The following is an 87,509-nucleotide window of genomic DNA, read 5'->3' as shown; positions in this document are numbered from 1 at the left end:
TTAGGGTCGGGGATTTACCTCCACGATTAATGCTCGACCTCTATCGCCAGCCTTCCACCCTGTATTCTTTCATGCCCCGGGGCGGCCGCTCTGCAATGACCGTTAGGGTGGGCACCCCGTGCCCACCACATCACCGGCGACATTGATACGTCGAGCAGTCGCGTAGGGTGGGCACCCCGTGCCCACCACATCACCGGCGACATTGATACGTCGAGCAGTCGCGTAGGGTGGGCACCCCGTGCCCACACATCACCGCGAGTTATACGTCCAGCAGCTCGACGTCGAAGATCAAGGTCGCGTTCGGCGGAATCACGCCGCCGGCGCCGCGTGCGCCATAACCGAGGCTCGCCGGGATGACCAGGCGGCGCGCACCGCCCACCTTCATGCCCTGCACGCCTTCGTCCCAGCCACGGATCACGTGGCCAGCGCCCAGCGGGAACTGGAACGGATCGTTGCGGTCCTTGCTGGAATCGAACTTGACGCCCTGGCTGCCGTCGTCGTTCTGCAGCCAGCCGGTATAGTGCACGGTCACGTAGTTGCCGGCCTTCGCTTCGGCGCCGCTGCCGACGACGGTGTCTTCATATTGCAGGCCGGAATTCGTGGTGGTGATGGACATGGGTGTTCCCTTGTTGTTCAGAGTGAAAGGCGATTGTAGTGCATGGCCTGACAATCTGCCATTGACGTCCTGTCCACTGTGTTGCGGCGGCGCGCCGCTTACGTACGATTGTGACGTCCGGCGCTACGGGCTGTTCAAGTTTCCTCGTAGAATAAAACTTTCCTTTCTCGGACCTCCGCCTGTTCCATGCTGCGCCGCTTCCGCAAGTCCCTTATCTCCGGCTTCGTATTGCTTTCGGCCATCCAGGCCGCCCAGGCAAACGTTGTCGTCGTGCTCAATTCGAAAGACGCCACTGTCCAGCTGCTCGACCAGGCGACGGGTGCCGACAACGGCACGTTCGCGGTCGGCAAGGAGCCGCACCACCTGATGGCCACGCCGGACAACAAGTCCGTGATCGTCGCGAGCTCCGCCGGCAACGAGCTGATCTTCCTCGATCCGGTCTCGGGCAAGGTGCAGCGCCGCCTGGCGGACGTGCTCGACCCGTACCAGATCGGCTTCTCGCCGGACCAGAAGTGGTTCGTGTCGGCGGCGCTGCGCCTGGACCGCGTCGACGTCTACAAATATGACGGAGGCAACCTCACGCTCAGCAAGCGCCTGCCGCTCGCGCGCATGCCCAGCCACATCGCGTTCGACGCGGCCAGCACGACGGCGTTCGTCACGCAGCAGGGCAGCGACCAGATCAGCGCCATCGACCTCAAGACGCAGACCATCAAGTGGACGCTGCCGGTGGGCAAGCTCCCGGCCGGCATCACGATGACGCCGGACGACAAATACCTGCTGGTCGGGATCATGGGCAGCGACTACGTCGAGGTGATCGACTGGCGCGCCCGGAAGACCGTCAAGCGCATCAAGACGGGCGATGGGGCCCACAACTTCCGCGCCGCCGGCGACCGCCGCCACGTGTTCGTGTCGAACCGCACGCAGAACTCGATCACCGTCATCGACCAGGTCACGCTGGAGAACGTCGGCATGATCCCCGTGCCGGGCGGTCCGGACTGCATGGAATTGACGAACGACGGCAAGACGTTGTGGGTGACGCTCCGCTGGATCAAGAAGGTGGCCGTCATCGACGTCGCCAGCCGCAAGGTGCTCAAGCTGATTCCCGTGGGGCGCTCGCCGCACGGCGTCTTCTTCGCCAATTCGGCGCCGCGGCTTTGATGGCGCATGCGTCGCACCCCGCCGTGCGGTTGCTGCCAGTGCTGCTGGCGGCCACGTCGATCGTGCAGGCCGCCGATGCGCCTGCCTGCAAGGGCACGATCTACCTGACGTTCGACACGGGCAGCCAGTCGCAGGCCGAGCTGATCGCCGACACGCTGCGCCGCCACCACATCCAGGCCACGTTCTTCCTCGCCAACGAGAAGACGGTGCGCGGCGACTGGTCGCTCGATCCGTCCTGGGCCGATTTCTGGAAGGCGCGCGTCGCGGAAGGCCATGCGTTCGGCAGCCACACGTTCGACCACGTGTATTTCCAGCGCGACGAGGCGGGTGGCCGTATCGTCGTCAAGCCGCAGTTCGGCGCGCACGCCGGCCAGCGCCTGACGTGGACGCAGCAGCAGTATTGCGACGAGCTGCGCCGCGTCGACACGCGTTTCCAGCAACTGACCGGGCGCCACCTCGACCCGATCTTCCGCACGCCCGGCGGCCACAGCTCGCCCAACATCCTGGCCGCCGCGCAGGCGTGCGGCTACCGGCACGTGGGCTGGGCGCCGGCCGGCTTCTCGGGCGACGAGACGTCCAGCGCCACGTTCCCGAACGCGCTGCTGCTGAAGCGCGCGCTGGACAACCTGAAGGACGGCGACATCTTCATGGCCCACATGGGGATCTGGTCGCGCAAGGACCCGTGGATGCCGGCGAACCTGGAGCCGCTGCTCACTGGACTCGAGCATAAAGGCTTCTGTTTCGCTACACTGAAGGCGCACCCGGATTACCGCGCGCATTGACTCCGTCACCCACAAACACATGATCCAGCACTTCCTCGATTGGTTCGCCGTCCTGCAGGGATGGCTGTTCGAGCACGCGGTGGAGCCCGCGATGTTCGCCATGGGCCTCGGCGAATACGTCGAAGACGCCTTCGACGGCGTCGAATGGTTCCTGGCCGGACTCTGCGAAGTGGCCGCGCTGTACCTCGTGCTGCGGCCGCTGGAAGCCGTCATCCCCGCACAGGCGCTGACGGACCGCCATGCGCGCCTGAACGATTTCGTCTACACGCTGATCCACCGCCTCGGCTTCTTCAGCATGGCCGTGTTCTTCACGCTCGACCCCGTCATGGACGGCATCGCCGCGGCGCTGCGCATGGAAGGCGTCCACCCGTTCAACCTCGAGAACCTGATGGCGGGTTTCCATCCGCTCGCGACCTTCCTGCTGTACCTCGTCGTGCTGGACTTCTTCGATTACTGGTTCCACCGCGGGCAGCACAAATTCCGCTGGTGGTGGGCGCTGCACAGCCTGCACCACAGCCAGCCGAACATGAATCTGTGGAGCGACGACCGTAACCACCTGCTCGACGACCTGCTGCGCGACGTCTACATGGCCGTGCTGGCACTCGCGATCGGCGTGGCGCCGAGCCAGTACGTGCTGCTCGTCTCCGTGTCGCGCGCGCTGCAGAGCCTGCAGCACGCGAACGTGCGCATCCACTTCGGCCGCCTGGGCGAACGCCTGCTCGTGTCGCCGCGCTTCCACCGCACGCACCACGCCGTCGGCATCGGCCACGAATCGCGCGGCGGCGAACTGGGCGGCTGCAATTTCGGCGTCCTGCTGCCCGTGTGGGACCAGCTCTTCGGTACCGCCAACTTCGCCGCCGGCTGGCCCGGCACGGGCGTGCGCGACCAGTTCCCGCGCACCAATCCGGACGGCACGATCCGCCCGGGACGCGACTACGGTCGCGGTTTCTGGCGCCAGCAATGGCTCGGCCTCGTGCGCCTCGTGGAAGCCGGTCGCCGGCGCGGCGCGGCATGATCCGCCCCGTCGCCATCGCCTACGGCCGCGCGCTGCGGTCGCAGTTCTCGGCGCGGATGCTGCTGCTGTCCGTCGTGCCGCTGCTGCTGTCGCTGGCCTTGTGGGGCGGCCTGTTGTACGCGGGCATGCAACCGCTGCTCGACTGGCTGCAGGCGCTGTTCGCCGACTACGGCCTGTTCGAGACGAGCGGAAGCATCCTCGCCACCTTGGGCCTGGGCTTCCTGAAGACGCTCGTGATCCCGCTCGTCGCGATGCTCGTGCTGCTGCCGCTGATGATCATTACGTCGCTGCTGTTCATCGGCGTGGGCGCGATGCCCGCGATCGCGCGCCACGTCAGCCGCGTGCAATTCCCGACGCTCGAGCGCAAGGAGGGCGGCAGCTTCCTGGGCAGCCTCGGCGTCAACCTGTCCGCCATCGTCGTGTTCGCGCTGCTGTGGCTCGTCACGTTGCCGCTGTACGCGCTGGCGCCGCTGGCGCTCGTCGTGCAGGCCGTGCTGTGGGGCTGGCTGACGGCGCGCGTGATGACGTACGACGCCCTCGCCATCCACGCGAGCCTCGACGAGCGCCGCACGATCGTGCACACGCATCGGCGCTCGCTGTTCCTGATCGGCACCGTGTCCGGCCTGCTCGGCGCCTTGCCGGGCGTGGCGTGGATCGGCGGCGCGCTGTTCTCGGTGGTGCTGTTTCCCTTCCTGGCCGTGCTGTCGATCTGGCTGTACCTCGTGATCTTCATATTCACGGGCCTGTGGTTCCAGTACTTCTGCCTGCAGGCGCTGGCCGACCTGCGCGCCGCGTCCTGAACGCAACCGTACGGCGCGGCAGCCTGCGGCGCAGTGTGGCACACTGGAGTCGAAGGAGGTGTGCATGTCCATCGGCCTCATCATCATCGGCGACGAGATCCTGTCCGGAAAGCGGCGCGACCAGCACCTGTCCAAGGTGATCGACCTGCTGCGGGAGCGCGGGCTGCGTCTGTCCTGGGCCGAGATCGTCGGCGACGAACCCGGGCGCATCACCGCGCTGCTGGTGCGCACGTTCGCCGGCCCCGACATCGTGTTTTCCTGCGGCGGCATCGGCGCGACGCCCGACGACCACACGCGACAGTGCGCGGCGGCGGCGCTGGGCGTGCCGCTCGAACTGCATCCGGAAGGGCGCACGCTGGTCGAGGCGCGCATCCGCGAGACGGCCGGGCCGGACGCCGACCTGAATGCGCCCGACAACCTGCAGCGCCTCAGGATGGCGGAATTTCCCGCAGGCGCGCAGCTGATTCCGAATCCGTACAACCGCATCCCCGGCTTCACGGTCGCCCGCCACCATTTCGTGCCCGGCTTTCCCGTGATGGCGTGGCCGATGATCGCGTGGGTGCTCGACACGCTGTATGCCGACCGCTTCCACCGCGAACCGCAGGCGGAACAGGCGCTGCTCGTGTACGGGCAGGCCGAGGCCGCGCTCACGCCGCTGATGGAAGCGCTGGAAACGCGCTATCCCGCCGTGCGCGTGTTCAGCCTGCCCAGCGTGGGCGATGCGCACACGCGGCGTCACATCGAACTGGGGGTGAAAGGCGAGCCGGAACAGGTCGCCGCGGCGTGGGCCGACATGTGCGCGGAACTGGAACGTATGGAAGTGGAAACACAGCCGTTGCGGCCCGTCGACAGTAGGGCAAACTGAGCCGTTGTTTTTTTGCGAAAATACAGGGGTGGCGCCAAAAATCTGCGTGAGCGGTTCCTGCATGTCACATTGATGTGGTGGAATGGTGTCTGTGAGCAGGGGCGATCCGGAGTGAGGTCGCCGTAGCTTTGTGAACTTTTACGACCTGGATCACTCGAACCGACCGGCAGCAAGATGGCGAGCAGGTTGACGGGATTCGCAGGCGTGTTTCAAACCGGTTGAGCCATCATGGATAGTATTCGCCGTCAACGACGGCCCCGCATCATCGCCCGCGCATTGCACCGTTTCTTTGGTAGTGCAGCGCCCGTGCAACCCTCCCTCGCCGCCGTGCCCGTCATGGCCGCCATGCAGGATGTTTCCGTCCGTACCGCGCCGACGCGCAGCGAGCCCAATCTCGAGCCCAGTCGCGACCCCGGTGCGCCCGAAGACGCCGCCGCGCCCGATCCGCAGCCCGCGAAGCCCAAGAAGCGTTGGCGCAAGACCAAGCGCACCTTCCTCGTGCTGCTCTTGCTCCTCGTGGCCGGCGCGTCCGCCGTCGGCGTGTACGAGAGCCGCACGTCGGCGCTGGAGGCACGCTTCTTCGCCGGCCTGACGAAGAAGCTCACCTACCGCGTCGAGAAGGGTCCCAGCGATGCGATCCGCTTCCCGCAGGCGAGCCCGTACGACGAGCGTCTCGGCTACTCGAACCTGCCGAACTACCTGGCCAAGCTGAAGACGCGCGACTACGTCGTCGTCGAACAGGCGCGCATGTCGCCCAAGATGCTGAAGCTGGCCGACATGGGCATCTTCGCCACGTACCACGAAAAGACGCGCGCCGGCCTCGACATCCTCGACTACAGCGGCGAGCCGCTGTTCTCCGCGCGCTTCCCCGAGCGCCTGTACGACCAGTTCGACGCGGCGCCGTCGCTGCTCGTGAAGAGCCTGCTGTTCATCGAGAACCGCGAGCTGCTCGACACGACCTATCCGAGGCGCAACCCGGCCGTCGAATGGGACCGCTTCTCGAAAGCCGTGTTCGACAAGACCGTGCATGCCGTGGGCCTGGGCGGCGCCGGCCGCGTGGCCGGCGGCAGCACGCTCGCCACGCAGATCGAGAAGTACCGCCACTCGCCGGAAGGCCGCACGGCGTCGCTGTCCGACAAGCTGCGCCAGATGGCGTCGGCCACTCTGCGTTCCTACCTGGACGGCGAGGACACGAGCAAGGCGCGCCGCCGCATCGTGCTCGAATACCTGAACACCGTGCCGCTGTCGGCCAAGCTCGGCTATGGCGAAGTGAACGGCATCGGCGACGGCATGTGGGTCTGGTACGGCCGCGACTTCGCCGACGTCAACCGCATCCTCAAGGGCAACCAGGTCACGCCGGAATACGCCCTCGTGTACAAGGAGGCCCTGTCGCTGATGATCGCGCAGCGTCGCCCCGCGTACTACCTGGGCGCCGGCGAGAAGGACCTGGAAATCCTCACGAATTCGCACCTGCGCGTGCTGGCGCAGGCCGGCGTCATCTCGCCGCAGTTGCGCGACGCGGCAGTGGCCACCGTGCTGCACCCGGCGCTCGGGTCGGGCGTGGCGCCGCCGCCGGCGAACACGTTCGTCACGCGCAAGGCCGCCAACGCCGTGCGCAATCACCTCGCGAACCTGCTGGGCGACTCGCGCCTGTACAACCTCGACCGCCTCGACCTGTCTGTCGTGACCACGCTCAACGCCGACGCACAGAAGGCCGTAACGGCCACGCTGCGCAAGCTGACGGACAACGCTGCCGCGGCCGAAGCCGGCCTGACGGGCAAGGGCATGCTGGGCAACGGCGATCCGTCGAAGGTCGTGTACAGCTTCACGCTGATGGAGCGGGGCGACAAGGTGAACTACCTGCGCGTCCAGACCGACAACTACGACCAGCCGCTCGACATCAACGAGGGCGCCAAGCTCGACCTCGGCTCGACGGCGAAGCTGCGTACGCTGACGACCTATCTCGACATCGTCGACCAGCTGCACCAGCGCTACGAGCCGATGAGCAAGGCGGAGTTGGCGAAGGTCCGCATCGATCCGAAAGACCGCCTGTCGCAGTGGGCCGTCGAGTACTTCCAGGCCCTGCCGGAAGGCGCCGACCGTGGCCTCGTGCCGATGCTGGGCGCGGCGATGGAGCGCAAGTACTCGGGTAATCCGGGCGAGGCGTTCTTCACGGGCGGCGGCGTGCACATCTTCGGCAACTTCAGCAAGCTGGACGACAGCCGCATCCTCACCGTGCAGGAAGCGTTGCAGCACTCGACGAACCTCGTGTTCGTGCGCCTGATGCGCGACGTCGTGCGCTACTACATGTTCCAGTCGCCCGGCTCGTCCGCGCAGCTGCTGGCCGACGCCGACGATCCGCGCCGCGCCGAATACCTGTCGCGCTTCGCCGACCGCGAAGGCAAGGACTTCCTGGCCCGCTTCTGGAACAAGTACCGCGGCAAGAACTGGGACGAGGTCCAGACGGCGCTGATGCAGGGCGTGCGCATCAAGGCGTCGAAGATCGCCGCCGTGCACCGCACGATCTACCCGGATGCGTCGCCGGCCGAGTTCGCCAAGTTCGTCCACACTTACCTGCCGGCCGAGGCCGAAGTCGACGACGAGCACATCGCCAAGATGTACGACCAGTACTCGGTCGCCAACATGTCGCTGGCCGACCGGGGCTATGTCGCGTCCGTGCACCCGCTCGAGCTGTGGCTCGTCGGCTATCTGCGCACCCATCCGAAAGCGGGCTGGGACGAGGTCGCCGGCGCGTCGACGAAGGAACGCCAGGAAGTGTATTCATGGCTGTTCAAGACGCACCGCAAGCACGCGCAGGACAAGCGGATCGCCGGCCTGATCGAGGTCGAGGCCTTCCTCAAGATCCACGCGCAGTGGAAGAAGATGGGCTATCCGTTCGACTCGCTCGTGCCGTCGTACGCGACCACGCTGGGCGCGTCGGCCGACCGTCCGATCGCGTTGGCCGAGCTGATGGGCATCCTCGTGAACGGCGGCGTCCGCAAGCCCACGCAGCGCATCGATTCGCTGCACTTCGCCAAGGACACGCCGTACGAGACGCTCGTCAAGCGCGGCGACGCGGAGAAGAGCGAGCGGGTGCTGAACGCCGACGTGGCGCGCGCCGTCGTCAACGCCATCCGCGGCGTCGTGCAGGACGGCACCGCGAAGCGCGCCAAGACGGCGTTCGTCAAGGACGACGGCAGCGTGATCGCGCTGGGCGGCAAGACGGGTACCGGCGACCAGCGCTTCGACGTGTTCGGCGCCGGCCACCGCCTGATCGAATCGCGCTACGTGAACCGTTCGGCCACGTTCGTCTTCAACATCGGCGAGCGCTTCTTCGGCAGCATGACGGCGTACGTCCACGGTCCGGACTCGGCCCACTACGACTTCACGAGCGCGCTGCCCGTGCAGTTGCTCGTGAAGCTGGCGCCGAGCCTGATGCCGATGATCGCGCACCAGGACACCGTGACGATCCCCGGCCTGCACGTCGAACGTGCGGCGCCCGCGCCGGCCGGGCCGACGGATGCCGTCGCCCGGGATACCGAGCAGGCCGCGCCGGCCGATGCCGCGCCGGCGGATGCCAAGGCGCCGGCCGTCAGGGCCGCTGCCGAACCGGCCGTGAAACCGGCGGCGAAGGCCGCCACGGAATCCGCCGCTAAGCCGGCCGCAAAATCTGCCGAGAAACCCGCCGCGAAAGGGGCCGCCGAGACCGCGCACGCCGCGCCGCGCAAGCCTGCGGCCGACGAGCATCCCGCCGCCAAGCCTCCGGTCGCTCGCAAGGCCGACGGTGAAGGGCAGCCGAAGCCGGTCGCCCGCAAGCTGGACGCCGACGCCCAGCCGAAGGCAAAGCCGGCGCCACACAAGCCGGCCGTGAAAGCCGACGCCGACGCGGAGTCGCCGCCGCCGAAGGCCCAGCACGCGAAGCCGCCCGCCGTCGAAGAAGTGCTGCAGTGAGCGCGGGCCGGCCTGATCGAAGCGGAGCCGCATGAGGCGGCTCCCACTGCGTAAATTCAGCCTCGTCTCCTTGCGCGACCTTCTCGTGGCGGTCGCGCCCACGGCCGTGCTCGTGCTGGCCGCGTGCATCGTCGCGTACATCGTCGTCGACCCCGCACCGCCGCGCCACGTCGTCCTCGCGACGGGGCAGGAGAACAGCGCCTACGAGGAATTCGGCCGCAAGTACGCCGCGAGCCTCGCGCGCGACGGCATCAAGGTCGAGCTGCAGCGGTCGCCCGGTTCGGCGGACAACCTGCAGCGCCTGATCGACGGCAAGGCCGACATCGCGTTCGTGCAAAGCGGCTCGACGAGCGAGGCGCAGGCGGAGCGCCGCGGCCTCATGTCGCTCGGCAGCCTGTTCACGGAACCCGTCTGGCTGTTCCTGCGCGAGCGCGACGCGCGCGGCCACAAGCTCGACGTGCGCAGCCTCACGCAGTTGCGCGGTCTGCGCATCAACCTCGGTCCGGAAGGGACGGGCGTGCCGAAGCTGTTCCGCCAGGTCCTCGCCGTGAACGGCCTGGAGCCGGGCCAGCTGACGATCTCCGCGCTGGAAAACACGCCCGCCACGATGGAATTGCTGGCGGGACGCATCGACGGTCTCGTGTTCAGTTCCGCGCCGGAAGCCCCGCTGATCCAGATGCTGCTGCAGACGCCGGGTATCCGGCTGTTCAACTTCCACCAGGCGGAGGCGTACACGCGCCGGTTGCCGTTCCTCACGCACGTCGTGCTGCCGCGTGGGATCGTCGACCTCGGGCGCGACATCCCGTCGCAGGACTTTCACCTCATCGCGCCGACGGCCACGCTGGTGGCGCGCGACGACCTGCACCCGGCGCTCGTCGACCTGTTCGTGAAGGCGGCGACCGAGATCCACGGCGGCACCGGATGGTTCCAGCAACAGGGGCAGTTCCCGTCGCCGCGCTACACGGAGATCCCGGTGGCGCGCGAGGCGGCGAAATACTATCGGGACGGCCCGCCGTTCCTGCAGCGCTACCTGTCGTTCTGGCTGGCGAACCTGTTCGACCGGCTGTGGGTCGTCGTCGTGGCGCTGGCCGCGCTGATCATCCCGCTGTCGAAGATCGTGCCGCCGCTGTACGTGTGGCGCATCCGCTCGCGCGTGTACCGCTGGTACGGCCAGTTGCGCGCCGTCGAGCAGGCGCTGGAAAACGCCGCGGACGAGCATCGCGACGAGGCGCGGGCCGAGCTGCTGCGCCGCCTCGACGACATCGAGCTGCGCGTCAACCACATCTCGATCCCGCTCGCCTACGCGGACGCGCTGTACGGCTTGCGCAGCCACATCAACTTCGTGCGCCAGCGCGTGCGCGCGACCCTGGGGCCGGCCGGCGACAAGGCCTGACGGCCGGGCGGATCAGGGCAGGACGATCTTCACGACGGCATTTCCCGACGCCGCATACAGCGTGCCGTCGGCCCCGACGGCGATGCCGCGCAACGTGGCGAAGCTGCCGGGCAGCCGGCCCGCACGCAACGCGGTCGCGCCGATCGTGCCGGCCGGCGTCGTCACCGTCGCATTCGTCGTGATCTTGCGGACCACGTTGGTGACGGCGTCGGCCGCGTACAGATTGCCGTCCTTGTCGGCGGCGAGCGCCGCCAGTTGCTGGAAGCGCGCCGTGCTGGCGTTGCCGTCGTCGTTGCCCGCCTGGCCCGGCGTGCCGGCGAAGCGCGACAGGCCCGTCGCGCCGGACGTGGTACGGCTGATCGTGCGCTGCAGATCGGCCACGTACGCGGTGTTGTCGTCGCGGACGGCAATGCCGCGCGCGATCATGTCGGTTGCACCCGGCAGGATGTCGACGGCGCCCTGTTCCAGGCGCGTCCAGCGGCCCGGGTTCGACAGCGGGATGCGGCGCGTGTCGACGCCGGACGTGACGACCAGGTTGCCGGCGCCGTCCGCCGCGATCCCGCCGGGGTAGAGGCGGGTATCGCCGCCGAAGTCGCCCACGGGGAACGTGACGACGGTGCTGACGGTGGCGTCCGGCGTGATCTTGCGGATCGCCGTGGCGTCCGTGACGTACAGGTTGCCGCTGCCGTCGATCGTGATCGCGGTGGGCATGCTGAAGCGCGCGCTATTGCCGTTGGCGTCGCGCGTGCCGCTCGTGCCGCGCTGGCCCGCGAAGGTGGACACCGTGCCGTCCGGCGTGATCTTGCGGATCGCGAAATTCGCCTGGTCGGCCACGTACACATTGCCGTTCGTGTCGACGGCCACGCCGCGCGGCATGTTGAAGCGGGCGAATGCGCCCTTGTTGTCGACGCTGCCGGCGGTGGCCGCGTCGCCGGCCAGCAGGGTGATGCCGGGGCTGGGGCCGCCACCACCGCCGCCGCCCGTGTCCCGCTTGGGTCCGCCAGGGCCGCACGCGCACAGCAGGGCGGCGACGGCCGCGCATGCGATGCGCACGCGCAGGCGGGATGGGACGGGTTCGATGATCATGCGGCTCTCCGGGTGAGTGCTACGGTAACGGCGGAAGGCCGCATGCTAGCACGCGCGCACCGCCCACAATCTCAGCGATTGTCACGCCGGGGGAGAACGGGGACGGCTCAGGCACCGACCCAGGGCAGACCGGCCTTGCACCAGCCGGCCACCGTCTTGCGGTGACCTTCCGCGTCGCGGTCGCCTTCGAAACCTTCCAGGATGTCGAAGGCATTCTTGTAGCCCAGCTCCGTCGCGGTGCGCGCGGCGTGGCGCGAGCGCACGCCGGAGCGGCACAGGAACAGGACGACGTCGTCCGGGCCGGCGACGTTCTGCAACTGTGTCGCGAAATCGGGATTCGGCGCACCACCGGGGTACAGCGACCATTGCACGGCGCCGTGCTGCGCGTCCGCGACGGCGGGGCGGCCCACCCAGTCGCGCTCCGCATTCGTGCGCACGTCGACCAGCTTCACGCGCGGGTCCGATTGCAGCAGCGCGAACGCTTCCTGGGGCGTGACGGCACCCGCGTACGGCTGGCCGGGCGTGCGGGCCCGGGCGTTGGCGAGAATCTCTTCGGTCGTGCTCATGTCATCTTCTCCATCTAAGCTGGGTGGACGGCGCACCGCAGCGGACCGCGGCAGGCGCCGACTCTCGCTTTTGGTGCAAACTGCATCAAGTTGGTGCATACTCAATAAATTGCACTTGTTTGGTGCGTATGCTTGAGATTGCATCAAATCCGTGCACACATACCGTGTCATTGATTTTAAGGGGCAAATTGAGTGACCTCAAAGTATCCATTATTTATTTGCTCATGGAAAAAAGCTGGCATAATTTCTGCTTAGAAGGAAACGCGCCTGTCGCACGCCCGGTTGGCGTCGACACCCCTTTTTGACTTAGGAGATACGAATGGCAAGGACCGCCGCAGATGTAATGCAGATGCTGAAGGACAACGAAGTCAAGTTCGTTGATTTGCGCTTCGCCGATACCCGCGGCAAGGAACAGCACGTGACCGTTCCCATCTCGCACTTTGACGAAGACAAGTTCGAATCCGGCCACGCATTCGACGGCTCGTCGATCGCCGGCTGGAAGGGCATCGAAGCATCGGACATGCTGCTGATCCCTGACCCGAACACCGCGAACATCGACCCGTTCTTTGAAGAGACCACCGTGTTCATGCAGTGCGACGTGATCGAACCGTCGGACGGCAAGGGCTACGACCGCGACCCGCGTTCCATCGCCAAGCGCGCCGAAGCGTACCTGAAATCGTCGGGCATCGGCGACACCGCCTACTTCGGCCCGGAACCGGAATTCTTCATTTTCGACTCCGTCCGTTGGAAAGTCGACATGTCGGGCTGCTTCGTCAAGATCGATTCGGAAGAAGCTTCCTGGTCGACCGAAAAAGAATTCGAAGGCGGCAACAGCGGCCACCGTCCGACCGTCAAGGGCGGCTACTTCCCGGTCCCGCCGGTCGACAGCTTCCAGGACATGCGTTCGGAAATCTCGCTGATCCTCGAATCGATGGGCATCCCCGTCGAAGTGCACCACCACGAAGTGGCCGGCGCCGGCCAGAACGAACTGGGCACCAAGTTCTCGACGCTGGTCGAGCGCGCCGACTGGACCCAGAACCTGAAGTACGTGATCTGGAACGTGGCCCACAGCTACGGCAAGACCGCGACCTTCATGCCGAAGCCGATGAACGGCGACAACGGCTCGGGCATGCACGTGCACCAGTCGATCTGGAAAGACGGCAAGAACCTGTTCGCAGGCGACGGCTATGCCGGCCTGTCGGAAACGGCGCTGTACTACATCGGCGGCATCATCAAGCACGCCCGCGCCCTGAACGCCATCACCAACCCGGGCACGAACTCGTACAAGCGCCTGGTGCCGGGCTATGAAGCCCCGGTCAAGCTGGCTTACTCGGCCAAGAACCGTTCGGCATCGATCCGTATCCCGCACGTGGCGAACCCGAAAGGCCGCCGCATCGAGACGCGCTTCCCGGACCCGCTGGCCAACGTCTACCTGTGCTTCGCAGCGCTGCTGATGGCCGGTCTGGACGGTATCCAGAACAAGATCCACCCGGGCGAAGCCGCAACGAAGGACCTGTACCACCTGCCGCCGGAAGAAGACAAGCTGATCCCGACGGTCTGCTCGTCGCTGGAAGAAGCACTGGATGCCCTGAACAAGGACCGCGAATTCCTGACCCGCGGCGGCGTGTTCAGCGACAGCATGATCGACGCCTACATCGACCTGAAGATGCAGGAAGTCCAGCGTCTGCGCATGGTCCCGCACCCGGCCGAATTCGACATGTACTACTCGTCGTAATCGACTGAACAATGCGTTGCGCCAAAGCATCATTGGTCGTGACGCAGTTATAACAAACGCGGGGAAAGGCAAAGCCTGACCCCGCGTTTTTTTATCGGTTGCGGTATAGTCGGCCAGGTATACATGCATGCGCGGAACGCCGCGCGGTCGAACTGATGCGAATGACAACGAGTGTGATGAAGCTGGGTGCGTTGGCGTTGCTGGCGCTCGCCGGGCTGCAGGCGCAGGCGCAGACCACGGTCTTCAAATGCGTCGAGAATGGCCGGGTCCTGTACACCGACACGGCCAGCCAGCCCAACTGCAAGGCGATCGATACGCAGGGCGCGATTTCCGCGCCGCCCCGCGCACCGGCCCCGGTCGTGACGGTGCGCCAGGGCGCAGCGCGCGTACCGGCGGCAGCCGCCGCGCCGGGCAATTTCCCGCGCGTGGACAACGCCACGCAGCGCGCGCGCGACGACGACCGGCGCGCGATCCTCCAGGACGAGTTGCGGTCCGAGGAGAAGAAACTGGCCGACCTGAAGCGCGACTTCAACAACGGCGAGCCGGAACGCCAGGGCAACGAAAAGAATTATGCGAAGTACCAGGAGCGCGTGGCCCAGATGCGCGACGACATCGGCCGCAGCGAAAAGAACATCGAGGCGCTCAAGCGCGAGCTCGCCAACATACGATAAGGACATCTCTCTGCGATGAACGGTACCCCGGATCTTCCTTCCCAGCACGACCGTTTCGCAGGCCTCGACATGCTCGCTTCCGCCGTGCTGGTGGCGGATGCGGACGGGCTGGTGCGCTACGCCAATCCCGCCGCCGAGCACCTGCTCGACATCTCCGCGAAGGCGCTGTCGCGCCAGAAGCTGGTTGCGCTGTTCACCAACGGGGAAGAACTGGGCGCCCTGTGCGAGCAGGCGATCGCCCACAAATACGCCGACCTGCGCCAGGACCTCACGTTGTTCCGTCCGGCGCGCGAGCCGCTGCACGTGCACAGCATCGTCAGCGCGGCCGGCGAGGCCGAGGTCGTGGTCGAGCTGCGCGAGAACGTGCAGCAATTGAAGCTGGACCGCGAGGAGCGCCTGCTCGACCAGAGCCTCGCCAACAAGGAACTCATCCGCAACCTCGCGCACGAGATCAAGAACCCGCTGGGCGGCATCCGCGGCGCGGCGCAGTTGCTGGAACTCGAATTGCCGGACGTGCACCTGAGTTCGCTGCGCGAATACACGCAGGTGATCATCAAGGAAGCCGACCGCCTGCAGACCCTCGTCGACCGCCTGCTGGCACCGCACCGCCGGCCGCACATCGTGGGTGACGTCAACATCCACGAGGTGTGCGAGCGCGTGCGCAGCCTCGTGCTGGCCGAGTTCCCGTCCGGGCTCGCGATCCGGCGCGACTACGATGCGTCGATCCCGGAATTCCGCGGCGACAAGGAACAGCTGATCCAGACCGTCCTCAACATCGTCCACAACGCCGCGCAGGCCCTGCGCTCGCGGATCGCGGCGGGCGACGCCGAGATCGTCCTGCGCACCCGGGTGGCGCGCCAGGTGACGTTGGCGAAGGTCCGTTACGGCCTGGCATTAGACTTGCATATCATCGACAACGGACCGGGCATCGCCCCCGATATCCGCGACCGCATCTTCTATCCGCTCGTCTCCGGGCGCGAAGGCGGCAGCGGCCTCGGACTCACGCTGGCGCAGACTTTCGTGCAGCAGCATATGGGATTGATCGAGTGCGAAAGCCGGCCTGGACTGACGGATTTCCGCATCCTGATTCCCCTGCCATAAGCAGGCGACATCGAGGGCGGCTTCGCGGTCCCCCTTGAACCTTCGCGGGAACTAGAACTACATGAAACCAATCTGGATTGTCGACGACGACGCATCGATCCGCTGGGTGCTGGAAAAGGCCCTGGCGCGCGAGAACCTCGCCACCCGGAGTTTTGCCAGCGGACGCGAAGCGCTGGTCGCTTTCGAGACGGATACGCCGCAAGTGCTGGTGTCGGACATCCGCATGCCGGGTGAATCGGGCCTGGACCTGCTGGCCGCCGTCAAGGAGCGCCATCCCGGCCTGCCGGTCATCGTCATCACCGCGTTTTCCGACCTCGACTCCGCCGTCGCCTCGTTCCAGGGCGGCGCCTTCGAATACCTGGCCAAGCCGTTCGACATCGACAAGGCCGTCGCCCTGATCCGCCGCGCCCTCGAGGAAAGCCTGCGCGACGCGAGCGTCGACATCGCGCCGTCGGAAACGCCCGAGATCCTCGGCCAGGCGCCCGCCATGCAGGAAGTCTTCCGCGCCATCGGCCGCCTGTCGCAATCGAACGTGACCGTCCTGATCACGGGCGAATCGGGCACCGGCAAGGAACTCGTCGCGCGCGCGCTGCACAAGCACAGCCCGCGCGCGCAGCAGCCGTTCATCGCGCTGAACACGGCCGCGATCCCGAAGGACTTGCTGGAATCCGAACTGTTCGGCCACGAACGCGGCGCCTTCACGGGCGCGCAGGCGATGCGGCGCGGGCGCTTCGAGCAGGCCGAGAACGGCACCCTGTTCCTGGACGAGATCGGCGACATGCCGTTCGACCTGCAGACGCGCCTGCTGCGCGTGCTGTCCGACGGCCATTTCTACCGCGTGGGCGGCCACCAGCCCGTGAAGGCCAATGTGCGCGTGATCGCGGCCACCCACCAGAACCTGGAGCAGCGCGTGCGCGACGGCCTGTTCCGCGAAGACTTGTACCACCGCCTGAACGTGATCCGCCTGCGCCTGCCCTCGTTGCGCGAGCGGCGCGAAGACATCCCCATTCTGGTGCGCCACTTCTTGGTGCAGAGTGCACGCCAATTGGGCGTCGAGACCAAGCGCATGAGCGAGGACGCGCTGCGCTTCCTCACCGGCCTGGAACTGCCGGGCAACGTCCGCCAGCTGGAAAACCTGTGCAACTGGATCACCGTGATGGCGCCGGGCCAGACGGTCGAGGTGAAGGACCTGCCGCGCGACCTGACCCAGGCCCAGCCGGCGCCGACGGGCGCGAACAGCCTGGCCGTGGGCATCAGCACGGGCGTCGGCGGTTCGTATGCGTCGACGGCGCCCGGCATCGGTGCGCTGCATGGCCTGGACGGCGCCGGCAATGGCGCGGGCAACGGTGCGCTGGCGAACGGGACCGACGGCTGGATCGGCCTGCTGGAACTGCAGGCCGCGCGCATGCTGTCGGAAGGGCAGGTCGAGGTGATGGACGTGCTGGGCCGCCAGTTCGAATCGGCGCTGATCCGCACGGCGCTGAAGCACACGCACGGGCGCAAGAACGATGCGGCGATCCGGCTCGGGATCGGGCGCAATACGATCACGCGCAAGATTGCCGAGCTCGGTATCGACGGGGCGAAAGACGAATAACGCACGCGCCGGTTGAACGCGTGGGCACAGGGTGCCCACCCTACATGATGCGGTGCGTGGAATATACGCATACCGTCTGCATCACGCTGTAGGGTGGGCTCCCCGAGCCCACGCGGATGTACGCATACCCGTGGGTATCACGCCGATGGTGTAAGCTCTGTCATCTTTGCAACAACATCCGATGACATGCTGATCAACTGTGTCGCCTACCAGGAAGGCAAGAAGCTGTCCGACATCTCCGTCGAGGCCATCAGCGACTACCTGGACAAACCCGGCTGCTTCGTCTGGGTTGCGCTGCGCGACGCCACCGACGCCGAGATGGCGCAGATGAAGGAAGAGTTCAACCTCCACGAACTCGCCGTCGAGGACGCCGCGCGCGGCCACCAGCGTCCCAAGATCGAGGAATACGGCGACTGCCTGTTCACGGTCGTGCACACGGTCGACATCGTCGATGGCGACCACCTCGTCACCGGCGAGCTGGCGATCTTCGCCGGCAAAAACTACGTGCTGTCCGTGCGGCGCGATTCCGCCAAGGGGTTCCTCGGCGTGCGCGCGCGTGCCGAGCGCGAGCCGCACCTGCTCAAGATGGGCTCCGCGTTCGTCATGTATGCGCTGATGGACGCCGTCGTCGACCGCTACTTCCCCATCGTCGACATGCTCGAATCTGAACTCGAGACCGTCGAGGACCGCATCTTCACGCACGGCGCCCAGCGCGAGAACGTCGAGCGGCTGTACCAGTTGAAGCGCCGGGGCCTCGTGCTGCGCCACGCCGTGTTCCCGCTGCTGGAAGCCATCGGCCGGCTGCACGGCGGGCGCGTGCCGCGGCTGGTGGAGGGCACCGAGGATTATTTCCGCGACGTTCACGACCACCTGATCCGCATCGGCGGCCGCATGGACGCGATCCGCGACACGATCAGCACGGCGATCCAGGTGAACCTGTCGATGGTCTCGATCGACGAGAGCGAAGTGAACAAGCGCCTGGCCGCCTGGGCCGCGATCTTCGCCGTGTTCACGGCGTTCGCCGGCGTGTGGGGCATGAATTTCAAGTACATGCCGGAACTGGAGTGGAAGTGGAGCTACCCGACGGCGCTCGCCATCATGGTCGCGGTGGGCTACTACATGTACCGCAAGTTCAAGAGGGCCGGCTGGCTCTAGTTTCCCCAAAAATGTGACAATTGGTCGTGAATCCGGCTTTTGATCGGGCCGAATACTCTATGCCAAGTGAACATTTGTTTCTAAATGTAATGTTGTATATCGACGTAATTACCTGCGTAAATATTGACCGAGGTATAATACGACGATCATTATTCGTGGTCTGTTCTGGGCCGGCGTCGAATCGCCGGCCGCTCGATAGACCTCATTAATTTACATTTGGAAGTTCAATGCTCAAGGAAACAGTTATTTCGCGTTCCGTCCGCGTGATGTTCGCGGGCGGCCTCGTGGCGGGCTCGACCCTCTTGGCGCAGGCCGCGCTGGCGCAGGACGCGCAACAGCCGATCGCCCGCGTGGAAGTGACGGGTTCGTCGATCAAGCGTGCCGACGTCGAGGGCTCGCTGCCGGTCCAGATGGTGACCCGCGACGACATCAAGCGCAGCGGCGCGACCAATACCGCCGAACTGCTCACGACGCTGACCGCGAACTCGATGGTTGGCGCGACGAACCAGGCCGAAGGCGCGGGCCTGTCGACCTACGGTGAATCGACGGCCAGCCTACGCGGCCTCGGCGCCAGCAAGACGCTGGTGCTGGTCAACGGCCGCCGTCTCGGGAACTACGCGACGGACGGCACCGCGGTCGACGTCAACTCGATCCCGCTCGCCTCGATCGACCACGTCGAAGTGCTGAAGGACGGCGCATCGGGCGTGTACGGTTCCGACGCCATCGGCGGCGTCATCAACTTCATCACCCGCAACAACTACCAGGGCGTGGAGCTGAACGGCTACGCCAGCGTCAGCCGCTACGGCGGCGGCCAGACCAAGAAGGCCAGCATCCTCGCGGGCTGGGGCGATTTCGACGCCGACCGCTACAACTTCACGGTGTCGGCCGACGTCAGCAAGGACGACGCCATCTTCGGCCGCCAGCGCAGCTATGCGCAGAACGCCTGGCGCGACGACGGCTTCCGCGATTCCAGCGCGACGCCGAGCGGCAACCTGACCACGTTCCTGCCGACCACCACCCCGAACGCGAGCGGCGTCGTCCCGAACACGCTGACCTCGACCGGTTCGGGCCTGGGCAATCCTCTGTCGCCGAACAACTGCGCCAACAACGGCAGCGGCTACGACGCGAATTTCGGCACCTGCCGGTTCAACAGCTCGCCGTACGTGAACCTCGTGCCGCAAGTGAAGCGCGCCAACGTGGGCGGCAGCTTCCGCTTCAAGCTGAACGACAACGCCGAATTCTTCACCGAAGGCTTCGTGTCGCGTAACGTGACGTTGCAGCAGGCGCAGCCTTCGCCGTACAGCAACGCCTTCCTGTCGACCGACCCGGCGTTCGCGCAGCAGAACGTGTACCCGTCGATCGTCATCGCGCCGAACAGCCCGTACTATCCGTCCGCATGGCTCGCCGCGAACGCACCGGACGTCGCCGGCCAGCCGGTCAGCGTCAGCTACCGCGCCTTCGACGGCGGCGAACGCAAGGCGGAAGACACCGCGACCAGCTCGCACCTGGTGCTCGGTTTCCGCGGCAACGTCAAGGGCTACGACTACGACGTCGCCTACACGCACAACTCGAGCGACGTGACGGAACGCACGCTGAGCGGCTACCAGAACCAGGTCGCGTTGATCAACCTGCTGAGCAACAACAACACCTTCAACCCGTTCACGCAATACCAGGACCCGGCGCTGGCAGCGAAGATCCGCGCCACGAACTACGTTGGCCCGATCATCAACGCCGTGCTGCGCAACGACGCGCTGAACGCGCGCGTGTCGGGTGAGCTGTTCCAGCTGCCGGCCGGCGCCGTGAGCTTCGCCGTGGGCGCGTCGCTGGCCGACGAGAACCTGTCCGTCAACCCGAGCACCGCGTACCAGAGCGGCGACGTGTCCGGCTACGGCTCCGCCGTGCTGCCGCTGTCGGCATCGCGCAATTCGTCGGCCGTGTTCGCCGAAACGATCATCCCGATCATCAAGCACCTGGAAGCCGACGTGGCTGTCCGCACGGACCGTTATCCGAACGCGACCGCGACGAATCCGAAGGTCAGCTTCCGCTACCAGCCGTTCTCGCAACTGCTGCTGCGCGCGTCGTACGGCAAGGGCTTCCGCGAGCCGTCGCTGCCCGAGCTGTACACGCAGCAGACGCTGGGCACCAGCGGCACGTTCACCGACCCGGTCACCAAGCAGGCCGGCCAGTTCAACGTGATGTACGGCGGTAACCCGAACCTGAAGCCGGAGAAGTCGGAGCAGGCGGCGTTTGGCGTCGTCGTCGATCCGGTCAAGGGCCTGTCGATCGCCGTCGACTACTGGAAGATCAACGTCAACAACCTCGTGACGTCGCTGGCACCGGCGTTCGTCGTCGGCCAGGCCGCGGCCGGCAATCCGCAGTACACGGGCCTCGTCGCGCGTGATTCGCTGAACAACATCACCTCGATCGTCGGCACCAACATCAACGCCGGTGGCGTGAAGACGGCCGGCATCGACGTCGATGCGCGCTGGGCCATCCTGAAGAGCCCGACCTACGGCAACTTCAACCTGCGCCTGAACGGCACCTACACGACGAAGTACGACCTCACGCTGCCGGACGGCACCGTGCAGCAGAGCGTGGCACGCACCGTCGACGCGGGCGGCAACCTGCTGAACGCCGTGTCGAACTCGGGCGCGGGTGTCGTCATGCGCTGGCGCGACCAGCTCACGCTGGACTGGAAATTCCAGAAGTGGGGCGCGTCGCTGACGAACAACTTCCAGTCGGGCTATTACGACAACGTGCGCTTCGACACGCCGTCGGAAGGACCGTTCACCGCCCAGCGCGTGGGCGCGTTCTCGACGTGGGATGCACAGGCCAGCTACGCCGGCTTCCGCAACCTGACCTTGACGGCCGGTGTGAAGAACTTGTTCAACCGCAAGCCGACGGACGTCATCACGGGCGGTTCGTACTTCCAGACGGGCTACGATCCGAGCTGGTACGACCCGCACGGCCAGACCGCTTACGTGAGCGCGAACTACAAGTTCTAAGCTCCGAGCCAGGCATTACGCGAGCGCGGACCATGAGTCGTCAGCCGCTCGCGCCAATGCGAAGGGCCGGGTTCCGTATCCACGGGGCCCGGCCCTTTTTTCGTTGGCTGTGTTCGCGGTAGTTATGTGAACTGAACCCGGTTGCAGCGGTCATACACATCGTCGAGTCAACTCATGAGGAGTGACGATGCGCGCTGTGCCATTCGACGATGTGTTCGCCCTGCTGACGGCGGCGCAGTTTTCCCCCGGCGACTTGGCCCGGCTGCGGGAATGGATAGCGGGCATCGCGCATCCGGCCGAGTGCATCGCCCTGATCGAGCAGGCCGCGCGAGGACGACCGTGCCCGCGCTGCGGTTGTCCTCGCGCCCACCGCTGCGGCCTGGCGAGCGGCCTGCAACGCTTCCGCTGCCTCGGCTGCGGGCGTAGCTATAACGCGCTGACGGGTACGCCACTCGCGAGATTAAGGAAGAAAGAACATTGGCTGGCGTACTTGCAATGCGTGCTCGAATCGCGCACCGTGCGCGAGGCGGCGCGCGTCGTCGGTGTGCACCGGACGACGAGTTTTCGCTGGCGCCATCGCTTCGTGACCGGTGCCATGCGCGATCGGCCGGTGATCCTCTCGGCGATTGTCGAGGCGGACGAGACGTATCGCCTGGAATCGCAGAAGGGATCGCGCAACATGACGCGCAAGCCGAGGAAGCGCGGCGGCGTGGCGACAAAGCGCGGCATCAGCGGTGAACTCGACTGCCTTCTCGTCGCACGCGACCGCACCGGGCAGACACTCGACTTTCACACTGGCCGTGGACAGGTGACGGTGGCGCAATTGGAAAAGTGCCTCAAACCCGTGCTGCCGGCCGACGTCCTCTTGATCAGCGATTCGGCGCTCTCGTACCGTCACTTCGCGAAGCAAGCCGGCATCACCCACGAGGCCGTGAACGCAGAGTCGGGCGTTCACGCGCGCGGCGCGATCCATATCCAGAACGTCAACGCCTGGCACAGCCGCTTCAAAGGCTGGCTGGTACGGTTTCGCGGCGTCGCGAGCCGCTACCTGATCAATTACTCGGGCTGGCAACGCGTGCTCGATGCGCGACGCCTGACGATGCCTGCGCATCTGCTGTGCGCCGCCGTTCAGCCCGGCTAAACGGGCGAGTCACCGACTAACGCGAACACAGCCTTTTCGTTGGCTGTGTGCCAGGCGTCAGCCGACCATCGCGAGGGCGACGGCCTCCGCGACGCGGATGCCGTCGATGGCGGCCGACATGATGCCGCCCGCGTAGCCGGCGCCTTCGCCCGCGGGGTACAGGCCCCGGGTGTTCAGGCTTTGCAGGCTGTCGTCGTGGCGCTTGATGCGGATCGGCGACGACGTGCGCGTCTCGACGCCCGTCAGCACGGCGTCTTCCTTGTAATAACCCTTGATCTGCTTGTCGAACGCGACGAACGCTTCGCGCATGGCGACGATCGCGTAGTCGGGCAGGGAAGGGGCGAGGTCGGTCAGGTGCACGGCCGGCTTGAACGACGGGACCACGGACCCGAATTCCTTCGACGGCACGCCACGCACGAAATCGCCCATCAGCTGGCCCGGCGCATCGTAGGTGCTCCCGCCGAGGACGAACGCGCGCGACTCCAGTTCGCGCTGGAACGCGATACCCGCGAGCGGATGGCCCGGGTAGTCGGCCGGCGTGATGCCGACGACGATCGCGCTGTTGGCATTGCGTTCCGCGCGCGAGTACTGGCTCATGCCGTTCGTGACCACGCGGCCCTCCTCGGACGACGCCGCGACGACAGTGCCGCCCGGGCACATGCAGAAGCTGTAGACACTGCGGCCGTTCGAGGCGTGGTGTACGATCTTGTAGTCGGCCGCGCCGAGGATCTCGTTGCCGGCATTCGGGCCGAAGCGGCACACGTCGATCAGCGACTGCGGGTGCTCCACGCGGAAGCCGATCGAGAACGGTTTCGCCTCGACGTACACACCGCGGTCGTACAGCATCTGGAACGTGTCGCGCGCGCTGTGGCCGACCGCCATCACGAGGTGGCGCGTGGGCAACGTTTCGCCCGTGTGCAGTTTGACGCCGACGACTTGACGCGCATTGCCTTCGCCTTCGATCAGCACGTCTTCCACGCGCGTCTGGAAGCGGATCTCGCCGCCCAGCGCGAGGATTTCGGCGCGCATCTGCTCGACCATCTTGACGAGGCGGAACGTGCCGATGTGCGGCTTGCTGACGTACAGGATTTCTTCGGGGGCGCCCGATTTCACGAACTCGTTCAGGACCTTGCGGCCATAGTGTTTCGGGTCCTTCACCTGGCTGTACAGCTTGCCGTCGGAAAAGGTGCCGGCGCCGCCTTCGCCGAATTGCACGTTCGATTCCGTGTTCAGCTTGCGCTTGCGCCAGAAGCCGAACGTGTCGACCGTGCGTTCGCGCACGATCTTGCCGCGCTCCAGCACGAGCGGCTTGAAGCCCATCTGCGCGAGGATCAGGGCGACGAACAGCCCGCACGGCCCCATGCCCACGACGACGGGACGCGGCGCATCCGGCGCCGGCAGGGCGGTCGTGACGAACTTGTACCCCGTGTCGGGCGCGGGGACCACGTGCGGATCGCGCCCCAGCCGGACCAGCACCGCCGCTTCGTCGCGCACGGTGACGTCGAGCGCGTAGATCAGGACGATGGCGCTCTTCTTGCGCGCGTCGTAGCTGCGCTTGTAGATCGTGAAGTCGATCAGGTCGTCGCCGGCGATACCAAGCCGGCCGACGATGGCGTCGCGCAGGGCGTGGTCTGGATGGTTCAGGGGCAGTTTGAGTTCGTTAATTCGCAGCATGATGAGTGGTAGGCCGCGTGCGGCGGCACCAGGCGGCGCCGTGCCGGCGGCGGCAGGTCGAGACAGGCGCCAGTATAAGGCATCGGCCACCCCGGCCGGCAGGAAAGGCGGCGGCCGCCGACCGGGCACGGGCGAACCGTTGTGTTGTAGCCGAGCAACCGATGTTGGTTGTCTCGACAACTGCCGCAGTGCCGGCTTCGCGCCGTCGGATCGGGGGATTCGATCCAATATGTATTTGTTCAAAAAAAATCGTGTTGCGGTGCGTCGAAACACGATTTCCGGTCATCCATCCGCCTTCCCTGTGCAACTCCCTTGGGATGGCGGTAATGGTGCATATCCCACGGAAATCAGTAGCGTTTTGGTGCTGCATTGCACCAGCGGCAGGCATTGTCAGAATCGTTCTCAGAATGTGTTGTTTCTACACATTTCGCTAATTGTGTTTTATTGACACTTTTGCTTTTGCTATGGTTTTATCGTCTAGTCAGTAACGTTTGATATCTATGAAACGTTAATTGAGAGGGTTCGTCCTACAGGACGAATAACGAAAATACACGGCAATTTAGTGTGACAGTCCGCAGTAGTTTAAACGCACCAGGCCAAAAGCCTTTGCAGGCGACGGCAGTGCACGCGGGGGCGGCGCAGCTTGGCCGCCCCCGCGCGTAAGCGCCGTTCTGCATGTGGTGATCGTAAAAAACCACTTTGAGAGATTCGAGAAGGAGAAGTATTCATGACGTTTAAATTGAAGTCGATGCCCTTTGCGGTTTCGTGTGCAATTGCCAGCGGTGCCCTGTTCGCCGCACCGGCAATGGCGCAGACGCAAGATGCGGTCAGTGCCCAAGCCCCCCAGCGCGTGGTGGTGACCGGCTCGCTGATCAGCCGCACCGACACCGAGACCCCGACCCCCGTCCAAGTGCTGACGGCCCAGGATATCCAGAAAAGCGGTAAGACTTCGGTCGCCGAACTGCTGAACGACCTCGCCGCCAACGGCCAGGGTACCCTCGGCACCGGCTTCTCGGGCGCGTTCGCGAACGGCGCCTCGGGTATTTCTCTGCGTGGCCTGACGGTCGGCGCAACGCTGGTGCTGGTCGATGGCCACCGCCTCGCTCCGTATCCGCTTTCCGACGACGCCCAGCGCTCCTTCGTCGACGTTTCCTCGATTCCTTTCGATGCCATCGAGCGCATCGAAGTGTTGAAAAGCGGCGCCTCGTCGCTGTACGGCTCCGACGCGATCGCCGGCGTCGTGAACATCATTCTGAAGAAGAACCTGACCGGTACCCGCCTGGCTGCCGAATCGGGCAACACGCAACACGGCGGCGGCCGCACCCATCGCGCTTCGGTCAGCACCGGCATCGGCGACCTGGACAACGACGGCTATAACGCCTTCGTCACGGCCGAGTGGCGCCGCCAGGGTGCGATCAAGGTCTCCGACCGCGACCAGTTCAGCTGGGCCAATGCCGACTGGCGTTCGCGCGGCGGTAACAATATCCGCCTGGGCGTTCCTAACTCGCTGAACTCGCGCCTGGTCGCGACCAACAGCCCGTTCCTGTACAACCCGGCCGGTGCGCCGCTGCCGGGAGTCAATCCTGCCACTGGCAAGCCCTGGGGTGTGGCCGACAATCCGGCCAACTTCCAGTTCCTCGATCCGTCCAAGTGCAACTACAACCTGTACATGAGCGGCGGCTGCGCGATCCGTGACACCGTCACGAACATCCAGCCGCAGACCGAGAACATCAACCTGATGGTCGGCCTGACCAAGAAGCTGTCCGAGGACTGGGAACTGGCGTTCAAGGGTTCGATGTTCCAGCGTAACAGCATCAACAACCGCGGCAGCTACCTGTCGGCCTATTCGCCGACCACGTTCGGCGGCAACAACTCGCTGAACAACGGCGTCGTAACCTCGGGCAACAGCCGTGTGCCGAGCACCCTGATCCCGGCCACCGCCACGTTCAACCAACTGGGCGCTCCGGCCCGCCTGTACGGTTACATTCCTGGCACGGATCCGTTCGCAACCCAGGACAACACCGCGACCACGACCCGCTTCGCGCTCGACCTGCATGGCACCGCGTACGGCTGGGACACGAGGATCGCTGGCGGCGTCACCAAGGTCAAGACCGATATCGACTACAGCGGCTACATCAACCGTGCAGCCCTGTACAACGCGATCTTCAACGGCACGTGGAATCCGGTCGGCGGCAACTCGCCGGACCTGCTGGCCCAGGTGTCGCCGCACTTCTCGAACACCCTCGAGTCGAAGCTGAACTACCTGGACGCATTTGGTTCGCGCGAACTGATGCCGCTGGGCGCCGGTCCGCTGGTGCTGGCAGTCGGCGCGCATTACCACAAGCGCACCCAGAATTCGCCGGCCGCCAGCCTGACCGCCAACGGCCAGGTGGCGCAGACCACGGCGTTCGTGATCGGCGACGAGACGAACTCGGCGGTGTTCGCCGAATTGCAGGCGACCCCGATCAAGAGCCTGGAACTGCACGCTTCCGGCCGTTACGACCACTACAAGAACTTCAACAAGTTCACGCCGGCGGCGAGCTTCAAGTGGACGCAGTCGAGCATGTTCGGCCTGCGCGGTACCTACGCCAAGGGCTTCCGTGCGCCGAACCCGGCCGAGGTGGGCAATGCCGGTTCGTTCTTCACCTTCAACGGTATCGACGACCCGAAACTGTGCAAGGGCGGCGACCCGAATGCCAAGGACAACGTTCCGACCGCCTGCGGCCTGAACCCGCCGTACGTCCAGCTGACCACCCCGTCGCTGCAGCCTGAGAAATCGACGTCGTACACGCTGGGCATGATCCTGGAGCCGGTGCGTGGCCTGAACGCCACCCTCGACTACTACAACATCAAGGTCACCAACCAGATCGTGTCGGCGGCCGGTAACGATCCGACCTACGTGCCGGCATTCGTACGTGGTCCGATCACCCCGGTCGACATCTCCAACGGCGACGGCACCACCCACGTCGGCCTCCCGTCGGATGGCCCGATCATTTACGCGACGTCGCCGTACGTGAACCTGGGCGGCACCAAGACCAGCGGCATCGAAGCGGACGTCGGCTACCGCTGGCGCCTGCCGGGCGACTTCGGCGCCCTGCGTGTGAACGTCAGCGCAGCGCACACCTTCAGCTACATCACCGATGCAGCTGGCGGCGTGAGCTACCAGCTGGCCGGTACGCAGGGCCCGTCCGCCGTTTCCGGCGCGACCGGTAGCCCGAAGGACCGTGCGCAGTTCTCGCTGGCATGGAGCCGCGGCCCGCTGGACGTGAACACGACGGTGAACTACACGAGCAGCTTCTCGACCATCGACCCGTCGCTGGAAGTGAACGACTGCTCGGGCAAGGGTGGCACCAGCTTCAACGTGGGCGGCCGCAACTACTTCCGCAACCTGCCGCAGCCTGACTACTACTGCCATGTCGCGTCGTTCACCGCGGTTAACCTGAACCTGCAGTACAAGCTGAGCCCGAACCTCACGCTGAAGGGTTCGATCCTGAACCTGTTCGACCGCCAGCCGCCGGCTGACGTCGCAACCTACGGCAACTCGGGTGCACAGACGTCGTACAACGCCTCGCTGCACCAGGCAGGCGCAGTGGGCCGTTTCTTCAGTGCCGGTCTGTCCTATACGTTCTAATCGGACGTGAGCGCGGCAGCAGCGATGCCGCCGTTTCGCACAACCCCGCCCGCAGCGTGCTGCCGGCGGGGTTTTTATCGTCTATCGACCGTAGGGTGGGCGGCCTCCGCCCACCGCGCCTTCGCGGACCGCACGCGATTGGTGGGGAGGGGGCCCACCCTACGAATGCCGGCTCACGCCGGCAGTAAGACACTGGATTAGATCCCGCCCCAGCCCGCCGCCAGGATCGTCAGCGCCGCGAGGCCCGCCGTCTCCGTGCGCAGCACGCGCGGTCCCATCGACAGCGCCAGCGCGCCCGCCGCGCGCGCCGCGTCTTCTTCCTGGTCCGTGAAGCCGCCTTCCGGGCCGACGAGCAAGGTCACGTCCCGCGCGGGCGTCGCGCGCGCCCACTGCGCGAGCGACGCGTCCGCGCGCGGGGACAGCAGGATGCGCACGCCGCCGTCCGCGTCCTGGCCGATCCAGCGGTGGAAATCCTGCACGGGCGCGACGTCGGCCAGCCGGTTGCGCCCGCACTGCTCGGACGCGCTGACGACGACGCCCTGCCAGTGCGCGAGCCGCTTGTCGGCGCGCTCGCCGGACAGGCGCACGACGGACCGCTGCGCGGCGAGCGGCACGATCGCGGCCGCGCCCAGCTCGACGGCCTTTTCGACGATCCAGTCCATCTTGCTGCCCTCGGGCAGGCCCTGGGCCAGGGTCATGCGGAAGGGGAGTTCCACGTCGACGGCGTCGAGCGCGAGGACCTCGGCACTGGCCCGGCGCTTGCCGATCTCGACGAGGCGCGCGCGCGCCTGGCCGCCGTCGCCGTTGAACAGCACGAGTTCGTCGCCGGCCTGCTGGCGCACGACGTGCAGGTGGTGGGCGACGGCATCCGGCAGGTCGACGACGCTGCCGGGGACGAGCGGCTGGGGGCAGTAAAAACGTGGCATGGAAGGCAATCGGAACCGTTAACGAGCCGGCATTTTAAAGCGAGGCGGTCATGCTCTGGTAAAATACCCGGTTAAGGCCCGCTTGACCGCCACCGCTTTCCAATCCTCAGACCTTCACATCCATGAAATCTCTGCAAACCACCACCCTGATGGCCAACGCGATCCGCGCGCTGGCGATGGACGCCGTCCAGAAGGCGAATTCCGGCCACCCCGGCATGCCGATGGGCATGGCCGAGATCGCCGTCGCCCTGTGGGATGGCCACTATCGCCACAACCCGGCCAATCCGGGCTGGATGAACCGCGACCGTTTCCTGCTGTCGAACGGCCACGGCTCGATGCTGCACTACGCGCTGCTGCACCTGTCGGGCTACGACCTGTCGATGGACGACATCCGCAACTTCCGCCAGATGCACAGCAAGACCCCGGGCCACCCGGAAGTCGGCATCACGCCGGGCGTGGAAACGACGACGGGCCCGCTGGGCCAGGGCATCGCCAACGCCGTCGGCATGGCCCTCGCGGAGTGGCTGCTGGCCAAGGAATTCAACCGTCCGGGCTTCGACATCGTCGACCACTACACGTACGCCTTCGTTGGTGACGGCTGCCTGATGGAAGGCATCTCGCACGAAGTGGCGTCGCTGGCCGGCACGCTGCGCCTGAACAAGATGATCTGGTTGTACGACGACAACGGCATCTCGATCGACGGCAAGGTCGAAGGCTGGTTCACCGACGACACGCCGAAGCGCTTCGAAGCGTACGGCTGGAACGTGATCCCGCACGTGGACGGCCACGACGTCGCCGCGGTCGATGCCGCCATCGCCCAGGCCAAGCAGTCGGATCGCCCCACGCTGATCTGCTGCAAGACCATCATCGGCAAGGGCTCGCCGAACCTGCAGGGCGGCGACAAGGTGCACGGCGCCGCGCTGGGCGAGAAGGAAGTCGCGGCCGTGCGCGAGCACCTGATCTGGGACGCCATCCCGTTCGACATCCCGGCCCCGATCTACGAAGCGTGGGACCAGAAGCAGAAGGGCGCCTCGCTTGAGGCCGCATGGAACGAGGTGTTCGCCGGCTACCGCGCGCAATACCCGGAACTGGCCGCCGAATTCGAGCGCCGCATGAAGGGCGACCTGCCGGGCAAATTCGAAGAGACGCTGGCCGCCGCCATCGCGTCCACGATCGACAAGAAGGAAACGATCGCCACCCGCAAGGCGAGCCAGAACGCGATCCAGGCGCTGGCCCCCGTCCTGCCGGAATTCCTGGGCGGCTCGGCCGACCTGACCGGTTCGAACCTGACCAACTGGAAGGAATCGATCCCGCTGCGTTCGGGCACGCCGGGCAACCACGTCAACTATGGCGTGCGCGAGTTCGGCATGTCGGCCATCATGAACGGCATCGCCCTGCACGGCGGCTTCATCCCGTTCGGCGCCACGTTCCTGACGTTCTCGGACTACAGCCGCAACGCGCTGCGCATGGCCGCGCTGATGAAGATCCGTTCGCTGTTCGTGTTCACGCACGACTCGATCGGCCTCGGTGAAGACGGTCCGACGCACCAGTCGGTCGAGCACGTCTCGTCGCTGCGCCTGATCCCGAACCTGGACAACTGGCGTCCGTGCGACACGACGGAATCGACCGTCGCCTGGGGCGAGGCCGTCAAGCGCAAGGATGGTCCGTCGACGTTGATCTTCTCGCGCCAGAACCTGCCGTTCATGGAACGCGACGCGGCCACGGTCGCCAACGTCGCGAAGGGCGGCTACGTGCTGCGCGAGGTGCAGAACCCGGCCGCCGTGCTGATCGCGACGGGTTCGGAAGTGGAACTGGCGGTGAAAGCCGCCGACACCCTGGCGGGCCAGGGTGTCCAGGTGCGTGTGGTGTCGATGCCGTCGACCGATGTGTTCGAGCGCCAGGACGCGGCCTACAAGGCTGCCGTGCTGGGCCGCGGCATCCCGCGCGTGGCCGTCGAGGCCGGAGTGACGGACTTCTGGTACAAGTACGTCGGCCTGGAAGGTGCCGTGGTGGGCATCGATACTTTCGGCGAATCGGCCCCGGCCGGCGTGCTGTTCAAGCACTTCGGCTTCACGGTCGAGAATGTCGTCGCCAAGGTGAAATCGGTCCTCCCGGCCTGAGGGATTGCACCTGCCGTACGGACTGGAGACTGTCCGTACGGCGGGTTTCACGCTATGCTTCGGTGTTAGGATTTTTTTAATCAGGAGTGAATAAATGACGATCAAAGTAGCAATCAACGGTTATGGCCGTATCGGCCGCAACGTGCTGCGCGCTTTCTACGAAGGCGGCAAGAAGCAGGACATCCAGATCGTGGCGATCAACGACCTCGGCAACGCCGAGCACAACGCCCATCTGACCCGTTACGACACCACGCACGGCAAGTTCCCGGGCACCGTCGTGGTCGAAGGCGACACCATGATCGTCAATGGCGACAAGATCCGCGTGTTCGCGCAGCGTAACCCGGCAGAAATCCCGTGGGGCGAGCTGGGCGTTGACGTCGTGCTGGAATGCACGGGCTTCTTCACCACCAAGGAAAAAGCCTCGGCCCACCTGAAGGGCGGCGCCAAGAAGGTCATCATCTCGGCACCGGGCGGCAAGGACGTCGATGCGACCATCGTGTTCGGCGTGAACCAGGACGTGCTGAAGTCGACCGACACCGTGATCTCGAATGCCTCGTGCACGACGAACTGCCTGGCCCCGCTGGTCAAGCCGCTGAACGACGCCATCGGCCTGGAAAACGGCCTGATGACCACCGTGCACGCCTACACCAACGACCAGGTGCTGACGGACGTGATGCACGAAGACCTGCGCCGCGCCCGTTCGGCCACGCAGTCGATGATCCCGACCAAGACCGGCGCCGCCGCCGCCGTCGGCCTCGTGCTGCCGGAACTGAACGGCAAGCTGGACGGCTACGCGATCCGCGTGCCGACCATCAACGTGTCGATCGTCGACCTGTCGTTCATCGCCAAGCGCGACACGACCGTCGAAGAGATCAACAAGCTGATGAAGGACGCATCGGAAGGCGCGCTGAAAGGCATCCTGACGTACAACACCGAGCCGCTGGTCTCGGTCGACTTCAACCACAACCCGGCGTCGTCGAACTTCGACGCCACGCTGACCAAGGTCTCGGGCCGCCTGGTGAAGGTGTCGTCCTGGTACGACAACGAGTGGGGCTTCAGCAACCGCATGCTGGACACCACCGTCGCACTGATGAACGCGAAGTAATCCCCAAAGCGATGGCGGGCGGAGGACGCCTGCCGTCGCTTTTTTGTGACTTGTTATGTATGTAATATATATAAAACTGTCCATTTGGAAATAGACTGCTTAAAAGCAGCGGCCCGGGCGGAATCGGGAGATGGAGGAGAGACATGGGAACGGCTTACAAACGCATCGTGATCGTCGGCGGCGGGACTGCCGGCTGGATGACCGCGACGGCGGTGAAAGCCGCGCTGCCGGCGAGCGCCGTGGAGCTGGTGGAATCGGACGACATCGGCATCGTCGGGGTCGGCGAGGCCACGTTGCCCTCGATCCGCGACTTTCATGCGCAGGTCGGCATCAACGAGGTCGAGTTCCTGCGCGCCACCAACGCCACATTCAAACTGGGCGCCGAGTTCCGTGACTGGAGCGGCCTGGGCCGACGCTATTTCCACACCTTCGGCAATTACGCCGATGTCGCCGGTCCCGCCTGCCTGTGGGGCCAGTACCGCCGGGTCGGCGATCCGGCGCTGGGCGAGCTCGGCGACCAGTGCGTGCCGACGGTGATGTCGATGCAGGGCCGTTTCGCCAGGCCGCCGAAGGAACAGGCCGACATGTTCAGCTACGCCTATCATTTCGACGCCAGCCTGTACGCGGGGTTCCTGCGCACGACGGCGCTCAAGCGGGGCGTGCGGCGCACGGAAGGGCGTATCGTCGAGGTCACGCGCCGCGCCGACGGCGGCGTCGACCAGTTGAAGCTGGCCGATGGCCGCACGGTGTCCGGCGACCTGTTCGTCGACTGTTCCGGCTTCGCCTCACTGCTGCTGGGGCGCACGCTCGAAGAACCGTGGGTCGATTTCAGCCACTGGCTGCCGGTCGACCGCGCCTGGGCCGTGCCCAGCGCGCCGAGCGGGGCCGCCATCACGCCTTATACGCGATCAACCGCGCTCGAAGCGGGATGGGCGTGGCGCATCCCGCTCACCGACCGCGTCGGCAACGGTCACGTATTTTCCACCCGCTACATCGACGAGGACCGCGCACGCAAACAACTGCTCGAGCAGCTGGACGGCCCCGCGCTGGCCGAGCCGCGGCTGCTGCGCTTCACCACGGGCCACCGCGAGCGCTTCTGGGTGCACAACGTGGTGGCGCTCGGGCTGGCATCGGGCTTCCTGGAACCGCTCGAATCGACGAGCATCATGCTGATCCAGCGTGGCCTGCTCAAGATGGTCGACCTGCTGAAGCCTGGCGTGCCCCCCGCGGCGCCCGCCGTGGCCGCGTACAACAGGGGCATGACCAATGTGTTCGCGCGCATCCGCGACTTCGTCGTCCTGCATTACTGCCTCACCGCGCGCCGCGACAGCCAGCTGTGGCGCGACATGACCGCCATGGACTTGCCGGATACGCTGGCCTTCAGGCTGCACGTCTGGCGCCAGACGGGCGTCCTGAGGCAGTATGGGGAAGAAGGGTTCGAACCCGCCAGCTGGCTGGCGATCCACGCCGGCAACGGCAACTGGCCGGAACACCTCGACCCGGTGTTCAACGAGGTGCCGCTGGACGAAGCGCGGCAGGCATTGCGCCAGCGGCGCGACCAGATCGCCGCGATGGTGGCGGCGATGCCGCTGCATGAAGACTACCTGCGCGGCATCCTGGGCAAATAAGTCCGCCGGCCGCTCAGCCCTTGCGCGGCCAGGGCGTGAGGATCTCGAAGCCGTTCTTCGTCACGGCGATCATGTGTTCCCACTGGGCGGACAGCGACCGGTCGCGCGTCACGACGGTCCAGCCGTCGTCGAGCTGTTCGACGTCGGCATCGCCCAGGTTGATCATGGGTTCCACCGTGAAGGTCATGCCTTCCTTGAGGAGGAGGCCCGTGTTCGGGCGGCCGTAGTGCAGGACCTGCGGGTCTTCGTGGTAGACCTTGCCGATGCCGTGGCCGCAGTACTCGCGCACGACGGAGTAGCCCTGGGCTTCCGCCAGCTTCTGGATCGCGTGGCCGACGTCGCCCAGGCGCGCGCCCGGGCGCACGGCGCGGATGCCGGCCATCATGGCGTCGTACGTGGTGTCGACGAGCTTCTTCGCTTCAAGACTCGGCGTGCCGACGAAGTACATGCGGCTCGTGTCGCCGTGCCAGCCGTCCTTGATCACGGTGACGTCGATGTTGACGATGTCGCCGTCCTGCAGCACCTCGGCGGGATTGGGAATGCCGTGGCAGACGACGCTGTTGACGGACGTGCACAGGGTCTTCGGGAAGCCGTGGTAGCCGACGTTGGCCGGCGTGGCCTTCTGCACCTTGCGGATGTATTCGTTGCAGCGCCGGTCGAGTTCCTCGGTGGAGACGCCGGGGACGACGTATTCCCCGATCATCTCGAGCACCTCGGCCGCCAGCCGGCCCGCTACGCGCATTTTCGCGATGTCTTTGTCTGTCTTGAGTTTGATAGCCATGTTCACTTTCGTTGGGCCGCGCCACCGTATTGCCGGGCCGGCCGATGCCGCATGATACCGCCAAGCGGCCGGCGGTGTGTGCGGCAAAAAAAACGCCCGCGCAGGGCGGGCGTTTCGGCGCTTCCGGCACGCGGACGTGCCAGAGAGGCGTCGATCAGAGCTTGACGCGGATACCTGCGTACCAGCGGCGGCCGATCGGGTCGTAGGTGCCGCCATCGGTCTCGGTGCCGGTCACGTCGCCCGGCAGGCCGGAGATGATCGGCGGCGCCTTGACGTCGAACGCGTTGTCGAGGCCGAAGTACAGCTCGGTCTTCTTCATCAGCTGGTACGACACCTGCATGTTCGTGTAGGTGCGCGAACCCACCTGCAACGAATTCGGCGGGAGTTCGAAATCTGCCAGGAACTGGTCGTCCAGCGACGAACGGCCGATGTAGTCGAACGTCGTGGTGATGTTCAGGTCCTTCCAGCGGTAGCCGACGTTCAGGTTCGCCTTGTTCTTGGCGGCGCCGATTTCACCCGCGAACGGATCGCGGGCCGCGCCCGGCAGCGGGACGTCGTAGCCGGTCTTCACGTACGTGTACGCAAGGCGGGTCGACAGGGTGCCGGGGCCGACGCGGTCGTTCCAGGCCGCCGTCAGGTCGAGGCCCGCCGTGGCCCTGCCGCCGCTGTTCGACACGGCCGTGTCGATGTAGCGCAGCGCGCCGGCGCTGCTGCCGCCGTTGGCGGTCGGCCAGCGCGTGATGAACTGGCACATGGCCGGGTTCGTGCCGTCGTAGCAGGTTTTCAGTGCGTATTGGCGCGGGGTCGACACGATCGCGTCGGCGATCTTGATGTTGAAGTAGTCAGCCGTGAAGGTGAAGCGCTTCAGCATCTCGATCGAACGCGGGGTCCAGACCACGCCGACGGTGGTCGAACGGCCTTTTTCCGCATGCAGGTTCGGGTTGCCGCGGTTGTAGCCGCTGATGCTTTGTTTATCAGCCAAGGTCGTCTTGAAGCTGCCGTTGGCGGCAATGTTCGCGGCCACGCCCGGATCGGCACGGCAGCGGTCGGCGATCGTGCCCGGCGACGTGGCGGTCACGCCAAGGCACGGATCGGTGATGCCGGTCGGGAAGTCCTGGCTCGGTGCCTGGTACAGCTCGTTGATGTCCGGTGCGCGGGTCGACAGCGAGCGGGTGCCGCGCAGTTTGACGTCGTTGATGACCGTCCATTCGAAGCCGGCGTTCCAGCTGTTCGTGCTGCCCACCGACGAGTAATCGCCGTGGCGGAAAGCGATCGGCAGGCTCAGTTCCTTGATGAACGGCAGATCCTTCAGGACCGGAATGTGAGCTTCGACGAAGGCTTCGCGCACGCTGAAGTCGCCCTGCGTCGGCGGGGTCGCGTTGCCGGCATTCAGGCCGGACTGGGTCAGCGCGTCAGGCGTCGATTCCGAGTATTCCTTGCGGAACTCGACACCGGCCGCGATGCCCAGCGGGCCTGCCGGCAGGTCGAAGATTTCGCCGTCGATATGGCCGCCGGCCAGCTTCTGCGTGGTGCGGGTCGTCAGCGAGCCCGGCGCGTTCACGTACGCCAGCGCTTCCTTGCTGATCGAGTTGAAGCCGAAGATGTTGATCGGCACGCAACCCTGCGCGACGGCGTTGGCGTCCACGCAGACCGGCTTGCCGTTCGCGTCGGGCACGGCGGTCAGGGCGTTGCGGAAATTCAGGACGTTCACCTGGCCGGTCGACTGCTGGGCTTCCTTGGTCTGGCCGTACGCGACGTAGGCTTCGTAGTTCCAGTTCTTCCACAGCTGGAAGTCGCCTTTCACGCCCGTGGCCAGGCGGAAGGTGTCGCGGTCGACGCTATTGCTGCGCGTGCCGACTTCCTTCAGGCGGCGGCGGAACGAGAAGTCGGGAATGCCGTCGCCGTCGGTGTCGGTCATGCGGTCCCACAGGTATTGCGGTACCAGCGGGTTCTTCACCAGCTGGCCGTTGACCATCGTACCGCCCGGCACCTGGCCGTTCGTCTTGAAGATGTCGGACGAACTCAGCGCGAACGGCTCGATCGTGCTGCCAGAACGGGTAGATACATAGGTGCCTTCCACGAAGGCGCTGTTGTGTTCGTCGATCTTGCGCTCGCCGCTCAGGGCCAGCACGAAGCGGTCGACCGGTACGGCGATCGAGCGGTAGTACGAACGGTTGAAGCCGGACACCGAGGAGACGAACGGGATCGGATTGCCGTTCGCATCGTAGGTGTAGACATGCGACTTGCCGTCGGCACCGACGTAGCTGAAGCGGCCCTGCGGCACATAGCTGGAGTAGGTCGGGCGCTCGGCAACGAACGCGTTGGCCGGATTCGGTTCGTCTTCGAGCGTCATCAGCGACGATTGGTCGACTGCCGATGCGGCGCGGTTGCGCGACCACACCTGGCCATCGCGCGTGAAGCCGATGTGGCCCATCAGGAAGCCGTTGTCGTTGCTGCTGCCGTAGGTGATCGACAGCTTGCGCTTCTCGCTGTCGCCCTTCGAGCTCTCGCCGCCCTGGGCGTCGATCAGCAGGCCGTCGAAGTTGCGCTTGGTGATGATGTTGACCACACCCGCCACGGCGTCCGAGCCGTAGGCTGCCGAAGCGCCGCCCGTCAGCAGTTCGACGCGTTCGACGAAGTCGGTCGGGATCGCGTTCAGGTCGACCGCGGCGCTGCCCGGCACGCCGGACACGAAGCGGCGGCCGTTGACCAGCACGAGGGTACGCGAGGTGCCCAGGTTACGCAGGTCGACGGTGGCCACGCCCGCGCCGGACGTCAGGAATGCCGTGTTCGTGCGGCTGTAGGTCGGCGTACCGAGGGTCGGGTTTTGCAGCAGCAGGTCTTGCAGGTTGTTGGCACCCGAGGCGGCGATGTCCTTTGCGGTCAGCACTTGCAGCGGCGACGGCGATTCCGCGTTCGGCGAGGCGATGCGCGAACCGGTGATCTCGACGCGCTGCATCGGTGCAGGCTGCGTGTCCTGTGCGTACGCGCCTTGTACCGCAAGGGCGACACCGCCAAGGCAGATCATCCGGATCGAACGGGCCAGGTTTTTCTCTCTCATTTTTTTAAAACTCCCAGGGTTTAAAAACGGCAGGCTGGATCACAGCACCGTCGTTGGCGTCGCCGAGCGACGGGGTTTTGGTCGACGCGGGTTGCACTTGCACGATGCATACGTTTTTCCAAGATGCCAATAAAATCATTCGACATGGCTTGGTGTCAACACGTGTAACGATGTGTATCCCGGCTTGTCACCCTGGGAATTCTCCTCCTTGCGCGGAGAGCAGCCAATGATTGACAGTTGTGCTTATCGTATTGTCGAATTTTCGTCGGTAATGTAGAAGAATTTCCATCGAATATGCGTGATATTGCACAGAATTTGACTTCGATCAACTTGTAATTGGCCCTCGAGCAACACCAAGCGTGTATTTCCGGGGTCTTTAAAGGTAAAATATATGTAACAATCAGCCGATGTCATGATATTGGCAGTCTGTTGTAAATTCGCAAAAGCGAATGCCGTTCGCAGCGCGGCCGACGGATGATCCTGCGCAACCGGCAACCGGCAACCGGCAACCGGCAACCGGCAACCGGCAACCGGCAACCGGCAACCGGCAACCGGCAACCGGCAACCGGCAACCGGCAACGGGCGATGCCGCCGGCAACGGGGAAAAGAAGGAATGCGGTCGTCAGCCGGCCGCGGGGCCGAAGCAGAGCCGCCACAGCGCGACCACCCTGTCCGGATGGCCGTCGACCAGGTGCCGGTCGACACGCGTGTTCTCATGGCCCTGCAGCCGGACCTGGTGCTGCAGGCGGCGCAACGCGCGGTACGCGGCGGCGACGTCGTCGGCCAGGCCGGCGTCGATGAGGTCCAGCGTGCCGCACAGCTTCAGCAGGGCGATGTTGCCGACGTTGGCCGTCAGCTGCGGATACGCGCACGCATGGCGCAGTACCAGGTATTGCACGATGAATTCGATGTCGATCATGCCGCCTTCGTCGTGCTTCAGGTCGAAGCGCTCGTCGCGCGGCGGGTGCGCATCGCGCATGCGCTGGCGCATCTTGACGACTTCAATGCGCAGCTCGGCCTCGCGGCCGGACCGGTCCTGGCGCAGCACCTGTTCGCGGATCGCCTCGAAGCGCGCGCCGATGCCGGCGTCGCCCGCGCAGAAGCGCGCACGGGTGAGGGCCTGGTGTTCCCACAGCCAGGCGGACGATTGCTGGTAGCGTTCGAACGCGGCCACGGACGACACGAGCATGCCCGAGGCGCCGTCCGGCCGCAGCGCCGTGTCGATGTCGAACAGGATGCCGGCCGGCGTATGCGTCGTCATCCACGTGATGAAGCGCTGCGCCAGCTTGGCGTAGTTCGAGGCCGCCATGTCGTCCTCGTCGTCGAACAGGAAGATCACGTCCAGGTCGGACACATAGCCCAGTTCCTTGCCGCCCAGCTTGCCGTACGCGATGACGGCGAACTGCGGCACCTCGCGGTGGCGCGACGCGATGGTGCGCCAGGCGCGGCGCACGACTTCGCACACGACCAGGTCGGCCAGCGCGGACAGGTGGTCGGCCAGGCGCTCGACGGACAACTCGCCTGCGAGGTCCAGCGCGAGCAGGCGGAACATCTGCGCGTGGTGGGCTTCGCGCAGGATGTCGAGCTGGCGTTCCGTGTCGCCCGCGGCCGCGTCGAGTTGGGCCGCCAGGCTGGCGGCCAGCGCGGGCAGGTCCTCGGCCGCGTTGCCGCGATCGTCCAGCAATTCGTCCAGCAGGATCGGGTGCTGGGTGAGGAACGTCGCGGCCCAGCCGGACGCGTTGATCATCCGGAGCACCCGCTCCAGCGTGTGCGGGTATTCGGTCAGCAGCGACAGGTAGGCGGAGCGCCGCGCGATCGCTTCAAAGAAATCGAGCAGGCGGCCCAAGGTGGCCGCGTGGCTGCCGAGGCCGGCTTGCGTGACAACGTCCGGGATCTGCGTCAGCGCCGTGTTGACGAGGGCGACGAGGCGGTGCCGGCTCGCTTCCGGCAAGGTCTGCAGCCGGGGCGCCTGCCACGTCGCGACAAGGCGGGTCGCGGCCGCCTGCGGGTCGTCGAAGCCGAGGCTTGCCAGGCGGTCGGCGATGGCGTCGCGGTTGTCCGGGTCGGTGAGCAGCGCGTCCGGATCGACGGGCTCGGCGCCGGCCGCCTTGTCGGCGAAGATCGCGTCGAATTGGGCGGCGACGAACGCGCGCCACGCGTCCAGGCGGGCCAGCAGGGCGGCCTCGTCGGCCATGCCCATCATCCGGGCGACGGTCAGCCTGTCTTCCGGCGCGACGGGCATCGTGTGGGTCTGGGCGTCTTCCAGGTATTGCAGCCGGTGCTCCAGGTTGCGCAGGAATTCATACGCTTCGAGCAATTGCTCGACGGTGTCGTCGGCCAGCAGCTCGCGCTCGGCCAGCAGGCGCAAGGTCTTGCGCGTGGAACGCTCGCGCAGCGCCGGGTCGCGCCCGCCGCGGATCAGCTGGAACACTTGCGCCAGGAACTCGATCTCGCGGATGCCGCCACGGCCCAGCTTGACGTTCTGGTTGCGCTCCGGATGCAGGCGCTCCTGGCGGTTGACTTCGGCACGGATCTGCGCGTGCATGGTGCGGATGGCGTCGATCACGCCGAAGTCGAGGTAGCGCCGGAACACGAACGGGCGCACGATGGCGTCGAGGGCGGCGATGTCGGCCGGATTGCCCGTGACGGCACGCGCCTTGACCCATGCATACCGCTCCCACTCGCGGCCTTGCACGATCAGGTAGTCCTCGACCATGTTCAGGCTCGCCACGAGCGGGCCCGACTTGCCGTTCGGCCGCAGCGCCATGTCGACGCGGAACGTGAAACCGTCTTCCGTCACTTCGGACAGCGCGGCGATCAGCTTGCGGCCCAGGCGCACGAAGAATTCGTGGTTCGACAGCGATTTCTGGCCGGCACCCGCGCGCGTGTCGCCATCTTCCGGGTAGACGAAGATGAGATCGATGTCGGACGAGACGTTCAGCTCGCCGCCGCCGTGCTTGCCCATCGCCAGCACCATCATCTGCTGGGGCCGGCCCGAGTCGGCACCGATGGGCTCGCCGTGCAGTGCCGTCATCTCGGTCATCAGCTCGGTCAGGTGGGTCTGGACGGCGAAATCGGCGAAGCGGCTCATCGCCGTCACGACTTCGTCGAGGTCGGCCTGGCCGTCGAGGTCGCGGCGGATGATGGTGCAGATCAGGAGGTTGCGCAGCCGGCGCATGGCTCTTGCCGTCGGCAGCAACGCGCCGGCCGGCCCTAGCGCGGCCTCGGACTTCAGCGCTGCGCCGAAATCGAGGGAGGCCAGCGATAATGCGGCCAGGGTAGCGACGCGCCCGGCGCGGGCAGGGTCGGCACCGAGCCACCGCTGGTAAAAGCGCGACAGGTGCGCCAGGGAGGGGGAAGCTTGGAGCATGGGGCGGATTCCAGACGAGTTTGTGCGTTCCGGGACGCTTGCTATGCGGTAAAATTGCCCGCCATGCTGCCCTGGGTCAGCGTGATGGTAAGGTAGACGCCGCGGATGTTGCAAGCGCTCTCTTATTGACGATTACATACAAGGCTTCGGTACACCGGCGCGGTCAGCGCGGGGCGGCCGGGGCAGATTTGACGGCGAGCTTTTGAGCATTTTGATGCACAACCCGGAACCGCAGGCGCAGCGCGAACACGACGCGCACGAACAGGCGCACCCGCAGGCGCTGCCGCTGGCGGTGCGCTGGGCCCGTGCGCGCGCCTGCTACCGCTATGCCAACCTGGCGTCGCACCACGTGCTCGGCTTCACGATCAAGGCCGTGCTGCTCGTGTACTTCGCGTTCATGGCGCTGTTCCTCGTGCTGCGCTACGCCGTCCTGCCGAACATCGACATCTACAAGCCGGACATCGAACGGGCCGCCAGCCGCGCGCTGGGCAACCAGGTGACCATCGCCCGCGTGTACGCGTCGTGGCGCGGCCTGCATCCGAACCTGTACCTCGGCGACCTGCGCCTGCACGACCGCGCCGGGCGCCAGTTGCTGGCGCTGCCGTCCGTGTCGGCCACCTTGTCGTGGTGGTCGGTGGTGGCGGCCGAGCCCCGCTTCGAGGCGCTGGAAATCAACCGGCCCGAACTGGACGTGCGCCGCGGCGCCGACGGCGTCATCTTCGTCGCCGGCGTGCGCATCGATCCGAACAAGAAGGAAGAGGGCGGCGGCGCCGACTGGTTGCTGCGCCAGCACGAGATCGTCATCCGCGAAGGCCGCCTGACCTGGACCGACGAGCGGCGCGGCGCACCCACGCTGGCGCTGTCGGACGTGACGCTCGTGCTGCAGAACCGCTGGACGACGCACCGCTTCGCGCTGAAGGCCGCGCCGCCGCAGGGTACCGGCGACCCGCTCGACCTGCGTGCCCGCTTCACCCATCCCCCGTTCGGCGCCAAGCCGTCCGACGCGCGGCGCTGGAAGGGCCAGGTCTATGCCGACCTGCGCAACACCGACCTCGCGGCCTGGAAACCGTATGTCGATTATCCGTTCGCGCTGCAGCAGGGCCGCGGCTCCGTGCGTGCCTGGCTCGACGTCGACCACGCGCGCCTGGCCGGCTTCACGGCCGACCTGGCGCTGGCCGGCGTCAGCGCCCGCCTCGGACCGGACGTGCCGCCGCTCGCGCTGGCGCGCGTGTCGGGCCGGCTGTCGGCGTCGGAAACCATCGCGCCGAACGTGGACGACGGCAAGCCGACGTTCGGCGCGCTCGGTCACGCGATCGGCCTGGAAAATTTCGCCGTCGTCATGGAAGGCGGCACGGTGCTGCCGCCGGCCACGCTGACGGAATCGTGGCATCCGGCCAGCCGCACGCAGCCCGAGCGCTTCGAAGTGCGCGCCCGCCAGCTGGACGTCGGCGCGCTGGCCGCGCTCGCCGTGCAACTGCCCATCGCACCCCTGCAGCGCCAGCTGCTGACGGAACTGGCGCCGCACGGCCGCATCGACGACGCCGTCATCGAATGGCAGGGCCGCTTCCCGAATGTCTCCGCCTACCGCGTGCGCGGGGAAGTCGCGAACCTCGGCATGAATCCGCTGGCGGCGCGCGCGGCGCAGGCCGCGGCGGACGGCCAGCCGGCCCAGCCGGCGCGTCCCGCGCTGCCGGGCTTTACGAACCTGTCCGGCCGCATCGACGCGAGCGACCACGGCGGCAGCGTCGACATCGATTCCGACAAGCTCGTGCTGGCGCTGCCCGCGTGGTTCGCCGAACCGGAGATGCCGTTCGACCAGCTGGCGCTGCATGCGCGCTGGACGCGCCTCGCCGGCGACCAGCTGGCCGTCGACGTCGACAACCTGAACCTCGCGCAGGGCGCGCTGAAGGCCACGCTGACGGGCCGCCACGTGCTGCCTTTGACGCCGGGGCATGGGCCGGGCACGGCCGATTTCACGGGCACGCTGGACAACGTCGAGATCGGCAGCGTGGGCCGCTGGCTGCCGCTGGCGACGCCGGAAGGCTTGCGCGAATGGCTGACGGGCGCACTGCAGGGCGGCATCCTGCACGACGCGCGCCTGCGCCTGCGCGGCGACCTCGCCCATTTCCCGTTCCGCGCCGAGAATGCCGCCCAGCGCGCCCGCGGCGAGTTCCGCGTCAGCGGCCGCATCGAGGATGGCAAGCTCGAGTACGCGCCCGGCCACAAGGCGGCCGACGGCAAGGCGCCGCTGTGGCCGCTGCTGGAAGAGATCAATGGTGCCATCGTGTTCGACCGCGCGCGCATGGACATCCACGCCGACACGGCGCGCACGCAGGGCATCGCGCTGGCCAACGTGCACGCCGTGATCCCCGAGCTGGGCGTGCACGAGATGATGCTCGACATCGACGGCACGGCCGCCGCGCCGCTGCCCGACTTCCTGCACTACGTGGCGGCGAGCCCCGTGCTCGACTGGATCGGCCGCTTCACCGAGGACACCCGCGCGACCGGCCCCGCCAGGCTGGGCCTGAAGCTGCACCTGCCGCTCGCGAGCCTGCACGACGCCAAGGTCCAGGGCGCGCTGCAATTGCAGAACAACGACGTCGTGCTGTTCCCGGAACTGCCGCCGATCGAAGCCGCGCTGGGCCGCATCGAATTTTCCGAACACGGCGTGAACCTGAACGGCGTGGGCGCGAGCTTCCTGGGCGGTCCGCTGCAATTGTCCGGCGGCACCCAGCGCGACGGTTCCATCCAGATCCGCATGGCCGGCAGCGCGACGGCCGAAGGCATGCGTCACACGGGTTCGCTGCCGGCGCTGCAGCGGCTGGGCACGAAGCTGTCCGGCGGCGCGCGCTTCGCCGGCACCGTCACCGTCAAGGACCGCCAGAGCCAGGTCGTCCTCGATTCGAACCTTGCCGGCCTCGGCATCGAGCTGCCGGCGCCGCTGAACAAGCCCGCTGCCGAGGCGCTGTCGCTGCACTTCGTGCTGGCGGGCCAGCCGACCGGAGCGGATGGCATCGGCCGCGACGACATCCGCATCACCCTCGGCAATATCGCCGCCGCGAAATACGTGCGCGAGCGCCAGCCGCACGGCCCGTGGGTCGTCAAGCGGGGCGGCATCGGCGTCAACGTGCCGGCACCGGAACCCGACAGCGGCATGATGATCAACGTGAACATGAAGGCGCTGAACGTCGACCGCTGGCTCGCGGTGGCGGGCGATATCGCGGGGCCTGCCGAGGCCGCGCCGGCCGCGTCGGCGGAGAACGGCGGCGGCATGGCCCAGTACGTCATGCCGGACACGATCGGCGCGCGCGCCGGCGAGCTCGTCATCGGCGAACGGGCGCTGCGCGACGTCGTCGTCGGCGCCACGCACCAGAACAATACGTGGCAGGCCAGCATCGATTCGCGCCAGGTCATCGGCTACGTCACGTGGAACGAGTCGCCGACGGGCCAGGGCCTGGGCAAGGTGACGGCGCGCCTCGCGTCGCTCGTGATTCCCGAGTCGTCCGCGAACGAAGTGAAGGACTTGCTGGAATCGAACAAGAGCGCCACCGCCAGCATCCCCGGCCTCGACATCGTGGCCGACCGCTTCGAGCTGTCGGGCAAGCAGTTCGGCCGCCTGGAACTGGTGGCCAGCAACGCGCAGGCGCTGGCCGGGCGCGAGTGGCGCATCGAGCGCCTGGCGCTGACGAATCCGGACGGCCAGCTGAAGGCGAACGGCCGCTGGCTGACGCGCGACGGCAAGAGCAACACGGCGCTGAATTTCACGCTCGACATCAGCGACGCCGGCCGCCTGCTCGACCGCCTCGGTTTCCCGGAGACGCTGCGCCACGGCAAAGGTTTGCTGTCCGGCGACATTTCGTGGGCCGGCCTGCCGTACTCGCTCGACATCCCGAGCCTGTCGGGCCAGATCCAGATGAACGTCGAGGATGGCCAATTCCTCAAGCAGGACCCGGGCGCCGCGAAACTGCTGGGCGTGCTGAGCCTGCAGATGCTGCCGCGCATGCTCAAGCTCGACTTCCACGACGTGTTCTCGGAAGGCCTCGCGTTCGACGGCATCACGGCGAACGCGATGATCACGCGCGGCGTCGTGCGCACCGACAATCTCAAGATGCACGGTGTCGCGGCGACGGTGCTGATGGACGGCACGGCCGACATCGCCAATGAATCGACGAATCTGCACGTCGTCGTGATCCCGGAATTCAACCTCGGCACCAGCTCGCTCGTGTACGGCCTCGCCGTGAATCCCGTGATCGGCCTGGGCAGTTTCCTCGCCCAGCTGTTCCTGCGCGCGCCCGTGATGAAGGCGCTCACTTACCACATGCAGGTGACGGGACCGTGGAAGGCACCGCACATCGTGAAGCTGGACAATTCGGCCGCCGTGACGGCCGCCGCGGCCGCGGCGGCGGCCCAGGACCGCAACAAGAAGGGAGCCAAATGAAGACGACGAAGTGCACGGTGGCCGCCGTACAGATGGTGTCCACGCCGGAAGTCGACGAGAACATCGCCACCGCACGCCGCCTGGTCGGCGAGGCCGCCGCGCGCGGCGCCACGCTGGTCACCTTGCCCGAATACTGGCCCATCATGGGCATGACGGACCGGGACAAGGTCGCGCACGCGGAACAGCCGGGCGGCGGGCCCATCCAGGATGCGCTGTCAGGGCTGGCGCGCGAACACGGCATCTGGCTCATCGGCGGCACCTTGCCGCTCGTGTCCGGCATTGCTGCCCGCGTGCTGAACACGACGCTCGTCTACGATCCGCAAGGGCGGCACGTCGGCCGCTACGACAAGATCCACCTGTTTGGATTCAGCAAGGGTGACGAGTCGTACGACGAAGCGCGCACCATCGTGCCGGGCGAAACGATCGGCAGCTTCGACGCGCCGTTCGGCAAGGTCGGCCTGGCGATCTGCTATGACCTGCGTTTCCCGGAACTGTTCCGCGCGATGGGCGAGTGCGCGCTGATCGTCGTGCCGGCCGCGTTCACGCACACGACGGGCCTCGCGCACTGGGAAGTCCTGCTGCGCGCCCGCGCGATCGAGAACCAGTGCTATGTGCTCGCGTCGGCCCAGGGCGGCACGCACCGCAATGGCCGCCGCACGTTCGGCCACAGCATGCTCATCGATCCGTGGGGCGAGGTGAAGGACGTGTTGCCGGAAGGCGAGGGCGTCGTCAGCGGCGACATCGACCCGGCGTATATCGCCTCGGTGCGCGAGAGCTTGCCGGCGCTGAAACATAGAAAAATGTAGAACGGCCGACGCATGTTGGTGGTGGGCACGGGGTGCCGACCCTACGGCCAGATACGTAGGGTGGGCTCCCCGAGCCCACCACGCGCACGCAGCGCCGTGAGCGGATATGGCACAATGGCCGAAACTTATTTGAAAGACCCGACGCAATGACTCCATTCGAACCGAATCTCTCTTCCCTCGCCGTCGCGCGCGACGTCCTGTTGACGCCCTTCGGACTCGACGAAGGCAAGCTGATCACGACGCTGGGGACCATGTTCACGCACAAGGTCGACTACGCCGACCTGTATTTTCAGTTTACCAAGAGCGAAGGCTGGAGCCTGGAAGAAGGCATCGTCAAGAGCGGCAGCTTCTCGATCGACCAGGGTGTCGGCGTGCGCGCCGTGTCGGGCGACAAGACCGCGTTCTCGTATTCCGACGAGATTTCGCAGGCCGCGCTGCTCGACGCCGCCGCGGCCACGCGCACGATCGCGCGCGCGGGCGCGGGACGCGTGAAGGTCGCCTCGAGCATCCAGCCGAGCGGCGGCCGGGCGCTGTACCTGCCGAACGATCCGCTGGCTTCGCTCGACGCGACGGCGAAAGTCGCGTTGCTGGAGCGCGTGGAAAAGATCGCGCGCGCCAAGGACCCGCGCGTCGTGCAGGTGATGGCCGGCCTGGCCGGCGAGTATGACGTCGTGCTCGTCGTGCGCAGCGACGGCGTGCTGGCGGCCGACATCCGTCCGCTCGTGCGCGTGTCCGTCACCGTCATCGCCGAGCAGAACGGCCGGCGCGAGATCGGCTCGTCGGGTGGCGGCGGCCGCTACGACTACGGCTACTTCAGCGACGCGCTGCTGGAACAATACGCGAACGAAGCCGTGCAGGCGGCCCTCGTGAACCTGGAAGCGCGTCCGGCCCCCGCGGGCCCGATGACCATCGTGCTCGGCCCGGGCTGGCCCGGCGTGCTGCTGCACGAAGCAGTCGGCCACGGCCTCGAAGGCGACTTCAACCGCAAGGGTTCGTCCGCCTACGCAGGCATGATCGGCCAGCGCGTCGCGGCCAAGGGGGTGACGGTCGTCGACGACGGCACGCTGAAGGACCGCCGCGGCTCCCTCAACATGGACGACGAGGGCAACGCCACCCAGTGCACGACGCTGATCGAGGACGGCATCCTGAAGGGCTATATCCAGGACACGATGAACGCGCGCCTGATGAAGATGCCGGTGACGGGCAATGCCCGCCGCGAATCGTTCGCCCACCTGCCGATGCCGCGCATGACGAACACGTACATGCTCGCGGGCGACAAGGACCCGGCCGAGATCCTCGCCTCCGTCAAGAACGGCCTGTACGCGGTGAACTTCGGCGGCGGCCAGGTCGACATCACGAACGGCAAGTTCGTGTTCTCGGCCAGCGAAGCCTATATGATCGAGAACGGCAAGGTCACGTATCCGGTGAAGGGCGCCACCTTGATCGGCAACGGTCCGGACACGATGAACCGCATCTCGATGATCGGCAACGACATGCGCCTGGACTCGGGTGTGGGCGTGTGCGGCAAGGAAGGGCAGAGCGTGCCGGTGGGCGTGGGCCAGCCCACCTTGCGAATCGACGGCGTCACCGTCGGCGGCACGGCCTGACCACGGCCGCCCGTGCGATGGCATCCGCCTTCGCCAGCTCGACGCCCGCCGCGTGCGGGCGTTTGTTCATCCGCTGCGCGACCTCGCTCCTTGTCGCGCTGCTCATGGTGCCGACCGCAGCCTGGTGCCAGGCCGAACGCACGAGCGTTGCGACGCGCTTCGGCCCCGTCGACGTGCAGGCGCTTCCGCCCGCCGGCGCCGGCCCTGTCCGTTCCGACATCCGCTTGCGTGGTGCCTCGCTCGGCCAGGTCGATGGTGACGCCGGCCTCGTCAAGCTGTCCGTGCACGACGATGCCGACTACGTGCTCGTCGACGCCGTACAGCCCGATCCGCAGTGCCGCCACCGCTTTACCGTGCTCCAGATCGGGCCCGGCGACGAAGCGACGATGTCGCAACCGTTCGGCGATTGCCTCGTCGGGTTCGGCGCACGGCGCGCGGCTGGCAATCTCGTCATTCAACTCGTGCAGGAAGGCGCCGCGCAGCCGCAGACCGACCCCGTCGTACACGAGTTCGTCTGGATGCACGACCGCGTGAAGGAACTCACGAACGTCCTCACCCGCTGCGGCGCAGCCCAGGCGACCGCCGCGTCGCGTTGGACCCCCGTCGCCAGCGAGCAGTCTGCGCGTGTCGTCACCGGCACGGGCCGTGCCTGGTTCCACACGGCGCCGCTGGCCGAGTGCAAGCTCCCGGCGCTGTTCGTGATTCCCGGCGACGTGCTGACCGTCCTCCATGTCTACGGCGACTATGCCGACGTTGCGTACCGCAATCCGCGCACGGGCCGCGCTGCCACGGGTTGGCTCTGGCTCGACCGCCTATCTGCCGGTGCGCCCGCGCCTGACGCGCAGCTGGCCGATCCTGAGCGGCACTGATCCGCGCCGGGGCCGGCCCACCCTCGCCGGCATTGCGATACGGACGCCATCGGATATCGCGCTGTGCCACACTGACCTTATCGGATCCATTTGCCGCAAGGAGCAGAACATGGCCAACGATCAAGTGAAACAGACGGCCACGCAGCCGCCGCAGACGAACGCGCAGCCCACGGACGCCGCCACGCCAACGCCAACGGCGCAGGGGCAGACACAGCACGGCACGCCGCAGCCGGACGACTTCGACGGACTCGAGGGCAAGAAACCGGACGAGCTGACGCCGGAAGAGCTGCGGCTGATGGCCGACACGATGCCTGGCGAAGGCCCCGGCGATTAGCGGGTACGCCCGCGCCGGTACGCCCGCGCCGGTATGCCCGCGCCGGTATGCCGTCGCCGGTCTACGCCCGATCGCTCAGAACGAATAGCGCGCGCCCAGCGAGTAGTAGCGGCCGCGCGCGCCCTCGTAGTCTAGCGGGTTGTACGACTGGGCGCCGTAGGTCAGCGGATCGAGCGGCGCGATCTTGTCGAGCAGGTTCTGCACGGAGCCGAACAGCTCCCAGCGCTCTTGCGGCTTCCAGCGGACCACCAGGTCGACCGTCGTGAACGATGCCAGTTCGCAGCCGCTCGGTGCGTCTGCACCGTTGGCGAACGTCACGGCGCAGCCGTTCGGATCGCCCTTGAAGAAGCGGTCCTCGAGTTTGCCCCGGTAGTTCACGTTGGCCGACACGCGCCAGTTCTCGCGGTCCCAGCCGAGCCGCAAGTTGACACGGTTGGACGGCGTGCCCGTGCAGTTGGTGACGTCGCAGTTGCCGTGCGTGCCGGCGAAGTCGCGCGACGTGCCGTCCTGTTCCGTACGTAGCCATTCGTAGATGTGTGTGTACTTGACGTCGAACGTGGCGTTGCCCCACGCGTCCGGCAAGCGGTGGTTGTAGCGCGCGTCGACGTCGACACCGCGCACGGTGCTTTGCGCCGAGTTGACGTAGCGCGTGAGCACGGCCGTGATGGCGCCCGGATCGCCCGGGATCGCGCTCACGCTCGTCGGGTCGCGCACGACGTGGCCGGCGGCGATGGCGGCATCGACCTGTTCCTGGTTGATCTCGTTCTTGCGCTTGATCTTCCAGTAGTCGACGGAGATGCTCGTGCGCGGCAGCGGGTCCCAGATGGCGCCCAGCGTGTAGCTCTTCGACCGTTCCGGCGACAGCGCCGGATTCGGCGACGTGATCAGCGCGATGGAAGCCGGATTGCAGCTGCTGACGACGCCCAGTGCGCAACGCACGGGGTCGGACGCGGTCGAGAAGGCGGCGAGCCCGCCCACGCCGTTCTCGGCCGGACTCGGTGCGCGGAACCCGCGCGCGAACGTGCCGCGCAGGGCGAAGGCGCGGGTCGGCGTCCACTTCAGGCCGAACTTCGGTGTCCAGGAATTGCCCACGTCCGTGAAGTGGTCGTAGCGCAGGGCGGCCGACGCTTCGATGTTGTAGGCGAACGGCGCCAGCGCCTCGCCGTACAGCGCGAACACGTTGCGCGCGCCGCTGTACGCGGAATAACCCAGGCCAATGATGTTGCCGCGGTCGGTGCCCGTCGTGGGTTGCAGTTGCGTCATCTCGTGGCGGAATTCGGTGCCCACGGCCAGGCCCAGGTTGCCGGACAGGTAGGGCATGCCGCCGAATTCGCGCGTGGCCTTGAAGTCGATCTGGGCGACCTTCGTCCTGGCTGCGTTGGTGAGGGGTGGCGACAGGGCGGCGTACAAGGCCGGCGAATTCAGGCCGGCGTTCTCGGCGATGCGCCAGACGGTGCCTGGCGGCAGCGCGGCATAGGCCGGGTTGAGCATTGCCGCCGCCACGTTCTCCGCCGACGGGTTGAGCAGGGCGAACGCGACGTCGCGCTGCAGATAGCCGGTCGCGTGGTTGCTCACGTGGTTTTGCGAGAACAGCAGGGCAGAGTCCCAGTCCCAGTCGTACTGCGTGCCCTTGGCGCCGCCGAGCCAGCGGATGAAGTTCGAATCGATGTTCGAGACGCGCGGGCCCACGTCGGCCGCCAGGTAGCGCACGCGCGCGGCCGTGCCGAAATACGGGTTGTCGGGGTGCGTCGGGCCCAGCTGGACGACGGCGTTGTTGACGGGCCCGCCGGGGTAGCCGACCGAGGCGCTGACGGTCGATGGCGTCGTCGAGGAATCCGTCTGGCTCGTGTACCAGTTGAGCTCGCTGTACAGCTGGATCGCCGGGTTCAGCTGCCAGGTGCCGCGCAGGAAGAAGCTCAGGTTTTCCTGCTTGGGCTCGATCTGGTTGTAGAGCTGGGCCGCGTCTACCAGGCAGCCGCCGCCGGGGTCGCCCTGCGGGTGGTTCGTGAAGTTCGAGCACGCCGCGCCGGGGAACAGGCGGGTGAAGCCGGGGGCGGCGAGGTTGCCGCGGTTGTAGTAATTGGTGGGGTCGGCGGGATTGCGCACGTTGCCGTTGATGGCGCTGCCGGCCGTGCCGGTGCCGGGCAGGATCGCGCCGGTACCGCCCAGCGCCTGGTCGGCCGAATAGCCCCACGGGCGCAGGTCGTTGCGGCCGATCCAGTCGCGGTCGGTGCGGTCGCGGTACCAGATCTCGTCGAATTTCTTGTACTCGAGGCTGAACAGGATGTTGTAGCGGTCGGCGTCGAGGCTGCCGATACCCTTCGTGAACGCGACGTTGGTGCGGTTGCCGATCCAGTCGCGGCCGGCGCTGCGCTGCACGCGCACCGTGTTGCCCTGGAAGTCGCGGCGCAGGATGATGTTCACGACGCCCGCGATCGCATCCGAGCCGTAGATGGCGGAGGCGCCGTCCTTCAGGATCTCGACGCGCTCGACGGCATCCGTCGGGATCACGTTCAGGTCGGTGAACTGCTTCTGGCCGTCGTCGGCGAGGCCGTATGGTGCCATGCGGCGGCCGTTCATCAGCACCAGGGTGGACGCCGCGCCCAGCCCGCGCAGCGAGATGCCGGACGCGCCGGCGGCGAAGCCGTTGCCGAACGTCGTCGGCACCGAGCCCTGGTTGTCGACGGCCAGCGTCTGCAGCAGCTCGGCGACGGTGGCCTTGCCGGCGCGTTCGATGTCGGCCCGGTTGACGGTGATGACCGAGGAGGCCGTCTCGGCTTCGGAGCGGCGGATGTTCGAGCCGGTGATCTCGACGCGCGGCACTTGCTTCGGCGCCGCTTGCTGGGCCGCTTCCTGGGCCGATACGGGCAATGCCAGGATCGCCATGCCGATGGCGCCCCCGCCCGCGAACAGGCGTCGGATCGATCGGGATATCGAGGTTTCAGTCATGTCCAGACTCCATTGCGTTGAGGGATGATCGACCCGGTGTGCATGGCCGGGACTCGCTGCGACTTTTGCATCCCGTTCGCATAGGCGACTGATATCTCTCAAGTGTGTTTGGAACGCGGGCAAAAGCTGTCAGATTGACGCAACCGATCGCCTGTATAGGCAACCGTAACCAGCAGATCACAGCACAAATAAAGTCTTGCCAACGTCGCTGCAATGTTGTTATAGTCAATCGACTATTTCGGAACCTCACATGCGCAACGCCGTTTTCTTTACCTTTCATTTTTGGTTTAGCCATTCCAGCCCAACGGCGGTGGAGTAGCGGCAGGTTCACGCAGTAACAGAACAGAGTCCGACACAAGAATCCAAAAGACCGCTGAGCAGGCGGTCTTTTTTTTTACGCCATAGAATCAATCAGATCAGAACGGAGAACAGCAATGCCTCGCACCGACGACTTACGCATCCGCGAAATGAAGGAATTGACGCCGCCCTCGCACCTGATCCGCGAATTCCCGGTGACGCCGGAGGCGGAACAGACCGCGTCGCAGGCGCGCGTGGCGCTGCATCGCATCCTGCACGGCCAGGACGACCGCGTGATGGTCGTGATCGGCCCGTGCTCGATCCACGATCCGAAAGCCGCGATGGAGTACGCGCGCCGCCTCGTCGAGCAGCGCCACCGCTTCGCGGGCGAGCTGGAAATCGTCATGCGCGTCTACTTCGAGAAGCCGCGCACGACGGTCGGCTGGAAGGGCCTGATCAACGACCCGTACATGGACAACAGCTTCCGCATCAACGATGGCCTGCGCATGGCGCGCGAGCTGCTGCGCGACATCAATGAACTGGGCCTGCCGGCCGGCACCGAATTCCTCGACGTGATCAGCCCGCAATACATCGCCGACCTGATCAGCTGGGGCGCGATCGGCGCGCGCACGACGGAATCGCAAGTGCACCGCGAGCTGGCGTCGGGCCTGTCGTGCCCGGTCGGCTTCAAGAACGGCACGGACGGCAACCTCAAGATCGCGGCCGATGCGATCAAGGCGGCGTCGCAGCCGCACCACTTCCTGTCCGTGACGAAGGGAGGCCACTCGGCGATCGTGTCGACCGCGGGCAACGAGGACTGCCACATCATCCTGCGCGGCGGCAAGACGCCCAACTACGACGCCGCCAGCGTCGAGGACGCATGCAAGCAACTGGCCGCCAACGGCCTCGCGAGCCGTCTGATGATCGACGCATCGCACGCGAACAGCAGCAAGAATCCGCAGAACCAGGTGCCCGTGTGCGCGGACATCGGCGACCAGATCGCGGCGGGAGATACGCGCATCGTCGGCGTGATGGTCGAGTCGCATCTCGTCGGCGGTCGCCAGGACTTGGTACCGGGCAAGGAGCTGACGTACGGCCAGTCCGTCACCGACGGCTGCATCGACTGGGAGACGAGCGTCGCCGTGCTGGAAAACCTCGCGGACAGCGTGCGCCGTCGGCGCCTGCGCGACGACGCCTGAGCCTCGCGCGTGGGCACGGGGTGCCCACCCCACAAAACCGCCGCGGGCCTCGCAGCGTCACGCGTGGGCACGGGGTGCCCACCCTACAAAAGCGCCGCGGGCCTCGCAGCGTCACGCGTGGGCACGGGGTGCCCATCCCACAAAACCGCCGCGGGCCTCGCAGCGTTACGCGTGGGCACGGGGTGCCCACCCTACAAAACCGCCGAGGGCCTCGCAGCGTCACGCGTGGGCACGGGGTGCCCACCCTACAAAAGCGCCGCGGGCCTCGCAGCGTCACGCGTGGGCACGGGGTGCCCACCCTACAAAACCGCCGCGGGCCTCGCAGCGTTACGCGTGGGCACGGGGTGCCCACCCTACAAAACCGCCGCGGGCCTCGCAGCGTCACGCGTGGGCACGGGGTGCCCACCCTACAAAACCGCCGCGGGCCTCGCAGCGTCACGTGTGGGCACGGGGTGCCCACCCTACAAAACCGCCGCGGGCCTCGCAGCGTCACGCGTGGGCACGGGGTGCCCACCCTACAAAACCGCCGCGGGCCTCGCAGCGTCACGCGTGGGCACGGGGCGCCCACCCCACAAAACCGCCGCGGGCCTCGCAGTAGGGTGGGCGGCCTCCGCCCACGCGGACGTTCGCGTCGTGTTGGCGTTACGAAAAAAAACCGCCGCCGGCCTCGCAGCCGGCGGCGGTTTTTTCATGGTACGCGTTCAGCCGATCAGAACTGGTAACGCACGCCCGCCTTGAAGAAGCGGCCGATGGCGCCGCTGGCGTCCATCGGGTTGTAGCTCATGCCGCCGTAGGTCAGCGGATCCAGCGGTGCGATCTTGTCGAACAGGTTCGAGATCGAGCCGTAGACCTGCAGCTGCGGAGTCACCTGGTAGCGTGCCGACAGGTCGATCGTCGTGAACGACGCCAGGCGGCAGTTGCCCGGTGCCGGCGAGCCGTTCGCGAACGTCGAGGCACACTTGTCGCCTGCGAAGTACACGTTCTGCATGTCGGCGCGGTAGTTTGCGGTGGCCGTCACGTTCAGGTTCTGGCGGTCCCACGACACGGTCGTGCTGATCTTGTCCTTCGGCGTGCCGGCGCAATCCGACGTGTCGCAGTTGCCGTGCGTGCCGGCGTACTGGTAGCGCGTGCCGTTCTTCTCGACGCGCACCCACGATGCCACGTGGGTCCAGGTCAGGCCCACGGTGGCGCGGCCGTAGTCACCCAGGCGGAAGCGTTGCTTGACGTCCAGGTCGATACCCTTGACTTCGGTGAAGCTCGAGTTCTGGTACGGTGCCTTCGACAGCAGCAGCGTGCCCGTGTTCGGGATCGCGACGCCGTTCACGACGAGGTTGTTGTCGTTGCGAATCGCGGTCGGCAGGGCGGCGGCTTCCACGTACGACAGCGGGTTGATCTCGTTGGAACGCTTGATCTTGAAGGCGTCCAGCGACAGCGCGGTGCCGTCGAACGGATCCCACACCATGCCGAGCGTGTAGCCCTTCGACTTCTCCGGCTGCAGGTTCGGGTTGCCGACCTTGACCGCACCGATGCTGGTGGCGCAATCGACCTGGGTGGCGCCGCCGGCGGCCGGCACGCCGCCCGGGCAGCGGATCGGATCACGCACGGACGAGCTGCCGGTGCTCTGGCTGGACGGACTGAACTCGGCCGGACCCGGCGCGCGGAAGCCTTCCGTGTAGGTCGTGCGCAGCGCGAACGTCTTCAGCGGCGTCCACTTGGCGCCGAACTTCGGCGTCGTCGACGAGAAGTCCTTGTACTTGTCGTAGCGCACGGCGGCGTTCAGCTCGACCGACTTGATGATCGGCGCAGCCACTTCGAAGAACACGGCCGACACGTTCTGCGAGCCTTCGGCCGCCACGTACGACGAATTGATCGAACCGTCCGACGTGCCCGACAGCGACGGGTTGTGCAGCGATTGGTGGCGGTACTCGGCGCCTGCGGCGAGGCCCAGCGCGCCGCCCGGCAGTTGCATCAGTTCGCGCGATGCCTTGAAGTCGGCGACGTCGAGCTGCGTGGTCGAGTGCGACGTGGCGTTCGTCACCATCGCGGCGTACAGCGAGGCCGGGTTCTTCGATGCCTGCGTGCCGATGTAGTACGGGAAGTACTGGCTCTTCGGATCGCCCAGCGCTGCCTGCAGCACCTTCATGTTGATCATGTTGCTGTAGTTCAGGTCCAGCGCCGATTGCGAGTGGACGAGGCCGGTGTCGAAGTCCCAGCCCGCCATCGTGCCTTTCACGCCAACCACGAAGCGCTTGAATTCGTTATCGGCCGAACGGGTGCTGGGGCCGACGTCGAACATCGAGTAGCGCAGCCGCACGGCGCTGCCGTACGGGTTCTGCGGGTGCAGCGGCGACATCGTGATCGCCGTGCCGTACGTGATCACGCCGGTCGGCGACGCGGCGTTCGGCGGGAAGGCCACGGTCGAGCTGGTCGATGCCGGGATCAGCGTGAATTCGGTGTCGCGCTTCGAGTAGCCGGCTTCGGCGTAGAACTGCAGGTCGCCGCTGAGGTTCTTCGTGAAGCGAGTGTAGAAGTTCATGCCGCCGATCTTCGGCTGCATCGAACGGAACTGGTCCTGGTACCACAGGCAGCCGCCGGCCGGGTCTTGCGCCGTCGTGACGGAGAACTGCGAGCAGCCCGGCAGCGAGACGTAGTTGCCCGTCTTCGGATCGCGCAGGGCGCCGGTCGGGGTCGGGCTCGATGCGCCCGGGGTGATGTAGCCTGCGGCAAACTGCGTGTTGGCGGCATAGCCCCACGGACGGATGTCGCCGTGGCCGATCCAGGCGCGGTCGGCGCGATCCTTGTTCAGCAGCGACTGGTTGCCGTAGAACTCGGCGTTGACCATGACGTTGTAGCCGTCTTCGTCCAGGCGGCCCTTGCCCCAGGTGAGGGCGGCCTTGCCGTTGCCGGCGTCGTGGTAGCGCGATTCGCCCGCCTCGGCCTTGAACACGGTGCCGACGAAGTCCTTGCGCAGGATGATGTTGACGACGCCCGCGATCGCGTCGGCGCCATAGGTCGACGAGGCGCCGTCCTTCAGGATCTCGATGCGCTCGACGGCTTCCATCGGCACGGTCGACAGGTCGGTGAAGCTCTTCTGGCCATCGTCGGCGCGCGCGAACGGTGCCATGCGGCGGCCGTTCAGCAGCACGAGGGTCGACGTGGCGCCCAGGCCGCGCAGCGAAATGGCGGTCGAGCCGGCGGCGAAGCCGTTGCCGAAACCGGTCGGCAGCGAACCGGCGCCGTCCGACGTCAGCGTCTGCAGGTATTCGGCGACGGTACCTTTGCCGGACTTGGCGAGGTCGTCACGGCTGACGACCTGCACGGGCGATGCGGTCTCGGTGGTCGCGCGCTTGATGCTGGAACCCGTGATTTCCACACGCTGGATCGGACCTTGGGCGTCTTGCGCCATGGCCGGTGCAGCGCCCAGCGCCGCATAGGCGAGGGCGAGCGTGACTGCTTGTGCGATAGCTTTCTTTTGATGCATTACAACTCCAGATAGGGCTTCGATGGCAAGGCTAATCATCGACGGTGTTCCAGATTCCGAACATTCATGGTATGTATATGCCGGCCCCGGAAAACTCTTGATTTAGTCTCTCTCGGTTTGTCCAAAAACTTAAAATTTTATTTTGGCAGCGCATCAAACCATTGGAAGATGCAATATGTCAATACGATGACAATATGTATTGCGTAAATGCCACACCGACCCATCCATTTGGTTATGGCGCCATGACATCTTTTCCCGGCCGGGGCGGGGCAATCTGGTCTATAGTGCGAACTCGCCGCGCGGCGGCGCGTTCGACGAACCACCCGAAAAAATCCGATGCTTGCTTATATCTTGCGGCGCCTGTGGCAGATGGTCCCCACGATGGCCGGCGTCGTCGTGCTCGTGTTCATCCTGTTCAACTGGGTCGGCGGCGATCCGTCCTATCTGTTGGCGGGCAAGATGGCCGACGCCCGCGCCATCGCAAACATCCGCGCCCAGCTGGGGCTGGACGAGCCGTGGTACGTCCAGCTGGCCATCTTCGCGCGCCAGATCGTGACGTTCGACTTCGGCAATGCGTGGGCGACGGGTGAGCCCGTGTCGCACATCATCCGGACCCGCCTGGGCCCGTCGCTGACGGTGCTCGTGCCGCTGACGGTGCTCGAGACAACCATCGGCATCGCGCTCGCGCTCGCCGTCGCGTTCGTGCGCGGCTCGCTGACGGACCGCCTCGTGATGGTCGCGTGCACGGTCGGCATGTCGATCTCGATCCTCGTCTACATCATCGTGTTCCAGTACGGCCTCGCATATAAGCTCGGGCTGTTCCCCGTGCAGGGCTGGGGCGAGCACTTCACGGAAAACCTGCTGCGCTACGCGACGTTGCCCATCCTGATCGGCCTCGCCGTGTCGCTGGCGCCCACGTTGCGCCTGTTCCGCAGCTTCGTGCTGGACGAGGTCGGCCAGGACTACGTGCGGACGGCGCGCGCGAAGGGCCTGGCCGAGCGCCGCATCGTCTGGGTGCACGTGTTGCGCAACGCCGCGATCCCCATCATCACGTACGTGATGGCGAACCTGCCGGCCCTGCTGATCGGCGCGTTCCTGCTCGAGCGCTTCTTCGGCATCCCGGGCATCGGGCGCGAAGTGATCCTCGCCGTCGAGCGCAGCGATTTCCCCGTCATCAAGGCGATCACGGTGTACGTCGCTGCCGCCACGATGGTGTTCAACCTGCTGGCCGACCTGATGTACCAGGCCGTCGACCCGCGCGTGCAGCTCACATGACGGCGCCGTTCGTGCACCATCCCGCTGTCTCGCCCGGCCTGTGGACGCTGGCCTGGCGCCGCTTGCGCGCCGACCGCGTGGCGATGGCGTCCCTCGCCGTCGTGTGCGTGTTCCTGCTGTCCGTCGTGCTGTCGGCCGCCGGCGTCGTCGCGGCGGACTGGGAAGACGAGGTCGCCGTGAACTACGCGCCGCCGACGTTCGTCGGTCCCGATCCGAGCCTCGCCGCGCTGGCGCAGCCGCCGCGCTCCGTGCCGCCGAACGCATTCGATCCGCTCGCGGCCGACATCGCGGCGCTGCAGGCGCAGCTGGCGCACCGGGGGCACGCGGTGCATGCGGCCAAGCGGACGACCTTGCCGTTCGGCGCCGACAAATGGGGCCACGACGTCGTCAGGAAGACGATCAAGGGCGGGCAGACGTCGATCGTCGTCGGCCTCGTCGCCGCGTTCCTCGCCGTGCTGCTGGGCACCCTGTTCGGTGCCTTGTCCGGCTTCCACGGCGGGCGCGTGGACGATTTCTTCAACTGGTTCTACAGCGTGTTCACGGCGATTCCTTCGATCCTCATGATCCTCACGGTGGCCGCCGTGCTGCAGACGAAGGGCGTGCTGACGATCGTGCTGATCCTCGGCCTCACCGGGTGGACGGGGCCGTACCGCCTGATGCGCGCCGAGTACATCAAGCACAAGGCGAGGGAGTACGTGCTGGCGGCCGACGCCATCGGCGCGTCGAGCGCGCGCAAGATGTTCGTGCACATCTTCCCGAACGTGTCGCACGTGGCGCTCGTGCAGATGTCGATCCTCGTCGTCGGCTTCATCAAGGCCGAAGTGATCCTGTCGTTTCTCGGCTTCGGCGTGCCGGTGGGCGTCGTCTCGTGGGGCAGCATGCTGAACGAGGCGCAGAACGAACTCATCCTCGGCAAGTGGTGGCAGTTGACCGCGGCCGCCACCGCCATGGCCGTCCTCGTGACGGCGTTCTCGCTGTTCGCCGACGCGCTGCGCGACGCGCTGGATCCGAAACTGAAATGACATGATGAGCGACGCGAACCTCCTCGACATCCGCGACCTGCGCGTGTCCTTCAAGACCGGCAAGACGACCACGTTCGACGCGGTGAAAGGCATCTCGTTCAGCGTGCCGCTGGATGCCACCGTGGCCCTCGTCGGCGAGTCGGGCAGCGGCAAGTCCGTCAGCTCGCTCGCCGTGATGGGCCTGCTGCCGCCGGAGACGACCATCATCCACCCGGGCGCGTCGATCCGCTTCGAGGGCCGCGAATTGCTCGGCCTGCCCGTCGCCGAGCGGCGCCGCCTGTGCGGCAAGGACATCGCGATGATTTTCCAGGAGCCGATGTCGTCGCTGAACCCCGTGTTCACGGTCGGCTTCCAGATCGGCGAAGTGCTGCGCCTGCACCTCGGCATGGACAAGCGCCAGGCGCGCGCGCGCACGCTCGAACTGCTGGACGAGGTGGGCATTCCCGATCCGGCGCACAAGATCGACGCGTATCCGAGCCAGATGTCGGGCGGCCAGCAGCAGCGCGTGATGATCGCGATGGCCATCGCGTGCGAACCGAAGCTTCTCATCGCGGACGAGCCGACGACGGCGCTGGACGTGACGATCCAGAAGCAGATCATCGAGTTGATTGCCGCGCTGCAGAAGCGGCGCCGCATGGCCGTGCTGTTCATCACGCACGACCTGGGCCTGGTCGGCGAGATCGCGGACCGCGTGATCGTCATGCGTCACGGCGAGGTGCGCGAGGAGGGCGATGCCGCGCAGGTGCTGAGCAACCCGTGCGACGCCTACACGCGCGCGCTGCTGCACTGCCGCCCGCCGCTGGACGCGCGGCCCGTGCGCCTGCCCGTCATCGACGACTACATGAGCGGCCGCGCGCAACCCGACGACGTGCTGCCCCAGCGCACGCGCGGCTACGCGCCGGGCGACGACGACATCCTCGTCGTGAACGGCCTCGCCAAGAGCTTCTATGTGCGCGAAGGCCTGTTCGGCAAGCGCGAATTCAAGGCGGTGAAGGACGTGTCGTTCACGCTCCCGCGCGGCAAGACGCTGGGCGTCGTCGGCGAGTCCGGGTCGGGCAAGACGACGGTCGGCCTCACGTTGCTGCGGCTGCACCGCGCGACGGGCGGCAGCGCGCTGTTCGACGGGCGCGACATCGTCACGATGAGCGATGCCGAGTTCCAGGCGTATAAGCGGCGTATCCAGATCGTGTTCCAGAATCCGTACGCGTCGCTGAACCCGCGCTTCACGGTCGGCCAGATTCTGCTGGAACCGATGCGCATCCACCGCATCGGTGCGAACGATGCCGAGCGCACGGAACACGCGCGCTACCTGCTTACGCGGGTTGGCTTGCCGCAGGAGGCCTTCGAGCGTTGGCCGCACGAGTTCTCCGGCGGCCAGCGCCAGCGGATCGCCATCGCGCGCTGCCTGACGATGAAGCCGGAGATCCTCGTGTGCGACGAATCGGTGTCGGCGCTGGACGTGTCCGTGCAGGCGCAGGTGCTGAACCTGCTGCAGGACCTGCAGGACGAGTACGGGATGAGTTACATCTTCATCTCGCACGATCTGTCGGTCGTGAAATACATCTCCGACCGCGTGATGGTGATGCACGACGGCAGCGTCGTCGAGATCGCGGACTCGGACGAGCTGTACCGCAATCCGCAGCATCCATACACGCGCCAGCTGCTGGCGGCGATACCGCGCGGCGCCTGAATTCGGGGTCAGAGCGCATTTCCGGGCCAATTCGGGGTCAGAGCACTTTCCGGCGCATTTGCTCGCAGAACAGTTCGGCCGCGATGCCCGAGCTTCTGCGTGGACGCCATCGCCACCTGACGCGTTTTTTTTAGTTGCGAACCATTGTTCAAAGGAGTGCTCTGACCCCGAATTTCAAACCAAAAGTGCTCTGACCCCGAATTTGCGATTCGGCGCGGCACCTGACGCGCAGTGTTGCGCACGGGCTGTGCGCATTGTCCCTTTCGCCACGCCGATACGGCTTTTCCGCTACCATACGGGGATGTCCCAGCTCTCGCACCTGATCCACGTGTATGGCGTCCTGATCGTGTTCGGCACCGTGTTGCTCGAGCAGATCGGGCTGCCCATTCCCGCGTTTCCGGTGCTGATCATTGCCGGGGCGCTCGCCGTCGACGGCGGCGCCAACTGGCCGCTGTACCTGGCCGTGTCGGTGCTGGCCTGCCTGATCAGCGATTATTTCTGGTTCCGCGCCGGCCGCTTCTACGGCAAGCGCATCCTGCGCCTGTTGTGCAAGATTTCGCTGTCGCCCGATTCGTGCGTCAGCCAGACCGAGGACAATTTCAGCCGCTGGGGCGCGAAATCCCTCGTCGTCGCCAAGTTCATCCCCGGCTTTAACACGATCGCGCCGCCGCTCGCGGGCGCCATGGGCACGACGACCTCGCGCTTCGTCTGGCTGTCGATCGCCGGCGGCCTGCTGTGGAGCGCCGTGGGCATGGGGCTCGGTGCCTGGTTCCACGGCAGCGTGGACGATGTCATCGCCTGGTTCGAGACGCTGGGCAGCACGGCGCTGATGGTCGTCGGTGTCCTGCTCGCGCTGTTCGTGGCGTTCAAGTACATCGAGCGCAAGCGCAACCTGGGCGCCGCCGACCTGCCGCGCATCACGATGGACGAGCTCAAGGCCTTGCTGGACGCCGGGTACGACCCGTTGATCGTCGATGCCCGCGGCGTCACGGCGCGCCAGCTGGAAGAGGGCATTCCCGGCGCGCTCGTCTATGGCGACACGGCGCCGGAGCGCCTGATGGCCGCGCTCGACAAGGACCGCCACATCGTCATCTACTGCTCGTGTCCGAACGACGTGACGGCCGCCCAGGTGGCCAAGGAATTCCTCAAGAACGGCTTCCACCGCGCGCGTCCCCTGCGCGGCGGCCTGGACGCCTGGAACGACCACTGCACCGCCGGCCGCGCCGACGCCACGCTCACGCCCAAGGCCGGCTGAGTCACCGTTTTTCCGCTCGTTGACGTTCCGCTCCCGCGCGGCCGGCCCTGGCGCCGCGCTGCCCCTCATTCATCCTCGTCATGATTGGTAGCTCGACTACTTGGTCGGCTATAGGGACTTTGCGCAAATTACCCCTTGTTTGCTACACGATGTACCTAAACTACAATAAAAGCTTGCGCTGAAGCCAAGAAATCCTTAAGCTTCGAGGAATCTGTTTCCTACGGCCTGCCATGATCGTTTCGCCCGTCGCCATCGTCGATCCGTCCACCGAACCGCGCCTGGACAGCGCGCGCCACGCGAGCCCGCGCCTGCTTGCCGACGTCGGCGGCACCAATGCGCGCTTCGCGCTGGAAACCGGCCCCGGCACGATCGCGGCGATCGAGGTGCTGCCCTGTGCCGCCTACGCCACACTCGCCGACGCATTGCGTGCGTACCTCGCGCTGCCGGCCGTCGCGGCCATCGTGGCCGGCGGCGCCGTGCGTCACGGTGCGATCGCGATCGCGAACCCGGTCGTCGGCGATTTCGTGCGCATGACCAACCACCACTGGGAATTCTCGATCGACGCGCTGCGCCGCGAATGCGGGTTCGACGGGCTCGCGGTCGTCAACGATTTCTACGCGCTGGCCATGGCCCTGCCGCACCTGGCGGACGGCGACAAGCGCCAGATCGGCAGCGGCGCGCCCGTCGCCGGGACGCCCATCGCCTTGCTCGGCGCCGGGACGGGCCTGGGCGTGTCGGGCCTTGTGCCGGCGGAAAATACGCCGGCCGGCGCCAAGCCGTCCTGGACGGCACTGCGCAGCGAAGGCGGCCACGTGACGTTCTCGCCAGCCAACGAAACGGAAGTCGCGATCCTGCAATTCGCCTGGCGCGAATTCGAACACGTGTCGGCCGAGCGTTTCCTGTCCGGTTCAGGCATCGAACTCATCTATCGCGCGCTGGCGAACCTGCGCGGCGGCGCCGTCGAAGCGCTGGACGCCCCCGAGATCACGCGCCGCGGCCTGGCGGGCACGTGCGCGCTGTGCGACGAAGCCATCGAGGTGTTCTGCGGCATGCTCGGCACCATCGCCGGCAACCTGGCCATCACCCTGGGTGCCCAGGGCGGCGTGTACATCGGCGGCGGCATCGTCCCGCGCCTGGGCGAGCGCTTCGCCGCGTCGTGCTTCCGCGCCCGCTTCGAGCGGAAAGGCCGCTTCGTGGGCTATCTGGCACAGGTGCCGACTTATGTGATCACCGCCGACTATCCCGCGTTCGTGGGCGTGTCGGCCATCCTGGCGGACCGTACCGGACTGTGATTTTTGCCGGCCGCGGCGGGGCTAGAGCCCGTCGCCGCCGCGTTCCTTCGCATGGCAATGTTCTTTTCCCGGTTTTATCGGGTACAATGGCAGCCAGTTGGAAGAAACGATGTCGTTCGCTTAGCCCAGCGCGCCAGGAGCCTCGCCTCCAGAGCCCAGTCTCCCGATGGTGCCGGCAGCCCCGTTTCTTTGAAATTCGACCGTTCGCGGTCCACTTGCCGGTGGGCCGCCCCGTGCCGGGATGCAAATCCCCGCGGTATCCCGCCCGGTGTGCCAAGCCGGGCGATGGAACCCCGTTTCAAAGCGTGAGTCTCAGCCAGGCGGCCAGTGGCCAGCCGCGTTGAACGGGTTATGTTTGATGGTTCTTAGCATCCAGAGTTGCTCACTCCGCTGACGACATCGTTATGAACAATGATGAGGCCAAGAAGGTCCTCGAGACCGCCTTGCTGTGCGCGCGCGAGCCGATGACGATCCACGCCATGAAGAAGCTGTTCGTCGACGTGGACAGGAACGGCCAGCCGATCGGCGCCGGCGTCGGGTCGGATACGATCAAGATCCTGCTCGAGGAATTGCGCCAGGATTGGCAGGATCGCGGCATCGAGATCGTCAGCCTGGCATCGGGTTGGCGCTTCCAGAGCCGCCCTGAAATGAAGCCTTACCTGGACCGCATCGCGCCGGAAAAGCCGCCGAAATACTCGCGGGCCACGCTGGAAACGCTGGCGATCATCGCCTACCGCCAGCCGGTGACGCGCGGCGACATCGAGGAAATCCGCGGCGTGGCCGTGAATTCGCAGACGATCAAGATGCTGGAAGACCGCGGCTGGATCGATGTGGTGGGCCACCGCGAAGTGCCCGGGCGGCCGGCGCTGCTGGGCACGACCAAGCAGTTCCTCGACGACCTGGGGCTCGCCGCGTTGTCCCAGCTACCGCCGCTGCAGCAGGTGGCCGACATCGGCGCCGGGCGCAGCCTGGAGGCGCTGGAAGCGGCGCTGCAACAATTTGACGACACTTCACCCGTTGAAGTCCCGATACACGACCAAGCGCTCGCGTCCAACGACTGATCGTCGCGCCAGGTCAGCAAAACCAAGAAACGAATGATGAATCCAACTGACATGAACGAGACGATCCCTGCCGAGGCAGGACAGGAGGCGGCCGCCAAGCCGAAGCGCCGCACGAAGCCCAAGGCGGAGGTGGCGCCCGCCGCCCCCGAGGGCGCGCAGCCGGACGCCGCAGCGAAACCCAAGCGCACGCGCAAGACGGCCGCCCAGAAAGCGGCCGAGGCCGCCGACGGCGCGGAGAGCGGCACCGCAGCCGCAGCCGCAGCCGAGCCGGCTGCCGCACCGGCGGCGCGCAAGCCGCGCGCGCGCAAGGTCGTGGACGCGGCACCCGCAGCCGCCGAGTCCGCGCCGGCACCGGCACCGGCACCGGCACCGGCGCCGTCCGCGGCAGCACCTGCGCCCGTCGCATCCGCGCCCGCTGCACCTGCGGCCGCCGCATCCGCTTCCGCGGGCGACGACGCCGGCAACCAGCGCAAGCCGCGCGGCCCGCGCCAGATGCGTGAACAGCGCCAGCAGCGCGACGCCCGCCAGCCGGCGCGCGCCGACGCCGATGTCGGCGCCGCTGACGCACCCGCCGTGGCCGGCGCCGCGGCGCCTGAAGCGGGCCGCAACGAGCAGCGCCGCGACCAGCGCGGCGGCAAGCAGCAGAAGAAGAAAGGCCCGCAGCGCGGCCAGCAGGCGCAAGGCGGCCAGCAAGGCGGGCAGCAGCAGGGCGGCGCACAGGCGGCCGGCCAGCAACAGGGCAAGAACAGGAACGCGAAGAACAATGCCAAGCCGGCCAAGGGCGGCAAGGGCAACGACGCGGATGACGTGTTCTCGTTCGTCACGTCGGACGCGTTCGACGCGAACGAGGGCGGCCGCGGGCAGGCCCAGCCGGCCAAGGCACGCCGCGACCTGACGGCCGACGACGACGCGCCGAAGCTGCACAAGGTGCTGGCGGAGGCGGGTCTCGGTTCGCGCCGCGACATGGAAGAACTGATCATCGCGGGCCGCGTGTCGGTCAACGGCGAACCGGCGCACATCGGCCAGCGCATCCTGCCGACCGACGCCGTGCGCATCAACGGCAAGCTGCTGCAGCGCCGCGTGTCCAACAAGCCGCCGCGCGTGCTCGTGTACCACAAGCCGGCCGGCGAGATCGTCAGCGCGGACGATCCGGAAGGCCGTCCGTCCGTGTTCGACCGCCTGCCGACGATGAAGACCGGCAAATGGCTGGCCGTCGGCCGCCTCGACTTCAATACCGAGGGCCTGCTGCTGTTCACGAATTCCGGCGACCTGGCGAACCGCCTGATGCACCCGCGCTACAACATCGACCGCGAATACGCCGTGCGCACGCTGGGTGAGCTGGAAGAGGGCATGCGCCAGAAGCTGCTGGCCGGCGTGGAACTCGATGACGGCACCGCGTCGTTCACGAAGATCGTGGATGGCGGCGGCGAGGGCGTGAACCGCTGGTACCGCGTCGTCATCGGCGAAGGCCGCAACCGCGAGGTGCGCCGGATGTTCGAGGCCGTCGGCCTGACCGTGTCGCGCCTCATCCGTACCCGCTACGGCGCCATGACCCTGCCGTCGGGCCTGAAGCGCGGCCGCTGGGAAGAGCTGGAAGAAAACGACGTGCGCCGCTTCCTCGACGCGTTCGGCGTCGAGAAGAAGGGTGGCGGCCAGGGCAAGGGCGCTCCGGCCGGCGGCAAAGGGCCGGGCAAGGGCCAGGGTGGCGGCAAGGAGCGCGGCAACGATGCGAACCGTTCGAACGGCAACCGCATCGACCGCACCGACGCCAACCGCAACGTGGATCCGTTCGGCCCGCCCGTCGTGCGCGTCGGCGCAGGCCGCGAAGAGGCGGGCATCCTCGGCGGACGTGGCGGCCAGGGTGGTCGCGGCGGATCGTCCGGCCAGGCGCGCGGCGCCGGCCAGGGGCGCAGCGGCGGCGGTCAAGGCCAAGGTCAAGGCCAAGGTCAAGGCCAGGGCAGGAGCAACAAGGGCCCGCGCCAGCCGGACCCGCTGCAGACGACGTTCGGCTTCGGCGGCGGCCAGACCCGCCGTGGCCAGGGGCCGCGCGTGAGCGACCACGGCATGCCGCGCCGCGGCCGCCGCGGTTAAGCGACACGTATCACGTCGGCATGGCGGGCACGGGGTGCCTGCCCTACGCTTACGCCATCGTAGGGTGGGCTCCCCGAGCCCACCAAACGTGTGCGCAGTCGCTTCATGCCGCGCGAAAATGGGGCGTCAGCAGCGCTGCCTTGACCAAAAGAGTAGACTGTTGCATGGCTGTTCATTTTGCAGTGCGGCGATTGCGGCCGACCCTGTATCGGGTTATAATGCGTGTCCTAACCCGAGTGCTTCCCAATGTTGTTTTGGCGAACAAGCTCCTGTTGGGAATACAAAAGATGGGCAGTTGCCCATTTTTTTTTTGTTGAAACGTTTTAAGGGTCCGGCACCGGACCGTGGAGAAACCTGTGCAGTTGTTTGATTTGATTGCCAAGACAGTCAGTGGACTGGGCTACGAACTCGTTGATATCGAGCGAGCGGAGCGAGGCATCCTGCGCGTGTTTATCGACTTCCCGGCGGCAGTGGCGGACGAAAAGGGACCGATCTCGGTCGAGGATTGCGCCACGGTGAGCCACCAGCTGTCGCACGTGTTGACGGTCGAAAACGTCGACTACGAGCGCCTGGAAGTGTCGTCGCCCGGACTGGACCGTCCGGTGCGCACCCTGGCCGACTTCGAACGCTTTGCCGGCAGCGAATGCACGGTCAAGCTGCGCGTCGCGATGCCCGGCACCGCGAACCGCAAGACCTATACGGGCATCCTGCATGCACCGCAAGGCGAGACGATCGGGTTGGAATTTGAAAGCAAGGACGGACCGGCGTTGCTGGAATTTACGCTGGCCGAACTGGACAAGGCACGCCTCGTGCCAAAGGTGGATTTTAGGAGTCGCAAAGCATGAGTCGCGAAATTTTGTTACTGGTTGATGCGCTCGCGCGCGAAAAGAACGTCGATAAGGAAGTGGTCTTCGGGGCGCTCGAGTTCGCCCTGGCGCAAGCAACGAAAAAGCGCTACGAAGGCGAGGTCGACATTCGCGTGTCCATCGACCGCGACACTGGCGAATTCGAAACGTTCCGCCGCTGGCACGTCGTGCCGGACGAAGCGGGCCTGCAGCTTCCCGACCAGGAAATCCTGCACTTCGAAGCGAAAGAGCAGATCCCGGACATCGAAGTCGACGAATACATCGAAGAGCCGATCGAGTCGGTCGAGTTCGGCCGCCGCTTCGCGCAGGACACCAAGCAGGTCGTGCTGCAGCGCGTGCGCGATGCCGAGCGCGAGCAGATCCTGCAGGACTTCCTGGAGCGCGGCGACGCCCTCGTCACCGGCACCATCAAGCGCATGGAGCGCGGCGATGCGATCGTCGAATCGGGCAAGATCGAGGCGCGCCTGCCGCGCGACCAGATGATCCCGAAGGAAAACCTGCGCATCGGCGACCGCGTCCGCGCCTACATCCTGCGCGTCGACCGCAATATGCGCGGCCCGCAGGTGATCCTGTCGCGCACGGCACCGGAATTCATCATGAAGCTGTTCGAACTCGAAGTACCCGAGATCGAGCAGGGCCTCCTGCAGATCAAGTCGGCCGCCCGCGACCCGGGCGTGCGCGCGAAGATCGCTGTCTTTACCTCGGACAAGCGCATCGACCCGATCGGCACCTGCGTCGGCATGCGCGGTTCGCGCGTGCAGGCCGTGACTGGCGAGCTGGGCGGCGAGCGCGTGGACATCGTGCTGTGGTCGGAAGATCCGGCGCAGTTCGTGATCGGCGCGCTGGCCCCGGCCAACGTGTCGTCGATCATGGTGGATGAAGAGAAGCACGCGATGGACGTCGTCGTCGACGAGGAAAACCTCGCGATCGCGATCGGCCGTTCCGGCCAGAACGTACGCCTGGCGTCCGAGCTGACCGGCTGGAAGATCAACATCATGACCGCCGAAGAGTCCGCCAACAAGGCCGAGCAGGAAACGGCTGCCGTGCGCGCGCTGTTCATGGCAAAGCTGGACGTGGACGAGGAAGTGGCGAACATCCTGGTCGAGGAAGGTTTCTCGAGCCTTGAAGAAGTCGCGTACGTGCCCATCTCGGAAATGCTGGAGATCGAATCGTTCGACGAAGACACCGTCAACGAACTGCGTACCCGCGCACGCGACGCGCTGGTGACCGAGGCGATCGCTTCCGAGGAAGGCCTCGAGGGCATGGAAGAGGCGCTGGCCAACCTGGACGGCATGGACCGTACCACGGCGGGCAAGCTGGGCCTCGCCGGCATCAAGACCCTGGAGCAATTCGCGGGTCTGGCGTACGACGAGTTTGCCGCCATCCTGGCGCTGCCGACCGACCGTGCCCGTGAACTGATCAAGAATGAATTTAATGATGTGACCGACGATGAGATGAAACTGGTCGACGCCAAGTACGACGACCGGGCCAAGGCCCTGCAGGCGAAAGCCTGGGGCCAGGTAGAAACGGCCAAGGCATAAGACGGAGCGAAGACCGGAGCGACATGGCATCCGGTCTTCGCGCTTTCTTAAGCAAGCAAAATTCTTTATCATCTCGCGACACATAGAAAAGAGGACTGAATGGCGAGTAACAACGTAGCCCAATTTGCCACCGAACTGAAGATGCCTGCAGATTTGCTGCTGACGCAGCTGCGTTCTGCCGGCGTCGAGAAAAGTTCGACGTCAGATCCCTTGTCCAAGGATGATAAGGATAAGCTGCTGAACCATCTGCGCCGTACCCACGGTGCCGCCGAATCGGGCGAAAAGAAGAAGATCACGGTGACCCGCAAGGAAACCTCCGAGATCAAGCAGGCTGACGCAAGCGGCAAATCGCGCACGATCCAGGTCGAAGTGCGCAAGAAGCGCACCTTCGTGCAGCGTGACGACCTCGTCACGCCGAAAGCGGCTGCCCAGCAGTCGCCCGTCGTCGACGCCGCCGAGCAGGCGCGCCGCGACGAAGACGCGCGCCGCCAGGCCGAGCTGATCGCGCGCCAGGAAGCGGAACTGCGCGAGAAGCAGGAACGCCTGGCCAAGCTCGAATCCGAGAAGGCCGAGCTGGCCAAGGTGGCCGAGGAACAAGCCAAGCGCGACGCTGAAGAACGTGCCAAGCGTGAAGCGGCCGAAGCTGCGGAAGCGGCAGCGGAAAAGGCGGCTGCGTCCGTCCAGGCATCGGCGGGTGCCGCCAGCGCCGCCGAGGAAGCCAAGCGCGCCGCGGCCGACGAAGCCAAGAAGGCAGCTGCCGAGGAGTCCAAGCGCAAGGCCGACGAAGCCGCCAAGGAAGCCGCCGAGCGTTCCGCCGCCACCGAGCGCGCGCGCAAGGCAGTCGCCGACGAAGTCGCGCAGATCAAGGCCATGATGGCCCAGCCGCGCCGCGTGATCAAGGCGCCGGAAGTGGTGCCGGCTGCGAAGCCGAAGGCCGCCGAGCCGAGCACGCTGCACAAGCCCGCGACGACGGCCAAGCCGGGCGACGCGAAGCCGGCCGATGCGACCGGTGCGCGTGCCAAGCCGGGCGACAAGAAGTCGATCAAGTCGGCCAACGTGGCCTCGACCTGGTCCGACGACAAGAAGCGCGGCGCCCCGGGCGGCGGCATGAAGGGTCGCGGCAACGCGGCACCGACGGGCCGTGACGGCTGGCGTGCGGGCGGCGGCCGTGGCGGCCGTCGTGGCGGCCACGACGATCGCGAATCGAATTTCCAGGCCCCGACCGAAGCCATCGTCAAGGATGTCTACGTGCCGGAGACCATCACCGTGGCCGAACTGGCGCACAAGATGGCCGTCAAGGCATCGGAAGTCATCAAGCAGCTGATGAAACTGGGCCAGATGTGCACCATCAACCAGGTGCTGGACCAGGAAACCGCGATGATCGTGGTGGAAGAGATGGGCCACAAGGCCTTCGCCGCCGCCGAGGACGATCCGGAAGCGCTGCTGGCCGACCACGGCGAGCACCACGAATTCGAAGCGAAGCCGCGTGCACCGGTCGTCACCGTCATGGGTCACGTCGACCACGGTAAAACGTCGCTGCTGGACTACATCCGCCGTGCGAAAGTGGCGGCGGGCGAGGCCGGTGGCATCACGCAGCACATCGGCGCATACCACGTGGACACCCCGCGCGGCATGGTCACCTTCCTGGATACCCCGGGCCACGAGGCGTTCACCGCCATGCGTGCCCGCGGCGCCAAGGCGACCGACATCGTCATCCTCGTGGTGGCGGCGGACGACGGGGTGATGCCGCAGACGAAGGAAGCGATCGCCCACGCGAAAGCGGCCGGCGTGCCCCTCGTCGTGGCGATCAACAAGATCGACAAGCAGGGTGCGAACACTGACCGCGTCACGCAGGAACTGGTCGCGGAAGGCGTCGTGCCGGAAGAATACGGCGGCGATTCGCCGTTCGTCCCGGTGTCGGCCAAGACCGGCCAGGGCATCGACGACTTGCTGGAGCAAGTGCTGCTGCAAGCCGAAGTGCTGGAACTGAAGGCGCCGGTGGAGTCGCTGGCCCGTGGTCTGGTGGTCGAAGCCCGTCTGGACAAGGGCCGCGGCCCGGTCGCGACGATCCTCGTGCAGTCCGGTACCCTGAAGCGCGGCGACGTCGTGCTGGCGGGTTCCTCGTTCGGCCGCGTCCGTGCGATGCTCGACGAGAACGGCAAGTCGGTGACCGAAGCGGGTCCGTCGTTCCCGGTCGAGATCCAGGGCCTGACCGAAGTGCCGAGCGCCGGCGAGGAAGTCATGGTCATGGCGGACGAGCGCAAGGCGCGCGAGATCGCCCTGTTCCGTCAAGGTAAGTTCCGCGACGTGAAGCTGGCGAAGCAGCAGGCGGCGAAGCTGGAAAACATGTTCGACCAGATGGCGGAAGGCGAAGTCAAGAACCTGCCGCTCATCATCAAGACGGACGTGCAGGGTTCGCAGGAAGCGCTGGTCGGTTCGCTGCAGAAGCTGTCGACGTCGGAAGTGCGTGTGCAGATCGTGCACGCGGCCGTCGGCGGCATCACGGAATCGGACGTCAACCTGGCGACCGCATCGAAGGCAGTCATCATCGGCTTCAACGCCCGTGCCGACGCCCAGGCGCGCAAGCTGGCGGAGACGAACGGCGTCGACATCCGTTACTACAGCATCATTTACGATGCGATCGACGAGATCAAGACGGCACTGTCGGGCATGCTGGCGCCGGAGAAGCGCGAGCACGTCACGGGCCAGGTGGAAATCCGCCAGGTCATCCTCGTGTCGAAAGTCGGCGCGATCGCGGGCTGCCTCGTTACCGATGGCGTCGTCAAGCGTACCTCGTCGGTCCGCCTGCTGCGCAACAACATCGTCGTGTGGACGGGCGAGATCGACTCGCTCAAGCGCTTCAAGGACGATGCGAAGGAAGTGCGCGCCGGTCTCGAGTGCGGTCTGTCGCTGAAGAACTACAACGACATCCAGGTCGGCGACGTCCTGGAAGTGTTCGAAGTTCAGGAAGTGGCACGCACGCTGTAATCGGACTCTCCTTCGATAGGAGTAGCATTGGGGCTGGCAGGCCTGCGCCTTGGCGCGGGCCGCTGGCCCCAAGTTTTTCATAAGTCGTAAACAACATGGCAAAACACAGCAAAAGCATTCCCCAGCGCGGCTTGCGCGTCGCCGACCAGATCCAGAAGGACTTGTCGGAACTGATCGCCTTCGAACTGAAGGACCCGCGCGTCGGCATGGTCACCATCAGCGAAGTCAAGCTGACCCCGGACTACGCGCACGCGAAGATCTATTTCACCCTGCTCAAGGACAGTCCGGAAGAGATCAAGCAGACGCTGGAAGGCCTGACCAAGGCGTCCGGCTACCTGCGCAACCTGCTCGGCAAGCGCCTGCACATCCACACCTTGCCGCAACTTCACTTCGTGCACGACACGTCGACGAGCCGCGGTCTCGCGATGTCCGCGCTGATCGACCAGGCGAACGCGACCAGAGCAAAAGACGACGTAGAAGATTCGGACTCCGAGTGAACGCACGTCCCCCGAAAAAGCCTCGCGACCTCGTCGACGGGGTGCTCCTCATCGACAAGCCCGTCGGTTTGTCGTCCAACGATGCGCTGATCAAGGCAAAACGCGTCGTCAACGCGAAAAAGGCGGGCCACACGGGCACGCTCGACCCGTTCGCCACGGGCCTGTTGCCGCTGTGCTTCGGCGAGGCGACCAAGTTCTCGCAAGACCTGCTGGAAGCGGACAAGACGTACGACGCCGTCGTGCACCTGGGCGTGAGGACGACGACGGGCGACACGGAAGGGGAGGTCGTCGAGACGCGTCCCGTCGACGTGACGGTCGAACAGATCGAAGCGGCGCTGGCCAGGTTCCGCGGCCCCATCCTGCAGGTGCCCCCGATGTACTCGGCGCTGAAGCGCGACGGCAAGGCGCTGTACGAGTACGCGCGCGAGGGGATCACTTTGGAACGTGAAGCCCGTCCCGTGACGATCCACAAGCTCGAGATGCTGGCGTACGAGGCGCCGATGCTCACGATCCGCGTCACGTGCAGCAAGGGCACGTACGTGCGCGTGCTGGGCGAGGACATCGGCGCCGCGCTCGGCTGTGGCGCGCACCTGAACGCGCTGCGCAGGATCCAAGTCGGCGCGCTGACGGTAGATGGCATGGTCACCTTGGAACAGTTGCAGGTACACGACAATCCGCTGTCGCTGCTGGCCCCCGTCGATGCCCTGTTGTCGAGCTTCCCGCGCGTCGACCTGACGCCAGAACTGGCCGCACGCTTCCTCAACGGCCAGCGCCTCGCGCTGAACCGCGAGCCCGTCGCGCTGCCGGAGACAACCGGCAGGGTGCGCGTGTACCACGACGGTAAATTGCTGGGCACGGCCATCCTGCAGGACTATGGCGTGCTGGCACCGGAACGGTTGATCGCGCGGTTGCAAGACTGAAAAGCTTGCTCTGGCGCTAACGGTGTGCCAGAACGGGCGCGGCCTCTTGAAAACGCAACGTCGCGCGCCACATCGAGCTCGTCCTCACGTCATCACCGTTCAACATTTCGCCGTTATTCTGGCCAAAAGGCCTGTTGAACCGGCAAATCGTTGAAATCCAAGGCTTTTCCCCCCGCTGCGCCGCAGCAGTGGGGCGTAAGCGTGCTATACTAGTGGGTTCCGGAAGTCGGAAGTTTCGAGTTCTTCCGCCCATCACGCAACATTTACTGTTGAAAACGCATATGTCAGACACCAAACGCGCGATTCGTAATATCGCAATCATCGCCCACGTTGACCACGGCAAGACCACTCTCGTGGACCAGCTGCTGCGCCAATCCGGCACTTTCCGTGAAAACCAGGCGGTCGACACCCGCGTGATGGACTCGAACGATCTCGAAAAAGAACGCGGCATCACGATTCTGTCGAAGAACTGCGCCGTCGAGTACGAAGGCACGCACATCAACATCGTCGACACCCCGGGCCACGCCGACTTCGGCGGCGAGGTCGAGCGCGTGCTGTCGATGGTCGACTCCGTGCTGCTGCTGGTCGATGCGCAGGAAGGCCCGATGCCGCAGACCCGTTTCGTCACGCGCAAGGCGCTGGCGCTGGGCCTGAAGCCGATCGTCGTCGTCAACAAGATCGACCGTCCGGGCGCGCGCGCCGACTGGGCGATCAACCAGACGTTCGAACTGTTCGACAAGCTGGGCGCGACCGACGAGCAGCTGGACTTCCCGATCGTCTACGCCTCGGGCCTGAACGGCTATGCCGGCATGGACGAAAGCGTGCGCGGCGGCGACATGAAACCGCTGTTCGACGCCATCCTGAAATACGTCCCGGTGCGTGACGACAACCCGGACGGTCCGCTGCAGATGCAGATCACGTCGCTCGACTACTCGTCGTACGTCGGCAAGATCGGTATCGGCCGCATCAACCGCGGCCGCATCAAGCCGGGCATGGACGTGCTGGTCGTGAACGGCCAGGACGACAAGTCGCCGATCAAGGGCCGCATCAACCAGGTGCTGAACTTCAAGGGCCTGGAGCGCGTGCAGGTGGAAGAAGCCGTCGCTGGCGACATCGTGCTGATCAACGGTATCGAAGACATCGGCATCGGCGTGACCGTGACCGCCGTGGATACCCCGGAAGCGCTGCCGATGCTGACCGTCGACGAGCCGACGCTGACGATGAACTTCATGGTCAACACGTCGCCGCTGGCCGGCCGCGAAGGCAAGTTCGTCACCAGCCGCCAGCTGCGCGACCGCCTCGACCGTGAACTGAAATCGAACGTGGCACTGCGCGTGCTGCCGACGGACGACGACACGATCTTCGAAGTGTCGGGCCGTGGCGAGCTGCACCTGACCATCCTGCTGGAAAACATGCGCCGTGAAGGCTTCGAGCTCGCGGTGTCGCGTCCGCGCGTCGTGTTCAAGGAAATCGACGGCGTCAAGTGCGAGCCGTACGAGAACCTGACCGTCGACGTCGAGGAAGTGAACCAGGGCGGCGTGATGGAAGAACTGGGCCGCCGCCGTGGCGACCTGCAGAACATGGAATCGGACGGCAAAGGCCGTGTCCGTCTGGAATACCGCATCCCGGCCCGCGGCCTGATCGGCTTCCAGGGCGACTTCATGACCCTGACGCGCGGCACGGGCCTGATGAGCCACGTGTTCGACGCCTACTCGCCGGTCGACACGGGCAAGGGCGAACTGGCCGGCCGCCGCAACGGCGTGCTGATCTCGCAGGATGACGGCCAGGCCGTCGCCTACGCACTGTGGAAGCTGCAGGACCGCGGCCGCATGTTCGTCGAGCACAACACGCCGGTGTACGAAGGCATGATCATCGGCATCCACTCGCGCGACAACGACCTCGTCGTGAACCCGATCAAGGGCAAGCAGCTGACCAACGTCCGCGCGTCGGGCACCGACGAAGCCGTGCGCCTCGTGCCGCCGATCCAGATGTCGCTGGAATACGCCGTCGAGTTCATCGAGGACGACGAACTGGTCGAGATCACGCCGAAGAGCATCCGCCTGCGCAAGCGCTTCCTGAAGGAACACGAGCGCAAGAAGGCGAGCCGCGAAGCCGCGTAATCGCGTTTCTCGCCGTACTGGAAAACCCGCTGCCTGCAGCGGGTTTTTTTATGGCTCAAAAAGCCATCGCTTTGGCTCGTTCGGCAAGTCAATACATCACTGTTTTCAAATGGAAAGTATTAGCATGGTGTCCACTTAATTGACATTCAATTAAGCCGCGTGTTCGAACGAAAATAATGGAGACTCCATGAAATTGCTGAAACAAATCGCCGTCGTCGCTGCCCTGTCCTCGATCGCTTCGTACGCATCGGCCCTGACGCCGATCGCCGACCAGGACCTGTCCACCGTGTCGGGCCGTGACGGCGTGTCGATCGCCGCCGACCTGCATGTCAACATCGGTTCGTTCGTGTACACGGATACCGACGCAGCCGGCGGTTCGGTGAGCTTCAACAACATCAAGATGTCGGGTGCGATCGCTGCCACGATCGACATCATCAACAACGCCACGTTCCAGGCCGACGCCAGCGCAGCATCGGGCGCATCGAGTGTCCTGGGCGTGACGGGCGGTGCAGGCCTGGCTGCCTTCATGCCGGCTGGCGACGTCGTCAAGATCGCGATCCCGCAAGTCGACACGAACAAGAACCTGAACATGTCGGTCGATTCCATCAAGATGGGCCATTCGACCGCTTCGTTCGGTTCGATGGCCGCCAACGACATCAAGCTGCAGGGTACCACTGTCTACATCTGGGCACACTGATTTGTATTCGGGCGCGCCCAAAAGCGCGCCCGAATGTGTCATCGGACTGGCTCAGGAATCCATCGATTTGGCTCCATGAGCAAGGACAAAAGGATGTGGTTATTGAAGCGGAAGTAATAACATTGTTTCCACTTAATTGACTTCCGATAAACGGATTCAGTTAAGCCAAGCGGTCCCGACGCTGCCGTCCCGACAGGCCACAAGCCGGAGAGGAACCGAAGCGGACGCGCGGGGAAGCCCCGAAGAGATTCCCGTCGATCACAATAACACTGGAGATACCATGAAACTGCTGAAACAACTGACCGTCGTCGCCGCCCTGTCCTCGATCGCTTCGTATGCATCGGCCCTGACCCCGATCGCCGATTCCGATCTGTCCAAAGTATCGGGCCGTGACGGTGTGTCGATTGCCGCCGACCTGCATGTCAACATCGGTTCGTTCGTGTACACGGACACCGACGCAGCCGGCGGTTCGGTGAGCTTCAACAACATCAAGATGACGGGTGCAATCGCTGCCACGATCGACATCATCAACAATGCCACGTTCCAGGCTGACGCCAGCGCAGCATCGGGCGCATCCAGCGTGCTGGGCGTGACCGGTGGTGCAGGTCTGGCTGCCTTCATGCCGGCTGGCGACGTGGTCAAGATCGCCATCCCGCAAGTCGACACGAACAAGAACCTGAACATGTCGGTCGACTCGATCAAGATGGGTAACTCGAGCGCTTCGTACGGTTCGTTCGCTGCCAACGACATCAAGCTGCAAGGCACCACGGTCTACATCTGGGCGCACTAAGCGTCGCGGGTTTGGGTGATGGACGGCCCGTGGGTTTACCCCGGGCCGTTTTTTTGACCTTCGTTTTCCCGGGTTCTTTCTCTATGCGCACCACCATGTTCCGCTGCAGCGCGCGCCGCGTCCGGACCGCGCTCATGAAGGGCTTATTGGCTTCCTTATTGGCGCCCTTGCTGGCACTCATGCTGCTGCCCGGCGCGGCAAACGCCCAGATGCGCGCGCTGTCCGACACCGAACTGTCCACCGTCAGCGGCCAGGGCCTGTTCACGGTCGGGAACTCCAGCTACAACGGTTTCGATTTCACCCGCATCAGCCTCGATGCGGACGTCACACTGAACGCCAACCTGGCCAATATGCGCCTGGGCGAATACAACTACGCGCCCCGCAACGGCACGGGCGCGGACCTCGACATCGGCGCGCTGCAATTCGGCCGCACCGACGGCACCGCCGCCCAGCGGCTCGTGCAGATCACCAATCCGTATTTCGAATTCGTTTATAAAAACACCGGCGTCAACAACCAGCGCGAGATGGTCGGCATGCGCCTTGGCTTCGACGGCATCTCCGGCGACGTCGGCATGAAGATCGCCACCTTGTCCGGCTCCATGCGCATCGATGCGGGCGCCGGCGGCATCATCGACAGCATGAACGATGCCGGCGGCGGCAAGCGCTGGGACGGCACGTGCGCCGGCTGCACGCCGCTGTCCAGCGTGGGCGGCGTGACGGCGGGCGACGCCAACGGGCCGAGCCGCGATTTCTGGATCTCGATCCTCAAGACGCCCGTCCAATTCCAGGCAGGTTCCGGCATGCCCGCACTGACCGAGGCGCAGGCCGGCATCTGGCTGAACTGGCGCGACAAGCTGACGGCGCTGAACCTCACCGGTACCGTGCCGGTCAATAACGCGACGGGGCATTGATGCGTACCCGGGCCGCCATCGTCCTGCTCTGCGTGCCGGCCCTCGCGGCCGCGCTCGAGCCGCTGCCGGACACCGCCCTCGCGAAAGTGGCGGGGCGCGACGGCATGAGCTTCAACCTGTCGAACTTCTCCATGTCGGGCAATGCGGAAATGCGCTACTACACGCCCGGCGGCGACAGCTTCAGCATCGGCAACCTCAGTGCGTCGCGTTCCGACAACACCGACGCGCCGTTCTCCGATCCGTACCGCCTCGACGTGATCAGCGGCGGGCCCGGCCGCGCCGACATCATCAACATCGCGTTTCCGGAGAACGTGGCGGGTCGCGAAGTGTGGCAGATCACCTACGACTTCGGCGTGAACGCGAACGGTTTCGACGTGAAGGGTGGCAGCGTGATCCTGAAGGACCTCGTGTACTACGGCGGCGGCCTGCAGTGGTCGACGCCGACCGTCGGCGACGGGCTGGCGTTCGGCCTGGCCAGGCGGCTCGAGCTGGGCAGCCTCACGCTGGCGCCGAACGGGCGCGACGCGACCGGCGAGGCGATGGTGCTGTCGAACGTGAAGATCGGCGCCGCCACGGCGGACGGTTCCGCACCCACGACGCCGTGGCATATCGCCGACGTCACGACCCAGCCCGGCATCTTCAACGCGCGCACGGACGAGGCGGGCAAATCGACCCTGCACCTCGGGGTCAACTGGCCCGAGGCCGGCCAGACGGCGCCCAGCGGCACGCTGCAGATCGGGAACATCAGCTTCCGCAGCGACGCGGGCGTCAACATGGACCTCGGCAGCTCGCGCATCGGGTCGATCCAGTTGCAGTACCTCGACGTCAAGTTCCACTGATGAGCCCGCGCCTGCGCCTCCTCGCCTTCCTCCTGCCGGCCATGCTGTGCGGGGCAGCCTGGGCGGGACCGCAGCGGCTCGACGACGACGAACTGGCGCAGGTGCGCGGCGCCGACGGCGTCAGCTTCGCCGTGCGCCTGCAACTGAACCGCCCCGACGATGGCAGCATCGGCGACAGCCGCCTGACGATCGGCCAGACGGTCGATGGCCGCACGACGTACACGGTGCTCAAGAACGTCGGCGGCCTGATCCAGATGGTGGGCTTGAACATCAGCGCGCAGACGGCCGGCGACGGCACGAACTACCTGGCGCTGACCCTGCCGGCGTGGACGAAGTTCACGGACACCGGCTTCGAATCGCTCAGCGTGCAGGCCGATCCGCGCGGGCCCGTCACGGACAGCCTGGGCCGGATCACCCTGAACGGCGAGCTCCAGATGCAGGGCCAGTTGCGCCTGTGGTCCCATTGACGGCCGACTGTCCGTGCGCGTTCAGCCGGTCCTGCTGGAATTCGCCGGGCGCCTTGCCGAACCAGCGCAGGCAGGCACGGTGGAAGGCGCTCGGGTCGGCGAAGCCCAGCTTGTAGCTGAGGTTCTTGACGCTGATGCGGTCGCTGCCGAGGTATTGCTGGGCGATCGTGCGCCGCACCTCGTCGACGAGCGTGGAGAAGTCGGTGCCCTCGTCGGCCAGGCGGCGCTGCAGGGTGCGCTCGCTGATCGCGAGGCGCCGCGCCACCGCGTCGCGCAGGGCACCGCCCTGGTCGATCATCGCCGGCAGCAGCTCGCGCACGCGCGCGGCCACGCTCGTGCGCTCGGCCTGCGCGAGGCGTTCGTCGAGCAGGCGGAACAGGCCTTCGGCCGCGAGCGGATTCGCGGTCGGGATGGGCGCCGTGATGTCGGCATTGGCGAATTCGAGCGCGTTCGCGGGCGCGCCGAAGCGCACGGGGCAGCCGTATTTTTGCGCGTACGACGTGACGTCGGCCGGCGCCGGGTAGGCGTATTCGACGAGGACGGGTTTCAGGTCGGGACGGGCGCCGACGAAGCGCATCGTCTCGAGCAGCAGGTTCCAGGTGAAATCGTAGCGCGCCTGCGGCACGGCGCGCGTGCCGCCGACGAGGTTCAGGCCCACGCGCACACGGTCCGCCTTCGGCTCGATCGTGGGGCGCACGACGGGCAACACGAGCGGCATGTAGCGCGTGAGGTTGTCTGCGGCCTGGCGCAGCGTGGGCGACGCGAGCATCAGGTGGCCCAGCACGCCGAGCCAGCTGAGGGGATCGGGCGCGAACACGCGAAAGCCGATCAGCGGGTCGCCGCTGGCCGTCACGAGGGCTTCCCACAAGCGGCTGAACTGGTCGGACAACGCGAGCAGGTCGGCCGCGCGCTGGCCCTGCGGGCCGTGCTCGAACCAATCGAGTCCGGCCTGGGCGAACAGGGCGTCGACGTCGATGCCCTCGGCGCCGAGGCAAGCCTTGATGCGTTGCACCACGTCCGTGGCGGACAGGTACTTCACGCTGGCGACCGCGTACGTGCGGACGCGTCCTGCGCTGGTCTCATGCTTGGTCTCCTTACTCGTCGGATGGCCCCGGATTCTTCGTTTTTGCCCAGGTGCCTTTTTTATTATGTGTGCATGCGAAATCTCAACGCTTCGGAAAATGACCTCGTGTTTATCAAAAATCGCTCATTTTCGATAGGCAAGATTTTTTATTTGATGCAACGCAACGGGGGATTTTCATGAAACCCAGGCGGGTTTTCAGGCGCGCGCCTGTTGCCGCGCACGAGCGGGCGTTATGCCGTACGCGGCCGCAAAACAGGCCGTCATATGACTCTGGCTGTTGAACCCGCATTGCGCCGCAACACGGGCGATGGAGAAGCTCGTCCGGGTGAGTAATTCATGCACGCGTTCGAGGCGTAAACGCAACACATAGCGATGCGGCGTCATGCCCATCGCTTCCTGGAAGATGCGGCGGAAGTGCGATTCCGACACGCCGGCCCGCTCGGCCAGCTCGGCGTTGGACAGCTCGCTCGACAGGTTGTGGCCGATCCATTCCAGCACCCCCTGCAAGCGCCCGAGCTGCAGCGCGTCCGGCGGCAGGTGCCGGCCCGTCTTGCCTTCCAGGACGCGGCACGCCTGCTCGATCATCAACGAGGAAGCCCGCTCGACGAAACCCGCGTTCGGCGTGCTGCTGCGGGCGATCTCCGCCAGCACCTGCTGGGCGGTCGCGTGCACGAGCTGGTCGGAGAAGGTGGGCGACTTGGCGCGCGCGGCAAGCAGCCGCTGCAGCTGGCGCACCATCTCGTGGTCCGGGTCGAGGAAGTGGAACATTGCCATGTCGATCGCGCCGAAGAACGTCCAGCGGCTGGCGAAGCCGGGCTGGAAGATGGTCGCGGCGCCGGCCAGGAAGTCGAACGAACGGCCGGCGCTGCGTCCGGCTGTTGCGCGCGCGCCACCCAGGTGACAGGCGAGCACCATCGAATCGAGCGGCGGCACTTCGCATCCGCCCAGTTGGAAGATGTAACGCTCGGCCCGCAGCGGCACGCCGCCGATCTCCATGCTGATCACGGGCTCGCCCAACGCATTGCTGATCCTGTCCCAAGTATGCACGGTGCCTCGCCTCAATGAGCGGTTTTTTACAAAAACGATAGCGTTTTATAACATCGGCGAGCTCTGCCTGCATCCAGAATATGGAAAAAGTGCAATAAACGTGGCCGAAACACCACGTCGGGCACGCCTAAAAAAACCGCCGTCCGCCCGTCAAGAGGTGAACGGAGCCGGGATACCAGGGGCCGCATGAAGCGCCCCAAGGAGACACCATGTTCACATTCCTGCTGGGGATCGTCGCGGTCCTCGTGGGCGGGGCCGGCGTGCTTGCCAGGCACGAGGCACAGGACCGCCCGCTCGATCATTTCGACCTGCCGCCCGCCATGTCCGTGGCCGCCGTCGGTGTGCCGAACGTCGCGATGGAGCCGTTCTCCGAGCTCAAGTACAAAAACATCGTCCACCAGGCCTACGACTACAGTTGCGGCTCGGCGGCGCTCGTCACGATCCTCAAGTACCACCTGGGCCTCGACGTCACCGAGCAGCAGTCGATGGAAGGCATGATGGCCTTCGGCGAGAAGGAGAAGATCATCGAGCGGCGCGGCTTTTCGCTGCTCGACATGAAGCGCTACCTCGCCTCGATCAACGTCGACAGCGCGGGCTTCCGCGCCGAGATGTCGGACCTGGTCACGCTCGATTCGCCGGGCATCGTGCCGATCGACTACGCGGGCTTCAAGCACTTCGTCGTGCTGCGCGGCGTGCGCGGCGGCCTCGTGTTCCTGGCCGATCCGTCGGCCGGCAACATCACGTTCTCGGTCGAGGAATTCGCCACCCTGTGGGACCGCAACACACTGTTCATCGCCTATCCGCAGAAGGGCCATCCGCCCGCCCTCAAGCTGGCCCTGGCCGACAACGAGCTGGGTGTGGTCGACATGGACCGCATCCGCGACCGCGGCCTGCAGCGCCCGATCGACACGCAGCTCGGGAACGAGCGCCTGCTGAACGGCTTCGGCGGCATCTCGATCCGCAAACAATAGACCCATCACGAAGGACCACCATGAAGATTTCCACAATGTTGGCGTCCGCGCCGGCGCTGGCTTGCACCTTGCTGTTCGCCGCGCTGCCCGCGCGCGCGCAGGACGAGGCGAGTTCTTCCACCTTGAACACCGCCACGACGGGCACGCCGCCCGCCCCGGCAACGACCGACGCCGTGCGCGACGCGCTGGCGAAGAAGGACACCGATGCCGACAACACGACCCTGCTGAAGGAAACGCTGACCGCCGTCGACAAGCAGTACTCGCTGATCCGCAAGGGCAAGGTGCAGCTGAACTACGAGATGAACTACGCGTACATCGGCCAGGAAAAGATCAACACCGACCTGTCGTCCGGCACGGCCACGCTGTTCTCGATCGAGAACACGAACTCGCACACGATCACCAACACGATCATGGCCGACTACGGCGTGCGCAACAACCTGACGGCCAACTTGACGGTCCCGCTGATCAGCCGTTATTCCGATGGCGCCGGCTTCTCGGGCGTGTCGCACACGATCGGCGACCTTGGCCTCGGCGTGCGCTGGCAGCCGCAGGAGGTCAAGCGCGACGAGATCGCGTACACGATCACGGGCGGCATGCGCCTCGCGACGGGCACGAGCCCGTACAAGGTTGACGTGAACAAGGGACTGGCCACGGGTTCCGGCGTCAACACGTTCAACGTCGGCGCCAACCTGACGCGCATCGTCGACCCGGTCGCGCTGTTCGGCTCCGTCAATGTGGGCTACAGCATGACGGCCAAGCACCTGAGCCAGCAACTGTACGGGACCACGTTGCGCCAGGTGAAGCCCGGCGCCAGCTTCGGCTTCGGCCTCGGCTTCGCGTATGCGCTGTCGTACAAGATCACGACATCGTTCTCGTTCCAGGAATCGATCCAGGCCCGCTCCACGCTCACATTCGACAACGGCGCGCAAGGGCAGACGCAGACGCAGAGCGCCGGCATCCTGTCGATCGGCGCGGGCTACCGTATGTCGCCCAAGACCACCGTCAACGTGACGGTCGGCGCCGGCCTCACCGCGGCCGCGCCGAACCTGTCGCTGACCGTGAGCCTGCCGTTGTCGCTGTGAGGCCGCTGCCATGACCGTCGCGCCGTCATCGAACGCATTATCTGCGCGCCGCCTCGTGCGCGCGCTCGCCGCGGCCGGCCTGGCCACGGTGCTGGCGCCCCAGGCGCATGCCGGCGTCACCGACAACCTGGTCACGAGCCCGACCGCGATGGCGATGGGGAATGCGGTGACGGCCGACCCGCCCGGCATCGAATCGATCCACTTCAACCCGGCCGGCCTCGCGCGCCTGACGGGCACGCAGAAGATCGACGCCGTGTTCGTCGCGGCGATCCGCAACACGAACCACTTCGTCTCCGCGCCCGACATTGACATCGGCGGCTTCAAGGACGACCCGATCAACGGCAAGTCCAGCGGGCCGGTGCGCCAGGCGCTGGAGATTCCGTTCTACGGCATCCCGAAGTTTCGCCTCCCCGCGGTGCTGGTGCCGAGCCTCGGCGTGTCGTACAACGCGCCCGGCTCGCCCTGGACGTTCGGCACGTTGGTCTATTTGTCGGCGGCGATGAGTATCGACCGCACCAAGGACCCGGACGATCCCGCGCGCTTCGACGGCCGCCTCGTGCAGCTGCAGCGCCTCGTGTACCTGTCGCCGGCGGCCGCGTACAAGGTGTCGGACACGCTGAAGATCGGCGTCTCCGTGCCGATCGCATATTCCGCCTTCGCCATCAACACGGACTTCCGCGCGCCCAACAAGCTGCTCGGCACCGTCGGCCAGTTGCAAAAGGCCGTCTGCCCGGACGGCAACGGCACCGTGATCGACACGCTGACGTTCGGCCTGTGCGGCGGCGGTCCGGAAGGCATGGTCAATCCGTTCAAGCGCGCCGCCAACATCGATTTCGACCTGCGCGCCTCGTTCGACCCGACGATCAACCTGGGCGTGCTGTGGGAACCGAAAAAATGGTTCGCGTTCGGCGTCGTGTATCAGGGCGGCACGCGCACGACGTACACGGGCTCGTACATGTTCCACAGCGACCCGATGCTGCGCAGCTTCGTGCGCGGCCTGAATTCCAGCCTGCTCGGGCCCGTCGTCGGCGCCATCACGGGCATGCCGCAGGAGATTCCGGAATACCAGTCGGGGAACATGACGGCGAAGATCCCGTTCCCGTGGCGCGTGCAGGCCGGCGTGAAGCTGATGCTGACGGACTACGTGCAGGTGAACGCGGACGTCAGCTATGCCGACTGGGCGCAGTGGAACCAGCTGACGTTCCGGTTCGACCGCAGCGTCAAGCTGCTCGAGATGGCGCGCCTGTTCGGCTATGCGAATTCGAGCGAGGCCACGTTCAAGATGGGCTTCCGGAGCGTCGTCAACTACAGCCTCGGCACGCAGCTGAACCTGACGAAGAAGCTCGCGCTGCGCTTCGGCTACGAGCCTCGCAAGAGCTCGATCCCCGGCGACAAGATGAGCCTCCTCGCGCCGCTGCCCGACACGAAGCTCAAGAGCGTGGGCCTGCGCTACCGCTTCGACAACGGCGGCGAAGTGAACGTGACGGCCAGCTACATGAAGGGCACGTACAACATCCCCGCGCGCAGCGACTGCAACCTCAACTGCGACAACTTCTTCAACCTGATCTACAACCCCTATGCGGCCACCGACGTGTCCGGCAGCCTGGTCGTGAAATACGCCGGCGCCTCGTACACGCGGCCGTTCTGACTTTGACGTGGAGATATGACGATGTCCCGAACGATGTATGCGACGATGGTCCTCGGTATGGGCCTCCTGGCCGGCGGCGCACACGCCGAAGGCATGAATGGCGTGCCGCCGGCCAAGCAGGCGCTCGTGCAGCGCGTGCTGGACAAGATGGGACTGGAGTCGGTCGGCCTCCAGATGTTGCAGGCGCCCGTGGCCGACCTGTTGCGCCAGTCGCGCGTGGTGGTGCAGAGCCGCGTGCCGGCCGACAAGCAGGACGCGACGCTGAAGGACATCACGGCGGAGGCGACCAAGTTCGTCGAGCAGGAATCGCCCGCGCTGCGCACGAGCACGCACGCGATCGTGCAGGCCAGCGTGGCGCCGCTGCTGGCGCAGAAATTCAGCGAGGACGAGTTGAAGCAGCTGGCGGGCATCCTCGAGTCGCCCGTGCTGGCGAAGTTCGAGAGCGTCGTGCCGGAGATGAAGAAGACGGTCGGCGAGAACGTCGCCAAGGCGAATGCGGCGCAGATCCAGCCGAAGATGACGGACCTGCAGAACCGCGTCGGCCTGAAGCTGCGCGCGGCCGCCGGCCAGTGATGACGATGCGGCGCGGGGGCGCCGCCTTACAGGGGAGGGAAGACCATGAGCGACTGGATGACGAGGCGTGCGGACAGGTCCCGGTTGGGCCAGATCCTGATCGAGAAGAAGCTGATCTCGCAGGAACAGCTCGACGCGGCGATCCGCGCGCAGCAGGAGAGCGGGCGCAGGCTGGGCGAGATCCTCGCCGACATGAAGCTGATCACCCAGGCCCAGGTGCGCGGCGCCGTGCGGCGCCAGCGCAGCCTGCGCATGGCGGCCGCGCTGGCGACGGCGCTGCTCGGGCCCTTGCACGCCTACGCCGCGGTGGCGGCGGCGCCGGCGGCCGCGGTGTCCACGCGGTTGCCGGGCGAACGGGAAGGGGGGCGCGAATTTGGCCGCGGCATGCGCGCGCTGAGCGATGCGGAACTGGGCGACGTGTCGGCCCAGGGGCGCAACGACGACGCCCTGCGCGACCAGGCGCGCCAGGCGGAGCTGCGCCTGATCGCGCTGGCCGCGCAGAACGGCCAGCAGGGCCTGCAGACGGCCGTGCAGCATGCGCTGCCGAACGACGGCGTGCGCGTGCTGGGCGAACTGGCGACGGTGCTCAATCCGCTCACCATGCTGCTATCGGCCGATACGACGGTGCGCGACGTCAGCTACGATCCGGACAACTCGCGCGCGTCGGTGAACAAGGACGGCTCCATCACCTTGCGCCTGCCCAGCACGATCGGCGAGATCAGCTTCAACAACATCCGCGTGGGCAGCCAGCCCGGGCCGACGTTCGGCAGTGTCGAGATCCACGACATCGACCTGCGCGGTACCACGATCACGGTCAAGCCGATCACGCGCTGAGCGACGGGGCAATGAAAAACGCCCCGCGGCAGGCGGGGCGTGTGTCGTTCCGTGGGGGGCGTGTCAGCGCAGGCCGAGCAGCGCCAGCACCCGGTCGCGGCTGACGCCGACCAGCGCCGACGTCAGCGCCAGCAGCGACTCGTAGTCCGTGCTGGCCGCGGCCTTGGTGAAGTCCTCGGCGGCGAGCGTCACGTTCGGCGCGGGCGCCTCGGCGGCCGCCACCTGGGCACTGGCGGCGGCCAGGGCGTCGCTGGCGGCGACCTGCGAACGGTGCACGCGTTCGAGCGCCTGCACCACTTCGCGCAAGCTCTGGCGCAGGGCGTCGGCGTTGCCGGTGTCGGCGTTCACGGTCCATTTGTCGGGCGCCAGGCTGGCCGGCACTTCTTCCGTCGTCACGCGCCCGCGGCCGCTCACGCCGATGCTGTCCTTGATGGCCGGCCAGTCCGATTCCGATGCGAGGAAGACGAGTTCGCCCTTGTCGTCCAGGCGCGCCCGTACGCCCATCGGGGCGAGGGTGCGGTCGAGGGCGCGCGCGATGTCCTGGTTCGACTGGTCCGGATCGATGTTGACGGACATCTGCGGGCCGCCGACGCTGCCCACCGAGAACGAGAGCGTCTGCGGCGCGCTCTTGCGCAGAGAGGCGATGTCGAGGCCGCGGATGCGGAAGCGCTGCACGGCCGGCGCCGCCGAGTAGTTCAGGTTGCTGTCGATGCTGGCGCCACCGTCCTGTCGGCGCGAGGTCAGCGTCTTGGCCAGCTGCCGCACCTGGGCTTCGAGCTGCAGGCGGGCGCCGTTGCGGGTGCCGGCCAGCTTGGCGGTCAGCTCGCCCTTCAGGGTCTCGAGCTGCGTGGAGACGCGGTCGAGGTAGTCGAGCGCCTGCTGGGCGCGCGCCACCTGGTCCTGCAGGCCGCTGTCGAGCTGCGCGGCGCTGCCGCCGGAGCGCAGCGGGGTTGCCGTCGCCGGGGGCGCGGCGGGAGCGGACGCCGAGGCGCCATCGACGGGCGTCGTGGGCCGTGCGGGAAGCAGCGGGGACGGTGC

Annotated in this window: 58 protein-coding genes and 2 pseudogenes (1 of these 60 running past the window's edge); 47 read left to right on the top strand and 13 right to left on the bottom strand. The window is 66.2% G+C overall.

What is annotated here, in order from left to right; genetic code table 11:
* Nucleotides 1-259: 259 nt before the first annotated feature.
* The gene (locus HAV22_RS26835; protein WP_166863646.1) at nucleotides 260-616 is read right to left on the bottom strand and encodes an FKBP-type peptidyl-prolyl cis-trans isomerase; all 357 of its coding nucleotides are present in this window, start codon (nucleotides 614-616) and stop codon (nucleotides 260-262) included.
* Between the two features lie 186 nt (nucleotides 617-802).
* Here HAV22_RS26835 and HAV22_RS26830 point away from each other — a divergent pair, with 186 nt between their 5' ends.
* The 7 genes from HAV22_RS26830 to HAV22_RS26800 all read left to right on the top strand — a co-directional run bounded on the left by HAV22_RS26830 (nucleotide 803) and on the right by HAV22_RS26800 (nucleotide 10,580).
* On the top strand, nucleotides 803-1,774 hold the full coding sequence (locus HAV22_RS26830; protein ID WP_166863644.1) for a YVTN family beta-propeller repeat protein: 972 nt from the start codon (nucleotides 803-805) through the stop codon (nucleotides 1,772-1,774).
* Entirely contained in the window at nucleotides 1,774-2,556 is a 783-nt protein-coding gene (locus tag HAV22_RS26825) for a polysaccharide deacetylase family protein (protein ID WP_166863642.1), read from the top strand. The genes HAV22_RS26830 and HAV22_RS26825 overlap by 1 nt, the downstream gene beginning before the upstream one ends.
* 19 nt (nucleotides 2,557-2,575) lie before the next feature.
* A complete protein-coding gene (locus HAV22_RS26820; protein ID WP_166863640.1) occupies nucleotides 2,576-3,571 on the top strand; it encodes a sterol desaturase family protein in 996 nt (331 codons plus the stop codon).
* Nucleotides 3,568-4,371 (top strand): EI24 domain-containing protein, encoded by an 804-nt coding sequence (locus HAV22_RS26815; protein ID WP_166863637.1) that lies wholly within the window; start codon nucleotides 3,568-3,570, stop codon nucleotides 4,369-4,371. The genes HAV22_RS26820 and HAV22_RS26815 overlap by 4 nt, the downstream gene beginning before the upstream one ends.
* A 64-nt stretch (nucleotides 4,372-4,435) precedes the next feature.
* Nucleotides 4,436-5,236: a competence/damage-inducible protein A gene (locus tag HAV22_RS26810; protein WP_166863635.1), complete on the top strand. Its 801-nt coding sequence runs from the start codon at nucleotides 4,436-4,438 to the stop codon at nucleotides 5,234-5,236.
* 228 nt (nucleotides 5,237-5,464) lie between these two features.
* On the top strand, nucleotides 5,465-9,187 hold the full coding sequence (locus HAV22_RS26805) for a transglycosylase domain-containing protein (RefSeq protein WP_229421439.1): 3,723 nt from the start codon (nucleotides 5,465-5,467) through the stop codon (nucleotides 9,185-9,187).
* A gap of 31 nt (nucleotides 9,188-9,218) precedes the next feature.
* A complete protein-coding gene (locus tag HAV22_RS26800; protein ID WP_166863633.1) occupies nucleotides 9,219-10,580 on the top strand; it encodes a TAXI family TRAP transporter solute-binding subunit in 1,362 nt (453 codons plus the stop codon).
* A gap of 12 nt (nucleotides 10,581-10,592) precedes the next feature.
* Here HAV22_RS26800 and HAV22_RS26795 read toward each other — a convergent pair whose 3' ends face one another.
* Entirely contained in the window at nucleotides 10,593-11,666 is a 1,074-nt protein-coding gene (locus HAV22_RS26795) for an NHL domain-containing protein (RefSeq protein WP_166863630.1), read from the bottom strand.
* Between the two features lie 107 nt (nucleotides 11,667-11,773).
* Entirely contained in the window at nucleotides 11,774-12,232 is a 459-nt protein-coding gene (locus HAV22_RS26790; protein ID WP_166863629.1) for a rhodanese-like domain-containing protein, read from the bottom strand.
* 319 nt (nucleotides 12,233-12,551) lie between these two features.
* On the opposite strand from HAV22_RS26790, the gene glnA reads away from it, so the two are divergent.
* From glnA to HAV22_RS26755, 7 genes are all read left to right on the top strand, one after another.
* Entirely contained in the window at nucleotides 12,552-13,967 is a 1,416-nt protein-coding gene (gene glnA, locus HAV22_RS26785) for a type I glutamate--ammonia ligase (RefSeq protein ID WP_166863627.1), read from the top strand.
* Nucleotides 13,968-14,128: 161 nt separating this feature from the next.
* A complete protein-coding gene (locus HAV22_RS26780) occupies nucleotides 14,129-14,638 on the top strand; it encodes a DUF4124 domain-containing protein (protein WP_166863625.1) in 510 nt (169 codons plus the stop codon).
* Nucleotides 14,639-14,653: 15 nt separating this feature from the next.
* The gene (glnL, locus tag HAV22_RS26775) at nucleotides 14,654-15,739 is read left to right on the top strand and encodes a nitrogen regulation protein NR(II) (protein ID WP_166863623.1); all 1,086 of its coding nucleotides are present in this window, start codon (nucleotides 14,654-14,656) and stop codon (nucleotides 15,737-15,739) included.
* A gap of 61 nt (nucleotides 15,740-15,800) precedes the next feature.
* Nucleotides 15,801-17,333 (top strand): nitrogen regulation protein NR(I), encoded by a 1,533-nt coding sequence (gene ntrC / locus HAV22_RS26770; protein ID WP_166863621.1) that lies wholly within the window; start codon nucleotides 15,801-15,803, stop codon nucleotides 17,331-17,333.
* Nucleotides 17,334-17,519: 186 nt separating this feature from the next.
* A complete protein-coding gene (gene corA, locus HAV22_RS26765) occupies nucleotides 17,520-18,488 on the top strand; it encodes a magnesium/cobalt transporter CorA (RefSeq protein WP_166863619.1) in 969 nt (322 codons plus the stop codon).
* A gap of 227 nt (nucleotides 18,489-18,715) precedes the next feature.
* Nucleotides 18,716-21,493: a TonB-dependent receptor gene (locus tag HAV22_RS26760; protein ID WP_166863617.1), complete on the top strand. Its 2,778-nt coding sequence runs from the start codon at nucleotides 18,716-18,718 to the stop codon at nucleotides 21,491-21,493.
* Nucleotides 21,494-21,680: 187 nt separating this feature from the next.
* The gene (locus tag HAV22_RS26755; protein ID WP_166863615.1) at nucleotides 21,681-22,634 is read left to right on the top strand and encodes an IS1595 family transposase; all 954 of its coding nucleotides are present in this window, start codon (nucleotides 21,681-21,683) and stop codon (nucleotides 22,632-22,634) included.
* 57 nt (nucleotides 22,635-22,691) lie between these two features.
* Here the strand turns inward: HAV22_RS26755 and HAV22_RS26750 are convergent, their stop codons facing one another.
* Complete coding sequence (locus tag HAV22_RS26750; RefSeq protein WP_166863613.1) at nucleotides 22,692-24,308, bottom strand: NAD(P)/FAD-dependent oxidoreductase; 1,617 nt, start codon at nucleotides 24,306-24,308, stop codon at nucleotides 22,692-22,694.
* A gap of 727 nt (nucleotides 24,309-25,035) precedes the next feature.
* Between HAV22_RS26750 and HAV22_RS26745 the strand changes: the two genes are divergently transcribed.
* Nucleotides 25,036-27,939 carry a TonB-dependent receptor gene (locus tag HAV22_RS26745; RefSeq protein WP_166863611.1) on the top strand — a complete coding sequence of 968 codons (2,904 nt, stop codon included), beginning with the start codon at nucleotides 25,036-25,038 and terminating at the stop codon, nucleotides 27,937-27,939.
* A gap of 197 nt (nucleotides 27,940-28,136) precedes the next feature.
* On the opposite strand, the gene HAV22_RS26740 is transcribed toward HAV22_RS26745, so the two are convergent.
* Complete coding sequence (locus tag HAV22_RS26740) at nucleotides 28,137-28,865, bottom strand: 16S rRNA (uracil(1498)-N(3))-methyltransferase (protein ID WP_166863609.1); 729 nt, start codon at nucleotides 28,863-28,865, stop codon at nucleotides 28,137-28,139.
* A gap of 89 nt (nucleotides 28,866-28,954) precedes the next feature.
* Here HAV22_RS26740 and tkt point away from each other — a divergent pair.
* The 3 genes and pseudogenes from tkt to HAV22_RS26725 form a co-directional block, all read left to right on the top strand.
* Nucleotides 28,955-30,985 (top strand): annotated as a pseudogene (tkt, locus tag HAV22_RS26735) (transketolase); the annotation flags it as partial.
* Between the two features lie 94 nt (nucleotides 30,986-31,079).
* On the top strand, nucleotides 31,080-32,090 hold the full coding sequence (gene gap / locus HAV22_RS26730; RefSeq protein WP_166863605.1) for a type I glyceraldehyde-3-phosphate dehydrogenase: 1,011 nt from the start codon (nucleotides 31,080-31,082) through the stop codon (nucleotides 32,088-32,090).
* Nucleotides 32,091-32,233: 143 nt separating this feature from the next.
* A complete protein-coding gene (locus tag HAV22_RS26725; RefSeq protein ID WP_166863603.1) occupies nucleotides 32,234-33,718 on the top strand; it encodes a tryptophan halogenase family protein in 1,485 nt (494 codons plus the stop codon).
* Nucleotides 33,719-33,731: 13 nt separating this feature from the next.
* Here HAV22_RS26725 and map read toward each other — a convergent pair whose 3' ends face one another.
* The 3 genes from map to glnE all read right to left on the bottom strand — a co-directional run bounded on the left by map (nucleotide 33,732) and on the right by glnE (nucleotide 40,930).
* Entirely contained in the window at nucleotides 33,732-34,499 is a 768-nt protein-coding gene (gene map / locus HAV22_RS26720) for a type I methionyl aminopeptidase (protein ID WP_166863600.1), read from the bottom strand.
* Between the two features lie 154 nt (nucleotides 34,500-34,653).
* Nucleotides 34,654-37,560, bottom strand: a complete 2,907-nt coding sequence (locus HAV22_RS26715) for a TonB-dependent receptor domain-containing protein (protein ID WP_166863598.1) — start codon at nucleotides 37,558-37,560, stop codon at nucleotides 34,654-34,656.
* A 622-nt stretch (nucleotides 37,561-38,182) separates the two neighbouring features.
* A complete protein-coding gene (gene glnE / locus HAV22_RS26710) occupies nucleotides 38,183-40,930 on the bottom strand; it encodes a bifunctional [glutamate--ammonia ligase]-adenylyl-L-tyrosine phosphorylase/[glutamate--ammonia-ligase] adenylyltransferase (RefSeq protein WP_166863596.1) in 2,748 nt (915 codons plus the stop codon).
* Nucleotides 40,931-41,144: 214 nt separating this feature from the next.
* On the opposite strand from glnE, the gene HAV22_RS26705 reads away from it, so the two are divergent.
* The 5 genes from HAV22_RS26705 to HAV22_RS26685 all read left to right on the top strand — a co-directional run bounded on the left by HAV22_RS26705 (nucleotide 41,145) and on the right by HAV22_RS26685 (nucleotide 48,984).
* A complete protein-coding gene (locus tag HAV22_RS26705; RefSeq protein ID WP_166863594.1) occupies nucleotides 41,145-45,368 on the top strand; it encodes a YhdP family protein in 4,224 nt (1,407 codons plus the stop codon).
* Nucleotides 45,365-46,174, top strand: coding sequence for a carbon-nitrogen hydrolase family protein (locus tag HAV22_RS26700; protein WP_166863592.1), 810 nt, complete (start codon nucleotides 45,365-45,367; stop codon nucleotides 46,172-46,174). The genes HAV22_RS26705 and HAV22_RS26700 overlap by 4 nt, the downstream gene beginning before the upstream one ends.
* 146 nt (nucleotides 46,175-46,320) lie before the next feature.
* Nucleotides 46,321-47,781 (top strand): metalloprotease TldD, encoded by a 1,461-nt coding sequence (gene tldD, locus HAV22_RS26695; RefSeq protein WP_166863590.1) that lies wholly within the window; start codon nucleotides 46,321-46,323, stop codon nucleotides 47,779-47,781.
* Between the two features lie 17 nt (nucleotides 47,782-47,798).
* Nucleotides 47,799-48,650, top strand: a complete 852-nt coding sequence (locus tag HAV22_RS26690; protein WP_166863588.1) for a hypothetical protein — start codon at nucleotides 47,799-47,801, stop codon at nucleotides 48,648-48,650.
* A 109-nt stretch (nucleotides 48,651-48,759) separates the two neighbouring features.
* The gene (locus HAV22_RS26685) at nucleotides 48,760-48,984 is read left to right on the top strand and encodes a hypothetical protein (protein ID WP_166863586.1); all 225 of its coding nucleotides are present in this window, start codon (nucleotides 48,760-48,762) and stop codon (nucleotides 48,982-48,984) included.
* A gap of 75 nt (nucleotides 48,985-49,059) precedes the next feature.
* Here the strand turns inward: HAV22_RS26685 and HAV22_RS26680 are convergent, their stop codons facing one another.
* Nucleotides 49,060-51,933, bottom strand: coding sequence for a TonB-dependent receptor (locus HAV22_RS26680; protein WP_166863584.1), 2,874 nt, complete (start codon nucleotides 51,931-51,933; stop codon nucleotides 49,060-49,062).
* 434 nt (nucleotides 51,934-52,367) lie between these two features.
* On the opposite strand from HAV22_RS26680, the gene aroG reads away from it, so the two are divergent.
* Nucleotides 52,368-53,429, top strand: coding sequence for a 3-deoxy-7-phosphoheptulonate synthase AroG (gene aroG, locus HAV22_RS26675; protein ID WP_166863582.1), 1,062 nt, complete (start codon nucleotides 52,368-52,370; stop codon nucleotides 53,427-53,429).
* Nucleotides 53,430-54,138: 709 nt separating this feature from the next.
* Here the strand turns inward: aroG and HAV22_RS26670 are convergent.
* Nucleotides 54,139-56,910, bottom strand: a complete 2,772-nt coding sequence (locus tag HAV22_RS26670) for a TonB-dependent receptor (protein WP_208296383.1) — start codon at nucleotides 56,908-56,910, stop codon at nucleotides 54,139-54,141.
* A 336-nt stretch (nucleotides 56,911-57,246) separates the two neighbouring features.
* On the opposite strand from HAV22_RS26670, the gene HAV22_RS26665 reads away from it, so the two are divergent.
* The 18 genes and pseudogenes from HAV22_RS26665 (at nucleotide 57,247) to HAV22_RS26580 (ending at nucleotide 79,232) form a co-directional block, all read left to right on the top strand.
* Complete coding sequence (locus HAV22_RS26665; protein ID WP_166863580.1) at nucleotides 57,247-58,185, top strand: ABC transporter permease; 939 nt, start codon at nucleotides 57,247-57,249, stop codon at nucleotides 58,183-58,185.
* Nucleotides 58,182-59,207 (top strand): ABC transporter permease, encoded by a 1,026-nt coding sequence (locus HAV22_RS26660; protein WP_166863578.1) that lies wholly within the window; start codon nucleotides 58,182-58,184, stop codon nucleotides 59,205-59,207. The genes HAV22_RS26665 and HAV22_RS26660 overlap by 4 nt, the downstream gene beginning before the upstream one ends.
* Nucleotides 59,208-59,211: 4 nt before the next feature.
* The gene (locus tag HAV22_RS26655; protein ID WP_166863666.1) at nucleotides 59,212-60,897 is read left to right on the top strand and encodes an ABC transporter ATP-binding protein; all 1,686 of its coding nucleotides are present in this window, start codon (nucleotides 59,212-59,214) and stop codon (nucleotides 60,895-60,897) included.
* 301 nt (nucleotides 60,898-61,198) lie between these two features.
* Nucleotides 61,199-62,152, top strand: a complete 954-nt coding sequence (locus HAV22_RS26650) for a VTT domain-containing protein (RefSeq protein ID WP_166863576.1) — start codon at nucleotides 61,199-61,201, stop codon at nucleotides 62,150-62,152.
* Between the two features lie 230 nt (nucleotides 62,153-62,382).
* Nucleotides 62,383-63,444, top strand: a complete 1,062-nt coding sequence (locus HAV22_RS26645) for a glucokinase (RefSeq protein WP_166863574.1) — start codon at nucleotides 62,383-62,385, stop codon at nucleotides 63,442-63,444.
* Nucleotides 63,445-63,848: 404 nt separating this feature from the next.
* Nucleotides 63,849-64,442: pseudogene (gene scpB / locus HAV22_RS26640) on the top strand (SMC-Scp complex subunit ScpB); the annotation flags it as partial.
* 99 nt (nucleotides 64,443-64,541) lie between these two features.
* The gene (rluB, locus tag HAV22_RS26635; RefSeq protein ID WP_166863664.1) at nucleotides 64,542-66,596 is read left to right on the top strand and encodes a 23S rRNA pseudouridine(2605) synthase RluB; all 2,055 of its coding nucleotides are present in this window, start codon (nucleotides 64,542-64,544) and stop codon (nucleotides 66,594-66,596) included.
* 356 nt (nucleotides 66,597-66,952) lie between these two features.
* Complete coding sequence (gene rimP, locus HAV22_RS26630; RefSeq protein ID WP_166863570.1) at nucleotides 66,953-67,441, top strand: ribosome maturation factor RimP; 489 nt, start codon at nucleotides 66,953-66,955, stop codon at nucleotides 67,439-67,441.
* On the top strand, nucleotides 67,438-69,003 hold the full coding sequence (gene nusA / locus HAV22_RS26625) for a transcription termination factor NusA (RefSeq protein WP_166863568.1): 1,566 nt from the start codon (nucleotides 67,438-67,440) through the stop codon (nucleotides 69,001-69,003). The genes rimP and nusA overlap by 4 nt, the downstream gene beginning before the upstream one ends.
* Before the next feature lie 99 nt (nucleotides 69,004-69,102).
* Nucleotides 69,103-71,991, top strand: coding sequence for a translation initiation factor IF-2 (gene infB, locus HAV22_RS26620; protein ID WP_166863566.1), 2,889 nt, complete (start codon nucleotides 69,103-69,105; stop codon nucleotides 71,989-71,991).
* A 95-nt stretch (nucleotides 71,992-72,086) separates the two neighbouring features.
* Nucleotides 72,087-72,488 carry a 30S ribosome-binding factor RbfA gene (gene rbfA, locus HAV22_RS26615; protein ID WP_166863564.1) on the top strand — a complete coding sequence of 134 codons (402 nt, stop codon included), beginning with the start codon at nucleotides 72,087-72,089 and terminating at the stop codon, nucleotides 72,486-72,488.
* Entirely contained in the window at nucleotides 72,485-73,408 is a 924-nt protein-coding gene (gene truB / locus HAV22_RS26610; RefSeq protein ID WP_166863562.1) for a tRNA pseudouridine(55) synthase TruB, read from the top strand. The genes rbfA and truB overlap by 4 nt, the downstream gene beginning before the upstream one ends.
* A gap of 281 nt (nucleotides 73,409-73,689) precedes the next feature.
* Nucleotides 73,690-75,528, top strand: a complete 1,839-nt coding sequence (gene typA / locus HAV22_RS26605) for a translational GTPase TypA (protein WP_166863561.1) — start codon at nucleotides 73,690-73,692, stop codon at nucleotides 75,526-75,528.
* 187 nt (nucleotides 75,529-75,715) lie between these two features.
* Entirely contained in the window at nucleotides 75,716-76,225 is a 510-nt protein-coding gene (locus tag HAV22_RS26600; RefSeq protein ID WP_166863559.1) for a DUF6160 family protein, read from the top strand.
* Nucleotides 76,226-76,505: 280 nt separating this feature from the next.
* Entirely contained in the window at nucleotides 76,506-77,015 is a 510-nt protein-coding gene (locus tag HAV22_RS26595) for a DUF6160 family protein (RefSeq protein WP_166863557.1), read from the top strand.
* A 134-nt stretch (nucleotides 77,016-77,149) separates the two neighbouring features.
* Nucleotides 77,150-77,926, top strand: a complete 777-nt coding sequence (locus HAV22_RS26590) for a hypothetical protein (protein ID WP_166863555.1) — start codon at nucleotides 77,150-77,152, stop codon at nucleotides 77,924-77,926.
* Entirely contained in the window at nucleotides 77,926-78,765 is an 840-nt protein-coding gene (locus HAV22_RS26585; RefSeq protein ID WP_208296382.1) for a hypothetical protein, read from the top strand. Before HAV22_RS26590 ends, HAV22_RS26585 begins: the two co-directional genes overlap by 1 nt.
* Nucleotides 78,765-79,232 carry a hypothetical protein gene (locus HAV22_RS26580; RefSeq protein WP_229421438.1) on the top strand — a complete coding sequence of 156 codons (468 nt, stop codon included), beginning with the start codon at nucleotides 78,765-78,767 and terminating at the stop codon, nucleotides 79,230-79,232. The genes HAV22_RS26585 and HAV22_RS26580 overlap by 1 nt, the downstream gene beginning before the upstream one ends.
* Here the strand turns inward: HAV22_RS26580 and HAV22_RS26575 are convergent.
* Together HAV22_RS26575 and HAV22_RS31875 are read right to left on the bottom strand one after the other, a co-directional pair.
* A complete protein-coding gene (locus tag HAV22_RS26575) occupies nucleotides 79,177-80,271 on the bottom strand; it encodes an AraC family transcriptional regulator (RefSeq protein ID WP_166863553.1) in 1,095 nt (364 codons plus the stop codon). The genes HAV22_RS26580 and HAV22_RS26575 overlap by 56 nt on opposite strands.
* A gap of 240 nt (nucleotides 80,272-80,511) precedes the next feature.
* On the bottom strand, nucleotides 80,512-81,363 hold the full coding sequence (locus tag HAV22_RS31875) for a helix-turn-helix domain-containing protein (protein ID WP_166863551.1): 852 nt from the start codon (nucleotides 81,361-81,363) through the stop codon (nucleotides 80,512-80,514).
* Nucleotides 81,364-81,572: 209 nt separating this feature from the next.
* Between HAV22_RS31875 and HAV22_RS26565 the strand changes: the two genes are divergently transcribed.
* From HAV22_RS26565 to HAV22_RS26545, 5 genes are read left to right on the top strand one after another with little or no spacing between them, the layout of a single operon-like run.
* The gene (locus HAV22_RS26565; protein ID WP_166863549.1) at nucleotides 81,573-82,334 is read left to right on the top strand and encodes a C39 family peptidase; all 762 of its coding nucleotides are present in this window, start codon (nucleotides 81,573-81,575) and stop codon (nucleotides 82,332-82,334) included.
* 20 nt (nucleotides 82,335-82,354) lie between these two features.
* Nucleotides 82,355-83,416: a transporter gene (locus tag HAV22_RS26560; RefSeq protein ID WP_229421437.1), complete on the top strand. Its 1,062-nt coding sequence runs from the start codon at nucleotides 82,355-82,357 to the stop codon at nucleotides 83,414-83,416.
* Nucleotides 83,417-83,426: 10 nt separating this feature from the next.
* Nucleotides 83,427-85,064: an OmpP1/FadL family transporter gene (locus HAV22_RS26555; protein WP_166863547.1), complete on the top strand. Its 1,638-nt coding sequence runs from the start codon at nucleotides 83,427-83,429 to the stop codon at nucleotides 85,062-85,064.
* Nucleotides 85,065-85,085: 21 nt separating this feature from the next.
* Nucleotides 85,086-85,637: a DUF2059 domain-containing protein gene (locus HAV22_RS26550; RefSeq protein WP_166863545.1), complete on the top strand. Its 552-nt coding sequence runs from the start codon at nucleotides 85,086-85,088 to the stop codon at nucleotides 85,635-85,637.
* Nucleotides 85,638-85,682: 45 nt separating this feature from the next.
* Entirely contained in the window at nucleotides 85,683-86,471 is a 789-nt protein-coding gene (locus HAV22_RS26545) for a cyclic di-GMP-binding domain-containing protein, MshE-related (RefSeq protein WP_166863543.1), read from the top strand.
* 63 nt (nucleotides 86,472-86,534) lie between these two features.
* Here HAV22_RS26545 and HAV22_RS26540 read toward each other — a convergent pair whose 3' ends face one another.
* Nucleotides 86,535-87,509: the 3' portion of a hypothetical protein gene (locus HAV22_RS26540; RefSeq protein ID WP_229421436.1), read on the bottom strand. Its footprint extends 66 nt past the window's final position; only the last 975 of its 1,041 coding nucleotides appear in the window; its start codon lies off the right edge, out of view; its stop codon occupies nucleotides 86,535-86,537.

This window comes from Telluria antibiotica (genome assembly GCF_011682055.1).
In the GTDB taxonomy this organism is placed as follows: Bacteria; Pseudomonadota; Gammaproteobacteria; order Burkholderiales; family Burkholderiaceae_D; genus Telluria; species Telluria antibiotica.
This window is presented reverse-complemented; position numbering and strand designations above follow the sequence as displayed.

Coding starts and splice junctions, on each gene's coding strand:
- rbfA (WP_166863564.1), top strand. CDS start 72,087: ATGGCAAAACACAGCAAAAGCATTCCCCAGCGCGGCTTGCGCGTCGCC.
- tldD (WP_166863590.1), top strand. CDS start 46,321: ATGACTCCATTCGAACCGAATCTCTCTTCCCTCGCCGTCGCGCGCGAC.
- rluB (WP_166863664.1), top strand. CDS start 64,542: ATGAATCCAACTGACATGAACGAGACGATCCCTGCCGAGGCAGGACAG.
- nusA (WP_166863568.1), top strand. CDS start 67,438: ATGAGTCGCGAAATTTTGTTACTGGTTGATGCGCTCGCGCGCGAAAAG.
- HAV22_RS26810 (WP_166863635.1), top strand. CDS start 4,436: ATGTCCATCGGCCTCATCATCATCGGCGACGAGATCCTGTCCGGAAAG.
- infB (WP_166863566.1), top strand. CDS start 69,103: ATGGCGAGTAACAACGTAGCCCAATTTGCCACCGAACTGAAGATGCCT.
- HAV22_RS26795 (WP_166863630.1), bottom strand. CDS start 11,666: ATGATCATCGAACCCGTCCCATCCCGCCTGCGCGTGCGCATCGCATGC.
- HAV22_RS26745 (WP_166863611.1), top strand. CDS start 25,036: ATGACGTTTAAATTGAAGTCGATGCCCTTTGCGGTTTCGTGTGCAATT.
- HAV22_RS26715 (WP_166863598.1), bottom strand. CDS start 37,560: ATGAGAGAGAAAAACCTGGCCCGTTCGATCCGGATGATCTGCCTTGGC.
- HAV22_RS26790 (WP_166863629.1), bottom strand. CDS start 12,232: ATGAGCACGACCGAAGAGATTCTCGCCAACGCCCGGGCCCGCACGCCC.
- HAV22_RS26725 (WP_166863603.1), top strand. CDS start 32,234: ATGGGAACGGCTTACAAACGCATCGTGATCGTCGGCGGCGGGACTGCC.
- HAV22_RS26815 (WP_166863637.1), top strand. CDS start 3,568: ATGATCCGCCCCGTCGCCATCGCCTACGGCCGCGCGCTGCGGTCGCAG.
- HAV22_RS26780 (WP_166863625.1), top strand. CDS start 14,129: ATGACAACGAGTGTGATGAAGCTGGGTGCGTTGGCGTTGCTGGCGCTC.
- HAV22_RS26645 (WP_166863574.1), top strand. CDS start 62,383: ATGATCGTTTCGCCCGTCGCCATCGTCGATCCGTCCACCGAACCGCGC.
- typA (WP_166863561.1), top strand. CDS start 73,690: ATGTCAGACACCAAACGCGCGATTCGTAATATCGCAATCATCGCCCAC.
- HAV22_RS26700 (WP_166863592.1), top strand. CDS start 45,365: ATGAAGACGACGAAGTGCACGGTGGCCGCCGTACAGATGGTGTCCACG.
- HAV22_RS26670 (WP_208296383.1), bottom strand. CDS start 56,910: ATGCATCAAAAGAAAGCTATCGCACAAGCAGTCACGCTCGCCCTCGCC.
- glnA (WP_166863627.1), top strand. CDS start 12,552: ATGGCAAGGACCGCCGCAGATGTAATGCAGATGCTGAAGGACAACGAA.
- map (WP_166863600.1), bottom strand. CDS start 34,499: ATGGCTATCAAACTCAAGACAGACAAAGACATCGCGAAAATGCGCGTA.
- HAV22_RS26760 (WP_166863617.1), top strand. CDS start 18,716: ATGCTCAAGGAAACAGTTATTTCGCGTTCCGTCCGCGTGATGTTCGCG.
- glnE (WP_166863596.1), bottom strand. CDS start 40,930: ATGCTCCAAGCTTCCCCCTCCCTGGCGCACCTGTCGCGCTTTTACCAG.
- HAV22_RS26660 (WP_166863578.1), top strand. CDS start 58,182: ATGACGGCGCCGTTCGTGCACCATCCCGCTGTCTCGCCCGGCCTGTGG.
- glnL (WP_166863623.1), top strand. CDS start 14,654: ATGAACGGTACCCCGGATCTTCCTTCCCAGCACGACCGTTTCGCAGGC.
- HAV22_RS26550 (WP_166863545.1), top strand. CDS start 85,086: ATGTCCCGAACGATGTATGCGACGATGGTCCTCGGTATGGGCCTCCTG.
- HAV22_RS26820 (WP_166863640.1), top strand. CDS start 2,576: ATGATCCAGCACTTCCTCGATTGGTTCGCCGTCCTGCAGGGATGGCTG.
- HAV22_RS26590 (WP_166863555.1), top strand. CDS start 77,150: ATGAAGGGCTTATTGGCTTCCTTATTGGCGCCCTTGCTGGCACTCATG.
- gap (WP_166863605.1), top strand. CDS start 31,080: ATGACGATCAAAGTAGCAATCAACGGTTATGGCCGTATCGGCCGCAAC.
- HAV22_RS26595 (WP_166863557.1), top strand. CDS start 76,506: ATGAAACTGCTGAAACAACTGACCGTCGTCGCCGCCCTGTCCTCGATC.
- HAV22_RS26685 (WP_166863586.1), top strand. CDS start 48,760: ATGGCCAACGATCAAGTGAAACAGACGGCCACGCAGCCGCCGCAGACG.
- HAV22_RS26560 (WP_229421437.1), top strand. CDS start 82,355: ATGAAGATTTCCACAATGTTGGCGTCCGCGCCGGCGCTGGCTTGCACC.
- HAV22_RS26755 (WP_166863615.1), top strand. CDS start 21,681: ATGCGCGCTGTGCCATTCGACGATGTGTTCGCCCTGCTGACGGCGGCG.
- HAV22_RS26680 (WP_166863584.1), bottom strand. CDS start 51,933: ATGACTGAAACCTCGATATCCCGATCGATCCGACGCCTGTTCGCGGGC.
- HAV22_RS26555 (WP_166863547.1), top strand. CDS start 83,427: ATGACCGTCGCGCCGTCATCGAACGCATTATCTGCGCGCCGCCTCGTG.
- HAV22_RS26800 (WP_166863633.1), top strand. CDS start 9,219: ATGAGGCGGCTCCCACTGCGTAAATTCAGCCTCGTCTCCTTGCGCGAC.
- HAV22_RS26545 (WP_166863543.1), top strand. CDS start 85,683: ATGAGCGACTGGATGACGAGGCGTGCGGACAGGTCCCGGTTGGGCCAG.
- HAV22_RS26805 (WP_229421439.1), top strand. CDS start 5,465: ATGGATAGTATTCGCCGTCAACGACGGCCCCGCATCATCGCCCGCGCA.
- HAV22_RS26665 (WP_166863580.1), top strand. CDS start 57,247: ATGCTTGCTTATATCTTGCGGCGCCTGTGGCAGATGGTCCCCACGATG.
- HAV22_RS26750 (WP_166863613.1), bottom strand. CDS start 24,308: ATGCTGCGAATTAACGAACTCAAACTGCCCCTGAACCATCCAGACCAC.
- corA (WP_166863619.1), top strand. CDS start 17,520: ATGCTGATCAACTGTGTCGCCTACCAGGAAGGCAAGAAGCTGTCCGAC.
- HAV22_RS26600 (WP_166863559.1), top strand. CDS start 75,716: ATGAAATTGCTGAAACAAATCGCCGTCGTCGCTGCCCTGTCCTCGATC.
- HAV22_RS26585 (WP_208296382.1), top strand. CDS start 77,926: ATGCGTACCCGGGCCGCCATCGTCCTGCTCTGCGTGCCGGCCCTCGCG.
- HAV22_RS26690 (WP_166863588.1), top strand. CDS start 47,799: ATGGCATCCGCCTTCGCCAGCTCGACGCCCGCCGCGTGCGGGCGTTTG.
- HAV22_RS26565 (WP_166863549.1), top strand. CDS start 81,573: ATGTTCACATTCCTGCTGGGGATCGTCGCGGTCCTCGTGGGCGGGGCC.
- ntrC (WP_166863621.1), top strand. CDS start 15,801: ATGAAACCAATCTGGATTGTCGACGACGACGCATCGATCCGCTGGGTG.
- HAV22_RS26830 (WP_166863644.1), top strand. CDS start 803: ATGCTGCGCCGCTTCCGCAAGTCCCTTATCTCCGGCTTCGTATTGCTT.
- HAV22_RS26740 (WP_166863609.1), bottom strand. CDS start 28,865: ATGCCACGTTTTTACTGCCCCCAGCCGCTCGTCCCCGGCAGCGTCGTC.
- aroG (WP_166863582.1), top strand. CDS start 52,368: ATGCCTCGCACCGACGACTTACGCATCCGCGAAATGAAGGAATTGACG.
- HAV22_RS26825 (WP_166863642.1), top strand. CDS start 1,774: ATGGCGCATGCGTCGCACCCCGCCGTGCGGTTGCTGCCAGTGCTGCTG.
- HAV22_RS26655 (WP_166863666.1), top strand. CDS start 59,212: ATGAGCGACGCGAACCTCCTCGACATCCGCGACCTGCGCGTGTCCTTC.
- HAV22_RS26705 (WP_166863594.1), top strand. CDS start 41,145: ATGCACAACCCGGAACCGCAGGCGCAGCGCGAACACGACGCGCACGAA.
- HAV22_RS26650 (WP_166863576.1), top strand. CDS start 61,199: ATGTCCCAGCTCTCGCACCTGATCCACGTGTATGGCGTCCTGATCGTG.
- HAV22_RS26580 (WP_229421438.1), top strand. CDS start 78,765: ATGAGCCCGCGCCTGCGCCTCCTCGCCTTCCTCCTGCCGGCCATGCTG.
- HAV22_RS26835 (WP_166863646.1), bottom strand. CDS start 616: ATGTCCATCACCACCACGAATTCCGGCCTGCAATATGAAGACACCGTC.